This is a genomic window from Enterococcus malodoratus (assembly GCF_027659535.1).
Classification (GTDB): domain Bacteria; phylum Bacillota; class Bacilli; order Lactobacillales; family Enterococcaceae; genus Enterococcus_A; species Enterococcus_A malodoratus.
On the sequence record NZ_JAQDPG010000006.1, the window covers coordinates 1 to 115,343 of the forward strand.

Below are 115,343 nucleotides of genomic sequence, written 5' to 3' on the forward strand. Positions count from 1 at the left end.
AGTTTTCAAAGGTCTACATTGTTTGTCGCTTTGTTTCAGCAACTTTTAAATCATAACAGTTTGCCGTTTTAATGTCAACAACTTTTTTGAAGTTTTTTTCGAAGAAGTTGTCGTCATCGCTTTATGCGACTTTGATAGAATAACTGAAAGTCAGCCATCTGTCAATAACAATTTTGAAGTTTTTTTAAGCGACATTCACTCGCTTTGGAACATTACATAATATACCAACATAATCTTGCTTGGTCAATCAAAAATCGCGAGTTTTTTTAGTTTTTTTTTCATAACTGACCAATGTTCTTTAATGGTCGTGTAAATGTTCGCAAATAACATGAAAGCTGATTGAAAATTACCTTTTCACAATAATTTCAATCGTTTTTTTGATTTGATGGCTAACACCATTTTCTAATAATTCATTTGACTGCAATAAAAAAAGACGTCCAGTACGACTGAACGTCTTGAAAAAATCTACTTTAACGCATCGTTGGGAATAATAGGACGTCTCGAATTGACTGAACATCTGTTAACAACATAACTAGACGATCAATTCCGATTCCTAATCCGCCGGTTGGTGGCATCCCATATTCTAGCGCTTCTAAGAAATCTTCATCCACACCATGTGCTTCATCGTTTCCTTGTTCACGCTCTTTTTCTTGTGCTTCAAAACGTTCTCTTTGATCAATAGGATCATTTAACTCGGTAAAGGCATTCGCAAATTCACGTCCTACTATAAACAATTCAAATCGATCAGTGAAACGGCCATCTTCAGCATTTTTCTTCGCAAGCGGAGATACCTCCACAGGATGACCATAGACAAACGTTGGTTGTTCAAGAGTTTCCTCAACGAACGTTTCAAAGAATTCATTGATAATATGTCCGATTTCCATAGTATCTTTTATTTCTACGTTGTGCTCTTTTGCTAATGAACGAGCTTCTTCGATCGTCATCTTAGGCCAGAAATCTACACCTGTTTGTTCTTTGATTGCATCTACCATATGGATCCGTTTGAATTCAGAACCTAAATCAATGGTTTGTCCCTCATAAGATAGGGTGGTTTCCCCAAGTACATTTTGTGCAGCATCGCGAATGATTCCTTCTGTCAAATTCATTACATCTAGAAAATCTTGATAGGCTGTATAAACTTCCATCATCGTAAACTCAGGATTGTGAGTTGTATCAATTCCTTCATTTCGGAATACACGACCGATTTCATAGACTTTTTCCATGCCACCGACAATCAAACGTTTTAAGTGCAATTCTAATGCGATACGTAAATACAAGTCTATATCTAACGCATTGTGATGTGTAATAAATGGGCGTGCAGTTGCTCCACCAGCTTCATTATGCAACACAGGTGTCTCTACTTCAATATAGCCTAATCCATCCAAGTAGCGACGGATTTGGCTGATAATTTGGCTGCGTTTAGTAAAACGTTCAAAGCTTTCACGGTTACTAATCAAATCCAAGTAACGTTGACGGTAGCGTTGCTCAACATTCGTCAACCCATGATATTTTTCAGGTAGTGGACGTAACGCCTTAGATAGCAAAGTGATTTCTTTCGCTTTGATCGACACCTCGCCAGTATCTGTCTTCATGATTTCTCCCGTAACACCAAAGAAATCTCCTAAATCGCCTTTTTTGAAAATAGCATAGGGCTCTTCGCCAACTTCATCTTTACGAACGTAGATTTGAATCTGTCCTTCACGATCTTGTAAATGAGCGAAACCAACTTTACCTTTTCCGCGTTTAGTCATCATTCGGCCAGCTACACTTGCAGTCAATTGTTTCTCGTGTAGTTCTTCTTTAGTATTTGCGTCATATGTTTCGTGTAATTCTTTTGAATTTGCTGTACGTTCAAACCGTGCACCAAATGGATCAATGCCTTCTTCACGAAGGTTTTCCATTTTTTCGCGGCGGACACGCATTTGGTCGTTCATTTCTGTCAAATTTGTTTGTTCCTCAGTCACGAATGTTCCTCCTCAGTATGTAATTACTCTTACTTATAATGCCAATGAATAAGCAAAAAATCAAGCCGAATTCCTCATTCGGCTTGAAGATCAGCTAATTTTTTCTCTTGCTTCGGTCTTTTCTACAAGTCCGTCCAATAAATCTAGGATCACTTGTTTTTCTTCAGTCTGGTTAATAGTAAGCTTAACCTTCGCCGAGCGAGGAATTCCCTTCAAGTAATAACTCGCATGCTGACGGAATTCGCGACAAGCAATTTTTTCTCCCTTTAGATTGATCAGCCGCTCTAAATGAAGTTTTGCTGTTTCGATTTTTTCTCTAGCGCTTGGTTCAGCGATCAATTCACCCGTCTCTAAATAATGCTGAGTTTGATGAATCATCCAAGGATTGCCTAAAGCAGCACGTCCTATCATTACTGCGTCCACACCAACTTCTTCAATCATCCGTTTTGCATCTTGCGGCGTGCGGACATCGCCATTCCCCATAAAAGGAATCGTCAATTGATCCGCAACTTGTTTTAAAACATCCCAATTTGCTTGTCCTTCATACATTTGTACCCTTGTTCGACCATGCATCGCGATTGCTGAGGCTCCTGCACTTTGGGCAGCCAGAGCATTTTCTACCGCAAAAATATGTTGCTCATCCCAACCGATCCTCATTTTAACTGTCACGGGAATATCTACAGCGGACGAAACAGCCTCTACCATTTCGTAGACCTTGTTAGGATCTAACAGCCATTTTGCCCCAGCCTCAGCTTTGATAACTTTATTTACTGGACAGCCCATATTAATGTCAATAATATCTGCTTCCGTATTTTCTTGAACAAATTGTGCGGCTTCGACTAATGAGTCTTTGTTTCCGCCAAAGATCTGGACACTTAAAGGATGTTCGCGTTCATCGATATACAGCATTTCTAAAGTTTTTTTATTTCTAAAATGAATTCCTTGATCACTGATCATTTCACATACAACTAATCCAGCCCCGAACTCTTTTACCGTTACACGAAAAGCGGCGTTCGTGATACCCGCCATCGGTGCCACTACGATCCGATTCGGCACTTCTACATTTCCAATTTTCCATGCGCCATTTAGTGGTTTCACGATTATTCCCCCAAAATTTCTTGCTTCAATTCATTCAGATCTGCTTCACTGTATTCATATTTATTATTGCAAAACGCACAAACTGCTTCCGCGCCGTGATCTTGATCAATCAATTCTTGAATTTGTTCTACCCCCAGTGTAATGATTGCTGAAGCAAATTTTTCTTTAGAACAATCGCATTTAAATTGAACAGGCATCTTTTCTAAAAATACAACATCATCCGTCGCTAGTAGATTTTGAAGGATTTCTTCTGGTGTTTGCCCTTCATCTAATAAAGTCGAAATACGGGCCGTTTCCTTCAAGCGTGCTTCGATCTGATCAATGATTTCGTCACTTGCTCCCGGCATAATTTGGATCATAAAACCGCCAGCAGTTTTAATTGAATCATCTGTATCAACTAGCACGGACACTCCAACTGCTGATGGAATCTGTTCCGAAACAGCTAAGTAATAGGTAAAGTCCTCACCTATTTCGCCAGAAACAATTGGTGTTTGCCCCGAGAATGGTTCTTTTAGACCTAGGTCCTTAATAACAGTGAACATTCCTTCCGTTCCAACTGCGCCTCGCACATCAATTTTCCCAATCTCATTTAACGGCAGACTAATATGCGGATTTTTGATATATCCTTTTACCTCGCCCTTTCCGTTGCTATCGACTACGATGGCTCCAGCAGGTCCATTTCCTTCTATTTTCACAGTCATTTTATCTTCACCTTTTAAGGTTGCGCCTAACATCAAGGCACCGATCATCGTCCGACCTAAAGCCGCGGAAGATGTATTCCATGTATCATGACGTCGTTGCGCCTCTGCGACCGTTTCTGTCGCATTGACTGCATATGCTCGAACAAAGCCTTCATAGGCTAATGCTTTTACTAAATAATCACTCATCTATCTGCTCCTTATTCCTATTTTACTCGTGATTGCATCATACTAGGTGTTCCAACATTTTTCAACTTCTCTGTATGTGCTTGATAAAAAAGTTTAATAATCCTTTTCATGCAGAGCGAAAAAAAGAGCAGATAATCATTCATCTGCTCGTTAAAACCATAGTGGTAATAAAAGTGCGGCCATTGCCGTAGCATCATATCTTGTTGCTTCAGCCTTGAGTTGATTGTGTAATTCCCCCAATGCACTAGGGAAATCATGCTGATGCGACAAAGCATATAGTGCGATGGCCTTACAAATTTTAGTTGCAACTAGTCCGTACTCTTCTGTTTTTTCTAATAACTTTGCATTTTCCAACAAAAACTGTTGGACCTCAGGGCGTGTTTTTACTTCTTCATTTCCATATGCCCGACTAATTTGATCCATCATTTGTTCGGCCTTTTCACTCTGCTTCATAATGCCACCTCTTTGCTGTCATTCTACCCTTGCTTAATTATTTTGCCAACTCAAAGGAGCTCCTTCATCATAATTAGGTCGGTTTGTCTATCGGCTCCTAAAACAAAATCGTGTGTACCAACCTTCTTAAATCCAAATTCTTGATAGAAATGTAACGCATTTTTGTTTTCTTCCCAGACACCTAGCCAAATACTCGTACGCTTTTCTTTGTAAGCCAGGTCAAAGGCATAATTCAACAGCTGCTTTCCTAAGCCTTGTCGTTTGAACTCATCACGAATATAAATCCGCTCGACTTCCAGTCCATCTTTATCCAACATCTCCGTTTGCGCATCTCCTGTATTCAGTTTCAAGTAACCTGCCACTTCGTCAGCTAAATAAATAAAGTAAAAACGCGTATCAGAAGTTGCCATCTCCTTCTTCAATTTGTCATAGCCATACGCTTCTGATAGATACTGTTGCAAATCGGCCGGTTCATTCTCACTTGCAAAGGTATCAGAAAAAGTTTCGATACTAATTCTTTTCAGTTCTGATAAATCTTCAAAAGTACAGACAATAATTTTCCCTTTCATTTTCAATTCTCCTTATAGCTTCCTAAAATATATGCCTTTTATATCACTATGAATTGTGCTAATAAAAATAAACGACATGCCCGAAGACATGCCGTTTATTTTTATTCTTGATTATCGTTTGTGTCATCTGGTTCAATCTTATCGTCTGATTCTTTATGTTCAGGCGCTTTATCTTCCGCTTGTTTCTCAGCATCTTTTTCTTCCAAAGCTCGTTTCGCTTCTTCAAATGTTTGTGCTTGAGTTTTTTCACTTGGATAAAGGCTACCCTTACCTTCAGGCATTTCACCTGTTTCAAACAATGACTTGATTGCTTTAGCATCCAATGTTTCGAATTCCAATAATTTTTCAGCAATCAATTTGTGCTGAGCTCGGTGAGTCTCAATGATTTCACGCGCTTTTTCGTGTGCTTGCATCAAGATACTGCGAACTTCTTCATCAATTTCAAACGCCACTTGTTCTGAATATGCTTTAGTCTGACCGTAATCACGACCAACAAAAACTTGATGGTTTCCTTCGTATTGAACTGGACCTAATTTGTCACTCATTCCATATTCAGTCACCATGCTGCGCGCCAATGATGTTGCTTGCTCAAAGTCGTTTGATGCACCAGTTGTTTGTGCATTAAAGACGATTTCTTCAGCGGTACGACCACCTAGAAGCCCTACGATTTGTTCAAACATATCATCCTTGGACATCAACATTTGATCCTCTTTTGGCAATGCGATCATGTACCCGCCAGCACGTCCACGAGGAATAATCGTTACTTTGTGAACGACACGCGCACGATTCAAGACCATCCCAATGATAGTATGACCGGCTTCGTGATACGCCACCATTTCACGTTCGCGTTTGCTGATGACGCGGTCTTTCTTAGCAGGTCCCGCAATAACCCGGTCTTCTGCTTCGTCCACATCAGAGGCATCGATTTTTTTCTTGTTACGACGAGCTGCTACTAGAGCTGCTTCATTCAAAACATTTTCTAAATCAGCACCAGCAAAGCCTGGTGTTTGTTGAGCAACGACTTTCAAATCAACATCGTCTGCCAACGGTTTATTTCTAGAATGTACACGTAAGATCGCTTCACGACCTTTAACGTCTGGACGACCAACCAAAATTTGACGGTCAAAACGACCTGGACGCAATAACGCTGGATCTAACACATCAGAACGGTTTGTTGCAGCAATGACGATTACGCCTTCGTTGCCATCAAACCCATCCATTTCAACAAGCAATTGGTTCAAGGTTTGTTCACGTTCATCGTGACCTCCGCCCATACCAGCGCCACGTTGACGACCAACTGCATCGATTTCATCGATGAAGATAATCGCTGGTGCATTTTTCTTGGCTGTTTCGAATAAGTCACGGACACGAGATGCTCCGACCCCAACGAACATTTCCACGAAATCTGAACCTGAAATTGAGTAGAATGGTACACCGGCTTCGCCGGCCACCGCTTTAGCTAGTAAAGTTTTACCAGTTCCGGGAGGTCCCTCTAATAGAACACCTGCTGGAATACGGGCGCCTAATTCCACGAAACGACGCGGATCTTTTAGGAATTCCACAACTTCAACCAATTCTTGTTTCTCTTCTTCTGCCCCAGCTACATCAGAGAAACGTACACGATTAGCCTTTTTATCGGCTTCTTTGGCTTTAGATTTCCCAAAGTTCATGACACGGCCATTACCGCCGCCACCGCCGCCTTGTTGGCCGATCATCATGTAGAAGAAGAAAATCATAATCAAGATTGGCAGGAAGCTGACTAGTAATGTCACCCACATGCCGCTGCTGGATTCTTCTTCAATTTCTGTCTTGATTTTGTTTTCTTTAGCTAAGTCATTTACTTGACTTAACGTTGAATCATTTGGCAAAACAATTGTTGAAAAATGAGTTGTTTTTGAATCTGTTGAACCGATGATACTCAAGCCGCCAGAATTAGCAACCTCTTGTTTCTCCTTATACTCACCAGTAATTTTGTAAACACCACCGGCAGGTTGGATCTTGAGGTTCTTAATTTTGCCTTCTTGCATCTGTTCAGTAAAGGTCGAATACTCGATATCTGGCGAAGCTGATTTGTTATCCCCAAAAAGGAAATAAACAACCATAACCATAGCCAAGATGACGAGAATATAATAGAGAGCATTTTTTACTCCCTTATTGTTTTTGTTCATCTGCGTCCTCCTCGCACTTGTTAGCTTATTAGCTTGTTAAAAAAGTTTTATCAATTTTGACCTTTTAAGTATATCACACTGTGATTTTTTCAGTCACTAATTTGATTGATAAATTTTTGGCTTCAATACACCTACATATGGCAGGTTTCGATACGCTTCTGCATAGTCAAGTCCATAACCGACCACGAACTCATTAGGTACGTCAAAGCCGACATAATCCGCATGAATATCTACCACACGGCCTTCAGGTTTGTCCAACAATGTGACGATTTTCACTGATTTGGCTTTACGGTATTTAAATAAATCAACTAAATAGCCCAGAGTCCGACCACTATCAATGATATCTTCTACAATCAATAGATCTCGCCCTTCAACATTCGTGTCCAAGTCCTTGATAATTTTTACCTCACCAGAAGAAACAGTTTGATTTCCGTAACTTGAAACATCCATAAAATCTAATTCCAAATGTGTATCGATCTCACGAACAATATCAGCCATAAATGGTACGGCCCCTTTTAAAATACCAACTACTAAAGGATTTTTATCCGTATAATCTGCAGTTAATTGTGCACCTAATTCGACGCAACGTTTTTGAATATCTTCTCTAGTAATCAATACTTTTTCAATATCTTTTGCTAGCATGTAGAAACTCCTTTCATTTCGATACTTGAAGCCTGTAGTCAAGTATGTAGTGTATTCTATCAGTTTCAGTTGTAATACTCAAATAGGAATTAACAAAAGGTAAGAGCGCTAAGATTTCTCCTGTGGAATCTTCTACAATCCACGCTTGCTCACGTTTCTCAGCAGAAACTTTTTTGTCAATAAAATAACGGCTAACCCGTTTAGTTAACGTCTCAGTCAAACGTATCCGATCGCCTGACTGCCGACGTCGAATCGTTAAAGGCAACTTTACCTCTAAGGGCAACGGAACTTGGTACACCTCATTTTCCAAAGTTAGATCGCTTTTTTTCAAAGCAATCGTCGTACCATCAGATAATGAACATCGCTCATTTTCCGACAAACGAAAGACACCTTTATCGACTTTTGCCTTCTTCTCTAAAACAAATTGTTGGTAACGTCGTGCAAATTGCCAGTTATCTCCGAGATCCATAATCCATTGACTACCAGAATGTTGAATTTGGTCTAGTAGTGCAAAAAGTTGCCGCTGAGAGATTATAAACGTTGTCTGCTCCGCTGTTTGTTGAAAGAACGCAGAAAGAAAATAATAACGAGCACCAGTTTCTGCAGGTAAAATTTCATGAGAAAAAGACCAGCGTCGACCGTCAAATTCGATATTTCTTAAATTTTCTTTTAGTGACTGATCTATCAATTGATTCGCCCAAATCAATTGTTGATGAAATTGTTGGGCATGCTCCAAAACCTGTGAATTCTCTTTTTTTAGCTCCGGAACGACATTTTGCCGAATGCGATTGCGAAAATACTCCTGCGAACTATTCGTAGCATCTTCGAAATAGGTCAAGCGCTTCTTTTCTGCATAGCTATAAATTTTTTCTTTCGAAAAAGGAAGCAATGGGCGTAATAGAATCCCTGTACTAAATTTTTGCAGACGGGCAATTCCGCTATGCCCCGCAAAAGAACCACCACGAGTCAGACGCATCAAGAGCGTCTCTAATTGATCATCGCCATGATGGGCCGTCAACAGTAAATCGTACTTTTCTTCTGACATGATCGTATCAAAAAAATTGTAACGAACTTTTCTAGCTTCCGCTTCAATATTTTTTTTCACGGGTTGTTCCCATACCTTCAGATAAAAAGGCAATTTACGTTCTTCACAATAGTCTCGTAAAAAAGCCGCTTCAGCTTTTGACTCCGCACGTAACTGATGGTTCACATGAGCTACACCGATAGTCGCTCCCAATTGCTCTAACAAATGTAAAAGAACCATCGAGTCGACTCCAGTCGAAACTGCCAATAATATTTTCTTGCTCGTCACTAATTCAGGGTTTTCACGAAAAAAAGCCTGTTCCATGTTACTCTCCTTCACCTATAAAAAAAGCTGAAATCCTAAAAGAATTTCAGCCTCTCTATTTTAACTACGGCGACCGCCACGGCCTCCGCGTTTTCCTTCGGTATTGCGTTTGATCGATGACAAGCGATCATCACTATCCTTTAAAAAGGAACTCATCAATGAATCGAAGTCTTCTTTGCCGCCACTTTGGGGCTTGCCTTTACCAGTTGGTTTCGGACGATTATTGTCACGGAACTCACGTTTGAAAGGTTTCTTTTCTGGTTGTGGTTGATCTTGTGCCTTACGGATCGAAAGGCCAACTTTACCGTCGTCTCCAACAGAAGTCACTTTCACCGTTACTTCATCGCCGACAGTCAATACATCATGAATGTCTTTGACAAAACCATTAGATATTTCACTGATATGGACTAAGCCTGTTTTACCTTCTCCCAAGTCGATGAAAGCACCAAAATTGGTGATCCCTGATACTTTTCCTTGCAGCTTAGCTCCTACTTCGATTGACATAAAAAAAATGTTCCTCCTATTTTTTTTCCAATTTATTTTAAAACTGCGTTTAAACTATTTGGCAGTTTCGGACTTTACAACTTCGTCAGCAGACTGTTTGTCTTTACTAGGCGTATTTGCTGAATCTGGTAAAACAAAAACCAATTCTCCATCTTTTGAATAATAGAAACGACTACGGGCCAACTTCGCCACATAATTATCATCTTTCAACAATTTCACGTCTTGCCTCAAGCCATCCACCTGATCATCTACTTTCGCAGACTCAGCAACCGTTTTGACTTTGATTTCTTTTAATTCACTTAAATGACGTTGTTCATTGAAGATTTGAACTCCCATGACAATAGCAGCAAATGCTGCGATTGCAAGAAGCGCTGCTAAACGACGACGTTTAAAGATTAATTGTCGATGTTGCTTTTGAAATTTACGATATTGCTCTTTGGCATATGGTGTATCTAATGAAGCAACTTTTTGCGTCTCGTTCTCATTCATTCCAGCTCGCTCCTTACCATGAAATTCTTTACTATTATATCAATTCAGGATATAATTGTCTATTTGAATTATCTTTAATTCCCGTTATTTTCCACTCGAGTCTCACTAATAATCCGATACATTTTCGCTGCGTCATCTTTTTTAGTCGACTCATGCAGCTCCTCCACCGCGACCTCTAGGACTTTGTTTCCAAATTGGATTCTCAACTCATCTCCGACTTTTACATCAGATGAAGATTTTGCTAATTTTCCATTGACTTGAATCCGACCTTTATCCGCAACTTCTTTTGCTACCGGCCGACGTTTTATGATCCGTGAAATTTTTAAAAATTTATCTAATCGCATGAATTATCTCCTTTTCCAATTTACTCTCAATAATTTACTACCAAATGGCAACATCAGCCATTCGCGAATTGTTAATAACCGTAATTGAATGGCTAAGATTATAAAAACACTTCCACCAATCAACACACCAAAAATGGCTGCTAGCAATGCAATACTTCTTTTTTGAACCATTCCAAAAATAATACTGATACCGCCATAATAACATAAGAGGGCTACTACCATACCAATTAAGCAAATAAAAAGTTTTCCCATAAAATTACGTTGACTGCCATAACTTCGCGTTTCTTGATCACAGGCGAAATGCAAGATAAATAAAGCCGCCGCTAATCCTAACAGTGTTGAGAGACTAGCACCAATTGTTCCAAATTGTTTTGTCATTCCGCCAGTAATCACTACTTTTAAAAATAAACCGACACCAGCAGCTTGCAAGGAACTGCGATATTTATTTTGACTTTGGGCAATACTTTGATACGCCTGCACCATCGCCATCAAAAAAATCGCAAAAACGAACAAGACAAGTGTCCCGCTTCCTTTATAATCCTTGAACAACGCATAATTTACATAAGGCAGTAACAGAGCCAAGCCAAGCGAAGCTGCCGCAGCGATTCCACAAGTTAATCGTAAAAATATTTGACTTGTTTTAACAAACATCCCACGATCACGATTGATTAAATGGCGTGTCAATACCGGTAAAAAACTAGAACTCAATGCCAATGCCACTACTAGGCCCAACTGAACCAGCGGCTGTCCCCGATCATAAATTCCCTTAGCCAACTTTGCTCCATGTTCATTCAAGCCAAAATCAACTAACGCTTTTTTAACGGTAAAAGAATCAATCAATTGAAATAAAATCAACAATCCGCTATAAATCGTCATCAATCCGCCTTCAAGCGCCAAACGTTTTCCCAAAGCTAGCGGATTTTCTCCGAGTGTGGGCACTTTTAATGTAAGGCTAGTTCCTAAAACTTTTCGGCGATAGTACCACAAGACAAGGACTGCCGCAATTCCGCCAACCAAGGCACCTGACATCGCTACTGTCCCTGTGTGATAAACATCCCAGCCAAATTGTCTGAATGACCAGGCGGCAATAACAATCACTCCGACGCGAATTATTTGCTCAACAACTTGCGATACAGCAGTTGGAACCATCAACAGCTTTCCTTGAAACTCCCCTCGTGTAATTGATAGAAACGGCATTATTACAAACGTAAACGAAACAATCCGAATTAAGGGAGCGAGGTTGCCGTCACCCATCCAGTTTGCCATCGGTTGTGCAGAGAAGAAACACAATGCCCATAAAATCAGTCCAAAACCACTGATCAGTGGAAATAATTCATCCAGTGCCTGGCGTTGATCACGAGGTTCTTGCTGCTCTGCTACATATTTTGAAATAAATTGGGGTAGGCCTGACAAAGCCAACGTCATAGCGATACCGTAAATCGGATAAACTTGTTGATACACATAGAAGCCTTCATCACCGGCAAAATTTTGATAAGGGACACGATAAACCGCGCTCAATAATTTTGCGACAAATGATGCCGCAGTCAAGACGAAGGCACCTTGCATCATGACTCGCATTTCTTTATTCGCCAGCGCCTCCACCACCTATTCTTTGTATTTTTGTTTTCGCAATGCACGTACAAACAAGCTAATTTCTCGTAACCAGACTGCCTCGTCCATTGTTTTCCCAATAGTTAGTTTGATGACCATTTTATCCTTTTCGACACCTAAGGTTGCTTTCATCTTCGTTGCACTCAAGGCTTCAAAAAGCTGTTCAACTTTATAGGCTTTAGTACCGACCTTACTTAACGTCAACACAATTTGCTGCTGACGTTTCACGATACTTTCAACTAAGGCACGATCGCCATCCATTTTGATTTGTCCGACATTCAGCAAGTTGGCCACTTCGTCAGGATAGTCTCCAAAACGATCGACTAAATCGGCCTCTACTTCATCCAGCATCTCCGTACTTTCTAACTCACGAATCCGCTTATAGATTTCAATTTTTTGTCGTTCGTCCTCAATGTAGGTTCCCGGAATATACGCGTCAATTCCTAAATTGATCTCTACTGAAGTTCGCTCGACTTGCGTATTTTTTCCTTGCTTACGGTCAACTGCTTCAGATAGCATTTGAGAATACATATCAAATCCGACCGCATCAATAAATCCATGCTGTTGGGCACCTAAAAGATTTCCCGCACCGCGGATTGACAAATCTCGCATCGCGATCTTGAAACCAGATCCTAATTCTGTGAAGTCCTTAATAGCTTGTAGTCGTTTTTCACTGACCTCATTTAGAATTTTTTGCGGCTCGTACATGAAGTAAGCATAGGCGATTCGATTGCTTCGACCTACACGTCCACGCAATTGGTATAACGTCGATAATCCCATATAGTCCGCATTTTCAACAAACAATGTATTGACATTAGGAATATCCACTCCCGTTTCAATAATTGTAGTAGTAACTAAAATATCGTATTGACCATCAATAAAATCCATTAAGGTATTTTCTAACTGAACTTCTGTCATTTGGCCATGAGCAAATCCAATTTTGGCATCAGGTACTAGCATCTGCAATTCTTCAACTTTTCGTTCAATCGTCTCTACTCGATTATAAAGATAGAAGGCTTGACCGCCACGTGCCATTTCTCGTTCGATAGCTTCCCGGATTGCGCCTGGATTCGTCTCCATCACATAGGTTTGAATCGGATAACGATTTTCCGGCGGAGTTTCGATCACAGATAAATCACGCACACCCAACATTGACATATGCAGCGTCCGAGGAATCGGTGTTGCTGTTAAGGTCAATACATCTACTTGCGAGCGTAATTGCTTCAAGCGCTCTTTGTGTTTTACACCAAATCGTTGTTCTTCATCAATAACTAATAAGCCTAAATCAGCAAACTGCAAATCTTGCGACAAGAGTCGATGAGTTCCAACTACAATATCGACCTGTCCAGTACGAATTTTTTCAATCGTTTCGTTCTGCTGTTTCTTCGTACGGAAACGGCTCAACATCGCGACATTGACCGGAAAGTTTTCAAAACGTTCCGTCATCGTATCAAAATGCTGTTGAGCCAAAATCGTCGTTGGCACAAGAAAAGCAACTTGTTTATTTTCTTTGATTGCTTTGAATGCTGCCCGTAAAGCTACTTCGGTTTTACCGAAACCGACATCTCCTACCAACAAGCGGTCCATCGGGCGAGTCTTTTCCATATCATGCTTGATCTCAGCCGTACTCCGCAGCTGATCATCCGTTTCGGTATATGGAAAAGCATCTTCAAATTCTTTTTGATATTCGTCGTCGGGACCAAAAGCATACCCGCGTTCAGCTTCACGCTTGGCATACAGCTCGATTAAATCGTCGGCAATGTCTTCAATTCTTTTTGAAACTTTGCTCTTGGTTTTGGTCCATTCGCTTCCGCCAAGTTTATTGATTTTCGGTGGTTTGGCTTCGGAAGAAACATATTTTTGGATCAAATTTAACTGTGTTACTGGAATGAATAATTTATCGTCTTTTTGATACAAGATGGACATATAATCTTGATGGACACCATCAATCTCAATCGTCTCCATGCCAATATATTTCCCGATCCCGTGATTCGCGTGAACAACATAATCGCCTGTTTTTAACTCATTATAGCTCTTTAAGCGTTCCGCATTAGAGATGGTTTGACGTCGAGCACGCTTTTTTGTAACCTTTTGGAAAATCTCTCGTTCGGTTACTATGACCAATTTATCTTGAGGCAGCTCAAAACCATTCGTCAAATTCCCCAAAACAATCTGTGTCTGCCCAACTAATAAATCATCCGGTGTTGTTTGAACTGCTGCAATCTCAGCATCCTGAAATTCCTGTGTCAGTTTTTCTTGTCTTTCCTGATCGGATACAAGGAATAAAACAGTTTGTTCTTGTTTTTGCCAACGATCAACTTCCGTTTTAAGCAAAGGCATTTGTCCGAAAAACTGCTGCATCGAACGGTATTGAAAATTATGAATCGCCTCGAAGCGCAGATTTCCCATCCCTTTTTGGAATAACGAAAAAAAGCTGGTAGCTAGTTTGGACTTTTTAATTAGGTCTTGAGCATTCATACCAAAAGTCTGTTCAGAAAAGACACGCATTTCTTCAATTTTTTGTGTATGCCATTCTGCTTCTTCCCGCTCCATCTCACGATGTGTCTCCATCATGCGCGGATAATCATCGACAAACAACAGGCTATCATTAGTAAAGTAGTCCAATAATGAAACTTTTTTTTCATATAATAAGTCAGTATAATATTTTGCTTGCTCTGTTGGAATTCCATCTTCCCAAGAAGCAATTAATTGGCCAAAATAGTCATTTAAGAAATTATAGTCCTCTTTCTCTTTTGTGACCGCCAAACGATTTTGTAAAAGCTGATTTACTTTTACTGCCCCTTGTTTCAAATCTTCTTCAGAAAAAACTAAATCTGTGGTTGGTGTAATCCAAACGTCATTCAGATTTTCTACCGAGCGTTGCGTTTCCGGTTCGAAATAACGTAGTGAATCTACTTCCACATCAAAAAGTTCAACCCGGACCGGGTATTCTGTCGTCAACGGGTAAATATCGACAATGCTTCCTCTCATACTGAATTCACCCGGTTTGCCAACCATCGTTTGTCGTTCATACCCCATCAAAACTAAACGTTGCGCTAAGTTCTCTAAATCAACTTCACTGCCGATTTCCCAATGTAATTGATTGGCTGTCCAAGTCTCCGTCGTCGGCAAGTATTTTCGTAACGCTGCAGTCGGCACAACGTAAATTCCAGATCTTCCTTGAGACAATGCTTGCAGCGTTGATACGCGCTCTGCCCGCGCTTCTGGTGAAGCAAATGCCATTTCTGCTGAAAGTACTTCATCCACTGGAAACAAATGGACATCTTCTACGATCTGTCGCAGTTCATCGGCTAACTGGTTGCTGTAATAAAGATTAGGTACGACGATTACGGTCTGTTTTTGACTTGCCTGATGCGTCGCCGCCATCACTAATGCTTTTGCTGAACCAGAAAGTCCGATCAACAATTGACGTTTCGCTTTTTCATCTAATTTAGCCTGCCACTCCTTTACTAGCGGCAATTGATTTACAAATTCAATCAAATTCATCTTTTTACTCCTTAATCCATACTCACAAAACTGGTTTGTTCTAAGATGTTCGTTACATTTTCCGTTCATTGTAGAACAAATTTTAAAAAAAAGTCATTCGGCACTTTAGTTAAATCGATTCATTGTTTGCAAAAAATCATTTCCTTCAATAAAATCGTCCACTGCATCCGCAGCCCGCGCAACACTGTTTGCAATAGTCGCGGCTTCATCTTTACCAAAGGTACTCAAAACATGGTTTACGACCGTTTTTCCATTTGGTCGTCCGATGCCGATTTTTATCCGATCAAATTCCTGCGTTCCAATATGAGAGATAATACTTTTTAATCCATTATGACCACCGGCACTGCCTTTTTGTCTTAGACGCAGTTTTCCCAGCTCCATATCCAGGTCATCAGCGACTATGACTAATTCTTCCAAATCAATACCAAAGTACGTCATCAACGGACCTACAGCTCGCCCTGATTCATTCATAAAAGTCATCGGCTTCACTAATAGTATTTTCTCACCTTTGACAAAATAATCCGCTACTTCTGCTTCAAGAGTATTTTTCTTAAAAATCGCTCCATGTTCCTTCGCTAAAAGATCCACAACCATAAAACCCGCATTGTGCTTTGTGTTTTCATATTTTTTTCCTGGATTCCCAAGACCTACGATCATTTTCATTGTATTACCGCCTCGTTTTTCTATATAAAAGTTCTTCTTGTATTGAAGTTTATTCCACGTTCATCTGCATGACAAAATGCTGGATAGTCAAATGACTACCCAGTCCAAAATTTTCTTTATACAGTATAACACAAACTAACCTGTAGTGACCGTTTTCAGTGCTTTAAGTCTCTCTTAAGTTTCTGTTATTTTTGAAAAAAGTTTATAGTACCAGCCTCTTGAGCTGTTCACACATGAAGCGTTTTCTTCTGAAACAGCAAAAATAACTGTATTATTAATGAGTAAACTACGTGACAAGTTTCATTAATTAATGGTATCATTCCACTGGAAAAACAAATAGAAGAAGGGATTGGTACACATGACTGCAAAAGCAGCTAGTAAAACCCATCAAAAAGTAATGTTAATCGGAGACGGCGCAGTAGGTTCAAGTTATGCCTTCGCTCTAGTCAATCAAAATATCGCTCAAGAAATCGGTATTATCGATATCGATACCAACCGTACACAAGGAGATGCAATCGACTTATCACACGCATTAGCTTTTACATCACCTAAGAAAATCTATTCTGCCTCTTATGAAGATTGTCATGATGCTGACCTTGTTGTCATCACAGCCGGCGCTCCACAAAAACCAGGTGAGACTCGTTTAGACCTTGTTGGTAAAAACTTACGCATCAACAAGAGTATTGTAGAACAAGTAGTAGCTTCTGGTTTTGACGGAATCTTTTTAGTAGCCGCTAACCCTGTAGATATCTTGACTTACTCTACTTGGAAATTCTCTGGATTCCCTAAAGAACGTGTAATCGGTTCTGGTACTTCATTGGATACAGCTCGTTTCCGTCAAGCAATCGCTGAATTAGTAGACGTTGACGCTCGTAACGTCCATGCTTATATCTTAGGCGAACATGGTGACTCAGAATTCCCAGTTTGGTCACACGCTAACGTTGCCGGCTTACAAATTTATGAATGGGTAAAAGATAACCCAGAAGTTGATGAAGAAGCTCTAGTTAACTTATTCTTCGGTGTACGTGATGCTGCATACGAGATTATCGAGAAAAAAGGTGCGACATTCTACGGTATCGCTGTTGCCTTAGCTCGTATCACACGCGCAATCCTTAATGACGAAAGTGCTGTATTCCCATTGTCTGTTTATTTAGAAGGACAATATGGACAAAGCGATATTTATATCGGTGCACCAGCTGTCATCAATGCAAAAGGAATTCAAAATATTATCGAAATTCCATTGAGCGATGCTGAAAAAGATCGTATGGATGCTTCCGCTAAAGAACTTAAAGAAGTTATGGATAAAGCTTTTGCTGATCTTGAAGCTGAAGGAAAATAGACTTTTTCTTAACCGCAAAGAATATTTTTATTCTTTGCGGTTTTTTTAATATTTACTAACATTTCAAAACATATCACTCGTATTTCAGCCATTCTATGGTATATTTATATTCGGTATATCATTTTGAATAATCGACTACTTTTTAATAGATACACTTCGATAATTAATGAAACCAAATACAGAAAAGCAATGAGGAGTTATTTCGATGACAAGAAATGAAAGAAGAAATTCTCGTGGCCGAACGCGAATCGGTGTGATCGTTGTCTTAGGTTTATTGGTAGTTTTAATTGGCGGATACGCCTTCCGCAGTACATATTACGCTCAAAGGTTCCTACCAAACACGGTGGTTAATGGCGTGAAGATCGATAATTTGACAGTGAGCGAAGCAAATCGAAAAATTACCCGTGAACTGACAGATTCACCTTTCCTAATTAAGATCGATGATAAAAATTGGAAAGAGATCAATCGCAAAGATTTAGGCTGGCAAAATGATTATCAAGCTGGTTTAAAAGCAATGCAGAAAAAACAGAACCCATTTAGCTGGGGCATGCAATTGGTTTCTGCAGCGGACACAAAAGACGTTGATGGAAACACCTTGGATGAAAGCAAACTAAATGCCGTTGGCGAAGCAGTACGAGCAGAGATTACTCAAGCAAACACAACTAGAACAGCTACAGAAAACGCTAAAGTTTCTCGTACAAATGATGGTTTTGAGATCACTCCTGAAAAACAGGGGAACACGATCGATGTTGATGCTGCTGTGAAGGCTTTTCAAGAAGCTGCAAAAACAGGCAAACAGTCAATTAACTTTGATAATTATCTTGCTAAACCAACTATCACCAAAAATGATGCTGATTTGAAAAAGACGATGGAAAAGATGAATGCTGTAGTAAAAATCAAAGCGAATTACAGTATTGATGGAGAAAACTTTCAGATCCCTTCATCTGACATCAATGATTGGTTAGTCGATGACAATGGTACGATGTCTCTTGATCAGGAAAAAGTAAGTGCTTATGTTTCTGGTCTGGGCGAGAAATACAATACCAGCTCAAAACCTACTGATTTTAACAGTACTCGCCGCGGAAAAGTTTCTGTTCCAGCCGGTACTTATAGTTGGACGATCAACACATCAGCAGAGGTCGAAGCACTAACCAAACAAATTTTGGAAGGCAAAGACTTCACTCGTTCACCAATTGTTACTGGTGCGACAACTGCTGACAAACCTTTAATTGATAAAACTTATATTGAAGTGGATTTACAAAACCAACATATGTGGTATTACAAAGATGGTAAAGTTGCTTTAGAAACAGACATCGTCAGCGGAAAACCAAGTTCACCAACTCCAGCCGGTGTTGATTATGTTTGGTCTAAAGAAACCAACAAAACCTTAAAAGGAAAAAATGATGACGGCAGTGACTATGCGAGCCCAGTTAAATACTGGATGCCGATTGATTGGACTGGCGTTGGACTTCACGATTCTGATTGGCAGCCTGCTTATGGCGGCGAACTTTGGAAGACTCGTGGTTCTCACGGATGTGTGAATACACCTCCAGACGTCATGTCAAGACTCTTTGAAATGGTTGAAGTCGGTACACCAGTATTAGTTTTTTAACAAATTAAAAACCAGCGAAATTTTCGCTGGTTTTTTTATTTATTCTGCTGAAGTAAATACTTCTGAGACGTCATCGTCATCCTCTAATTTATCAACCAAATGATCAAGTTTCTCTTGCTGATCTTTATCGAGACTAACAGTCGTTTGAGGTATCATCGTTAACCCCGCTTGTGCTAATTTAAATCCATCTGCTTCCAACTGATCTCTCACACTGACAAAGTCGTCTGCAGCGGTATAAATCTCAAAAACCTCTGGTAGAATTTCCATATCCTCCGCACCAGCTTCTAGCACCTTCTCAAACATCGTATCCTCATCTACAGATAATCCTTCTCGTTCGATCGCGATATAGCCTTTACGGTCAAACATGTAATTGACTGATCCTGTCTCTCCAAGATTTCCACCATTACGCGAAAAAGCCACCCGAACATTTGTCGCTGTTCGATTACGATTATCAGTTAGCGTATGAACTAAGATGGCCACACCGCCAGGCCCATAACCTTCATAAGTAATTTCATCATAGTGTTCACTTTCACCCGCCGAGGTCGCCTTTTTGATTGCTCGATCCACATTGTCATTCGGCATGTTAGCTGATTTAGCCTTATCGATCATTAGTCGCAGTGCAGGATTCGTACTAGGGTCAGGACCCCCGGCCTTGGCCGCCATGTAAATTTCTCGTGACATCTTTTGAAAGATTTTTCCTCTTTTCGCATCTTGAGCATTTTTTCGTCCTTGAATATTGTTCCATTTACTATGTCCTGACATGGTACATACCTCCAATTATTTTATCTCTATCATTGTCCGTCTGAATACAAGTTTCGTCAAGACAAAGCCTATCGGTGCTTCTTGAACTGGTGAAACAACATAATTATTAAACAAGCCGTCAATGCTCCAAAAGAATCTAGCATGACATCTTGAAATAATGGTGTACGTCCACCCGTCAGCATTTGATGAAATTCATCCGTAGCCGCATAGCCAGTTGCAGCCAGCCAAGCGAATAACAGACCTAAGACCGATGACTTTTGCTTCAATTTCGGTGATAATCCTAAGTATAGACTACCGCCTAAAATAAAATAAGTCAGAAAATGTGCCGCCTTGCGAATAAAAAATTCAACAAACTTAACATATCCCTTTGCAGAAACACTGACTTCGCTGCCAGCATAGTTGAAGGAAATACGACTGAGGGATTCTTTAAAAGGTTCATTTGCTAAATATTTTTGGATCAGGGAAACTTGACTTTGCTGTTGATAGGTCATTGAAGAACTGATAAATAGAATCACCATTACTATAACAGCGACTCCTAAATAAAAATTGCCATTTTTCAATTGTTTCTGCATTGCTTTTCCTCCATTAAAAAAACCGGTACGAAATTCGTACCGGTCACGATTAATTAAATTTGATTACATACGAACTGCAAAGCTTGGAGCATAATAGCTTACAGAACTTACAGTAACTGTTTCGCCTGGTTGCGGTGCGTGGATGTATTGTCCTCCACCCATTGCAATCGCTACGTGGTATGAACCACCAGGGCTACCCCAGAAGTATAAGTCGCCAGCTTGTGCTTGATCTACAGAAATACGTGTTCCAGCAGATTCCTGAGGAACTGTCCATCCGCCGATTTCACGACCAGTAGCTTGACGGTAAACATATGAAGTAAAACCAGAGCAGTCAAATCCTCCTGGTGTTTTTCCACCCCATACATATGGTGTACCGATATATTTCATTGCTTCAGCAACAACTCCACCAGTATTTCCTGATGGTGCTGGAGCTGGAGTTGGTGTAGGCGTTGGTGCCGGTGTAGACGGCGTTTGGTTATTTGTTGATGAAGAAGTCGAACCTTGATCACTCGAACTTGAATTTCCTGTATCAGAAGGCGTTGTTGGTGTAGCTCCGCCGCCTTGGAAATTATCTTCACTAGTCGATGCTGTTGAAGATGATTCAGTCGCACTCGATTGTGTTTGTTGCTCAGTTGATGAAGATTCTACTGTAGCTGCAGACTCAGCTGTTGAGCTTTCAGTTGTTGTAGTGCTTGTAGCAGCTTCTTCTTGAGCCTTGCGATCTGCTTCTGCTTTAGCATCTGAATCAGCTTTCGCTTTGCGATCTGCTTCCGCTTTTTGAGCAGCCTCTTGAGCTTCTGCTGCTTTACGAGCTTCTTCTTGTACACGTTGTTGTTCTTTAACAGCAGCATCTTGTTTTTCTTTCAAGCTTGCTTTTTCACTTTCAGCAGTTGCTTGTTGAGTTGCTAAAGTCGTTGTTTGGACATTTAGGTCTGCTTGTTTTGTGATTAAATCACCTTTTTGGCTTTCCAAAGTTGCTTGGTTAGCAGTGATTTGTTCTTGTTGTTTTTGGTTTTCAGCTTGTTTTTGTTCAACTTCTGCTTTATCAGCCTTTTGTTGTTCAACTAAATCGTTATTTGCTTTAACGATTGTTGTCATTGCTTGAACACGACTAACCGCATCAGTAAATGACTCAGCATTCAATACTACGTCAATAACGTTAGAACCTGAAGATTGCTTAACTTGTGTATCACGTGCTTGTTCCTTAATTGTTTCAGAACGTTTTTCGATACGTTTATCCAACGTTTCGATTTGTTTCTGCAACTCTTGTGATTTTTCTCTTAATGATGCTTGTTCGTTTAATAACCCTTGGGCTTTATCGTTAATTGAAGCAACTTCACCTTCTAATGCGTTAATTTGTGATTGCGCATCAGTTTGTTGGTTTTCTAAACTTGAAATTTTTGCATCTTGATCTGCAATCTTACTATCGAATTCATCGGCAGAAGCTGCGGCTGGAGCTGCTAATGCGCTTAATGTCACTGAACATACCATTAATGCTGATAACAAACTTTTTTTCACTCTAATGTCCTCCGACTACTTAGTTTTTATTTTTGAATTTAATTAGACTTTTTTCTAACACATTCATGAGTTTACCACAGCTGTATGTCATCCGTATAATAGCTTTGTTACAAAAACATTTCATTTTACTATTTTTGAGTTACAAATCGCTGCAACAAAAAAACAGAAGATTTTCTCTTCTGTTTTTTTGTATTTATTTAAAATGAGGATTTTCCCTTATATACCAAGCTCTTCCTCTGGCGGTCCAATCAATAATTTTTCTAATGGAAAGATTAAAATGACAAAGGTTAGAATATTAAAAAGCAGTGTTGGCCCTAAATATCGAGGCACAAAAAAGTCGCTGCTGACCCCTGTCAAGCCAAAAATAGTTTGCAACAATAAACTGATCAGTTCAAAGAGCGTTACACTAATGACAACAGTAAAAAAGAGCGTTAAGATGTTTTGTTGAATAGTCTTCTTAAAAAGGTAAAACAGCATAACTAGTAACGGAAAAATTACCGCATAGATACCGATGACACCTATGTAATACAAGTCATACAGAACTCCTAAAACCAACGAAGTTCCCAATAAAAACCGTTCATCAACAACTCGCGAGACAATCAATAAAACTAGCAGTGCCAGATGTGCATTCGCAACATAAACATTGTCAGTCAATGATGCAATGATACGAGTCACATGAGCATCTAGTAAAAATAAGAAAAGTAACAAGAATGGCGTGATATATTTCAAGGTTGTTCGTCTAATCATTCGGTCGCTCCCGCCATTCTTTGGATGATCGTTACAACTGAAATATCATACATTTGCGCGTATGGTTTAATGTAAACCTCGCGATTTAATCCATAACTATCCGGCTTGACCTTAACGACAGTTCCGATAGCAAGATCAGCTGGTGAGTTCCCCCCTAAACCGGAAGTTTGAACGACATCGCCTTCTTTAATGTCTTGGTCACCAGTAATTTCTGACGCAATCAGCTGCTGGGATTTAACATCGTATTTATTCAGCACACCAAAAGAATTTTCTTTATTTGAACTTATTTTTACCGGAAAATGATTACTACTTTTATTATCTGAAGTTAATAATTGAATCTTAGATGAGTGGGCATTCACTTCCATCACACGTCCAATTAATCCCTTTTGAGACATAACAGCCATATTTCCTTCAACACCATCTTTACTTCCCTTGTCCACAATCAGCATATCCTGCCACGTATCAGGTGAACGAGTGATAACATTAGCTGTAACCTTTTCATAACTAGTCAATGTTTGATTCAATTCAAGCTCTTCTTTCAAACGTTCGATCTCTTGAGCTTGATTCTTCGTTTTTTGTTTTACTTCGTCGTATTGATCAACTTCACCTTTTAATTTTTGATTTTCCTCATAGGTGTTAATCAGATTTGAAACAGATTTAACACCGCTGCTAAGCCAACGTCCCGGTGCAGTAATTGTTTTATCAACAACACTGACAGTGTCATTGATGGCTGATTGAACAATATTTGTCTCGCTATCCTTTGCTCTGTTTGCTGCGGTAATCGAGACAGTTGCCACTACAATAATAACAACAACTAATATAATAATGATATTCTTATTTGGATTGAACTTTCTCACTTAGGCACCTCTGAACGCTATAATATAGAATAAATTTTACCACTAAATGAAGGGATTAAAAAGCAACGACTGTTGATTTTAAAGAATTTTAGTATCTCTCATAAAATAAAAAAAGGAGTGGGGATGAATCGTTTCAAAAACGACTCTTCCCCACTCTTTTTAAACATCTCGACTCTGAATCACTGCAATCATTCCTGATGAAAAACTAACCTCAGCTTTCCCTTCCAAAAATTCATTACTAGCTAGGCTAGTAGGCTGCGAAAAATCGACCTCGGCCAATTCATATTTCAGATTCTTCAACGACAGCTTTGTTACAGGTGTCAGACAACAAAAGGCTACATACTTCATACGATCATTCTTTTTAATCTGATATTTCCCAGGAGATAGATAACTTACCACATTACCTTGATCCGCTATTTTGATTTGCGATAGAAACGGAAAGAACCGCGGTTCCACACCTAACCACAGATTCGCTAGCAAATGATCTAAACGTCCTCCCGTCGCACCTATCAAAGTAACTTCTGCATAAGGAAATCGCTCGAAAGCTTTAACTAATGCGAGTTGAGTATCCGTGTCGTCCTTTTCCGCAGGCGAGGTCAACACTTCATCAACTGCATCGAACACCTCTTTTTTTTCATCTTCATTCAACGAATCGAAATCTCCAATTGCTAAGTCAGGCACAATTCCTTGACGCAAAAGAAATAAATTGCCGCGATCGATTCCGATAATTTTTTCAAATTCAGTTGAAAAAGCAGGCCAGTGATTGGGATCACCGCCTGCAACGAGTAAGATCTTCATTAGTCGATTGCTGCTCGCAATGCGTTAATTTTTTCTTGTGGGTTTTCTGCGTCATAAATATACGAGCCTGCAACAAAGACATCAGCACCAGCCGCAGCACATTTTTTTGCTGATTCTGGTTGAATACCACCATCAACTTCAATTTCATAATGATAACCATGTTCTTTACGTAAGCGATCTAATTCGGCGATTTTTTCCACTGTACCTTCGATGAATGACTGACCACCAAAACCTGGATTTACTGTCATCACCAAAATCTGATCTACATCCGCTAAGACGTATTTGATTGATTCAACCGGTGTTCCAGGATTTAGTACAACACCTGGTTTCACACCTGCAGCTTTGATCATTTGAACCACTCGATGAATATGTGGAGTTGCTTCAACATGAGCCATGATGATATCTGCGCCCGCTTTGGCAAAATCATTGATGTAATTTTCTGGGTTGGCAATCATCAAATGGACATCTAGCGGTAATTTGGTGACAGGACGTAAGGCACTCACAACTACCTGACCGAAAGAAATATTCGGCACGAAGTTTCCGTCCATCACATCGATGTGGATATAGTCAACACCTGCATCCTCCACCATTTTCACTTCTTCACCTAGACGTGCAAAATCGGCACTTAAAATCGATGGGGCAATTTTCATAGTATTTACTCCTTTTTCATTTTAATGTATTTATTTTCCTTTACAGGAAAAATAATTCTGTTTTTCAAGCCGGATACCATCCAACTAAATCTCTGTATCTTAAATTAACTTCTCTTGAGTTTTTCTTCACTCTCAAAAAAATGCGAAAAGTTGGACTGACATCCTTTTCCATTTTCTGGAAAATAATTTTGGTTTTCAAATCTAATCACTTATTTTTTTTATAAATAGGACGACGTTTTTCGATCTCTTGTAAAAATTGTAAATAATTATCGTAACGTGTTTGTGCGATCATGCCTTCTTCTAGTCGACGTTTTACTTCACAGCCTGGTTCTTTCACATGTCGGCATTCACGGAACCGACATTCCGGCGCAGCGGCACGAAATTCAGGGAATTCTTTTGGCAGCTCTTCAACAGTAATCTCCAAAAAATCAATTGAACTGAATCCAGGCGTATCAGCTACTAAGCCACCAAATAAATCCAGCAATTCCACATGGCGCGTGGTATGCCGTCCTCGACCCAACGCATCTGAAATCTCGCCTGTTTCCAAATTCAACTCTGGTGAGACATCATTTAATAATGTTGACTTCCCTGCACCTGATTGTCCCATAAAGACGGTTAGTTTACCCACAAATAAATCTGTTAATTTTTGTTTATCTTGTTCACCATCAATTACTGGGTAACCCAATGGTTCATAAACAGAACGAATTTGCTCCACCAATGTTTGGTCGGAGACCAGGTCAGTTTTTGATAAGTAGATAATCGGATGGATATAATTATTTTCCAAGGTTACTAAAAAACGATCCAGCAGATTATATGAAAAATTTGGTTCAACCAAACTAGTTACGATTACCCCCTGATCCACATTGGCAACTGGCGGGCGAACTAACTCATTTTTCCGAGGCAGCATTTCAAGAATGTACCCCTCGCTATTTTCTTCACTGCTAAATACTACTTCATCACCGACTAAAGGAGTTAATTTCCTCTTGCGGAAATTACCTCGTGCACGTGTCTGATGAATCTTTCCCTCACTAGCAACGTAATAAAAACCACTTAAGGCTTTACGAATCTGTCCTTCGATTCGTCTCATCTCCTTTTTTATACAAAACTAATCCAACTTTCAGACCATACTGCTGTTCATTAACCCCTTGCAACTAGGCTAACTCTTAAATAAAAATCATTTTTCTAAAATCAACTTCGATTATCATTGTATTCACTATACAATAACTTTTAGTTTAGCATGTCTATAACATCCTGCTAAACTGACACGTCTTAAATTCATTTTTATTGTAGCATACTTCAAATGCTATTTCAGTACAAATAACCTAAAAACCTTTCCTAAAAAATATAGGAAAGGTTTTTTCTACGGTACTGTAATTGTCTCTTCTTTTTGTACATCTTTTGTCACTACTGCCGTTCCATTACGTCGGACTTCAATGGTGGCAGATCCGCCTTCTGTAGTGGTTACAGATACTGACTGGGATGTGGAAGAGGTGTTCTTATCTAACGGAAAACTCAGAACCTCTGTCAAACTTGATTTTTTAGCATCTTTCAACAAGACAGTGATCTTGTCCTGCTGATCATTTGAGCCAGTAAACTTAGCCGAGATCGTCACATCAAAGGTAGTTTCTTTATTTTCAGAACCTTTAGATATATATACGGTTACGGTGTCACCGGCTTTCAATGAAGAGGAACCCGCACCTGGGTCTGTTCGAATGACCTTCCCTTGTTCCACGTCATCTGAAAATTCTTGCTGCTCAGAATATTTCAACCCTAAATTAGTGATTGTCGCCTCTGCTGTTGCCTTGTCCTGTCCAGTGAGATCATTCAACGTCACATAACTTGAACCTGAACTGACTTTCAAAGTAATGGTATCTTTTGAAGTTAATGCTGTGCCGCTAACTGGGTCTTGACTGATGACTTCCTCCGCTGAAATAGTTTCACTCGATTCGTTCACCCGCTTGATCTGATTGCTTGAAATGCCCAGCTGAAGTAAGCTTGCTTCGGCTTCTGCATAAGTCATCTGGGAGTAATCACCAATTTTTATCGTTTTAGGTCCATTTGAAATACTGAGTGTAATTTCGTCTGTTTTCGGATCGACCTTCGTGCCTTCTTTTGGCGTTTGGCTCAACACTTGATCCACAGGAACAGACTCATCATTCACTTTTTTTATACGAATATTTTTTTCTAAAAATCCGATTCTCTCCAAATCGTCCCTTGCGTCGTCAATTGCATCGCCTTTATAGCTCTTCAAAGTGACTTTCTTAGTCCCTGAACTTATATATAATCGTACAGAACGATTCTTTTTTATCATAGTGCCAGATTCAGGGTTTGTTTTTACTACACGTCCTTTTTTGACCGTGTCGCTTGGGACTTCATCCGCTTTATTATCGACCGTTAGTTTTGCCGCCTTTAATGCCGTACGTGCTTCCGCTTCAGTCATGTCCTTGACTTGAGGAACTGATATCTCCGCGGAACTGCTCATAAGATATCCTACTCCTCCGCCAACTGCTAACATCAACAATAGAAAAATGATAATAAACCATTTTTTGCCTTTTTTCTTTTTCGGCTTTTCTTCAGGAACCGCGGGCTCCTCTTTAGGCTTTTCAGTCTGAATATCTTCTGGTTGAATCGGAGTCAGTACTTTAGTTTCATCTAGCATCGCCGTTGGCTGCCACGGCAACTCGTTTGCTCGCGCAGGGTTCAATGCTGTTGAAAGGTCTGCTGCCATCTCTTCTGCTGTTTTATAACGATCAGCTGGCTCTTTTGCAGTCGCATGCATCACAATATTTTCCAACGCCTGCGGTACTTCAGGATCAAAACCTTTTACTGAAGGCATTTCATCTTGAAAATGTTTTAGTGCAATCGTAACTGCTGACTCTCCGTCAAAAGGGACATTGCCAGTAATCATTTCATACAAAATGATTCCTAACGCATAAATATCTGATTGTTTTGTTGCCATGCTGCCGCGGGCCTGTTCGGGTGATAGATAATGTACAGATCCCAGCATGGAATTTGTTTGGGTCAGAGAGGTTTCAGATAAGGCGATCGCAATCCCGAAATCAGCGATTTTAACCACGCCTGCCTGATCCATCAAAATATTCTGCGGCTTCAAGTCTCGATGAATGATTCCATGAGCATGAGCCAAACTTACTGCAGATAGAATTTGTTCCATAATATCTACAATCTTGCCGTAAGGAATAGGTGAACGCGTTTGAATATATCGCTTCAAGTCCATTCCTTTTACATATTCCATAACCAAATACTGCATACCGCTTTCTTCATCCACGTCATAAACACCAACGATATTCGGATGAACCATTTCGGTTGCCGCTAAGGCCTCTCGCTGAAAGCGTCGAATTGCAGTTTGATCATTTTGAAAGTCGAAGCGTAATATTTTGATGGCAACATCACGATCTAAAATCAAATCGTGGGCCAAAAAGACGTTCGCCATACCACCGCTGCCGATACTAGCGATGACTTTATAACGTCCATTGACCAATTTGCCTATTTCAATCATGGACGAGCCTCCCCTTCAAAATGAATCAGCAAGACAGTAATATTATCCGCACCACCAGCGTCATTAGCAGCATTGATCAATTGTTTAGTTTTGGCTTCCAGTGTTTTGTCACTTTCTACGATTGCCAGAATATTTTCTTCACTGACCATATTGGTCAATCCATCTGAACACAACAACAGATAATCGTTTTGAAGACACTGATGTTCTGAGACATCTGTCTTAATCACACCGGCAATTCCAACCGAACGCGTCAACACATTTTTTTGGGGATGAATTGCTGCCATTTCTTCTGTGATTTCTCCAGATTTCAGCAGCTCATTGACCAATGAATGGTCATCCGTCAATTGTTTTAGTTGATTATTTTGGATTAAATACGCTCTACTGTCACCTACGTGAGCCAAGACAAATTTTTCATCCAATAAAGCGGTACTCACAATTGTTGTCCCCATCCCTTGCATTTCTGGATGAGCAATACCTTCTTGATAAATTGCTTCATTGACTTTTTGAATTTCTGCTAAAAACCACTGAGCTGCTTCATCTGGCTGCGCAATAGTCGAGGTCGACCAAGCAGCGCCTAAACCGTCAACAGCCATTTTACTAGCAACATCCCCAGCCAAATGACCGCCCATGCCATCGGCCAATATTGCTAAATACATACCTGCTTGATTAGTAAAAACATTTGCATAGTCTTGATTCATGTTGCGCCGCTTACCGATGTCTGATTGAAATTGGATCTCCATCCTTTTGTCCACCTCATTTATCTATTTTTTTCGCATTGCACAAATAAAGAAACCGTCTGTCATAAACATTTCTGGATATAAAACCAGCATCTGCTCATGAATCTCCGGTTGTAATTTTTCTTCTAAATCCAAGTCGATTTTTTCAAAATCAGGATGAGCGGCTAAAAATTCAGCGGCCACCTGTTGATTTTCCTCTGAAGTAATCGTACAAGTACTGTATACCATAATCCCACCTGATTTCAATGTGGGTGCGCAATTCTTTAAAATTTCCAGCTGAATTTTGGGTAATTGAACAAAATCCTGTGCTTTTTTCTGATATTTGATGTCTGGTTTTCGACGCATCAATCCTAAACCTGAACATGGCGCGTCTACCAGGATACGGTCAAAACTTTCTGGTGCAAATTCTTTCGATGCTTCTCGAGCATCCATTTTCTTTGTTACCACTGTGTCCGCAACACGTAAACGTTCCGCATTTTCTTGAACCAGTTTTAACTTATGTTCATGAATATCTAACGCCGTTACTGATCCTTCATCCTGAAGCAGTGCCGCAATATGGGTTGTTTTTCCTCCCGGAGCAGCACAAGCATCCAAGACTTTTTGCCCTGGTTCGATTTCCATAGCTTGAGCAACCAACATTGAACTTTCATCTTGAATTGTCAGCCAACCATTTTGAAACAGTTCGCTGCCAGCCAGAAATCCTCTATCTGCCACAATCCCATAAGGCGTAAGCTCACTGGGACGTGCCTCTATCCCGTCCTCTGCCAAAGCTTCAATCGCTTCCGCCCTTGTTAAAAAGCGTAAATCAATTCGCGCACTTACACGACTAGGCTCTAATAAAGACAAACCAAGCCTACGCGTTTCTTCTTGACCGAGTTCAGCTACAAATTTCTCTGTCATAAATTTTGGTAAACTGATCTCTATTGCTAAACGTTCAATCGGATCATTAATCAACTCTAATGACGGTACACCCTCACGTTGAATTGAACGCAAGACACCATTGACGAACTTACCAGTTCCCGGATTTCCTTTGGCTTTAGCAATTTCAACGGCCTCATTAATGATCGCATGATCTGGTACACGATCTAGATAAAGCATTTGATAAACAGATAATTGCAAAAGACTTTTGACCCATGGATCGACTTTTTTAGCCTTTTTAATAAACGGTTCGATGTCATATGCTAGTGAAAGTTGACGACTGATCGTCCCATAAACAAGTTCAGTTAATAAAGCCGTATCCTTGCCATCAACTTGATTTTTTTGAATCAATTCATTTAACAATAAATTTGAATAAGCCCCTCCACGATTGATTCGCTCAATCGCTTCTAATGCGGTAAAACGTACAGAACGTAATAATTTTTTTGGTATTTTTGCCATCTACCCCACCTGCTGCCCTTCAGCAACGGTTTGGCCGCTGCCATTTAGAAAGGCTTGGATCGCTTGTTTTGCTTTACCAGCGGGTTGCAGTTCATCTACTGCTAAGACCGTGCCGTTTCCGCAGGCGATATGCAAGGCTTTTTTCGAACGCGAAACGATCGTTCCAGGCGCTGCTGTTGTTGTTTCTTCTAACGGTGTTGTGCGAAAAATTTTCCAACGCGCACCTTCATAAGTAGTGAAGGCCACCGGCCATGGATGCATTCCTCGAACCTGATTATCAACTTCTTCGGCCGTTTTCTGCCAGTCGATCGCTTCTTGTTCACGACTGATATTAGGCGAAAAAGTCGCTTCTGCTTCATTTTGCGGCGTTGGTTTTAATTCGCCAGAAATAATTTTGGGCAATGTTGCTAGCAATAATTCTTTACCCACTTGGCTTAATTTTTCAAACATCGTCCCTACATCATCTTGTTTAGTGATAGCCGCCTTTTGCTGGCTGAAGATACCGCCAGCATCCATTTTTTTGATCATTTCCATGATAGTCACGCCGGTTTCCGTTTCACCTTCCATGATTGCATAATGAACGGGGGCACCGCCTCGATATTTGGGCAGCAGCGAAGCATGAACATTAATCGCACCCAATTTAGGGACCTGCAATAATTTTTCTGGTAAGAATTGACCGAAGGCTGCGGTAACTAATAGATCCGGCGCTAGTTCTTTGATTTTTTCCATCTCAGGTGAGCCGCTGATTTTTTCTGGTTGCAAGACTAATAAGTCATGTTTCAACGCAGCTTCTTTGACAGGTGTTGGCGTAATGATTTTTTTTCGTCCAACTGGGCGATCTGGTTGAGTCACTACCGCAGCGACATCATAACCTGCTTCAATCAAACTCTCCAAAATCGGCACTGAAAAAGCTGGGGTTCCCATAAATATAATTTTAGTCATCGGCATGTTCCTCCATATAACGTTCTAAATCTTCTGGTTTGATTATTTCGATTACTTGATCGATAAACAATTTGCCATTTAAATGATCAATTTCGTGTTGAAAAGCACGAGCTAAATAGCCATACGCTGTGACTTCCATTTCAGATCCTTCTCGATCATAATAGCGCACAGTCACTTCATCAGCACGCTCGACTGTTCCATATGTTTCAGGAATTGAAAGACACCCTTCGACATCAATCGTTGTTCCTTTTCGATCGATGATTTCCGGATTGATAAAATCAAAACGGTCGCCTTCTTCAACTTCAACCACTGCGATACGCAGGTTTTTTCCAATTTGAGGTGCAGCTAGGCCAATGCCATCATGTGCCACCATCGTTTCATACATATTATCTAACAATTCAACGATCTCATCGGTAATATATTCGATTGGCTCTGCCTTTTTTAGCAAACGCTCATCCGGGTGAATAATAATGGGATAACGCATAGAGTCCCTTCTTTCATATTTTCTAGGATTTTTATCTTCTGTATTCTTCTATAAGCGGGAGAACGATTAATTTTTTGTATTGTCCTTTAAATAAAATACATTGGTTCGTTGTCTATGGCGATCAATAAGCCTTGTCGCTGGTCCTTTTGACTCACTTGCAATATATCTTCTAAAGTCGCTTGTAGTTTTGGTTCATTTTTATATTTGATAATCAATTGATAGTAATAACGGTTTTTGATGCGCAAGATTGCACCGGGTGTCGGTCCTAACAGAATACTTTGCGGACTTAGCTGTTTCCGCAATTGTTCGGCTAATTGAAACGCTTTTTGCGCTGCTCGCATCTCTTCTTGATGAGAGACCGTTACCTTAACCGTATAGTAGTAAGGCGGATAATCCGTTTGATGGCGGATTCGCATCTCTTGCTGGAAGAAACTCTCATAGTCATGATGCTGTGCCAACTGAATAGTATAGTGTTCAGGATTAAATGTTTGAATGATCACTTCACCAGCTTTATCACCACGACCGGCACGACCGCTTACCTGCGTCAACAATTGGAAGGTTCGCTCACTGGAGCGGAAATCCGGCAGATTCAAAGCAGTATCCGCGTTTAAAACACCCACCAAGGTTACGTTTGGAAAGTCTAAACCCTTTGCGATCATCTGCGTCCCTAATAAAATATCTGCTTCACGATCGCCAAATGCTGTTAGAATTTTTTCGTGCGCACCTTTGCGGCGAGTTGTATCGACATCCATCCGCAGAACTCTTGCCTCTGGAATCAATTGCTCCAGCTCTTCCTGAACCTTTTCCGTTCCCGTTCCAAAGTAACGAATCTTATCTTTGCCGCAATTCGGACAACGGTGAGGGATTCCTTCTTCATGTCCACAATAATGACAACGCATCGTTTTTGTATCCATATGTAAAGTTAAAGAAATATCGCAATTCGGGCAAGGCAAAACAAACCCGCAATCACGACACATTACGAAAGAAGAGTACCCTCGACGGTTTAGCAATAACACACTTTGTTCGCCTTTCGCCAAGCGGTCTCGCAATTTCTCTTCCAATATCTCGGAAAATGAAGAATTTAGACGGCGCTGCATTTCCTCCCGCATATCAACAATCTCAACTGTTGGCAATTTAGCCTGTGCGCTGGCACGTTCAGTTAGATTCAACAAATGATACACACCTTTTTGTCCACGTGCACGTGATTCTAAAGAAGGTGTTGCACTGCCCAAAACAACCGGGCAATGATGGTAGTTCCCACGCCAAATCGCTAAATCTCTAGCATGATAACGTGGTGACTCCTCTTGTTTGTAGCTAGTCTCGTGTTCTTCATCGATGATGATCACGCCCAAATTTTCTAACGGAGCAAAAATTGCTGATCGAGCTCCCACAACCACATGTGCTTCTCCACGTTCTAACTTGCGCCATTCATCGTATTTTTCGCCTTGTGACAGACCACTATGCAAGACGGCCACTTCACTGCCAAAGCGCTCTTTGAAGCGTGTTGCCATTTGCGGCGTTAAAGAAATCTCAGGTACCAGCATCATGGCAGTTTGACCATTCGCCAGCACATCCTGGATAACTTGAAGATAAACTTCTGTCTTCCCGCTTCCTGTCACGCCCTCTAATAAGAAGACTTGGTGTTCATGAGCGGCACTCTTCTTGCTGATAGCTTCATAGGCCAATTTTTGTTCAGGATTTAGATCTAGTGCGGAAGTTTGTTTGATTTCTCTTTCAGCATAAGGATCACGATATTTTTCAATCGCTACAAACGCTAACCAGCCCTTTTTCTCTGCTTGATTCAAGTTGGCTAGAGAAAAATCTTCCGCCTTCATTTCTTTGACGGCGATCAGTTCTTCGTCAGAAAGTGCGGCTAAATAATCCAATAGCTGTTCTTGTTTATACGAATTTTTTCGTAAACCAGCTTTTAACTCACTTGCCTTTTCAGGAGAAAACATTCGTTTGATGTAGCGTTCTGTTTTTATTTTATTTTTGGTATGGACTTCATAGCGTAATTCAACGATGTTCTTGTCGCGAAGCACAGCCAATTCTTTCAACCAGCCTTGTGCTTCTGCTTCTTCCCAAGTAATCGACTCTGAATCTTTGAAATATTTAGCTTGAACCGCCGGATCCTCGGCAACGAGATACAATCGTTTTTGATAATCAGCCTTCATAACACTTGGCAGCATCGTTTGCAGACAAGTGACTTTAAAGGCAAACGTCGTCTCTTTCATATAGTCCGCTAAAGCTAATAACTCTTGATTTAAGACAGGAGCTAAATCCAACACACGAATAATCGGTTTCAAATTATCCGGCAAAGGTTCTGGAGCTGTTTCAAAACCAACCACAAATCCTTGGACATGTCGCGGACCAAAACCAACCTCCACACGCATCCCGACTTCTACCGCTAATTGAGGCGGGATTAAGTAACTAAATGGCTGATCCGTCTGCATCGCCGGCACATCTACAATCACCTGTGCTAATTTCATTTTTCCGCCTCCATTCCTAATTATTGTACTCGATTTTATCTGAGATCGCTTAAATTAAAGATACTATGTAAGAAAAGCTTCGTAAAATTACGCCTAGGCATAATTATTTATGTTAAAAATGCGAGTCTCTTAGACCACAAAAAGAAGGGACTGCGCCAAAAGTATTGGTACAATCCCATTTTACATCAGCAAAAAAATCCCTGTGCTTAGTTTTGTTCGTTGCGAATGCGTGCTTCTAAATCACGTTGATCACGTTCACGTTGTAAGTGACGTTCTTCTTCTTCCATTTTCAAACGTTCACGTTTGATTTCTGGATGTGGATCATTAATCACAGCACCTGCGTCGATTTCTTCTAACGCTTGGCCAACACTTTTTACAGAATCAAATGAATCTAGCGTTGGTTGTGCACCTGCATCTAATTCGTGGGCACGTTTACTGGCTAAGATTACTAAAGAATATTTTGAATTCACATGGTCTAACAACGTATCAATTGAAGGTTTTAACATCATAAGCTTATATCTCCTTTAACATTTTTATATATTTACCAATTACTCGGTCAACTCGGTAGTGTTCACTGACGATAATATCTTTTATACGATCAACAGCTTTAGGTACTTGATCATTGACGACAGCGTAATCATAGAGCGCCATCATTTCGATCTCTTGGCGTGCAACGAGCATGCGTTTTTCGATCACTTCAAGGCTATCGGTCCCTCGTCCAACGATCCGCGCTTTTAATTCCGCAAGATCTGGCGGTGTAAGAAAAATGAATACACCATCCGGCACTTTTTCTTTCACTTGTTGGGCACCTTGGACTTCGATCTCTAAAAAGACATCTTTCCCCTCGTCTAACGTTTTGTTTACATAAGTTAGCGGTGTTCCATAATAGTTTCCAACATACTCGGCATATTCCAACATATCGCCTGCTTCGATCATTGCTTCGAACTCTTCTTTCGTACGGAAATAATAATCGACGCCGTCAACTTCACCTTCTCGCATCGGACGAGTGGTCATTGAGACAGAGTATTGGAACTCATTATCGTCTCTTTCAAAAATGGCTTTTCTGACCGTTCCTTTTCCAACTCCGGAAGGTCCCGACAATACAATCAACAGTCCTCGTTCAGACATACTAACGCCCTTTCATGCTCTTTTTAGCTAACGCCTATTGTGCACTTTTTTTGTGAATATTTCAAGAGGCATCCGTAAGCTATCTGCTATTTATTATGGAAATTCACCTACCTATTCAACATTTTGGATCTGTTCACGAATTTTTTCTAAAATTGTTTTTAGTTGGACAACGATGTCTTTGATCTGAATTGGACTTGATTTTGATCCAATCGTATTGACTTCACGATTCATTTCCTGCAGTAAAAAATCCAACTCGCGGCCAACAGGTTCCGTCGTTTGCAAAAGTTTTCCTAATTTTTCTAAATGGATACTCAAGCGGTCAAGCTCCTCATGGATATCACCGCGCTCCAATAGAATCGCCAATTCAGTCAGTAAGCGATCTTGGTCAACAGTATTTCCTAGATACTCTTCCAGCTTTGCTTGATACCGTTGTTGAAAATCAGCCTCATATTCTGTCACAAATCCCTGCAATTCATTTACTAGGTCTTGGACTTTTTCACTGTATTCAAGCATCACTTTTTGAATGCCTATACCCTCATGTTCACGACTGGCTGCTAACTGTGTAAAGGCCGCATCCGCAACCACTTGAACTAACTCCTCCAAGGTGTCTTCATCGGAGGGCTGATCAACCAGCGTTACAAAATCAGATTGCTCCATTGCTTTTACCAGCACTTGTTCTGCTGGAAAATCCACAATACCGAAATGTTCCTTTCCGCCATTTTGCAGTTCAGAAACTAATTGCTGCAGCAGCTCCCAATCAACGGAAACTTTTTTATTGCCGCTTTTTAACGGTGTTAGATTAATAAAGACATCCACTCGTCCTCGTTGAATTTTTTCTTTCGCAATCTTACGGATCAGAGCTTCAAAAGGATTCAATTCTTTAGGCATGCGAATCTGCAAGTCTAAGAAACGATTGTTGACGCTTTTTAATTCAATGTTCAACTCGTAAGCTTCATTGGTTTGCGCCGCTTGCCCATAACCGGTCATACTTTTCATTTGATTTGTTCCCTTCTTTTATTAAATCGTGGACTACATATTGCTTAAAGCCTCTTTTAAAGCAGCAAATTCTTCATTACTCAACGTAACGCCTTTACCCATCTTCTCGTGCTCTGGCGCCCAGTCCCGCAAATCAAATTTTGGTGGTCGCTCATTCCAGCTTACTAAGTTCAATTCTTTCCGCCAGCCTTTCGGATTTTCCGATAAAACAGCGATTTCTTCTACGATTTCATAATTAAATTCTGCCACGATACTTCCTCCTAGTTGCTCTTACTTTTGGTTAACTTCCAATAGTAAGATTGATATTTCGAATGTATTTAAAAAAGAGTGCCAGCAGCGTTGGAATCGGCCAACGTCGATAAAAGGTTTCTAGAGACCCTTCCTGCTGATAAATTTGCAAGACCTGATAATAATCAGAAAAAACATTATGGCTTTCAATAAAATCGCCAATTTGCTCTTGCACTGAAAATGTTGCGCTTAATTTGATCGGCATTTCAAACTGCCGCAAAATCGTTTCAATAAATTCCTGCGGTGTATACACTTGTACTGGTGAGACATTTACCCAGTAGGCAAAAAATTCCAAAAAGGCTAGGCTGAGCATTTCTGTCGGTACGTGTGTTCCAAAAAACTTTTGCAATTCGGGATACAACGCTTCTTTTTTGAGAATGATCTCTGTTTTTGCATAGCGTAAGAAATCTTTTGTGATCATTTCAAAATTGGAGTGGCAACTGAAAAAGTAGCGATAGCCTTGAAGTTCATCAAATGCCCGTTTTGTCTCTAAGTAGCCTAGATCGATATTTTCTGATGAGCGAGCACTTTGAAACAGCAGCAAATCACCCAATCCCCAAGGACTCGCCAACGCTAATTCAGCAACATTATCTGGTAAGCGATATTTTTTATCCAAACCAGGACCATGAACATCTACCACGATCAGTTCGGTGATCGGTTTTTGCAAGGCGATATCGACCGGCAAATTGTTGCGGTAGCCGCCATCTACATAATAATCATCCTTAATTTTTGCCATCGCCATCATTGGGAAAAAAGCAGCAGAGGCTAACAGCCAATCGATAATTTCTTCTGCCGGACATTCATTGAGTGAGACAATCACTTCTTGGAAAGCTGGCACTTTCGTCGTGACAACGTAAAACGGACAGCCTGTTTGAATTTTTGGTTCATCTAAACGTTCTTCTAATAACCCTCTAAGCGGCTCTGAAGAGACACCCCGTTGCTGCAAAGAGACTTTAATAAACGTACGCAGTTGATCCACTTGAGCTGAAAAATCCAGCTCTTCCACTTCTTTGAAGGTGATATCCAAGACTTTATCGGTCTCGATTTCTTCCCACAATGCCAAGGCTTGATTGTAATCACCTTGTGCGATCAACGCACCATTTAACCCGCCAACCGAGGTTCCTGTGATCACCTCGAATTGAATGTTTTTCTCCAATAAAGCCTTCCAAACACCAATTTGATAAGCACCTCGGGCACCGCCGCCGCCTAAGACCAAACCTGTGTGGTAAACCAATTCTTTTTGCCAAAGTCCATCTAAGAGTTGATAACCTTGGTCAATTAACCATTGCTGCAAAATCAAATTAGCCTCAAGTTTCAAATATAATGCTCGTTTGAATTTTTGACGAGCAGCATTTTCTAACAATAAAAAGGCTGTCTGCCAGCCAAGATTCAGTGAGATCAGCAAATTATTAATTTGCCATGTATTATCCTTATCTATTTTATCTACTAACAGCCATTGGGATTTACGTTGCAGCCAAAATCCTTCTCCACGCTTAACCGCCGCTAAAAACTCTGAGCGAGCCTGTCCATGAGATGGATAGAAAGGAAACAGCAACTGTGTCTGTTGAAATTTTTTCCAAGACGCCAGCAAATCCGAGACAAAAATTCTTTTTAACTCCATCGCTTCCTCCCTTGATTTGTCCTCTATCAAATAAATTCAGCATGTTTGTTCCAGTATAGCAGAAATTTTCCCGCAACAAAAAACTCCAAGGCAGGCCTTGAAGTTTTTTGAGTAAAAGCAGGGCAGAAATGACTCGCCTCTGTCACCGCTAAAATTAATATGTTCGCTGTTCCATTTCAAAAGCCTTGCGCATCGTGTCTGTCGCGTTGTTGACAGAGGTCATAGCAACTAAATCCCCTTGCACGATGATCCGCGTCACACCTTCGATCTCGCCGCAAGTGATCAGAGTGACTTGCTGTTTGTCCGGATGGACATCTAAATACTTCACTTCTGTCGGTTGAACCCGAACCTTTAGCGTTGTTTTGTACGTATAGATATTATGCAGATCGGTCAGATAGATCAAATCACCTTCTTTTACCCCTTCAAGCGGAGTAAACAAAAGTCCTGGACGATCGGCACGATGACTTGCCAGAGCATAATTGCCTTCACCCATTTTTTGATCTGGCGCCAAAGTGCCCGCACCATATAGAAGAACCTCATTAGATAGTCCTTTAAAAATCGGTAAATTTACTTCTACAGACGGAATCGCGATCCCGCCAATCACAGGTAAGCGTTTATTGTCTAACTGTGCTTGTAAAACTGCTTCCGTACTAGCCGGCTGTACCGCATCAAAATCAAAAGATGCGTCTTTTTGCAGATTTTTATCGATCTCCGTGCGATCCATTTTCGCGACGGCATAACGATCACCATTATACTGCATCAAAAAATATTTGATTTGATTGTTAAAAATCAAAGCTAACCCTACTAATAGTAATAAGAAAAGAAAAATATTTATCAGCCAATTTCTTTTTTTCTTCATCCCAAACCTCCTGCGCTCTCGCATCAATCATATCATACTCTTTTCTATTAAGTGACACTACATTCACTTAATAGAAAAAAATTAAAAAAAGAAATAAATGCATTAAGAAGTCGTTATTTATTAAAATGATTTTAAATGTTAAAAAGGGCCTTCAATGTTGCAGTTTTTAAGGCATTTGTAATCTAATTTTAAAATAAAAGATACGAGCTTTTTTTTTATTATTGAGTTAAAATGATTGTGACGACTATTAGAAAGGGTGAAAATTTGTGCCAGATACGTTATTTGCATATATCGATTCCACAAGTAATGCGGTACTCTCAAAAGGTTTTTCACCCAACGATTTTGTTGACGGAATTGTCCATCACCCTAAACATTTGTTATTGCTAGACCCTGTCGCAGAAGCTGGAGAATATGAACCGCATACCGGCTTAAAGGTCGTAAATAGTCCTGAACAAGTCCAACAATTTTTTAACAACAAAGTCTTCACTCAGTCAAAAGGAACGAAGTGGATCGACTTTAATGATCTCGCGATGTTGAAAGAGTTAACACCATTAGAAATATCAGAATTGCTTTATTTTGGGCATATGCGGACGCATCTGCATTCTCCCTTTTTCTATAAATTACAAAACAACTTTGTATATTTCAATTTAGGCAATGAAACTATGCGTGTTTATTATCGCTACTTGGATGAATTTTACCGCATCCTTGCCAGCAAGTTGACTCGCATCGTTCTGGAAAAAGTCAATGATCGCCGCTCGTTTTTCCGTAAAGGTTCTTCCGTTGCACCGCTTGACGGCGAACTGTTGAAGGAATTATATCCGATCTTGCAAGAGGGTGCAATCTTTTGCCTCGACCAGTCTGAACTAAAAAATAAAATCTACCACATCCCCATCTTTTTATCGGATGAAAAGGGATGGCGGCGCAGTCCGAAAAACTATAAGAAGGAACAACAGATCGCAGAGATCACTTACGACACATCCAAACAGCTTTGGTCTTTGGATGTGGAGAATGATGACCCTGTCTTCTCATTCCGTTAAAAAAAGCATTTGTCCCGTTTGGGACAAATGCTTTTTCTTTATTGGTGACTTCGTTTTTGAATTAGATTACCGTCCTTCGGCAAATACAATTGTGGTACCTTTTCAGCTACCAATACGGCGACAATCGCTGTCACAATTGCTGTTGCCAAACCGCTGGCACCGTTCATCACAAATGAAAAGATCCAAGGATTCATGCCCCACAATGCATAACTGCCCCAAAAAACGACACCGGCGATAAAATGCCAAAAGAATTTGGCGCCCGTTCCAACGAAGGTCCCATAGACGATATTTTTTCGTGCGGCCTGCATGTCGTCGGCAAGTATTGCTTGCTGAACTTTTTTGGCATATACTCCGGCAAATCCAGCAAAGGTAAATGCGATCGGGTATTCAATTAATACTTGAATGACACTCAAAAAATAAACATCCCCCGCTGGAAAATGCAAGATTCCCCAGATAAAGGCCGATAGCAACGCTGGTTTTACTCCACGCCGCAATGCGAATAGGACCATCGGGATCATTCCTAATGATACCGTAAAGCTGCTGCCGATCGTTGTTGGGATCAATGAAAGCATGAAAGCCAATGCTGCCACGATTGTCCCTTCGATCATGATTCTTGTTTTGTTGGTTTTACTCATAAAAAAACTCCTCCTTTTGAACATACAGTCCACAAAGGAGAAGTAACTATCATTACTTCATCACAATTCCTACGCTCGAATAACCGAAACAGGTACTAGGGTTTAGAGTAATCTCAATCTCAGCCCGAGGGCTCCCCTTTGCGAAAGTATTATTCTATTTTTAGTACATTCAGAGTATACCAGATGTCTGATCACTCGTAAATGTATAAAGTACTTTTATCGTGAGATACTTTCCTGATCACCGCTTGGCGATAAGGTCGTCACCTTTTTGATCCGATCAATTGTCAACATGACCAGTTGATTCTCTTGGGTCCGAATAACGATAGAATCATTGGTCACTACTTTAGGCAGCCACCCTGAGATCGTTTGAAATTTTTCTTCATCTTTTTCGTCTTGCACTTGAATGACTACTAAACTATTTTGCAGAGCCGCCATCTTCAGTTTGAGAAAAATGTTCTCGTTAGCTTGCTCTTGGGCACGTTTTTCAGCAGAATCATTCAAAAAATCCGAGATGAAACGATACGATGAATTCGAAAACAGCTTAATTAAATTCTTTTTAGGCTTCTCGTTTTTAGTCATTCAGCTTCCTCCTATCAAGAGCATGGTTGCGTAGTTTGATTTTACTTAAATTTCTGGGAAAAAACAAGGAATCTAGTCCTTTTCCAGAAAAGTTAACCATTCGTTTAAACCTTTTTGAATTAAATCGTAGGTTTCTTCAAAATTACCGGTATACCATGGATCAGGGATGCTTTCTCCCGTATGACCGGGAACAAGGTCTAAGTACAAATAGATTTTGTTCTCAGTGCCATCTGGGGCTATCGCTTGAAGATCGCTGACATTTTCTTGATCCATCCCGATGATAAAATCGGCATTATAAAAATCTTCGGTGGTCACTTGCCGGGCACGCATTCCTTTGGTCGAAATGTGATGCTGCGATAGCAGTTTCTGTGTTCCGCGATGGGGTGGATTTCCAACCTCCCAACGACTCGTGGCCGCTGAATCAACTTGGAAATTATCATCCTGCCGCTTTTGGAAGGCATCCCGAAAAACCGCTTCGGCCATCGGTGAACGGCAAATATTTCCCATACAAACAAATAGAATCTTTTTCATGTCATTCCTCCTGTGCTATAGTCAATTTATCGAAATGAAACGAGGGATCGTAAATGAGTAGAATTTATCTTTCCGCCAAACTGCCTGAGCTTGGCACAAAATTATTAAAAGAAGCAGCGCTTGAATATAAGGTCTATGAAGGCGACGGGTTGATTTCGAAAGAAGAATTGATCGAAAACGTCGCTGATTGTGAAGTTTTAATTTGTCCGCTTTCAACCCAAGTCGATCGTGATGTCATCGATGCCGCACCAAAATTGAAACTGATCGCGAACTTCGGAGCAGGCTTCAACAATATCGATAGCGCTTATGCAAAAGAGCGGAAAATCTATGTAACAAATACACCCATAGTCTCTACCAATGCGACAGCGGAATTGACCGCTGGTTTGATCATCGCCTTATCTCGCCGCATCGTTGAAGGGGATCATTTGATGCACGGCAAAGGCTTTGACGGATGGGCTCCATTATTTTTCTTAGGTCATGAACTGAAAGATAAAACTTTGGGAATTATCGGCATGGGAAAGATCGGTCAAGCCTTGGCGCAAATGATGAACGCCTTTGGCATGAAGATCATTTACAACCAGCGTCACCCATTAACTTCTGAACTAGAAGAAAAATTACAGGCAACCTATTATTCACAGGCTGAAGTGATCCAACAAGCAGATATCTTAACGTTGCACGCGCCGTTAACCGAGGACACCCATCATTTATTGACCAGCGATGCGTTTAAACAAATGAAAGACAGTGCCCTTTTGATCAATGCCGCACGCGGACCTCTAATCAATGAGAGTGATCTGCTTCAAGCCTTAAAAAACCAGCAGCTTACCGGTGCCGCTTTGGACGTCTATGAGTTCGAACCCAAGGTTACTGAAGGGTTGAAAGAGCTGCCGAACGTCATCTTGACTCCGCATATCGGTAATGCCAGTGTAGAAGCACGCGACCAAATGGCCGCAATCGTTGTGAAAAATGCGATTGCCTTAATCAATCAACAACCAATCAAATATATCGTAAATGGACTGGACTGAGCTTAACGCTCGTTCCAGTCTTTTTCATATAAGCGATAAGCAAAAAACTCGATGTCCTTAGCAAAACGAAATAATTGTGCCGCAATTGTAATTGGCGGTTGATCCGCTCCGGCTAGTAACCAGTCGATCAAAATTCCGCCGCAGCCATGGGCCAAGAAGCGGGCATAAAATTCCTTGTCAGTTTGCGAGAGCTCACCTTCTTGATCAACCTCATCAAATAGGCGTACAAATAGGCGTTTCGCCAGTTCATTAAACTCTTTCGTTAATACTTTGGGGATCGCCGTCACCGTATTCAAATAGAATTGATGACAGATCTGCATTTCCTTTAACATCTTCAGAACAGATTCTTCCCAATTCGTCAACGCCAGCTCGTCTGAAACCAAATATTGCAGGCCCCGGCGATAATAGGCGTAGTGGAGCAGATCATTTTTGTCCTTAAAGTGATAATAAAATGTCTGGCGGTTCAAGCAGGCCTTTTGACTGATATCTTGAACAGTGATTTTGTCATAATTTTTTTCTTGGCACAACGCGACTAACGCTTTGACAATTGTTTCTTTGGTCGCTTTTCCTTCCGCCATTTTTTCACCTTCTATGCTTGATAAGGGTAGTTGAAGTGTTCATAAGCCAACGGTGTCGCCATGCGCCCCCGTGGTGTCCGTTTAATAAAACCTTTTTGGATCAAGTAGGGTTCGTACATATCTTCTACGGTTTCACGTTCCTCACCGATGTTGACTGCTAATGTACTTAAGCCGATCGGTCCGCCGTGATACAGTTCGATCATTGTCTTCAATAATTTTTGGTCAATATAATCCAATCCCGCTGCGTCTACTTGCAGCAGTCCTAAAGCCTGATCTGCGACTTTCCGATCAATCACGCCATCTGACTGAACTTGAGCGAAATCACGAATTCGTTTCAACAAGCGATTGGCGATCCGCGGTGTGCCTCGCGAGCGGCGTGCGATCTCGACAGCGCCCTCCTCCACGATCTCCGTTTGGAAAATATCTGCTGAGCGTAAAACGATCTCTCGTAAATCCGTCTCTTCATAATATTCCATATGCGAAATAATCCCGAAGCGATCCCGTAATGGTGCCGACAGCATCCCAGCTCGCGTCGTGGCTCCAATCAACGTGAACGGCGGCAGCGGAAAATGAACCGGATGTGCCGTTGGTCCTTGTCCCACCATGATATCCACGTAATAATCTTCCATCGCTGAATACAGGGTCTCTTCCGCCACGCGCGGCAAACGATGAATCTCATCAATAAATAGAACATCGCCTGGCTCTAACTCATTCAAAATCGCGACTAGATCGCCAGGACGTTCGATGGCCGGTCCGCTGGTAGAACGAATTTGAACATCCATTTCATTCGCGATCACCATCGCCATCGTTGTTTTCCCTAAACCGGGCGGTCCATAAAGCAGGACATGGTCCAAAGCTTCCTGCCGATTTTTCGCTGCTTCGATATAGATCGTCAATTCCTGTTTGACTTTGTCTTGTCCGATATATTGTGCAAGATAGCGAGGACGTAATGTTTTTTCTAAACTTTTATCACTCTCATCTACATCGGGTGAAAGTAAACGTTCTTCATCCATTTAATCCGTCCTCCTACTTCTTCATCATTAGTTTCAAGGCAGCACGTAAGTAATCGTCGGTATTTTGCAGAGTTTCTTTCTCCAGCACTTTTTCGACTTTTTTGATTTCTTTCGGACTGTAGCCCAATGCCTGCAAGGCTTCCATCGCTTCGGCCAGAGCTGTATCATCATTGCCTTCATAGAACAAGGACATTGGATCTTCCACTAATTCGGTCAGCTTGCCTTTTAGGTCTAAGACCATTTGCTGCGCGGTTTTTTTGCCGACGCCCGGGAATTTCGTCAAATAAGTTACATCGCCGGCTTCGATCGCTTGGATCAAGCCTTGATGGTCCTCATTTGCCATAATTGCCAATCCGCTTTTTGGTCCGATACCAGAGACAGAAAGCAGACGTAAAAATAGTTCTTTTTCCGCCAGAGTCTCAAAACCGTATAATAAATGAGCATCTTCGCGAATGATCTGCTGTACATAGATCGTCACGGACTGCTCCATTTTGCTGCTGTAACGATAGGGATTCCCTAACGCGATTTGATAGCCGATACCATTCACATCCAGCACCACATAGCTAGGGCTGATAAAGGTCAAACGACCTGTAATATATTCGTACATGATTGATCCTTTCTTGATATGTAATATGTCCGCATTTTTAGTTTGCTTTCCAAGCAACGGCACAATAAAAAACGCGAAAAGCCGTGCTAGCAAACTGCACATATGTTCTCATTATTCTAGCACAAAAAGCGGCGGTTAAAAACTCTTACCGCCGAATCCTTGCAATAACTGTAATAAGGCAAAATAATCGGACATCTGCAACTCCTGCGTGATCGCTAGCGTTGGCACATCTTCATCATCATCAAGCAGACTAGTCGTCAGACAGAGATCGCTATTTTCTAAAATTTCTGTAAAGACAACTTGAAAATCATTTGCTAAAAATTGCCGCAAGTCTTCTTTTAAAATCGTTTCTTCAAACTCCGGCAGATCCGTTTGTAAAAAAATTCGCAGCACAGGCTGCACCGTCAGTTCCGGCAAGCGGCGCAGTACAGACAGGTAGCGGCCAAATAAAATTGATTCGCTTCCTCCCTGATCTGCTAAGATCTCAGTAACAAAAGCAACGAGTTTGGGCTGCTGCTGTGTAATCGTCGTCCAAAAAGCTTTGCCGTTGATGTTAAAGCGGATCATTGGAAATAAACGATGATACAGATGCCCGCTGATCAAATAATTTTCAGCCTGCAGGGCTTGAAATTTTTTCCAAGTTGCACGATTATTGATTTTCTTTTCTAAAAGCTGATTCATCGCCTCAACTTCAGCCATCACCGAGAGCGGTTCCTTCGCTAATAAACAATGGATTTTCTCTGTAATAGCGGGAACGTGATAGTATTCTTCCCGCGTTAATAAATTCAAAAATAGATTTCCTAAAGAGACGCGTTTATGAAAATAAGCTGGCATGGCTGGTTTCAATTGGCGATAGAAATCATTAAAGAGCGGATCGTTAGCCAGCATTTTCTGACTTTCTAATTCTTCATCTAAAGAATAGTGTTGGACCTCACGTAATAAATGAGCCGCCACCAGATATTCTAAGCGCTGCTCTTTGATCGGATTTAAATCCACTTGAAAGAAGCGCTGAATGATTCGACTGATCGTGCCGACTAGCTCGTGTTGCAATGGAGCAAACGGCCAGTCCTTTCCTCGGAATAACCGCCAATAATAGACGGACAAATACATTCGTACGACAGGCTCGGGGGCTTGAAAAAGGACCTCCCCGCGTTCAATCGTTAGCTGCAGCGGCCGCAATTCTTTATGCAGTTCCTTCAATTTTCGGCGGATCGTGGACTCGCTGCGAAACAACAAATCGCTCAATTCCTTAATCGTCCGTGCTTTGCCGGCAATCAATAGACTTAGTAACCGATAGGCCAAGGAATGGCGAATCAAATCAACCAAAAACTGATTCTGTTCCATTGTTTGGTTAGCGATCAGCAAGCGGTAGCTATTGCCTGTTTTTTCAAATAATGGCAAATCCGCTTCAGTAAAGCGACGATAATTCTTACTCAATTCCTCCAGCAAGCGCTGAACACTGCGCGTATCTAACGCCACTGCTTCAGCTAGATCGCCTTTTTTGTGCGCCTGTCCATCGTCCATCAGTTCCAGTAAACGCACACCAAAATAAATATCTTTTTCGTAATTTTGCAATTCCACCGCTTTGATATACATAAAAAAACCCCTTCACGCTTTATTTTAGCAAAAGAGCGCAAGGAGTAGTTACTAAAGACCTTCGAACAAACGAAACAAAATCGGCAACAAGGCCACGGTTGCTATCCCGTTGATACAAATACACAAGCCCGCCAAAATTCCTTCCAGCTCACCAAGTTCAATCGCGCGGCCAGTACCGATCGCATGAGAAGTACTGCCTAAAGCGATACCCTTCGCAACGGGACTCTTAATGTTAAAAATTTGGAAGACCTTCGTTCCTACCAAAGCACCGAAAATCCCAGTAGAAACCACGATTGCCAATGTCACGGGTGAAATCCCGCCCATCTGACTAGACAGATCAACAGAAATCGCAGTCGTCACAGATTTTGGCAAAAGAGAAACTACGATTCCGCGGTTCAATGAAAACAGCCGGCCGATCCCAACGCTCAATAAACAATTGAGCACCACTCCGACCAATGTTCCTAAAACTACAGGCAAAAAATATTTTTTGAGCTTATCAAAATTTTGATACAGCGGCAAAGCCAGCGCCACCGTTGCAGGCGTGATCATCATCGTAAATAGATTACCGCCGATATTGTAATCCTTATAGCTGATTCCGCTGAATTTTAACAAGACGATGATAATGACCACACTTGCGATCAATGGATTGATAAAAGGAATATTGACCTTACTCAAAAGTTTTTCCATTAGGATATAGATCAGCAATGTAAGTGCTAATCCAAAAAGCGGGTTATTCGCCAGCGCTGATATCATCCGCGTCACCTCGTATCTTCTCAACTTTTTCAACTAAACGTGCTTTTTCTTCGCGACTCTTCATGCCGATTTTTTCAACTAACTCCGCTGTTTTTCCGACAGCAACAAGTGAAACTAGAGAACACACAACAACAGTGCCCAATAAAATTGGCCAAGTATATTTAATGGCGCCATAGTATTGCATCAAACCGACACCAGCCGGTACAAATAAAATCGTCAAATGATTCAATAAAAAGTTTGCTGTGTCTTCGATCGCCGACGGTTTTAAAATTTTGGTTTGGAAAGAAATAAATAAGAGCAAAATACCGATAATACTTCCCGGAACCGGCAAATGGAAAAACATCCGCAACCCTTCCCCAATGATGGAATATAGTAATAACAAACTTAATTCTTTAAACATTTTCATAGATATCGCCTTTTCTAAAAATAGGATGTTTCTAGTATAGCGAAAAAAAGAACCGTCTCGCTCCAAGTTTTGTCAGAATTTCATACATTTTCTGAAAGCTGACTTATTTTAATGAAATGCAGAGAGTAAAGATAGAGCCGTTTCGTGTGAGGGGCATTGTGTATGTGATTCTGCTGAACTGCTTGGTTCTTATATGGATAAAGACTAGAATTTGCGCTCAAGCTTGGTAAACACTAATAAAAAACTCGCAGCTATTTCGGTTTAAGGAATGAACTTTTTCAAAGAACGAAAAAGTTTCTTATCCTCATCACGCATACGATTCTGCTAAACTGCTTGGTTCTTATATGGATAAAAACCATGATTTGCGCTCAAGCTTGGTAACCTGCGAAAAGCAGAACTCGCAAAAAAGATGCGCCGGCGAAGCGGCACATCTTACTTTACGAGCTCTTTATATTCGCCGTAACCGGCTTCTTCCATTTCTTCGTATGGAACAAAGCGTAATGCTGCGGAGTTGATGCAATAGCGTAAGCCGCCTTGGTCTTGCGGGCCGTCGTTAAATACGTGTCCGAGATGGGAATTGGCTTCTTTACTCCGAACCTCTACTCGGTGCATCCCGTGAGAGAAATCAGCTTTTTCAGCGACCCCGCGTTTTTCAATCGGACGACTAAAAGCAGGCCAGCCGCAGCCGGCATCATATTTAGCGCTAGAAGAAAATAACGGTTCGCCGCTGACGACATCCACATAGATGCCTTTTTGATAAAAATCATCATATTTGCCAGAAAACGGACGCTCGGTCGCATTTTCTTGAGTCACCGCGTATTCCATTGATGAAAGTTTCTGTTTCAATTCTTCTTGATCCATCATTTTTCCCCACTTTCAAGATTTCTTTGAACAGCTTAAGCATACGCCCGATGGGGAAAAGAAACGAAGATTTTGCTCACAGGATGCTTAGCTCTTTTTCACGGCTTGCACTCAAATATGGGATTGTACGTACTCAAAAATTTCGTTAATTCTGATATTGGATGACCTGTTATGCCCAAGTTATGAAAACCTTTAAGTCTTTGGCTTGTTCAAACTCTAAGCGCAATCTTATGCGCCCTGCCTCAAATGCGTTCATATCTATTTTATTGTTAAATTCCTTTGAAATTTCAATCTTTTTTTCTATATCACCTTGTATTAGTATCAGAAAAATCTCTCCTCCGATGTTGGAACTGTTTACACGAAAATTAGCAAGATCAGTTGAAGTAAATTTCTTATCAACTCTACAGTATCCATTGATTTTACTCGCGTGTGTTGACCACATATCATTCTTCACATAGGACATTCCATTCGAAATTGCACCACTTTTAATTACTGCCCCTTCTCGAGTAAAAGTGATTGCCAACACTATAATTGCAATTACAAGTATGATGAGTAACCCGACGATAATAAATTTCATTTTAAATCCTCCCGCTTTAGAAATCGAAATAGCACAAACTACAGTGCTAACTATTAAATAGTAAACGACTGCGCTCCCCCTGTGCGCGTTCTTGCGCGAAAGTTCAATTTTCGTTTGAAAGTACGGTTTTATACCCGCGTAACATGATCGTTGACTTGAACCAGTGATCTCCATACGAATATTTGAGAACACCATCATACTTTTCAACAACGTTTGCAATACTGTGCATACCGATAGAATGACTATTTTTATCCTTCTTGTGTGTTACAAAGTAACCCTTTTCTAAAATGGGAGCTATCGCATAGCCATTTTCTATTACTAATATCAAAAGATTCCCTTTACGTCTTATAACCAGTTTAACTTGTCGCAAAGTCGCCGTTTCTGCTTGCATGGCAGCTTCAAGAGCGTTATCCAATAAGTTTCCCAACAATGAACATAAATCCAGTTTGCTTATAAGCAGATCATCATGAAACACTCCGTCAGTTTGAAAATTCACCTTCGTTTGGTTGGCCTCCCATTTTTTCTGATTAATAATAGCATTTGCGTTTTCATTTTCGACATTGATCAGCAGAGAAGAAGACAACTGTTCCTCATATTCCGAAATATCCTGAAGTGCGTCTCCTTTTCCTTTCTCTTCGGCAAGTAAGCGCCACTGGATAAGACTATGCTTTAAGTCATGACTTAATACTTTAATCCGTTCATCCGCTGCTTGTTTTCTCGACATATACCGTTCAATCATCTCGTTTTGAATAAGCAATGTGTTTGTCTCGATAATCTTAGAGTAATATCGACAAATAAAATAGAAAATAAAGTAGGTCAGCAGCCAAATAACTAAAAGTCCGATCGAGAATATCGTTAGATAAACACGAATCATTCTGGAATTCTCCATTCTATTGAAATATTGAATGACTGATAATCCCAAAAAAATGCCAGAAAAACCGACAATCAAGCCTGTCCAATGTTGACGAGATATGTAGCGTCTACCTTCTGTTTTCAAGTGAGCAATAGCTAATGCCAACACGCCGTATATAATAAACATCAACGCACAAGGCAATAGCGTTCTCCATGATATTTCCGATGCACTCTGCACCAATCCTTCTGGAAACAATATATTATTAGTTAACAGTATTGAAATCATAATTATTGCTAAATTTACAATTCCAAAGAAGAGACGTTCCTTAAAGCTACCACTCATAAAAAATACTGGGTACAAAATGACTACACCCAAAAACAAAAGACTTAGCCAAAGCGCGATATTCATTGCCACCAACTGCAATGCAGTCTCGAAAATGGCAATGAATAAAACAGCAAGAGCTAGCCGCACTCCTCTCCATTTCTGACTTAATCCGAGTACTCTAGAGTAAAAAAGCGTTTGCAAACAAGTGATTAGGAATAAAAATAGAAATTCGATAGCTCCACTAAATAATATATTCATAGATCAAATACGCTCCTCTAGAAACTTTAAATACTTTTCCATTGACGCATTCCTCGCCTCGCGCTTGATACCCAAGGGAACCGTCAAACCTCCGGTAAGTATGAATGAACCAGCTTCAATGGCCTCTACGTGGTTAAAATTCAAAAGATAGCTACGCATAATGGGAACGAACACTGATGGATCAAGTAGTTCGGCATATTCTGATAAAGGCTTGACTAACAATTCGTATTCCGAATATGTCGTTTTCAAGGTGACCCGTCTCGTTTTTTCTGTCTGAAGGAAAACAATATCTGTTTTCTTCATTGTTACATTTTCAAGAACCCCTGAAGTTCTGCATTTTAAAGTGATCTCTTCTTGATTATCAGTCCAATTATCTAATTTACTTATGATACTTGCTACCGCCTCGCTGATTTCATCCTCAAGATTATTCTTAAAAACATAACGAAACGCCCCATAAAGATAGCCCTCCCGCGATTGATTCTCAATATATGTCGTGAATACTAAGATAAATGGCGGGCTCACTTCACGCAGTCTTTGAGCGACTATAAAACCGTGCACTCCCGGCATTTCAACATCTAAAAATATGATATCGAAGATTTGATTTTCCTTTTCCACTTTTTTAATTAGGCTTTTTCCCTCAGAGAATTTTGAAATCATCGGCCGCTGTCCCACGTCTGCAAATGATCTAGTTAGCAGACGTTCAAAACTATCTAAGAAGCTTAAATCGTCATCGCATATGGCAATTCTAATCAATAGTCCCTCTCCTGTCGTTTAATTCGTATCGATTTAGTTCCTTTGTTTCACCATGATTATGATAATTTCTATATTATACTTTGAGATTTCGCATAATACAATTTGACATTTTCATACTCGTTTCCGCTTCAATAATAATCGGAACAGGAACATTAACATCATTTCAACGCTATAAGGTTCTAAACTTTACAATAGAATAAAAGAAAAGTGATCAAAAGATGGATTTCCAACTTTTGATCACTTAAAATGTAGACTCTTTTTATGACTATGAAATGACTAGCTAATGTTCGGCATTTAATAGTCAAAATCTTTCAGCATCTGATTCACTGCACCTACCGGAAATCCGACGATGCTGTAGTAGTCGCCTTCGATTTTTTCAACGAAGACACCTGCACCGTTTTGAATACCGTAAGCCCCGGCTTTGTCTTTGTAATCATCGCTGTCGAGGTAGCGATTAATTTCGGCGTCGGTCAGCGGATAAAACGTGACTTTGGCAGAGGTTAACTTTTCAGCAACCTGCTCTTCTTGGCAGATCACGACAGACGTATAAACCAAATGACTGCCGCCGCTCATGCTCTTCAGCATGCCGAATGCTTCTTCACGGCTTTTGGGTTTGCCTAGGATTTGTTCTTCTAGTACCACTACGGTGTCGCTAGCGATCACCAAGTCTTCAGGATATTCATCTGCAATGGCGGCCGCTTTTTGCCGCGCCATTTCCATCACATAATCTGTCGGCATGTATTGATCTTTGACTTCTTCGTCAATGTCAGCCGGCTGAACAACAAAATCAGTAATCAGCCAGCGCAGTAATTCTTGGCGTCGAGGGGATTGTGAAGCTAAAATAACTGTCATAACTCTGCTCCTATCTCACTAATGTGGATCTTGGATTCGTTTGAACATGTGCTCCATGTCGCTGTTGCTGAAATGAATCAGCACAGGTCGGCCGTGGGGACAATTAAATGGATTTTCGCACTTGGCGAGATCCGCTAATAGGACCCTTGCCTGCGCTTCATTCAAATGATGGTTGGCTTTGATCGACCGTTTGCAGCTCATCATGATTGCTGTCGCTTCACGGAACTTTTTGACACTGACAGAACCGGTGATCAGCAGCATATCGATCATCTCCCGAATGATACTTTCCTCTTGTCCAGCCGGATACCACGTTGGGTGTGCCCGCACAATGAAACTATTCGGTCCGAATTCTTCTAAATAGATCCCAACTTCATGCAATAATTCCATCTGTTCTTTCAACTTGATGGCATCGTTGCTGGGGTAGTCCAACACGAAAGGCACCAATAATTCTTGCAAATCGTCAGAAACGTCCCCGATTTTTTCCCGGAAGTATTCATACTTGATCCGTTCTTGCGCCGCGTGCTGGTCGACGATGTATAACCCGTCTTTACTTTGAGCAAACAAATATGTCCCATGCATTTGACCAAAATACTCCAACATTGGAAACCGTTCTTTCGGCTGCTCCTGCTCCAGTTTCGTGATAGCTTTCTCGATCACCTTTTCACCGGATGCCGTACTTAGATCGAACTCAGGATGATCGGAACTAGCAGGTTCTTCAAAGACCTCGTCTTCAACCGTTTCAACTGCGGGAGGTTCTTCTGGCAGCTGTTCGGGTGTTTCTTCTACGACCGAAACCTGCTCCTGCTCGGTTTCCAGCGGGACAGACATTGTTTTGACGGTTTCTTCCTTCAAAGGCACCTGCGTTTCGATGGTCTCCGATTCTTTCAGCTCAACGTAAAAAATGCCGGTCTTCGGATCATAATTCAAATCGCTTTTTTTCTTTGGCTGTTCTTCTAGCGGCAAATCCAATTGCTCGGTTTGAATTTTTTCGACCTTTCGTTTAAAGCTTGGATTTTCACCCACATCCGGAATCAAGTTGATTTGACGCAGGCTTTCCGCGATTCCTCGACTGATCAGCTCCATCAATTCCTTTTCTTTCGATAAACGAACTTCCTGCTTGGTTGGATGCACGTTCACATCCACCAATAAGGGGTCCATCGTGATCTCAAGCACCGCGATCGGATAACGGCCAACCATTAGTTTTGATTGGTAGCCCTGAACGATTGCCTTGTTTAAGGCGTAATTTTTGATATAGCGGCCGTTGATGATCACGGACACATAATTACGACTCGCCCGCGTTACCTCTGGCAGCGAGACATAGCCATTTAGCGTAAAGTCCAAATCTTTGGCTTCGACCTTCAGCATTTTTTTCGCTGTCGCAACTCCATAGATGCCGGCAAGCGTCTGTTTCATATCACCGCTGCCGCTGGTGCTCAGCATCTTATGTCCGTCATGAACGAGACGAAAGGCGATCTGCGGATGACTCAAGGCCATTCGGTTCACGATATCCCCGATATTCGACAATTCGGTTTGAAGTGTTTTGACGTATTTCAGACGGGCAGGCGTATTGAAGAACAAGTTCTCCACCGTGATTTTCGTCCCTGTCCGCAAAGAAGTAGGACGCTGTTCTTCGATCTTGCCGCCTTTTAAAAAGAGGTAAGATCCTTGCGACTCATCAGCGGTGGCCGTTTCCAAAGTCATTTCAGAAACAGAGGCGATCGACGGCAATGCTTCGCCGCGGAAACCTAGCGTCCGAATTCGGAACAAGTCATCTCGGTTATGGATCTTACTAGTCGCATGACGTTTAAACGCGTTTTCCACGTCGTCTTGACCGATCCCCTCGCCATTATCTACGATCTGAATTTTTTTCAATCCAGCCTCTTCAATTAAAATATCGATTTGAGTAGCTTTTGCATCGATCGCATTCTCGACTAATTCTTTGACTACCGATGCTGGGCGCTCAACAACTTCGCCGGCCGCGATCTGATTGGCTAAGCGTTCGGATAATTCTTGGATTTTCCCCATCGTATCCGTCCTTTCTTAAAGTTAAATCCGTTTTTGTAATTCGTATAGGAAGTTTAATGCTTCCATAGGATTCATTTCAAGTAAATCAGCTTTCTTGATGCTGTCCACGACACCGAGTTCGGCCGTTGAAACTTCACTGAATAAAGAAAGCTGTTCATTTTCTTCAACAACCTCAACATTTTTTTGAGCAGGCGTATCCGCTTCTAAGGCAGATAAAATAGTTGCCGCCCGTGATAATAGATCGGTTGGCATCCCTGCGATTTTGGCCACGTGGATTCCGTAGCTTTTATCGGCGGGACCATCCATCAATTTGTGCAGGAAGACGACTTCGCCGTTTTGTTCCACTGCACCAACGTGAACATTTTTTAATTGCGGCAGACTTTCTTCTAATACCGTCAACTCATGGTAGTGGGTCGAGAACAGTGTTTTAGCTTTAACATTTTTATGGATATATTCAATGATCGCTTGCGCTAAAGCCATCCCATCATAAGTGGCCGTTCCGCGACCCAGCTCGTCAAATAGAATCAAGCTGTTAGGTGTCGCGTGACGCAGCGCTTGATTGGCTTCCATCATTTCCACCATGAATGTGGATTGACCAGCAATCAAGTCGTCGCTGGCACCGATTCGCGTAAAGATTTGATCGAAAATCGGCAGCTCCGCACTTTCCGCAGGGACAAAACAGCCCATTTGCGCCATGATCAACGTCAAAGCAAGTTGACGCATATACGTACTTTTACCGGACATATTCGGTCCTGTAATCAACAGCAGCATTTCATTAGGACTCATATGCACGCTGTTAGGAATATATTCTTGATGACCAAGAACTTTTTCGACCACCGGGTGACGTCCTTCAGTAATCTGCAAATTGTGGGTGCCGACTTCCATCAATGGCTGCACATATTGATAGCGTTCGCTGACTGTCGCGAAGCTTTGCAGCACATCCGTAGCACTCAAACTTTTCGCTAGTTTTTGCAGGCGGGTAATCGCCTTTTTGACTTCATTTCGAACTTCTAAGAAAAGTGTATATTCTAACGCGACTGATTTTTCCTCTGCCTCTAAAATCAATGTTTCCAATTTTTTCAATTCTGGCGTAATGAAGCGTTCTGCGTTGGCTAAAGTTTGCTTGCGTTCATATTTGCCTTCTTCCAAATTAGCCAAGTTGGACTTCGTAATCTCGATGTAGTAGCCGAATACGCGATTGTAACCCACTTTTAAGGTTCTGATCCCGGTGGCTTCCCGTTCTCGTGCTTCCAATTCCGCCAACCAGGTCTTGCCGTTTCTCATTGCTTCGCGGTATTGATCTAATTGCTCATTGTAGCCGTCTTTGATGACATTTCCTTCGGTGATTTGCAGCGGCGCTTCATCATTGATCGCTTTTTCGATCAAAGTGACTAAATCATCCATCGGCTCCATGTCCACCAACAGATCGTTCCACTCCCCTTGATTGATGCCGGTCAATAATTGCCTAATTTGCGGTACTTGCATCAAAGAAGTTTTCAGTTGGATCAGATCCCGGCCATTGACATTGCCGAAAGCGACCCGTCCCGCCAAGCGTTCCAAGTCATAGACCTTAGTCAAGGTTTCGTTCAGATCCATCCGCTCAAAATAAGCGTTCAGCAATGAAGACACCATCGCTTGGCGGGCACTGATCTGACGTTTTTGGATCAGCGGACGATCGATCCATTGTTTTAATAGACGTCCGCCCATTGCTGTTTTTGTTTCGTCTAAAAGCCATAAAAGTGTTCCTTGTTTTTTCCCAGTTCGGATCGAACGAGTCAATTCCAAGTTGGTTTTAGAGAAATAATCTAATTTCAAGAAATGCTCCGGCTGATACTCTTCCGCTTTTTGAATATGGCCTAAGCTGCGCTTTTGCGTAACGGATAGATACGTCAATAGCTTGCCGGTCGCTTCTTTTTCCAGTTCATCCGTGATATCCGCCGTTAAGAAACTGAACTCCGCATTGTCTTCGATTGTTTCTTGTTGAGAAAAGACCAATCCAAGACGTTCCGCCAGATTTTTCTGCAAACCAGCTGGAATCTCACTGCCTAAGACGATTTCTTTTGTTTGCAGGGCCGTAGCTTCATTCATGACAGCTTCTTCATCGTGCAGCAGAGCCGTTTTCAACTCACCTGTCGATAGATCGACATAGGCAAAGCCGAATTGATCCTTCACTTGAGTGACTGCGGTCAGAAAGTTGTTGGCTTTGGCTTCAATCCCTTTGCCTTCCATCACCGTTCCTGGGGTGATCAATTGAACGACTTCACGCTTGACCATTCCTTTGGCTTGTTTCGGATCTTCCATTTGTTCGCAGATCGCGACTTTATAGCCTTGCTCAACTAAAGTATCGATATAGCCTTGCGCTGAATGATGCGGTACGCCGCACATCGGGATTGGGTCATCGGCATTGCGGTTGCGGCTCGTCAATGTCAGTTCTAATAGCTGTGATACCTTGATCGCATCTTCGTTGAAGAGTTCATAAAAGTCTCCCAAACGATAAAATAGAAAGGCATCTTTATATTGTTCTTTGATCGCCAAGTATTGTTCCATCATTGGCGTATTTTTCGTTTTTTGAGGCATTACTGCGGCTCCTCCTCTTTCGTTAAATCATCATATTCTAAAGCGGTATTGACCTCTTTTTGAATCATAGCCGTCAAATGCTGCAGCAGATCATTGGCTTCATAGAGCTGTTCGCGGTAGTCGATCACTAACGGGTGCTGATTGAATTCCTTGGTTAGACGATCGGCTTCTTTTAGCGCCGTGCGCTCCGCTTCAGGTTTGCCGTAGTGGGCAAACTGAACTGCATCCTTTTGGGCAGCCTTGATCCCTTCTTCTAGTTGCTGCAGTGTGTCATTTTCCGCCACGCGTTTTTGCAGCTTTTGATAACGCGTGATCACTTCATTTTCACCTAATAATGCTGTTAAATGAGATAAAGCCGCGTCAACGGCGGCTTCTTTTTCCAGATTCATTTTATACCTCTGCTTCTATTCTCTAAATGGACGATCATCATTAATCATAATCGTTTCGATTTTTTGTCCGTGACCATTTTTATCGATGTCGATCACACAAGCCGATAACATCATGCGCCCTTCTTCGATCACTTCAAAGCGATGCGGCAAGGCCGTCATAAATTTCTCAATGATCGGTTCTTTCTTCATTCCTAAAATACCGTCATAAGGTCCCGTCATTCCAACATCTGTCAGATAAGCAGTTCCTTTTGGCAAAATGCGTGCGTCATTGGTTTGAACATGGGTATGCGTCCCGACAACTGCTGAGACACGACCATCCGCAAACCAGCCCATCGCTTGTTTTTCGCTGGTGGTTTCGCCATGAAAATCGACAAAAATATACGGTGTGCGTTTCTGTGCTTCCGCGATCAGTTGATCACCAATTCGGAAAGGATCGTCTAAGTCTGCCATGAATGACCGTCCTTGCAGATTAATGATCGCCAGTTCCAAGTCATTCACTTTCACATACAAATGCCCTCTGCCGGGAGCACCCTCTGGAAAATTCGCTGGTCGAATCATTTTCTTGGCCTCAGGAATAAACTCAAAAATCGCTTTGTTGTCCCACGTATGATTCCCCATAGTAACAACATCAACACCATCTTGTAAAAATTTCTTATAGATTTTTTCCGTAATTCCACGACCTGCTGCCGCGTTTTCCCCGTTGACGATCGTCAACTGTGGATGGTATTTCTTCTTTAGCCGCGGTAAATAATCACTCAACATTTGCCGACCTAACGAACCCACAACATCCCCAATGAATAGTAAGCGCACTTTTTTTCCCCTTCTCTAATTAAGCATCTTGCCTTATTATAGTTGTTTTTGCTTGAAAATAAAAGATTCCATTAAGCTTACTGACCGCAATTTAAGAATAAAAAAACTGCCGGCAGCAATGCACCCGCAGTTTCTTTATTTTAGACGACATCTTCGGCGCCGTTTTTATCCCAATGTGCCTTTTTGACACTTTCGCCGCGATAGCTTTGAACGTGTTCCCATTTTTCCGGGTCTTGCTGATAAGTGCTGAAATCAAGCTCATCGACGAGCCATTTTTTCTGCTCCTCATCATAAAGAAAAGAGGCGATGGCATTTTGTTTATCAGAAGTCAGTGCATCATCGATCCCCGCTTCTTCCACTAGTTTGATTGAACGCTTGAGATCAACATATAAATCTAATTGGACTTTGGTCTGTCCATTATTTACCGAAATCGAATCACAATTGATCGTGATTCGTTGGAATTCCTGATCAAAGCTTTCCATGTAAGGCTTCAGTTTGTCAAAACTGGCTTGCAGAGTCGTCTTGTATTCCTTTGAGGATACTAAACGTGAAACATTTAACCCGTCGCGAATCCCTTCATTCATTGAATCAAAGTAATTGACCGCAGAGGCCAGCAGGTGTTTTTGAAATTTCAGATTGCCTTCGTACAAACTGCTTTCCTTCACCGTCAATCGTTGATCGGTTGCATTGAGATCAACCTTTTCCTTGACATTCTTTGAACCAAACTTAGGATGCGCCGTTTCATAAGCCACCTGATATTCGCCCGGCAGGAACGGTCCAAAGGTATATTTGTTCCATTCTTCTACATATTGACCAGACAGATTTTGGGCTTCGATCGTTGCCTGAAGCTCTGTCTCCTTGGGCAATTCAATCACTAGGTAGCGCGCGCTAGGATAGATTTGAGCCGGCTTAAAAAAGGACGAGCCCTTTTCCAGCGAAAAATTGTCTTCTGTTTGCAGCAGCTTGACTACTTGATCCTTTTTCAGCCGCTTCATTTGTTTCTGAAAGGTTTTTCTGGCGGAATTCGAAATCTTTTTCTTGTTCGAATAGCTCGGCATATAGCGCTTGACCGCCGCCTGATCGCCTTCCAGCAAAGCCGTGGCGAGACGTTCCACCGTTGCTTCCTCGCTATTTTTATAACTGGAATAACTGATGAAGCCAAAAACAACCGCTGCTAACAACACTACGGTTGCCAGCATTCCAGTCTTTTTAGTCATTGAGCCCGCCTCTAAAGGTCTCTTTCATCGATTTGAAATAGTAGTTGCGGCTTTCATTCGCCGAATTGATCTCCCATTTGCCGTCCTTTTTCTCCAGCTTCACTTGGTAGCCTTCGCCATTCATATTCTCATCTGTGTTGACGGGCGTCTCATTGATTTTCGCCGGCAGTTCTTGCAGCAAGTATTTTTCCGCATCGCGGCGGACGCTCGTATAATCCGTATATTTTCCTTTGTTTTCTTCAACAAATTTTTCCGTGATGGCCTTTGTATCCACATCATCCAGCAGCACCATCTCTGGACGCACATAAATCACCGCTGATTCTGGGAAGAACTCCTTGAAGGTATAGGTGACTTTGCCTTTTTCAGCATTCGTATTTTGAATCTGGGTAATGACCTTTTCTAGCTCCGCTGTTGACGGTTCGTAATTTGAGAAGGAATCCTTTAACGCATTGATGGCCTCTTCCTTGAAGGTCTTGCTTTCCTGATCAACGTCATTAGCCAATTCCAGCTTGCCTGCGGCTTTCTTATCCTCATCCTTCACTTCGTCAGAACCATAAAAAACCTTCGTCACATATTGACTCATCAAGGCTTGGACTGCCTTCGTTTCATCAGTGTATTTCTTCGTGTTCAGTTTTAACTCAACACCTTCGTCCTTCTCATCATCTGAATAGTACGTCGGCTTGTAATGCAGCTCATATTCGGCACCCTTCTTAACCTCAAAAACTAAAGGCTCCGTAAAACTCTTATCTTCGGATAAACTTTCACTGCTCATTACTTTAAAATTATCATTGGAATCATACACATGCTCGGAAGAGACCTTTTTTCCATCTTCATCGTACAAGGCAAAATCATTTGAAGAGACATCCAATTTGTCTTTTGATTTATTTTTGACTTTGATCTCTAACGCCAAGAAGCCTGTCTCGTCATCCACCTTTCCCCCATCAGGAATGATGAAGCTGCCTCCTTCAACACTCAAATCAACCTTGGATGTTTGTGCCGTATTCTCTTTTTTTTCTGCCTTCTTCGTTTCATTTCCGCCTGAACATCCAGTCACTGTGAATAACAAACTACTCAGTAAAACCAACCCACTAAGCACCCTAAACTTATTCATGGTTTTTCCTCCTCTATATCCTATTTTTCTATTAATAAAAAAACACTTATTATCTACATGATATACGCAAAAGAATCTCTTCGTCAACACGGTGACAGAAATTAACATCAAAATGGCGGTATTTAAAAAAACAAATATAATTAATAAATGAAAATGTTAAAAAAAGATTTTATAATATTTATATCTATTTAATTTGTCACTTTCTCCATCCATATCCGATAAATAAATAAGCGGATCATCTGCTTTTGCTTAATTGTTCTCCTATCGATGGAGGTTCTCTCGACCTTTCTTCAAAATTCATTTTTTCCTTGTGGAAAATGAATTCAATTTCGCTGAAATATCCGGCCGAAGACAAAAAAAAGAACCGGGAACACTTCCCGATTCTTCCGAACAGCTTTATTAATAAACCAATTCTAATTTTCGTAATGCTTTGTAGATGCCGTCGCGATCATTTGTATCGGTCACGAGATTGGCCGCTTCTTTAACATGCGAAGCCGCATTCCCCATCGCAACACCTGTTCCGGCTAAGTTAAGCATTTCTATGTCGTTATTGCCGTCACCGAAAGTAACGATATTTTCTGGCTTGATCCCAACCTTTTTCGCCAACGCCAAAATCGTTTGCGCTTTTGACCCAGGATTAGGAATAATATCGACACTGTTTTCATGCCAACGAACTAAACGAAATTCTGGAAAGGCTGCTTGAAATTCTTCATCCATCGACTGATCATAAAAAGCACAGCCTTGGTAAACTTCGTGTTGAGAGAAATAATCCGCTTCATACTCAGGCGCTTTTTGACCGAAAGAAGTCATCGCGTCATTTACTTTTGGCGAGTCAAAGTCGGTTACACGGGCAATGGAATCTAAACCGAAAAGCATGATATCGATGTTCCGTTCACTGGCAAAGTCGATCATTCGACTCAACGCTTCACGATCAAGCGTATGCTTGTAAACTTGCTCATGATCTAAAAATCCTGCTGATCCATTACAAATGATGTAATTCGTACAACCTAGTTGGTGAATCACATCGCCGGCCAAAAGGCGGGAGCGTCCCGTCGCAATAGTCACTAAATGCCCGACTTCACGTAAAGCCTTCAATGCCTTAACAGTACTGTCCAAAGGTTCTCTTTGACTGCTCAACAAGGTACCGTCAATGTCTAGTGCGATTAATTTTCTTTCCAAAATTTATCTCTCCATTTATATGTATTTGCTGCCCTCACGTAGGGCTAACTTACTTAATGAATGCTGCTGCATAAATTCCTTTACCCACTCAGGATTCACCTTGCTATAATCTCGCAATGCCCAGCCGATCGCCTTCTGGATAAAAAATTCATCCGTCGTCAAATCCGCCAAGATCGCTTGCGCTAATAATTCTGGATCAGTTTGTTCCTTAAACATCAACTGCAAGTTGATCGCGACACGCCGATACCAAAAGTTCTCGTGCTGATAGAAAAAATGGTAGACCTGTTTGATCTCCGCCGGGTGCGCCAAGACCCACGTAGAAAAAACTTTGCGCCATGCATCGATACTGTCCCACCAGCTTTTTTCCGCCAACAAGGGCAATAACGCGGCTAGATCCTCCAACGAAAAACGCTGAATGTTCCTTTGCGCCAAATCGATCGCATAATACTGGTATTCCCGTTCCGCTTTATTGTAGTTGCGAAAAATCTCCTGCAATAACGCCGGCATGGACAAATCCAGACTTTCCTTTAAAAAAGGCCGCTCCAACAGAGCACGTTGAGGCTTTTTGACTCCGCAAAAGGGAAAATGGTCTTTCATGTAGTGAGCCATTGGTTCTGCAAGCTCCGTTTGGTACGGAAAAATCAAAGATTCCACCGATTCACCCCTTTTACACTTATTATTGTAGAGAAGTTTCAGAGAATTTGCAAAAAGTTCTTACGTAATTCCCATTCAATATTTTCGCTGTCTTTGAAAAAAAGTAATCGTTTTTTGTCAGCACCCAACAATTAACACATTTTTTTCAAAAATGCAACACCTGAACTTGACTCGGCTTGTGCTTTTCAGTTATACTGACATTTGTGTAAAATAATGCAGCAGAAGAATAATAGCCCGTCCCCAGTTCGTTGCCTATATTGGTTCAATTGTGTAACCGCGGCTGCGAAGGTGAAGATTGAAGAACGAACTACACGGATATGAATTTTTCAACGGATTATTTTACTCCAAATATAATTTATTGGAGGAATTTTTAAATGTCTCGTTATACAGGACCATCATGGAAACAATCTCGTCGTCTTGGTATCTCATTATCAGGAACAGGTAAAGAATTAGCACGCCGTCCATACGCTCCAGGTCAACATGGACCAAACAGCCGTGGAAAGAAATCTGAATATGGCTTGCAAATGTCAGAAAAACAAAAATTACGTTTCATCTACGGATTAAACGAACGTCAATTCCGTAACATGTTCGTACGCGCTAGCAAAATTAAAGAAGGTAAACACGGTGTTAACTTCATGATCTTACTAGAACGTCGTTTAGATAACGTAGTTTACCGTCTAGGTTTAGCTTCAACTCGTCGTCAAGCTCGTCAATTAGTAAACCATGGTCACGTAACTGTCGATGGCAAACGTGTTGATATCGCTTCTTACGAAGTAGAAGTTGGCCAAGTAATTGGTATCCGCGAAAAATCTAAAAACATGGTTACTGTTAAAGAAGCAGTTGAATCAGCTGTAGGCCGTCCTGCTTTCGTAAGCTTCGACGCTGAAAAATTAGAAGGTTCATTATCTCGTTTACCAGAACGTGATGAAATCAACCCAGAAATTGACGAATCACTAGTCGTTGAATTCTACAACAAATTAATGTAAGACTTCTTACAGACACTCAAGTCCTTGGCAGCAGGGATTTGGGTGTTTTTTTGTTGAATGAAATGTACTTATAGAAACTCTTATCTTCCTTCAAATCCCTTATTACACTCTTTTGCAAAAATGCTTAACTCTATTGGCCAGCTTACATCAAGAACAACTTAATGAAGAAAATCAGCAATATAATTAAAAAGCAAAATAGAAAAAAAGGAGTGGATTTCTCCACCCCATAAAAGTCTTCCACCGATGTCAGATAAACTATGATTCAATCTAGCCAAGACATCCTCTGCCTATGAAATAGTTTATATTTCACTGTTTTTATTCCTAGAGTATCCCTGCCATTCTTAAGACAAAATAAATTGTGATGAGAACTAAATAAACTGTGATGATTTTACTTTCACCATTGAGAAGTTTTTTTCTGAATATCAGAATTAGAAGGCTGGCTAAAAAGAGGAGGATGCTGAGATACCTATCCAAAAAAATTGTCATATTTATTTTCTCCTATTGTTGTAAGTCATTGATTCCAGTTAATCCTAAAGTTACTAATACGGATTTCTAGTAGTGCAGACATCTTTTCTGTAATTTTAGCAATCCCCGCCGCTTTTTTACTTCCAATTCAGGAATCCTATTCCCCGATAACGCAACCGATTCGCAAAAAGGCACAACGCAAAGATCCCTAAATCCACACCAAAGGATTCGAGATGCAGCATATTTTCCCCTAACTGACCAATCGCTAAACCTGGAGTTACTACTAAATTAATGTCTTGTCCGGTTTTTTCAAAATAAACGGCACGAATAATCATTTGAGCAAAATGCAAAATCAGGATCAAGCCAAAACTCATAGCCATTGAATCAAAAACGATCCTTCTCACCAGTTCATCGTTCTTTTTAAAAATCTCTTTAATTAGAAAGTATAATGAGGAACACAAGGCATACATAGATAGAAATGCGAAAAGCAATAAAGCAGCAAATACGTAACTATTCACTCCCGTGATACGGAAAAAACTCATTTACTAATCCTTCCCTTCATCCAAATAAAATATTTCATCAAACGGCTGATCGAAGTAGGCCGCTATTTTCAATGACAGCTCTAAACTAGGATTGTACTTTCCCTTTTCGATCGCGGTCATCGTTTGGCGTGAGACATCTAGCGCCTGCGCCATTTCTTTTTGCGGGATCTTTTTTTCTTCTCTTATTTTTCGAATATGATTTACAACACTCACTTTTTTCGCTCCTAGTAAAGATATCTTTACTAAATGATAAGCTATTGACCACGGCTAGTAAAGTGATATTCGTCTGACCGGCCGCTAGACAGAATCTTTTATCGATCGATTGTTGACGAACGTTAGCTTATCAATGATAATTATTAGATGAAATTGAATGAAAAAGGAAAAGGGTGGAAAAATGAATTATTGTCCCAATTGCGGTGCGGAATTACGGCCGGAGGCGAAGTTTTGTCCGTCGTGCGGCTATGACTTAGAAAAAGGAACACTATCAGAAGAAGATGCTGGTGAGCAACGCGGCACCGAGCCCTTCGTTCAAGTAAATACCAATGATCACTTTGAATTGGAATTAGAAAAAGCCGAGGGGCTGAATGTGACGCGGGCGGAAATCAAAAAGCTTGCGCAAGAAAAATTATCTGGCAGATACGGCGAATGGTGTAAAACGATTATTTTATTGATTGGTGCGAATATTGTCGCGAGTTTTATTTTTCAATTCGCGTATGTCCGCTTCTTTACCAACAGTTTCTTGAATTTATTTAATCCTTATGGCTATTACACTTATGATTATGGGTATGGCTACAATCGGCCGTTTTCCGGTATTTCGATGTTTATGTGGTTCTTAGTGATGATGGCTGCCCTTGTCTTGATCTTTTTGATTGCTGCTTTGACTACTGCTGTGCTGCAATGGTGTGCGATCCACACTCTAAGAGGCAACCGCGCAGACGGATTACAGATTTTTGCTTATTTCATCAAAGCACAAAAAAATCGCGTATTAAAAGCCAATGTCTTGATCGCGATCTATACGTTCTTTTGGTCGCTGCTGTTCGTCATTCCGGGAATTATAAAAAGTGCTTCCTATGCGATGACCAATTACTTATTGGAAAAAGACGACAGCTTGAGCGCTTCTGACGCGATCTTGTTGAGCCGCCAAATGATGGACGGCTACAAACTAGAATTCTTGATTTTACGGTATTCTTTCTTCTTCTGGAATTTGCTTGCGGTCTTCCAACTGACGAATTTCTATATCATGCCTTATCAAAATGTGACCGAGATCAAATTTTTAGATATGCTGTATGAGCATTACGTTGAAGAAAACAGTCCCATCGAAGCATAAAAAAAGCGTCAGCTAAAAAATTTTAGCTGGCGCCTTTTTTATTTATTCGTCTTTGTTTGTCTGCCTTGATAAATTTGTTTGAAAACATAGACCGCGATAAAGAGCGCAAACATGCTCATCAAACCAAACACGATCGTTTTTGTATTCCCGGTCAGATTACTGCCGACATAAGAATACACGATCGTCGCTGGTAACTGCCCGATCCCCGTCGCAATCAGAAACGGAATCGGTTTGATCGCTGTTAATCCCGCCGCATAGCTGATGAAATCAAAAGAGATAAACGGCAGCAGACGACAAATCAAAATCGTATGTTTCCCATAGCGGTCAAAGTACTCATCCAACGTTTCTAATGAAAAATTCTTGTTCATTCTTTCCACGATATCGCGTCCCGCGATCCGTGCAATGTAGAAACAGACCAACGCTCCGGCCATCGCACTCGTCCACGAAAGCAATGCTCCTTGCCACCAGCCGAAAACCGCCGCATTCGCGAAGGTGATCAAGAAGGCCGGCAATGGCGCGATGATCGATTGAAACATCATCAACAGGAAGGAAATGACGACTGCCCAGACCCCGAAGGAGCGTAAATAGCCAACAATACTTTCTACACTCATGGAACGGAACAGCACCAGCACCTGTGTGATCTTCGAACGAATCCCCGGAACGAAGTAAAAACCAACGACTGCCAGCAATATGACCAGAACCAGCAGGATTCGAGCGAATTTGTGTTTATTTTTTTTCGACATTATTTTTCTACATCCTCGACTTTTGCCCAACGATAGTATGAGCCATCATAATTTTTTACTTGCTTAAAGCCGCACATCTCCATTACTAACTCCATGTAGGCCGAACGAATCCCTGCCGTACAATAAGTAACGATCTTGTCATTCTTGGCCAAGCCCGCATCTTCAAAAAGCTTCGTTAACTCAGCTTTGCTCTTCAACATCCCTTTGCTGTTGAACAAATCGGTAAAGCGAACCTGGATCGCCTCTGGCAAATGACCGCCTTTTGCTTCCCCGTATAGGACCTCGCCTTTATATTCTTTGTCATCTCGAACATCGACGATTTTATAGTCGTCATAATCCTTTTTCAATTCATCGGTGCGGATAATATGCTTCTGATCAATCGAATTGATTTTGACAGTGACTGGCTCTAACTTGGTACTTTCTACCTCCGTTTTAAGTCCAGCCTTCTTCAACGCCGCAAAACCGCCATCCACCATTTTGACATCTTTGTAGCCGGCAGCTAATAGTTCCCAAGCGATCCGTCCATCATCGCCCCAGCCCTTTTGCGCCCCAGCGAACAGCACCACTTCTTTATCCTTCGTGATACCTTTTTCACCTAAACGCTTCGCTAATTCGGCTGGTTCCAGAACCAAGCCCCATTTTTCATCACCTGAGGCTCCTTCTTCAACCGCCGCTAAATTTTGCCAGCCGATTGCTGTCGCACCTTTGACGGTTCCTTTATTCGCTTCTTCTTCGCCTCGCGCGTCTACCAAAATAATCTCATCCAAGTTTCTCTTCACGTAGTCCACGTTCACGATGTACTCGCCTGTAAAAGCTGTCGTTTCTTTTTTGGCTGTTTTTGCTGAATCGGCCGAATCGGTTTTATCACCGCCGCCACCGCAACCCGCTAACCCTAACGTAACCAACGCCAACAGTCCAATAATTGTTTTTTTCATCTTCTTCTCCATTCGTTTTTTTGACTCCCGTGTTCTAACAAAATCCAGGAATCTCCATCTTTTTTACGCAGCTGGTCTCACTGAGCGCACAAAAAAGAAACATACCCCCGTATGTTCTCAAACGACTTCTTAGGTAAAGCTTCACCCTAACGGTAAAAGAAGGATCGTTGGAGAGGAGAATTTTAATTTCACATTCTTAGAGACTCTAAGGCAGAGTATGACTCTTAATCATTGTTGGAAATTCAAAATGCTCCCTCCCCTCGTTCTCGATCTTGCCCCTTAGTTAAAGTATATAAAACGCTTTATCTTTTTACAACACGGCATTCATCAATCTCACGCAAAACGACTTGCGGCTGTGCCTCCAAATTGTCTTCATCCAAATCCTCCGACGCTGTAAAACGAAAATTTTTTAATCGTGTTCCAGCCGAATGTTGTGCAAAAAGCCGGTCGACCTTTTCTGTTAAAGTCCGCGTCTCTGCATCTGCCGGCAGTAAGAGCCGTTCGATCGCTTGGATCGACTCATCAAAAACCTCCTCTTCTTCTGCCTTGTCCGTTTCGCTTTCCGTTCCAAAAATCACTGTCTCGACGGTTTGGACAAACTTCCCGTCAATAACCGTTTTAAAGATCTCGATCCCGTCCGCATCAAAAAGATTGGCCGTCGTCAAACGCTCCAACGTTCTGCAGATTTCCTTGGCTGATTGCTTTGGCTCCACCTCGCTGAAGGACCAGCTGTGGGTTTTATTCTCGCCATTCTTAAAGGTTGCTACTAAACTCATCGTCATTTTTTATTCCTCTTTCCCATTATCTTGGCTAATCGCCGTCTAAACCGCCTATCGTTGCGCTCCGACTCTATTTGTTCTTCACTTTTTCCAAACTCGTTTTTAGTATTCTTTCCGCTTCCAACCGTTGATTGCTTCGGCTTTTGGCTGCTGACCTGTTGGCTTTTTTGCGACGAGTCAGAATCGTTAAACGTATCCTCCGTTTTCGGATCAGGTTCAGGTAAAAACCCCTCTTCTAATAACCGTTCGTTAATCAACTCTCTAACTGGTCGGTCTTTGTTCGCTTCATAGTCTGGAATTTTCGCGGTGTTTTTTTGTTTTACCTCTTCTTTGCGTGATGCTTTTTGGGCAGGCTTCGGCTGAATTTTTTGCGGCGAAGGAGCGGTTCTTTTACGTGCTGTCTTCCCGGTATTTTTTTCGATAGGCTCCTCGACGGATTCAATTTGTTCTTCCGGTTCCACCGCGTAATACAGATCCTCCGTAGTTGCAGTACGAGAAAACGCAACGAATTCAGTAAATTTCCGAACCCCATTCGTTTCAAAAATAGTCAGCATTGTCAGGATTTTTAGTGCCCCGACGATTTCTTCTTGATTCTTGGTCGGATGAGCCTTTCTCAATGTCCATGTATGTTTCCGGCCATTCGCCCCTTTGAAAATCGATTTAAGATCGAATTGATGATCCGCCAATCCATCGATTCTAGTCGGATCTTTTTCCTGTAAATACACTTTATATGAACGAGCTTCCTCAGTAGCAGCAAGATAATCTTTTTTATGTTTATACAAACGAGCAACAACACTTTTCCATTCATCAACGGCAAAATAATCTTCGAAAAACGCGCTGAAGCGACGCAACACAGCGCTCGGTTCAGCAGTGAGAAATAATTCTCGGATTAACTCCTGGCAGATAAAAGAAAAATCAGTGACGGTCAAGCTGTGTCTGACAAGAATCGCAACCGCATACTCGATAACAGCCGAAACATCCCGCGTCTCACTGTACAGTTTGATGATCCTTTTTTCGAGATTCCCCCTCAGCATGTTGAACAGCTGTCTTTGACCTAATCGTTGCGTTTGCATAGTCTCTCCACTCCCTTGTTTATCGTTTGATTTTTAATGTGCCTTCCGAATAATGCGCTTTCATTTATGAGTTGCTAAATCCTTATAAATTAAAAATAACTCTTAATTGATAAAAAGACTATACAGATTTTGAAGGTTTCTGACTCTTTTTACGTTGCTTTTTTGTAAAAAAATGAATATTTCACGTTGAAATATGGGGAATTCGAAGAGGTTTTTTCCTTACGTGGTGCGGCTTTAGCCCCGTTTTATCTGATATAATCAACATATCTAAAAATTGAGGGAGAGGATGACAGTGAAAGGACATGAGGTAAGAATCGGCACCTGCCTGTTGGTTGGCGACATTGACAAGATGGTTCATTTTTATAGAGATACTTTAGGTTTTTATACTCCATGGAACGGCGGTGATTTTGCGGAATTCGAAACGGCGAGCGGCGAGCTGTCTCTATTTATGTACAGCAGAGAAGCCTTCGTGCAGGCGATTAACGAGGGCTACATTCCGCCAAAGGGAATCAATCAAACCTTTGAGATCGCGCTTTGGCTGCCCACCTTTGCAGATGTCGACGCCGAATACGAGCGATTATCCAAGCTGGACCTGCGCTTTCCAACCGGAGAACCTACCACCTTCTCCTTTGGCATCCGCAACTTTTATGTAGCCGATCCCGAGGGAAATCTGCTTGAAATCGGCAGTACACACGAGTCATAAAACTGAATCGTTAACAAAACAGCCGCCAGATAACCCTTTATCTGACGGCTGACTTTATATTCTACTGCCACATGTTCTCTCCGCGTTTCTTGACCGGAATCTGCATCCGAATAAACATCGTTCGATTCATCGCGTCCGTCTTGTTCTTCTCATAGACAACTTCGCAAACATAATCGCCAACGATTTGATAGTCCTGCTGCTGAAGCGCCGCTTTGAACTGACTCAAGGCCGGCAGCTCCTCCTTAAAGGAATGACAATAAAATGTCGCATACAAACCGCTCCTTAAACTTTTTGTATGTTTAAACTGCTTCGGCGTAAAAATGAACAGCTCCTGCGAAACAAACTCCTCCGTCAAAAATTGCCGCTTTGACATGATCGTTCCTACTCGATTAAAGCGTCCAATCGGAATCTTCTGCTGACTGACATGACTTTTAAACGCCCGCAGATAAAATTCATACTCTTCATTCGTCATCTCATAAATATTCTTATCGATCGAATAGGTCAGGATCGGCCGTGTCGGAAAATGCGCCACTTCGATTGTCGTCTGGCTTTGCTTTTCTTGGAAAATCAGTGCCCCGGCTTGAAAGGAATCAATGTCCTCCAATTGCTGATCCAGTAGTTTTCGCTGTTCCAATAGTTCTGCTTTCTTTTTCTCGACCGTCTGGCTCAACTCCGCCAAGCCTTCCGTATCATTCATAATGTGCTTGATCTCTTCCAGCGAAAAATTGAACTGCTTCAAGAATTGGATATTATCGACTGCCGCCGATTGATTGATATGATAATAGCGGTAATTGCTGCCTACATGAATAGATACAGGATGCAGCAAATCAATCTGCTCATAGTAACGTAGCGTTTGGACAGAAATGTTGTTGTATTTCGCAAAGTGACCAATTTTCATTTTGGAAAACATTTTCAAACTCTCCCTTGACTCTATAGTTACTATAGACATTATACTATTATTGTGAAATACAACACAATCAAAAAAGGAGGCATTTCAATGGGTTTACAAAAGATCAAAGTTGTTCAGTACGGGTGCGGAAAGATGTCCAAGGTTATCATTAATTATCTGTATAAGCATGGGGCTGAGATCGTTGGCGCGATCGATACAAATCCCGATGTAGTAGGAAAAGATATTGGTGAGTTTGCGGAGTTGGGGTATGCGACAGGTGTTAAGATTTCGGATGATGCACAAGCGGTTTTTGACAATTGCGATGCGGATGTAGCCTTAGTAACGATCTTTAGTTATATGCCTGAAATGTATGAATTCTATGAATTGTGTCTGAAAAACCAAGTCAATGTGATCACCACTTGTGAAGAAGCGATCTATCCTTGGAATACTTCTCCGGCAGAGACTAATAAATTAGATAAACTAGCGAAAGACAACGATGTAACGATCATGGGTGCCGGAATGCAGGATATTTATTGGATCAATATGCCTAGCCTGATGATGGCAGGCATGAATGACATCAAAAAAGTCAAAGGTGCTGTTAGCTACAACGTCGAAGATTATGGTTTGGCATTAGCTGAAGCCCATGGCGCAGGCTATGACCTGGCCCGTTTTGATAAAGAAATCGCTCAAGCGGAAAGTCTGCCGTCTTATATGTGGAATGCTGGCGAAGCGATCTGTTCAAAAATGAATTGGACGATCCAAAGTATTTCCCAAAAGAGCGTGCCCTTTACTCTTGATGAAGATGTTTATTCAGAAACCTTAAGTGCAACGATCAAAGCTGGCGATGCCATCGGTATGTCTGCCGTCACCACGATCAAGACTCACCAAGGAATCGAGCTGGAAGTCGAATGTATCGGCAAAGTCTATCGCGAAACGGATGGCGATATGTGTGATTGGGAGATCACCGGCGAACCGAATATGATCTTCTCGCTAGATAAACCAGATACCGTCGCCCATACTTGTGCAACGCTCGTTAACCGCATTCCATCTGTTATCAAAGCCCCTGCTGGTTTTGTTACGGCGGAAAAAGTCGACGGTTTGAATTACATGACTTACCCGATGCATATGTATTTGTAGACAAAATAATAAGCCGGTTGCAGCGTGAATGATACGCTGCAACCGGCTTTTCTATTTAAAGTAAATTAACGCAACAAGGTAACAATATCTTTCTTCGCTGCACTTTTGGCCGGCAGCCAACTGAAGACAATCCCGATCACGACGGATAACCCAAAGGCTAGCGTCACCGTGAACAGATCTGGCCGCACCGACAACGGCGTGAACATACTGATAGCAAAGCCCAGCAGCATCGCGATCAGATACCCGATCGTCCCACCAACTAAGGTCAACGAAATTCCTTCTAGTAAGAATTGCATCATGATATTGCCTTTTGTTCCGCCCATTGCTCGGCGGACACCGATTTCCTTCGTCCGTTCAGAGACAGAGATGTAGATCATGTTCATGACCCCGATTCCTGAGATGAACAGCGAGATCCCGCCGATCACTGAGATCAGCAATGTGATACTCGTCAACAACATCCGCAGCTGATCCACTTGACCCGCTAAATCTTCGGTCTTATAACTGCCCAGCTCTCTCCAAGTCCCGTATTTTTTCAGCGTGTTTTCAGCTTCCTTCGAAACACTTTTTACGTTCGCTGTTTGGTTCATTTTGACTTGGATCATGTTGCGGTCTTCCGAATTAAAGTAGCTTTCGAAAACATTCTCCGGTAATTCCGCAACGACATAATCCTCCTGCGTTGAAACAATTGTTCCTCCGCTGCGATCCTTCATGATTCCGACTACTTCAAACAAATGACCGCCAATTTTGATACTTTGGCCGATCAACGATGCCGGCTCTTCTTTTTTAATCGCCTTGGCAGCGGTTTGATCAATCACTACAACAGGATTTTCATTGTAGTAATCACTCGGTTGAATAGACCGTCCGTGAACGACTGTGCTGCCGCCATCCTTCAACAATTTGAAGCAATTCCAGCGGCCATCATTTCCGATCTCATCAATGGTCTGATCCGCGTACTTGATCCCATTTCGGGAATTATCATAATAGCTTACCTTTTGGACGCCGGGAATACTCTCGATCGTATTGATATCTTCTTCCGTAAAACCATTCAGACCGTTCTCACTGAAGGCATCGTCTTTAGCTGAAAAGGTATATCCGACACTGCCGTCAAACTGATCCAGTCCAATAAATTCTGACGCATAATCCTCAAAGGCACGCCCAATTGAGAAAACCGTGATTACTGCCGAAACCCCGATGATCAAACCGATCATGGTCAAGAAACTGCGGCGTTTGTTTTTGCCGATCGCCTTGAAAGAGGTTTTCCATACTTCACTAAACCGCATGTGCAACACCTTCTTCCAATATCTCGCCGTCTTTTACCGTGATGACCCGCCGACAATAAGCCGCGGCATCAGGATCGTGGGTCACCATTAAAATCGTGACCTTTTCTTCTTCGTTTAATCGTTTAAATAATTGCATGATCTCTTCCGAGGTGTGGCTGTCCAACGCCCCCGTCGGTTCATCCGCCACAATAAATTTGGGATTTCCGACAATCGCCCGGGCAATCGCCACCCGTTGCTGCTGTCCGCCGGAAAATTGCTTCGGCAGCTTGTTGTATTTATCGGCGATCCCGACTTTTCGCAAAGCCTCCATGACTAACGGCTTGGTTTGTTTTTGCTTCATCCCGCTATACAGCAGCGGCATCGCTACATTTTCCAACACCGTATTGTTATCAATTAACTGGAAGGCTTGGAAAACAAAGCCGACCGATTTATTCCGCAGCGCCGACAGCTTCTCGTCATTGAAGCGATACGCATCTTGTCCCTCAAAACGGTACGTTCCTTCAAAATCACCATCCAAGAAGCTGATCGTATTAATCAAGGTCGACTTTCCTGAACCAGAAGGCCCCATCACCGCCACAAATTCATGCTCATCGATCGTTAGACTGATATCCTTTAAAACGTGGATGCGCTCCTGATCGGCGGTGTAAAATTTGTTGATATTTTCCATCACAATCATTCAACCGTCACATCCATCCCATCCTTCACCGATTTGGCATCTTTGATGATTTTATCGTTTTCGTTCAGACCTTCCCGCAACACATAATAGCCATTGCCTTTTTCAACTGTCACTGAACGTTTTTCAGCCTTGCCTTTAGAGACTGTATAGGCAACATGTTCCCCATCTTTTTCTACAACACTCTTCAATGGCAGATGAATCTCATTACGCGGAATCAGTAATTCTACAGAATAGCCTACAGGGATCGCTTCATCAGGAACCGCTGTAAAGTTATAGGTCACTAAACTGGTTTTTTCTTCTTTTGCCGGGTCATTGTTCATTTCTGCCAACGAAGTGATCTTGCCGTTGACTGTTTTCTCGTTATTCGCGTATTTGATCTCGATTGGTTCATTCAAGGCAACCTTCGAGCGATCATATTCTGTCACCGTTCCCTTGATGGATGATTCTTCACTCTTCAAGACCATCAAGGCCTGTTGCGGATCATTTTTCGCATCTTCATTCAAAGCCGTTACGACGGAATCATTCGCCGCCCGGATGACTTCTCCCCAGCGATAGGTCACTAAAATCGTATCCTTGGTAACATGATCTCCTTCATTTACATGAATCGTCTGAACCGTTCCTTTTTCCGGATCGACTAAAACCGTTTGTTTTCTGGTTGATTGCACTTGCCCCTTTAAATGCAACGGTGTTTGTTTGCTGACTTGGTACATTTCCACCGAGGTATCATCTTTTGCATTTGCTTGGGTGTTCTGATAGAGAAAAAAGCCTGCCCCCGCAACCACTAACACTCCGATACCAATGATAATCTTTTTCATTTTTGACTCCATTCCTTCCGTTACAAAATTGTATTCATCGCTTCTACTCCTTAAATTTTAGAGGAAAGCCGCGGTCTCTTCTTCCAACGAAAGTACAAAGTCTAGATAAGACTTTAGACCGAAGAACATTTGTCATTTTAATGGATGCGCCGTTATTTACCTGCAAAAAAACGAAAGCATCATCAGAAATTCTCCCGACAATGCTTTCGTTTATTTTTATTTATTGATTTCCTTTGCGACGCGTTCATTCATTTTGCGTTTCAATTCATTGATCCGTGTTTTAGCTTGGATCTCATGGAGCATGTTTTCCGCGAATTCACCGACATCTTCACCAACTAAGTCTAATATCGGCACCTGATTATTGGCACCCTCTTGAAAGAACGCCAGTAATTCGTACATGGGCTCCAGCATATCCATTCCTGAACCTGCTGTAAACTCCCACAAAAAATTTTGGATCTCTTTATAGACTACTTGATAGTCATGGGGCAATTTTTTCAGCTCGGCCATTTGTTCTTTATATTCGGCCTTGTCCGCGTACATCTGCTTAAAATAATTAAAGACATTTTTATCTTTCATCGTTTTTACTCTCCTTCAGCTTGTCGATTTGACCGGAAATAAAGGCCCAGCGCTGCCAAAATAACTCCAGCTCTTGTTTTCCAGCCTCATTCAATGAATAGAACTTGCGCATTGGTCCCACCGAAGATTTTTTCTTCGTCACGACCACTAAATTTTTCTTTTCCAATCGCAACAACACGGTATAAACGGTGCCCTCGACAATATCCTCAAATCCATATTTTTGTAAATTATTGGTAATCTCGTACCCATAGGTTTCATGCTGATTGATGATCTCAAGAATCATCCCTTCAAGCACGCCCTTCAGCATCTCAGTAATCCCATTCACCGTTATCATCCTTCCCACACATTACGTTACCGTAATTTTTTCCGATAGACATATATAGATAATACTTGGAAAATCACGATTGTGCCAATACTCCAGGCAAGTGCGACCCAAATTTCTGACGGCATCTGCCCCTCTGTTAAGAGTGAACGCAAACTATTGATGATCGGTGTCATTGGCTGATGATCCGCAAAGCCTCTTAAAACCTTTGGCAATGTTTCCGTAGGGACAAAACCAGAACTGATGAACAACAGCCCGATAAGCAGATAAGAAAAGGCAATCGCCGTTTCATTGTTCTTAGCGATTAATCCGAATAGAACGGCGATCCAGGAAAGAGCATATGTCGCTACCAGCAGCAGGATGATCGCCATAAGCCATTCCAAGCCATCCGCTTTTGGTCGAAATCCGATCAAAATACTGCTGAACAAAACAATCATCGCCGAAATAAAATTGAACGTAACACTGGTCATTACATGGCTGTTCAAAATGGCCGATTTGGCAATCGGCATCGAATGGAATCGCTCAAAAATTCCGTTTTGAACATCGGTATTCAATCGAAAAGCCGTATAGCCAACTCCGCTGGCAACCGTAAACAATAAGATCGCCGGAACGATAAAGCCCTTGTATGTCTCTGGCGGAATCGTCATTGCCCCGCCAAAAATATAAATAAAGGCCAGCATTAACATGATCGGCATCAGTACTACCGTCATAATGGTATCGACACTGCGGGTCATGTGTTTCATCATTCGTCCCGTCAATGTCAGCGTATCTGTAAATACAGTCATTTTACTTCCTCCGTTCGATTCTCTACGATCATGAAGAAAACATCATCCAGTGACGCCTGTTTTTGCGTGAAGGTCAATATCTCGATCTGAGCAGCCTGCAACTGATTTAAGATCCAAGTGATTTTCTGTACCTCATTATTAGTGATCACATTCAGCGTCAGCAATTCCTGATTGATCTTTCCACCGACCAGTTGCTCGGCTGCCCTCAAGGTTTCCTCATCAGCGAACGTCAATTCCAGCGTTTCCTTCGGCAAGTGCCGTTTAACCTCGGCCACACTTCCCTGCAAAGCAATTTTTCCATGGTTCAGAATCGCTACATTATCAGCGAGCTGTTCCGCCTCTTCTAAATATTGCGTTGTCAGAAAAATCGTGACCCCTACTTTTTTCAACGTTCGAATCATTTGCCATAGAGCAGCTCGCGCCTGCGGATCTAATCCCGTCGTCGGTTCGTCTAAGAAAAGAATTTTCGGCGGATCAATCAAGCTCATGGCCAAATCTAATTTGCGCCGCATCCCGCCAGAATACGTTTGCGTCGGTCGATCGGCCGCTTCCTGCAAATCAAATTCCGTCAGCAGCTCATCGACCTTTTGCGAGTAGTTTTTCAAATGACGAAGTTTAGCGATCAATACTAAGTTCTCGCGACCAGTCAAAACTTCATCGACAGCAGCGAATTGACCCGTTAAGCTAAACTCTTTTTGAACTTCAACGGATTGCTCCAAAACATTTAATCCAGCTATTTTAACGCAGCCCTTATCAGGCTTCAGTAACGTGGTCATCATCTTGACCGTGGTTGTTTTTCCCGAACCATTGGTTCCCAATAAAGCAAAAATACTGCCGGTGGACACTTGAAAACTGATCCCGTCTAACACTTTATGATCCGAAAAAGCTTTTTCCAATTCAACAACTTCGATTGCGTTTTGCATCCTGCTCACTCCTTATTATTTATGCGTTTATCCTTCAAATGGCGAATAATCAGACAGACATTTTTTTACGTTTCGAGTACTCTGTTATATTAAGTACATCTACAATGTAAAACTAAGTAGTGATTTTGTCAACTACTTTGTTCTACTAAGTACCGAAAAATCGAATTTTTTTCTTTACATCTCGTTAACCATCCATTATACTTTCGTTAACCAAAATAAAATAATACGTTAACGAAAGAGTGAGTCTATTGAAATTAAGCAGTCGAGAAATTGTTTTAGCCGGATTATTTGCGGCAGTTATTAGTATTTTGTCTCAGTTCACTATTCCCTTTGGACCGATCCCCCTAACCTTGCAGACCTTTGCTGTCGGCTTCGTCGTAACCATCTTAGGGAAAAAGACCGGAACAATGGCCGTCGCGATCTACCTATTAATGGGCATGATCGGATTGCCCGTATTAGCTGGCGGGGCTGCTGGGATCGCAAACTACTTTGGACCAACCGGCGGCTTCTTGGTGGGATTTATTTTCCAAGCCTACTTCACCGGATTGATTATTGAAAAAACCAGCTTCAACTATTTCTGGTCAATCTTTGCGAATATCATCGGTGCCTTTATCACTTTATTCTTCGGTTCTCTTTGGTTAAAATTTGGCGGCAGCTTGCCTTGGAACGCTGCTTTCTCTGCCGGTATGATTCCATTTATTCTGCCTGGTGTGATCAAAGCACTCGCCGCCGGTTATCTCGGTGTCCTGCTGGGCAAAAGATTATCCTTTACAAATTACGTGTACCGTTAAGTTTCCAAATTTGGAAACTTTTTTTCTTGACTTTTTAATCAGGGTACCATATCATTACAACTCATAAGGTACCCTTAATAAAAGTTATGAAAGAAGCGAACAATAATGACGAAAGTTTTATTTTTAAATGTGACCACCCACGGACATGTCAATCCTTCCCTAGGTTTAGTTAACGAACTAACGAATCGCGGGGTTGAAGTTGTTTATTTTTCAAGTGAAGAATTCCGCGAAAAGATCGAAGCTGCCGGCGCAGTATATCGGCCGTATCACTATGATTTGAATATTTTTAAAAATGGGTTTGATGTGTTGCTAGATCATGGATTAGATATTATGCAGGATATCCTGACGCAAATCGAAGACGACTCCTTTGATGCGGTCATCCACTCGATCGCGATGCCCTTCAGTAAGCAGCTGGCGGAATATTTGATGATTCCAGCCGTTTCCATGTTGGCCGTCTTTATGGGAATGCAGGACTTTATGAAGCCTGACAAAACACAGCTGGCAGGGAAATTCAAAGCGTTGAATGACGCGTATCTGTTAGAAGCCAAAAAAATCGAGCAAGCACTTACTGTTCACATGCCTACCCGCTTTTTCGATTTGATTTTTAATGTTGAACCATTGAACATCGTCTTTACCTCAGACTACTTCATGCCGGAAAACGACCGAGCCTTCTTTGATGAAAAATATGTTTTAGTCGGTGCGGATATTTATCAACGACTGGAAGATACAGCGAACTTTCCGATTGAACGCCTGAAGGAAGCAAAAGATGTTTTGTACATCTCCTTCGGTACGATTTTTGGCGATTTCGCCAAAGATATCTATCAAAAGGTCTTTGATGCCTTCGGTGATTCTGAGTATTTAGTCGTCATGGCGGCCCATCATGTTGGTTTGGAAGAGTTGACGGTTCCTGATAATTTTATCATTCAAGAATACATTCCGCAAAATGAAGTATTGAAATATGCTGACGTGGCGATCACCCACAATGGATTGAACAGCATGAATGATTTGATTTTGAATGAAGTGCCCTTTGTCTCATTACCGATGGGATCTGATCAGCCCGCGCTTGCGGAGCGCTTAGTCGAATTAAACGCAGGTATTCGTCTAGACTACCAACAAGTCGATAGCGATGAATTGAAAGCCGCGGTTGAGAAAGTTCAAGTCGAACCTGACTATTTAAACAACTTAAAACAGATCAAACAATCATTTCTTGACGCTGGCGGCTATAAAAAAGCGGTCGATGCGATTGAAGCTTATATCTAAAAAAAGCACCTATTTCTCGCGGGAAATAGGTGTTCTTTGTATATACCTTACCAGTTCTGTATTCTCAATATTGAAGCCTAAAAACTCTGACATAGTCTTTCCATTAAAATAGTTATCGACTACCCGACTCACAGCATTGTGGCAGACTAATAAAGGTAGCTCTTTTTCTTGGCCGGTCAGTTCTGCCAACAATGGGTAGATTCTGCCTGCCACGTCTAAAATGGATTCACCTTGCTCAAAAGGCAATGAAAACTCATTTCTCCGGTTTTGAAATTCCTCTGTTTGAATAGGCAGACCATCGTATAGTCCAAAGTCCATTTCGATCAATCGTTCATCTACTATAATTGGCAAGCCAAGCTGATTTGCGACAACTTGAGCCGTTTCTTTCGCTCTGATTAAAGGTGAACAAATTATTTGAGTAATCGGATCGGTTAGCGTTTTGGCTTGTTCAGCTAACAATTCTGCTTGTTTATAGCCTTCTTCTGTTAATGGAATATCCGCACGGCCGCAAATTCTTTTTTCAACATTCCACGGTGTTTGACCGTGACGCGCCAGGTAAATCATATCTTACCTTCCTTCATCTATTTCTTCCCCGATAACTAAACGATCCTGCAGATTCATCTCTTCAAAATAGGCAATCAATTCTTCCTTTGAGGTATCAAAGGTCAATGACAGGCGGCTATTTTTGCTTTTATAGAAGGAAACAAACTGCGCCTGATTCGAGAGTGCCTCGATCTGGATTTTTTTAAACTCATGAAAATCACCGGCTAAAACACCTAGCTTGATCAAATGATCCTCACTGAAGCCTTCCTTCATGAAGCCAAACATAAAGATCAGAGCGGCAAAGGCAATCAATTTGATTTGATCCGCTAGATTGTCTGACCAAAAAATAGTGATCAAAGTAATGGATAAAGCCACCGATAGAATCTTTTTGACCCAGCTGCTTTTAGCGGCTAATTTTATCTTTTTTTGCTCTCTAACTTGTAAAACGATCAATAGCAATAAGAAAATCGTTATTATTACTGCCTCTGCCATCACCCTCATCTCTCCTTTACCATTCAGCTATAGTGCCGTCATAATTCTTCCATTGAGGATTTGTCCAAACCAGACCCTCTTGTGCGATTTCTTCAATCTTCGCTTCATCCATTTCAAGTCCTAAGCCCGGTTTATCCGGCAAGTCGACATAGCCGTCTTTATATTGGAAGACTTCTTTATTTTTCACAAAATCCAATAAATCAAAGCCTTTATTATAATGAATCCCCAAGCTCTGTTCTTGAATAAACACATTTGGTGTACATGAATCAACTTGCAGCGTTGCGGCTAGCGCGATTGGCCCATAAGGCGCATGAGGAGCGACCGCCACATCATAAGCTTCTGCCATCGCGGCAATTTTCTTCGTTTCCAGAATACCTCCGCACAAGGCAACATCCGGTTGAATCACATCGATTGCCCCTTGATTGAAGATATTTTTGAATTGCCAGCGTGTATACAAGCGTTCACCAGTAGCCAAAGGAACTGCGACTGCGTTAGCAACTTCTTTGAAATGCTCTTCGTTTTCAGGCAGCACCACTTCTTCTAAGAACATCGGATGATACGGTTCAAGCGCTTTAGCTAAAACTTTGGCCATCGGTTTGTGTACCCGTCCATGGAAATCGACCCCAATCGACATTTTGCTGCCGAAATGATTATGGATGGATGCTACACGTTCGACTACTTCCTCGACTTTTTCATAAGAATCGATATAGTGAAGTTCCGATGTCGCATTCATCTTGATAGCCGTAAATCCGCGATCGAAACGATCCTGCGCTTGCTCCAGTACTTCATTGGGACGATCACCGCCAATCCAAGAATAAACTTTAATCTTATCCCGAGCTGCACCGCCTAGTAGTTCATAGACCGGAACACCAAAGGCTTTTCCTTTGATATCCCATAAAGCCATCTCGATACCAGAAACGATCGTTCCATTGATGGGACCGCCTCGGAAAAAGGATCGATGCATTTCTTGAAAGAGACGCTCAATTTCAAAAGGGTTTCTCCCAATTAAACGATTGCCGATTTCATAAGCCCCGGCAACCACCGTTTCCGTTTTTGTTCCAGAGATCATTTCGCCCCAGCCGTCGATCCCATCATCCGTACTGACTTTAATGAATATCCAACGCGGCTTCACTTTATAAACTGTTATCTTTGATATTTTCACGATCGTACTCCTTTTTTCATTTTAGGTTTAGCTCGACACTCTATTTAGTTTGTTTGAGCTTCTTTCATATTTTCTACATTGATTTTTTTAATGCCTTCAAAGTAATACCAAGCACCGGCGAAAACGAGCAGTAATATTGGAATACCAATGATTGGTTTAAATGTAAATGCTAAGAAAACCAAATAACTTTGGATCATTGCGGTTGCCGCGAATGACGAGATCAACAGCGAGTTGGCACCTAGCTTGATTCCAACTGATTTAGCGATTGCTGTCAGAACTGGGGCTGTAGCTGTCCCACACCATAATAGTGACGCTGTCACAACCAATCCGATCACGATATTTTTAAGTAAATTCCCTCTAGTTAACGCAACCACCATCGCGACCCGGAAAGGCACAACGGCTAAATCGGCGAATGGCAGCACACGGTTTCCTGGCAATACTAATGCCATAGCGATCGTTAACGGTATAATGATCAACGCAGTAGTAATAACATCGGGATTTCCTACAACGACTGCTGCATCTAAACCGATGAATAGACGACGCCCCTTGAATTTGGCTTGCGACCATTTTTGAGCCGCGTCAGATATCGGCATCAACCCCTCCATGAACAAAGAGGTCATTTTAGGAATCAAGACAAGGACAGCAGACATGCTTACTCCTAGTTGGAATATTTGTGTCACATCAAAGCCTGCTAACACACCGATTACCAAGCCAATAACCAGACCCATGATCATCGAATCTCCAAAGAAGCCCAAATATTTTTGCGCATCTTTAATTGTAAAGGTTGATTTACGAAATAATGGAATACGATCCAATAGCCAGTTTAGCGGCCAAGCAATAACCAACGAGGATAAGGCCGAAACAGTTGGCAAAGAAACACCTGGAATTCCGAAGAAGCCCTCTACCATCGGTTGTGACCAATCGGAAATCTTGAAGGTAATAATCGCCATAACAACGGAAGCGCCGACACCCAGCAAGACGCTCTTAGTTACGAAATAAACCATTACGCCCACGATCGCCATGTGATGATAATTCCAAATATCCACATCCAGCGTATTAGTCCGTTTAAGAATTAGTAAGATAATATTGACAATTAAAATAGCAAAGACTAATAAAGCAATGATTGGCGAAGCCCACGTAACGGCGGCAATTGATCCCCAACCAACATCTAATGCGTCCAATTGAACGCCCGTCCGTTCAACCATGGCTTTTGCGGCCGGTCCAACATTGGTCGTCATGAAATCAAGTATCAGCTTGATCCCAGCAAAACCAATCCCCAGCGTCAAACCGGATTTAAACGCTCTGGTGATTTTCAATCCAAAGATCAAACCGATAACTGTAATAATTACCGGCAGCATAACCGTTGGTCCAGCAGCCATCAGAAAGTTAAAGACACTCATAATTACTTTCATTTTTGTCCCTCCTCAATAGGTAGATTATTTAACATAGTTCAAAATTTCTTCCATCGTTTGTTCCGCGCCCATGCCAATTAGGATCGGCATACCTTTAACTACTGGAACATCCCCCGTCTGCCCTTCAAACTCACCTGTGGTGATTAACAAATCATAGTCTTGCACTTTGCTTGGGACTTCCATCAATTTTGTTTGAGTTGTATCAACTTGAACGCCTTGACTGGTTAAGTATTCTTTTACCTTTGTTGCAACGACCGTTGAAGTCGCGATCCCATTTCCACATGCAATCAAAATTCTTTTCATTGTATATTCCTCCTAATTTTAAGCTACTGCTTGTTCTAAAAGTTTCAGTAATTCTTTATTCGATTTTGTTTTGATCATAGCTTTTCTCAAAGGCTCATCTTGAATGATCGAAACAATCTTTTGCAGCATTTCCACCTGACCGTGGGGCTCGCCAATCGCCATCATGATCACAATTTGAATCGGCAGCTCGGCCTGTTTCTTTTCCATATTATGAAACTCAACAGGCTGTTTCAGCGTGGCGATCGCCAACGTCGTTTTGTTGACCATTTCAAAATTCGCATGCGGAATCGCAATGCCGGGCTCTGAAGACGGCAAGCCAGTAGGATACTCTTCTTCCCTGTCTTGTATCGCTTGAATGTACTCGTGCTTTACATAGCCTTTCTCAAATAGCTTCTCCGCCAAGAAAGCCAAAACATCCTCTTTTGTTTTCGCAAAAACGTCTCTAAATACTAATTCTTCATGCAAAAATAGTTCCATCAAACACCTACTCCTTCCACCTTGGAAAGTAATTTCTGCATAGATTCCGCTAACTTATCACTATCTAAACTTTCTAAATCGCTTTTGTTAAACATGCCTGATCCAAGCCCTAAATAGCTCGCACCATTTTCAAAAAAAGCTTGTGCGTTCTCTACCGAAATTCCTCCCACACCCATCAAGGGTAATTTTCCTAACGGCGCCTGTACGTCCTTGAAGAAGCGCGGCGACACCACTGAAGCTGGGAAAATTTTAACAATGTCCGCACCTAGATCAAACATTTCATTGATTTCCGAAGGCGTCATTGCCGCTGGTACTGCAAGCACCCCATGCTGCTTAGCATAATCCAGCATTTCCTTAGTAAAAATATGCGGACCTAGTAAAAATTCAGCCCCTGCTTGAATGGCTTCTTTAACATCCTTCATTGTCCGAACAGTGCCAGCTCCAATATGAATGGTCTTTCCATATTTTTCGGTTAACTGTTTGATTTGACTCAAGGCATCTGGTGTATTCAATGTCATCTCCACGGCAAAATCATTTTCTAAACTTTTCATCGCTTTTAAAATTGCATCAGCTTGTTGAAAAGTGTACCCTCGCATGATAATCGTGAAACGCGGATAATCTTTTAGTTTCATGTCAAACCTCTCTTCTCATGTAAAATGTCGAATGAATTGATAAATTGATTTTGTTTCATTTTTAGAAAATAATTCTTTTAAAAATTCCTGATTGGTACTAATATCCGCGATTTGGTTAATCGCTTTCAAATGTTTCGTTAAATCAAGAAACGATAAGGGAAAAATAATCTGAATCCCTTTTCGATTAGGAAACGCTATCGGCTTTTTACTAATTAATAAACTGATCCCTTCTCTTTGAATCCCATGTTCAACAGTTGTGTGAGGGATGCATGTCTTCTCGCCAAAATAGCCGGCATAGTTGGGCTGCCTTATTTGCTGAAGGCAATCGGATAAAAAATCTTCCGTGATAATTTGATTATCCATCAGCGGCTTACACGCTAAGGCCACCGCATCTTCCCAAAGGATTTCTTCCTCAATCACCGTGATGTAATTTGGTTTCAAGTAATAGGTCAACGCAGGCAAGACCTTGGTATTTTCTAAGGGGGAATCTTGTTTTTCTTGCAGTAAAAAGTATTGCAGTTCCTCTTTTAATTCTTTAGAGCTGGAGACATCAGAATATTTCTGAATGATCCCGAGCAATCGATCAACGGATTGATCGACTTCATTGATTCCAAGTTCATTCAAAACCCGATAGCGTAAACTGATTTGCTCCTTATAGGTCATGATTGGATCAATAATAAATTGGGGCAAATCCGTTTCCAATGGAATAGTCGTAAAAACCAGATCGTAATCCACTTCAAATTGATAAAAATCACGGACAGAGAACGATGACAGAAATTGCAGCTCAGTAAAAAGTTTTTCTAAACTTTCCCGAATCACTTTTGAAACCATCACGCCGTTTGTACAAACAACAACTGCCCTTGGCTTTTGTTTTTTGATAAGATGCTGATTACTCAACTGAAAACCAAAGTAGTAAGAAAGAAGATCTAACTCATCATTAGGAAAAGCTCTTCTCAACCAATTTTCTGTTGGAACAATGAGCTCCTTCATTAAATCGCTCAAGATCGCATGGTTGCTGTCTTGGATCAAGCTGTCTAAAGAATAAACCCCTAAACTCAAGTTATACTTGATCCGGAAACAAGCGGGGCGCAGATGATTTAAAATTCGACGCTCAAAGTTTTCTCTATCATCGATCGTTATGAATGTCTGCTGTTCAAAGTTGGTCACCATCTCATGGATCAATTCTTTCAAGCGGCGATCCGAATCAAACTCTTGAGTCGTTTTCTTTTCAAAGATATTAGATATCAAGAACAGCAACGTCATCCATTCAAGATAGCTGCTAGAAAGCTGCCACTCAGTCTCTTTGATTAAAACATTCAAAAACCGGTATTCCGGCGTGTCTCTTACCTCACCCTCAAAAAAATCGGCTGCTCCTAGCTTACTTTCGGCAATACCTCGAGCTAAAAGTAGCGGCAACGTAGTTTTTAAGTACTCCAGGGATTCATCTGAATAGCTCAGGTGCAGCATTTGCTCCATGTTGTGAATCAGATGAATAACTTCTTCTTTTGATACCTGAATACTTAGCTGCCCAAGCATTTCCTCCCGCTTAAAGACTGGGTAACGTTTTACCAAATCTGCTAGAAGCTGTAGAACCTTGTGTTCTGATCCTTCAATTTGGTAACCTTTTACTCGATCATACTTCAGCGATAAATAGTACTTAAGAATCAGCTGGTCGGCTCTTTTTAAGTCCTCAGCTACCGTGGTCTTCCCCACTCCGAGAAACTCGCTAAGATGATCGACACTGACGTACTCAATATTCGTAATTAGAAACATTGAGAGCAGCGCCGCTCTTTCCTCGTCTGAAGGAATCATCGTTTGCTTTTGTTGTGTTGCCAGCATTTGTAATACTTCTAAAGGGACATTAAAATCGCCGGCATGGGTACGTTCGATACTTGGGATTTTCTGAGTGATCAATTCAGAATTAAATTGGTTGATGGCGTAATTGATTTGCCTTCTAGTTAACCCAAGCTCTGCTGTCAGTTCGGCCATTTTTATTTCAGGCCTTTTTGTTAATATGGTCAGAATATTTCGGATCCGTTCATTCATTTTCTTTCCCTCCTGACATGTTCATTATAACGAGAATCATAAACGAGCTGGTTTGGTTTTCAAACCTAATTTTGTCACAGCCGCAAATAGCCTTTGTCACAGTACAAAAAAAGCAACCGCAGTCCTTCATTAAGAAAGACTGCGGTTGCTTTAATATTCTCGTTCTCTTTGTGCTAACAGCAGTGCACCGATCAAGCCGCTTTCATTCGGCAACCCCCAGCGAACAATATAGTCCTCGGCTTTCGGCGTCTCCATATAGCCGGCCATCAATTCGCTGAATTGCTGCTGAATCTTTTTAAGCAGGTGGTCTTGATTCATTACACCACCACCTAAAATGATTATTTCTGGCGCCAAAATCAAGGTGTAAGACATCAAAGCCTGCGCCAGATAATTCGCCTGCAAGTCCCAGATTGGATGATCTAACGGCAGCTTCTCACCTTTGATCCCCGTTCGTGCTTCTAGTGAAGGCCCCGCGGCTAATCCTTCCAAACAATCTTTATGGTAAGGACAGGTTCCTTGGTAGGTATCTTCCGCTGCCCGTTTGATATATAGATGACCCATCTCAGGATGACTGATTCCTTCAAAAACCTCATTGTTGATCACGACACCGCCGCCGATCCCCGTACCAATCGTCAGATAGATACAACTATGTCTTCCTTTCGCCGCTCCACGTTTGATCTCGCCAAACGCCGCCGCATTTACATCCGTTGTCCAAGCTGTTGGGACCTTATATCGTTGTTTCATTTGTCCTAAGAAATCCACATCTGCCCAGCCTTCTTTAGGAGTCGCTAAAATATGTCCGTAATTTTCTTGATCTGGTTGAATCCCGATTGGTCCAAAAGACCCGATCCCCAGCGCCTCGATTGGGTATCGATCAAAGAAAGCAAAGACCTGCTTGAAGGTCGTTTGCGGATCGGTTGTCGCGATACTGATTTTTTCTTTTATTTGTAGCTTTTCGTCGGCTACGGCACAAACAAATTTTGTTCCGCCAGCTTCAATCCCGCCATATAGCATGATTTCCTCCTAAAAACAGCCAAGGGAATCTCCCTTGGCTGTTCCGATTAATTTTGTTCTTGTCTCCAAGGTTGGACGTTTTCTTTGCGATAAACGGCTGCTTGACCGATCGAGTTGAACAATTCCATTTTTTGTTTTACGACAGCTTTCGCTGCATCGATACATTCTGGATAGATCGCATTTGGGTCCCATAATTCCGTTGTCGCAAGAATTTCACGGCATTTTTTATAGAAGGCATATTTGTAATCAGAAGAAATATTGACCTTTTGAATCCCGATTTGAACGGCTTTCGCGATTTCTTCATCTGGATTGGCTGATCCGCCGTGTAATACCAACGGAATCTCGACCTTGCTCTTAATTTCTTCCAGTACATCCATCTTCAGTTCCGGCTTCACATCTTTTGGATAAATTCCGTGTGCCGTACCGATTGCTACTGCTAAAGTATCAATCCCAGTTTTTTCAATGAATTCGTCCGCATCCTCTGGTCTCGTATAGATAACCTCTGACACACCGCCTTCAACAGACGTTCCCGTATTACCGATCGTTCCCAATTCACCCTCGACTGAAACGCCGATTTTATGACAAACATCCACGACTTCTTTCGTAATCGCGATATTTTCTTCAAACGGAAGGAGCGAACCATCGATCATGACCGAGCTGAAGCCGCAGTGGACAGCGCGCATGATACTTGCCAAGCTATCCCCATGGTCCATGTGAATAACAAATGGTACAGAACTATTTTTTGCGCGAGAGACTGCATATTGGAAGAATTCATCTTTTGTAAAGTCTAACTCGGTTGGATGAACCGCGATGATTGCCGGCGCATCATTTTCTTCAGCTGCTTCTATCACTACTCGTAAGAAATTACTGTCTGCGACATTGAACGCTCCTACGGCGAATTTGTTTTCCTTGGCGATTTCCAACATTTGCTTCATATTAATTAACATTTGACTTTGTCTCCATTCTCATCATTATGATTTATTTTTAGAACCCGAAAGTTCGATGTACCGTTTGACTACTTCTTTTCCTGCCGCCATCGTTTGATGGATCAGCGTCGGATAATCCACTTCTGGATTTTCGCTTAATTGCTTTTCAATTTCGGTCTTTTGCGCCTTCATAAAATCAGAACCGACATTGATTTTGTTGATTCCTAATTCAATCGAGCGGAGAATATTTTTCTCCCCTGCCCCTGATCCGCCATGCAACACTAACGGCAAATTCGTCGCGGCTTTGATTTTCTCCACGATATCGAAACGGAAATCCGGCACATACCCCTCTGGATAATCCCCATGGCTGGAGCCATAAGACAATGCCAAACAGTCCACGCCAGTTTCTTGGATAAATCGAATCGCGTCATCTGGGTCCGTGTACATCTCATCATTCGTAAAATGATCGCCTGCCACAGCACCCATGTCGCCAACCTCGGCCTCCACACTGGCATTATAAATTTGCGCCAGCTCCACCATCGCTTTGGTGATGCGGATATTTTCCTCCAGCGGGTACATCGAAGCATCCATCATTGCACTGGAAAACCCTTCATGCAGACACTGCTTAACAAACGCGGCGTCTTGTCCATGATCCAAGTTGATCGCCACTTCGACTTTGGCATTGTTGGCCATTCGAATGATTGGCTGAGTCAAATAGCGAATATCCAAGTGCTCCTTCAAATGATCCTGCAGCAAATCAATAATGATCGGCGATCGCATTTCTTCCGCGGCTTCAATGACTGCCTTGGCCGTTTCCAAATTGAAACAATTGATCGCCATCACAGCATAGTTCTCACGATTGGCTTTTTGCAGCATTTCTTTCATCGAAACATACATTCAACAAGTCTCCTTTTTAAGAAATCTTGATAGAAGAAAAATCAACTTCTTCCTCTTCTTCATCATCCTTGATCTCATTTTCAACCGGTGCCTTCTTCAAGGCGAACAATAGAATCCCGGTAATCGCTGAACCAATCAGCAAGGCTAACGTGAATTTCAACGGATCTGTCATTGCCGGAATGATGAACACGCCGCCAGATGGAACAGGCGAACCAACGCCCCATGACATACTCAACCCGCCGCCGATTGCCGCGCCTACTGTACAAGAAAGAATTACGCGTAATGGGTCAACTGCCGCAATCGGAATAACACCTTCTGTGATCATACAAAGTCCCATTGGAAAAGCGAGCTTGATATTGTCTTGTTCCTCTTTTGAATATTTGGGTTTGCGGAAAATTTTTGATAATACCCAAGAAATCGTTACACCAAATGGCGGTACCATTGAAGCCAATACTTTCACTGCTTCTGGTCCCTGCACGCCTTCCAGCAATAAACCATCCGCAAAGAGCGACGCGACTTTATTGACCGGACCGCCAAAGTCGAAGGCAGCCATCCCGCCGACGATCGAGCCGAACAAGAAGTTCCCAGAACCTTGCAGACCTTCTAAGAATTCCGTTAACGCTTCTGTCGCCCAAACGATTGGTAAACCAATGACAAAGAACATCAATAATCCAATGATCAGAGTAGATAAGAGCGGTACGATCATCATTGGCATCAACCCTTGAGCCCATTTTGGAACCTTTAAGTTTTTCACTAAGAACAATACGAAGAAACCAACCAAATAACCGCCTAACATCCCGCCTAAGAACCCGGCGCCGATAGCATTCGCGATCAGACCCATAAACAAACCAGGTCCAATACCGGGACGGTCTGCGATTGAGTAGGCGATCGCCCCTGCTATAACCGGTGCCAACAAGCCCATTCCCAAGACACCCAATGAGACCAACGCGTCTGGCACTGAATACGCGGCCTTATAATTCTCAATGACCCCGCCACCAGTCAGATTCCCGATCGCGATCAACAACCCTGCCGTAACCACAACCGGTAACATGTACGAGATTGCCGTCAGGGCATGTTTTTTCAATTGAAGCTGCTTAAACATTTCATTCATCTCCTTATATTAGTAATTTTATTTACGCCTTCACAATTTCTTCTTCGATCTTATTGATCAGGCCTTTTGGTGCTTTGATTACCATACTGGTTGGGATTTCTACTACTTTTTTCCCGTCAAAACGATCTTTGCCGCTGATCTTGATATCTGCCGCAATGATCACGACATCTGCTGCTTTGATTTCTTCCGGTGTTAATTCATCTTCCGTTCCGATCGTGCCTTGTGTTTCGATTCGAGCCGTGTGGCCTAATGCTTTGGCGGCCTTTTCCAGCTTCTGTTTGGCGATATACGTGTGGGCGATCCCTGATGTACATGCCGCGATTCCAACAATTTTCATCTTCTATTCCTCCATTTTCTTTTTAGTCTTCTTCCATTGGATCTCTTGATAACAATTCCATCATTTCCGCTTTGGTTTGTGCATTGACCATATTCTCAATAAAATCTTCGTCCGCCAAAAGCATCGCGACTTTCTGTAATAATTTGATATGCATCGTATTGGCGTCGGTATTTTTAACCGCGAACAAAATAATCACTTTTACCGGCTCTTCGTCTAACGATTCCCATTCGATCGGCGTAGTGACTTTTCCAACAACTAGCGAGGTTTTGATCACGCTGTCAGATTTGCCATGGGGGATCGCGATCCCATTGCCGATACCGGTCATCCCTTCTGCCTCTCGTTCGAAAACATCCGCCGCGAAAACTTCTTCATCTTCGATATCGCCATTGGCCATCAGCAAGCGCGTCAATTCATAGATCGCTTCTTCCTTTGTGCCCGCTTTCATTTCTAATTGGATCAATTCTTCCGTAATCACATCCGCGATACTGAAATCATCCATCATTTGCTCTGCTGTCATCTCACATCTCTCCTAACATCTCTTTCACTCTTTTTTCGTCTTGTTTGGTAAATACGGAATTGACTAAAATCGTCGGGATCATCATTTCAATCGTCAAATTGACGGTAGTCAAAATCAGATCAATATTTTGATATTTCTCCGGTGCCTTCGAAAATTTTCGTGCCGATAGAACATCCACGATCTCCAATTCCGGAAAAGCTTTGCGGACCTTTACTTTCAACAGCTCGGATGTTCCTACTCCGCTGCTGCACATGATCAACACACGCTTTTTCGAGTGGATCATTTCCTTGTATTTCACAAAATACAGTGTTAAAAACCCAATTTCATCTTCTGTTATTTCGTTTAACTGGTATTTTTTTTCGGCCATTTGACTAACCTGTTGGACCTGCTGAAAAATTTCCGGATATTCCAGCTTAATGTCCCCCAGCAAATCATTTTTGACGATAATCTCATTTTTCAAACGATACAATAAAGGATCGATATGTTCGTATAAATCCTGGCGATTGGGCTGATGATCAACCTTCATCCCCATTAAGCGGCTCATTTCTGCCGCAAAAAAGTCGGTAATATCCAACGCTTCCTGTGACTTGCGATTCAGTTTGATCGGCTCCTTTTCCATTCGAGAAGAAATCAAATACTGAAATAAGTAGAAAGTCTCACTTTCAGGTAAGGCAATATTCAGATAGTGATCCAGCTTGATGATCACCATTCGTGAAAGCTGATAGAGCTGATCATACTGCCTGATCAATTCCTCTTCATCGGGGTCCAACAACTCCGCACAAGTATCCGCGTGGATTTCCCCTTCCCGCACCCGCTTGATCAAGATGTAAATATGGGAAAAGATATTGCTGTTATAGGGATATGCGATCCCGTTTTGCAGCTTTCTTTCGATATACTCTAATAACGACGTGATAAAATTAATATCATAGGAACTGATTTTTTCTTGTTGTGTGGAAAAATCCTCTTCCCAGACCCGGTTCGCACTGATCAAATGATTGACCGCTTTTCGAATATGCTTTTCCGTGCCTTCGATCGAGATTCTCTGTCCCTTGCGAATCAAGGCCAATTGGTAATCCAGTAAAAATTCCGTCATCCGTACCAAATCATTGTTGATCACTGTACTGCTGACAAAATAGTCAGCGAATAATTCTTGAACCAGTACCTTTTTCGGTGATTTGAATAACAACGTCAACAGGATCGTATTTCTTCTTTCTAACGGACCTTGGACCGTATCTCCTCCTCGTTTGCGCACACTTTCTTTTAAATAGTTGTCATAATCTAAACGAAAACCTTTCCCGACCTCCGCAGAAATCAGTTCTCCGACATCCGAAGCTTCATTGATTTTTTTGATCGTTCGGTAAATTGTTTTCGTGGAAACATTGGCAAATTCAGCTAACTCTTGAGCGGTAAGTGTCATCCCATGTTTGATAAACAATTCGATCAAATGTGTTTCACGTTTGCTTAGCTGCATTTTGTCAACCTCCTTGTCCCTAATATAGCCTTTTTTGATCGACGTACATTTTTTCTTGTGTCCATTGAAATGGACATTTATATAAAACGCTTTCAATAACTGCTTTAAACTACCATTCAAAATAACCCCCTTTCAAAGTTTCTCAAAATTATTAATCGTCTAAAAAAATGCTTCAGACTGACCAATTCCCTCAACTATTTCAATTCTGCATCAATGGATAAAAAAAACAGCGAAAAAATCGCTGTCCAACATGCCTGATCAACTTGCTAACTTAAAAACCAATTCGTATTCTTCCTAAAAAGATGACTGATTTTACTGATACGAAAAGCTGAAACTTCTATTTTTAGTTTTCCACCTGTGCAAAACTTACTTCGTTCGCCAATTGATAGATTGGTACCAATTTTTGATACGTTTCTACCATAAATGCTTGTGCTGCCTCCGGTGTTTTCCACAATGGGTCCTCTTTTTTAATGATTCGCCCAATTTGGAACTCACCCTTTTTCACATCGCGGAACCTTTTCAACAGTCTTTCTGTGTTTTCTGGTGATAACTCTTCAACCTTTGGTTTGGTGTGATCACCGGACAAGACAAAATCTGGGGATAATGTTTCAAACACTTTTGGGTTATCCAATAGTGTTTGTGCGATCGCCTGCTCATTTTTTGGCTGATCGATGCAGGATAACCACATAAAGACGTACTCTGGCCAAATTCCCAGCTGAAAATGCGGCTCCATTTTATATCCGCGCTTTTGCCGACTTAACGCGGACCAAGTATTTTCTGGCGGATACGTGGTGCGGCGACGATGTTGTGCGATGTGGATAAATAATTCCTCGTCCAACAACGGTTCCAGCACTTGTTGAAAAACTTTATCTAACTGTTGAAAAGTTGGCTGGATCTCTTGGCGGATTGCCGCCATTCGTTCATCCAATCCAGCAACTTCAAAAACCTCAAAACTCTTTTCAGTGAACATAGTATTCCTCCTAATGCCTATCTATTGATTTATGCTTTTTTGCCCAAAAATAGCACCCTTTTTACACTGGTTACTGTTAGCGAATGCCTTTTCCTCGATAAAGTAATTTTACCCATCTTACCGCCAGCTCACAAGCTTCATTCAAATTTTCCGCTATACCATAGATTTTTCGTGCATAGATTAGCGTTTTGACAAACAACTATCCGCAAATTTCATAAAAATGACTCGTTCTTTAGGTATTTTGAAGAAATTATTTCCCTCTCTTTGTTAAATCAAGTATATTATAAGTAGCCATTTTATATTGTAGATTCAGAAATTTATTTCTGAGGAGGTAAGACGAATGATTTCAGACGCGATTGGGTTCGAGAAAAAATTCCGTTTAAAAGAAGACAAAAAATTTGAACAATACAAAATCATGCTCCCAAAATTACGGGAAAATGATGTCATGATAAAAATTTCTGCGATCTCAATCAGTACCTTAGACACACAGATTCGCCAAACGATCAAAGGTGCTAAAAAACCTTACATTTTAGGCTTTGGCGGCGTGGGAATCATCACTCGTTTAGGGAGCAGCAATTCACGGCTGAATGTCGGTGATCGCGTACTCTATGTGAATAAAGTCGGAAAATACGGCAGCTACAGCAATTTTCAAATCGCCGATGTCCGCTCCGTCGTAAAATTACCTGATGCTTTTCCTACCGATGAAGCCGCCGCTTTTTCCTACAGCTTTTTCTTGGCCTTTGAAGTACTGTTCAAGCAGATGCAATTGATTCCGCAACCGAAGAAGAATCAAGGGAATTTATTGATCCTGAATACTTCTGACGGACTGGGAGCCACCATTATCCAACTAGCTAAATGGGCCGGATTAAAGGTCGCAGCGACGATCAATAAGAACAATTCAGAGATCTGGATCAAAAATATGGGCGCTGACGTCGTATTTTCACAATCCAACCATCTCTCGCGAGAATTAACGAATGCGGAAATGACACCGGTTGATTATGTGATCAACTTGGATACCGAAAAAGAAAAAAGCTTTGACCATTTGGCAGAATTCAAAGATACTGCCAAGGTTCTACTATTGCATTTTATCAAAAAGAAAAGCAAAAATTTTGATCCCGACTATCTGCATTTTTATTGTGAAGAGTTTTTAGAAGAATCCTTCGCAACAGAAGAAGGCATCAATTATTCACGAAGAGTCATGGAGCTTTTAGTCTATTTGTGGGAAAAAAATCAATTAAAATCGATTTTGACCGCCCAGCTTAATGGTTTCTCTGACAAAAATTTTTATGGCGCCCATAAGTTGATTGAAAACAATCCGAACTTCCGGCACCTAGTTCTAATAAACTGACAAAATCTCGTTCAAATGGACGAGATTTTTTTTATTGAAAGCTGATTTTTAGCTGAAAATCCTTGTTTCTTCCAATTCAATAACCAATGTTGTCATTTCTCATAGAAATTTACCGTTTTTCTGAGGTTAACATTTGCTAATTACAAAGAATGCTATTAATATATAAAATGAAATTTTCATTTACATTTTCATTTCAATTATTTTATAGGAGGTTTTTATGGATTATTCACTGACTACTCGGTTAGCGGCTGAGTTCTTGGGGACTGCTTTGTTAGTAATGTTAGGAAACGGTGCAGTTGCCAATGTTGATTTAAGAGGTACAAAAGGTTACGGAAGTGACTGGATGTTGATTGCAGTGGGTTACGGCTGCGGGGTTATGATTCCTGCAATGATTTTCGGCGGTATCAGCGGTAATCACATCAACCCGGCGTTCACAATCGGTTTAGCAGTTAGCGGCATGTTCCCTTGGGCAGAAGTTCTTCCTTACATCGTTGTTCAATTTCTGGGCGCGATGGTCGGCCAATTAGTCGTTGTAGCCAGCTACAAACCTTATTACGACCAAACAGAAGACAAATTGCATGTCTTAGGAACATTTTCAACGATCAATAGTGTTGGTTCTAAGTTCAACGGATTCGTGAATGAATTCTTTGGTTCATTCATTTTATTCTTTGGAGCACTGGGGATCACCAAAGCACCTTTCTTCCAAGACAATTTAGGAACTGCTCATTTAGCATTAGGTTTCTTAGTCTGGACATTAGTTGCTTCGTTTGGCGGACCAACTGGACCAGGTTTAAACCCTGCTCGTGATTTAGGTCCTCGTATCATGCACGCCTTGTTGCCATTGAAAAATAAAGGCGATTCACAATGGAGTTACTCTTGGGTCCCAGTACTTGCTCCCATCTTAGCTTCAATCGTTGCGATCGCTTTATATAAAGCCTTATTCATCTAAACAAAAAAACTGCCGCAGCTTATGCGACAGTTTTTTTCTTGTCTATTCCACCAATTGCTGTACAAACGCTACTGGAAACATTGTCTTTTCCGCAGTTTCCTCGACTGAGAAGCCTTGTTTCAAGTAACGTTTAGCGACGCTGTCCATGCTTTCCGAGACCTCCACGATACATTTGTCCCGATCATAAAAACGCATGACCCGCTGTCCCCATGGATACTCTTTGCTGTGGTGCAGAAATTCAATTCCTTCTACTTTCGAAAGCTTCTTTTCCCACTTGTCTAAATCCTCGACCTCAAAATAAAGTTGAAAATTATTTGATTGCTGCTTGATCTCCAAAGGAACATCCAATAATCCTGCATAATCCGCCTGCAGCGAAAAGCCGCTTTCAAAAGCCACGTGGATATTGTCTAAATCCATCATCACCTTTTGCTCCATTACCTCTTCATAGAACTGTCTCGCTTTGGTCATATCCTTTACTGCGATTAATACTCCGCCAAAATTCATCGCCATCACCTATCAGAGCCCTTCCGTGACTCGTCTTTCTCTTTTTCCAACTATACCTTTAGAATTTGGCGATTTCACTGTAAAAATCGGACATCTTTCGGCGATATTCTTGGGGCGTATTTCCGGTAATTTGTTTGAAATCACGATTGAAATGGGAAAAATCATAATACCCGGTCGCTTCATAAGCTTCCGTAATACCACTATCAGGAGCATTCAACAAACGAATCGTTTGATTGACTCGCACTAATCGAGAAAAGGTTTTAGGGCTCATCCCCAGATAGCTGTTAAACAAACGAGTCAAGTGCCGCTCGCTATAAAAGACATCCTGCGAGAGCTGTTTCAACGAACGATTCCCCGCCTGATCAACGATCGCTTTGGTAACGGCAGCTAATTCTGATGGGCATGAGTTTGACTTTGCTTGTAAAAATAGTCGATCGATCCCTGAAATTAACGCTTGAACACTCTCGGCTGCCTCCAATAAATCAAGCATCCCTTGATTCAGCTTGGCATGCAGCAAATCGAAAGAGAATTGCTGATCCGTCAATTCATTTTGACTAAAGCTCAAAAAAGCATACAAACCGGCGGGCTGAAATTCCACAATAACTATTTGCTCAAAGCTGCCGGCCTGATCACCAACCTTCGCCGCTTTTGTTGCCGGCCCCATCAATTGACCAGTAATTGTTTGATCCTTAAACCCAAAAACCAACGTCGAACACCCATGAGGAATCACCGTATACGCCTCAGAGATCATTTGTCTCGTGGGAAATGTCAACGTGTAGTTCGAAATATACGGCCGCAGTGCTGGATGCGGTTTAGCATATAAACAGGCCTCATCTTGATAAATAGCTCGCTCCCGGTTTTGATAAAAAGCAAGAGCCTGCTGCTGAATCATCGCCTCACCTCTTCTGACAGTTCGCTTTTCTGTCTAATTTATTAGCTTCATCATAGCAAGCTTATTTTTCATTTGTCTATCTTTTTTATCGTTAAATGGATATCAATAGTTATAACATGTTATACTTTTTTAAAAGTTTCATACATTTATTTGAACTTAATTTTTAGCGATCTCGTACGTTACTAATGAACCAGTCGATATAAATAGACAGCTCTTATATAGGAGGTAATGAACATGAAACATATCAAAGTTCGAAAAATAGGAAATTCAATCGGGGGAATTTTCCCAAAAGAATGGGGCTTGCACGAAGGCGACGTGTTGAACGTGCGGCGAGAAGGAAATCTTTTTATTTTGGACGCGCAAGATTCTGCAAAAGAGCAGGATCGCCAGCTGATCGAAGAAAGCTTCGCTGATTTTGAAACAAAAAGAACCGTCTCTGAAACAGAAATGGAAGAGCTTTTTGGCAAATACGGTTGGAAAAAGTAGATGGAAAAATATGCCCTCATTTACTCCGAGTCTTTTAAAAACGGTCTTCAAGAGAACATTTCAGAATGGAAAAACGAGCTATTTCTTTCCGATGAAAAAATTCATCAATTCGTCTATGCTATCTATGCTTCATTGAACCAGTTAAAACAATTTCCCGAAATGTACGAAGATGTTGCTCGTTTATATGGTTTTGATACGCCAACTTATCGTATCCTGATTGGGAAAAGCTTTACGATCTTTTATCGCATCGATCAAAAAGAACGGACTGTCCTAATCGGAAATATCTTCAAGCAAAAACTGATGAAGCTCCTCTTCTAAATAAAAAAATGCCGCAGAAAAATCTGCGGCATTTTCTATTTAAAATGATTTAGCAACAAAGCGGGCTTACTTCACACCGTAGAAGGCAATGCCTTCTTTGTGCCAACCGACTTTACCAAGGTGGTTCCATTCAGAGGCTGTTGGTGTAAAGAAGTGAGAACCAGCACCTTTGGCATTTGGATTGAATGCCCGATAGATTGGTGTGCCTTTATCCGCATTTGAATAGAAGGCGAACCCTTCTTTATGCCAACCAGCGGCTGCTACTTTATTGTATTCCTTTGTATCCATTGTATAGAAATGTTCACCTGAGTTTGGATTATACAAACGATAAACAGGTGTTCCAGAAGTTGCAGCTTTCCATGCTTGTCCTTCATCATGCCAACCGGCTTTCACCGCTTTAGCAAATTCTGTTTTACTTGCTGTATACAGATGTTCACCTGAGTTTGGATTGTAGGCACGGTATAAAACGACGCCTTTATCCGCAACAGGTTTTGCAGCTTCATGTTTCAAGTTAATCGTGACGTTCTTTTGTCCCACGACTTGTGCAGCGTCAGCTTGACCATCTTTTGCCACGTAGACTTTCACTGTCGCTTTGTATGCATCTGCTTTGCCTGCTTGTAATTCCTTCAATAGAGCAGCATCACTTTTACCTGAAGCACTTCCAGCTAGATCCACTTCATAGAAGTATTGACCGTTTTGTAAGCCTTCAATTGGTAATAAAGCGGCATTTTTCTTGCTGCCATTGTCTGACCATGGTGCACCATCAGATGATTTCAATAGTAAACGAGTTAACATACCGTCGCCGCCAAAGGCTTCAAACGGAATCTTTTGGTTTACACCTGCTGTGAATGGGCCAGGTGATACGGCATTTTTCAAGTAACTAGCTGGAACGGTAATACTGTCTTTGATATTATCCGTTACATTTTTTTGAACGGTTGAAGCCAAATTGATTGAAACGGCTTTTTGTCCAACAACTTGTGATTTATCTGCTTGACCATCTTTAGCAGCATAGACTTTGACTGTCGCATTGTACTTCGTTGCGGTTGAAGCTTTCAAACCATCTAATAATGCGGCATCTTGTTTCCCTGCTGCGTTGCCGTCAAGATCCACTTCATAGAAGTATTGACCATTTTGCAACCCTTCAACTGGTAATAGTGCAGCGTTCTTCTTGCTGCCGTTATCTGACCATGGCGCACCATCAGACGATTTCAATAGTAAACGAGTCAACATACCGTCACCGCCAAAGGCTTCAAACGGAATTACTTGGTTCACGCCGGCTGTGAATGGGCCAGGTGATACTGCGTTGATCAAATAGTTTTGCGGAACGGTGATGCTGTCTTTGATATTATCCGTCACATTCTTTTGAACATTAGCTGCTAAGTTGATTTTAACGTTCTTTTCAGCAACTGTTTTAGAAGTGTCGGCTTTGCCATCTTTAGCGGCATACACTTTAACTGTCGCAGTGTAATCTGCGGCTTTTCCACTTTGCAGATCACTCAATAATGCGGCATCTTGTTTCCCTGCTGCGGTTCCGCTTAGGTCCACTTCATAGAAATATTGACCATTTTTTAAGCCTTCAACTGGTAATAATGCAGCGTTCTTCTTGCTGCCGTTATCTGACCATGGTGCACCATCAGAAGAATTCAACAGCAAACGTGTCAACATGCCGTCGCCACCGAAAGCTTCAAACGGAATGACTTGGTTCACGCCGGCTGTAAATGGGCCAGGTGATACAGCATTTTTCAAGTAATTTGCGGGTACTGTAATGCTGTCTTTGATATTGGCCGAAACAGCTTTTTGAATATCAGAAGCAAAGTTGATCGTCACATTCTTTTGTGCAACTGCTTGTGATGTATCGGCTTTGCCATCTTTAGCGGCATAGACTTTGACTGTCGCGGTGTATGATGTTGCTTGTCCGCTTTGCAAGTCGCTCAATAAGGCCGCATCTTGTTTCCCTGCTGCAGCTCCGCTAAGATCAACTTCATAGAAATATTGACCATTTTGCAAGCCATCTACAGGCAACAAGGCAGCATTCTTGTTGGCGCCATTATCTGACCAAGGAGCGCCATCCGAAGAATTCAATAGTAAACGGGTCAACATGCCGTCGCCGCCAAACGCTTCAAACGGAATGACTTGGTTCACACCTGCGGTAAATGGACCGGGTGATTTAGCGTTGTCCAAGTAGTTTTGCGGAACTGTGATCGTATCTTTGATATTGCTGGTTAAATTTTGTTGTGCACTAACTGGAGTAGCTGCATTAGCATTCGCAGCTGCTGGTTGTTGATTCATCGTGCTTGTAACTGCCGCAGCATTTGTTGTTGGAGTTTGAGCACTGACGTTAACTGCTTGCGCACCTAAAGCGAACAGACTGCTTACTCCTAATGCTACTATCGGCGCAGAGACCTTTCTCTTTTGCTTCTTATAATTTTTGATTGCTTGTTGTTTCTTTTTACTCATGCTGATCACTCCATTTTAATAGACTTTTTTATCCAACCGAATTTTTACTGACAGCGACACATTCGAATAGGTGGACTTTTATCGATAGACAAAATACCCGCAACTAAAATACGCTTCATCTTTGTATTCTTCATAACGATTCGCTCCTTTTTCTTACTTCCCTTTGCTGGCTAAAAGATACGACTTTTAGTTTTCATAAGCAATCCGTTTGCTTGCCCTTCAAATTCTTAAATCTTTCATTTATTAGAAAGCAAAAACGCCAATTAACAACCCTCGTTTTACTTAAGAAAATAAAATAATCAGCCTTTTAATCAAAAAAAAAGAAAAAAATGCCTAAAGGAGAACTGAGTCGTCTTTTTTGTATAAAACGTTTTCAGCAAAGTTAAGCACTATTTAGTATCCACTTAAGAGTTAGTTAAGAAATAAAAATGAAGAATAAGAGGGATATTCTTGGTGCGAGGAATTATTTTGATGTGTTGGGGGATCTGCTAAACGGATCATCAAGTGTTTTTTTACTATTATTGAGCTAATTCATACTATTTTCGTACGCATATCATTCTGCTAAACAGCCTGCACAATGAATTTCCCTAAAACATTTTATCTATCTCAAACAAAGCGAACTGCGAAAAGCAGGAAGAAAAACTGACAACTAGTTCCTATTTATGTATTCATTTTTCTAAAAACCAGAAAAATGAGTTTGATTTTCACTACGCATACGATTCCACTAATCGCGCTAAAGCGCGAAGTGGAACTCGCAGTCGATTCAAAGTAAAAAGGAAATAAATTTTTGAAAAAATTTATGCTTATCTTCATCGACATATCATTCTGCTAAACAGCCTGACAAATAAATACCTCTAAAACATTTTATCTATCTCAAATAAAGCGAACTGCGAAAAGCAGAACTGACAAAAAAACTGCAGCCTTGAATGAAGGCTGCAGTGTCAATTTCTTTTATTTATTTAGGTGTTCCAAGGCATTGTCGATCAAATGTTGCACCGTTGCTTTTGGCATTACTGATAGGATATCAGTGATTTGCGGTGCTGATTTGCTGTCTGTGAAGACGACGTTCAATGGCATATACAGCTTGCGTCCTTTTTGTCCTGTTTCTTTTTGAACGGCTGATAAAATCGCTGGGTAATCCACTGGTTCTGCCGCGTCTTTCAATTCAGCCGACATTGCAGTCAAAATTTGTTTGATGTCCGCGCTGTCGAATTCTGCCAAGTCTGCATAAGTGAATGCTACTTGATTCGCATTTTTTATAAACAAAACTTTTTCCATAAATGTCATCAATGTTTTAGCTTCAGTATGGTAGATAGTAACTACTTTTTTGATGAAGTCCAATTCATTTTCGATACCGATTGCTTTTAGTTGTTCTGCAACATCGGTTTCTGCAGCGTCAACTAACAACATGATCCGTTTTGTTAATTCATCCACTGAAGTCTTTTTGATATATTCAGCGTTGGTCCAGTCTAGTTTCTTTTGATCAAAATAAGCTGGTGAAGCTGACATCCGATTGATATCATACGCTTCAATCAATTCTTCACGAGTGAACAATTCTTTTTCTCCAACTGGTGACCAGCCTAAGAAGGCGATAAAGTTCATCAATGCTTCATTCAAATATCCATATTTACGGTATTGGCTGATGAATTGCAACGTATTTTTGTCCCGTTTACTCAACTTTTTGTGGGTATCCAAGCTGTAAATCAGCGTGATATGTCCAAATAGCGGTTGTGGGATACCTAGTGCTTCGTATACGGCGATTTGTTTAGGTGTATTCGCAATATGATCATCCCCGCGTAAAACGTGTGTCATCTTCATTAAATAGTCATCGATAACTACCGCAAAGTTATAAGTTGCCATCCCATTGCTTTTTTCAATAATGAAGTCTCCGCCGATATTGTCTGAATTGAATTCAACGCGGCCTTTGATCATATCATCCCAACCATAAATGTGATCTTCTGGTAAATGAAGACGAACAGTCGGTTTGCGTCCTTCAGCTTCGGCTTGTTTAATTTGTTCTTCGGTTGCACCATACCAGCGTCCATCATAATGAGGCGCTATTTTGGCTTCGATTTGTTGGTCATGTAATTCTTTTAATTCTTCTTCGGTTGCATAATCTAAATAAGCAAAGCCGTCGTCTAACAATTGTTGTACATATTTGTGATATAGATTCACACGATCCTTCTGGTGGTAAGGGGCAAATTCAACTTTCGGTTTATCCGGACCTTCATCCCAGTCGATACCTAACCAATGAAGATTCTCCATCTGACTTTCTTCGCCATGTGGAACATTTCGCTTCAAGTCAGTGTCTTCAATTCGCAAGACCCAAGTGCCGTTATAGTGTTTGGCAAACAAATAGTTGAATAACGCAGATTGCGCATTCCCTAAATGTAAAAAACCTGTTGGACTTGGGGCGTATCGAACTCGTACGTCGCCGGTAACTTCTACTTTATCTTTTTTCAATTTGATTCCCTCCAGTTTAAAAGCCCTAATAAATAAATTACTTTATCAGGGCTTTAATAACAGATGCTATTATAAATTAAGATGCGTGATGAATCAAATGATTACGATTTAAATCGTCAATTGCACGATGTAAATCATCAATAAAGTCATCACAGATAGCCATAGTCATAGCTGGACGAACAACGATCCGACTGATAATTACATCGTCAAGATCTTTAGGAAGTGGATAAGCAGGCACTTGCCAGCCGTATTCTTTCAACTTGTCTTCTAAATCATAAAGATTCCAAGTCAATTCAACGTTATCCGCAATTTTCCAACAGTTGATTGGCAATTTTGAACCATCATTTAAGATATCAAAAATACCTAGCGCTTTAATTTCAGTATTGATGCGTGTTGAAACTTCTCTTACATTGTTCATGATAGCTGTGAATCCTTCACGGCCAAAACGAATCAAGTTGTAATATTGAGCAACAATATGTGCACCACTATGTGAGAAGTTAATAGCGATAGAATCTACGCTGCTGCCAAGGTAAGGAACTGAGAAACGCATTTCTGCTGGTAAATAATCTTCCGTATTTTCGCGCCAAACAATCCAGCCAATCCCAGGATAAACCATCCCGTATTTATGTCCTGATACATTGATTGATGCTACATTTTTCAAACGGAAATCCCATGGTTTGAAACCGTCAACGAATGGTGCAAAGAAACCGCCAAAGGCTGCGTCAACATGGATTTTAATTGGTAATTTAGCTGTTTTGTTGTATTCAGAAACTAATTCGTCTAATTTTTGAATATCATCTACTTGGCCAGTGTAAGTAATCCCTTGGATACCCACAACCCCAATTGTATTTTCATCCACGTAGTCCATAACTATGTCAGTGTTTAATGACATATGGTTTTCATCCATTGGAATTTCCCGCATCTCGACATTCCAGTACGTACAGAATTTTTCCCATACAACTTGGAATGCTGACATGATAACTAAGTTAGGTTTATGTTCATGCAAGTTGTCGATATCGAATCCAGCTTTTTTAGCACGATGTTTCCAGCTGTGTAATAAAGCCAATCCGCCTAGCATACAACCTTCTGAAGAACCAACTGTTGAAGTTCCGATGAAGTCTTTATATAATTCTTTGCCTTCACCAATATTCCACATATGTGCAATCATACTAATTGAATAGTTTTCCATTGCTGCGGTTTTTGGATATTCTGATTTGTCAATCGCATTCGTTTCAAGTGATCCCATCATCAAGCGGTCTGCTTGTGGTTCCATTTGAGTGGTACAGAATGTTGCTAAGTTTTGATCTGCCTTAGCTTCATTCAAGCGAATATGATTGACGAGCGTCTCGGCTGTATCTGGGTTCATACCTTGTTCAGGTAATACTTGTTTAGGCATGCTGCGAGCAGCTTCTTTACTTCCTAAAAATGAACTTTCTAAATAATCTGTACTCATTATAAAAATCTCCTCATTTATATTATATAAAAATCATTTTTCATTGAAAAACGATTGTGGTTCTCGTTCTGTCAATTCTAGTGAACTGGATGATGCAAATCGCTGCCTGATTCATCATGAGGATGAACAGTCCATCTTTTATGGAACTGATACATGATCAATGGAATGAAGAAAACGATAATAAACGCGGTCAATAACAATGTCATATATGTGTGTTTTTGATGCATATCGTAAGCAGCTGGTGGGAAGAATGTTACGATAAACCCGAAAGCTGATAATACTAAACCTAGAACACCCATGATGACGCGCATTACTTTAGATTTTGCTGCACGGAACGTACGGTTCAAATCGTCGCGTTTGAAAACTAAAACTAAATAAGTAACGAACATCAGCATATACATTAAGGTATATAATGCAACGGTCAAGCTCATTGCTGTTTGGAATGAAAGGTTTGATTTATCTCCGCCAGCACCGAAAGTTAATAGTGCAGCCATGATTGAAACAATCACACCTTGTAAAACCATGACGTTTGTTTCAACACCATAAGCATTTGTTTTGGCAAAACGTTCTGGTAAGTAGCCTTCTTTAGCTGCTTCATACATCCCAGCATTTGGTCCAACGACCCAGCTGCTGATTTCACCAATAATACCGATAGCAAGTAACAAACCAATCAAACGTTCAATAAAGACAACGTTGATCCATGGGAATTGTTGAACTAAAGCGCCATAAGCATAAACAATACCAGTACTCAATTGAATTTTTGCATTTGGAATTGTTGCGCCGATTGAAATTGTTCCGATAATATCAGAAGCAATCGCACAAATTGCTAAAGCTAACATAACTTTAGGATAAACAGATGGTTTCTTTAAGTCTTTTACGTGAGTAGCTGATCCTTCAGCACCCGCAAAGGCTAAGATAAATGGTACGAATCCTACTAATACACTACCACTCCAATTTTTTGGTAAAATCGTATGTGGGGTGATGTGAATCAACATTGGATTGCCTTTAACCAAGTAGACAACTGTTAAGAACAATAGTAGAAAAACTGGAATAATAACACCGATCGTGAAACTCCATTGAGCGATTTTACCTGTGATTTTTGTTCCGCGTTGTTGTGCGAAAATCAAGCCCCACAAGATAACCATCATAATGATGAATTTGAACAATGGGTTCGTATTGATAACAGGAACATTAAACGTAATCGATAAACAACCGATGATGAAATACATCATGGTACACATACCAACTGTGATATGGATCCATTGATAAAATAGAGCGGACCAACCAAGACGTTCGCCTAACATATGGCGACCCCAAGTAAAGATACCGCCTTTGCTCCAACCATCGACTGAAGCCATTTCACCAGCGGAACGTGTTACCGGAATGAACCATAAGATACCTGCTAAAAATAGGAAGAACAAAGCTGTTGGACCTTGTTTAGCGAAGGCTGCAAATCCGTATACAGTCATAACCATTGAAGTGGTCATTGAGAATAGTTGAACACCAGTAAGCTGGTTACGTTCGTCCAAAGAAGCATTATTCTCTTCTTTATTCATTTGTGACACATCCTTTAATTTCTTTGCAATCGAAGTGCGCACTTCCGAACTACAGCCATCATATTAGACCTAAAAAAAACAAAGTCAAACGGTGGTTGAGCCTTATTTTGACCTTCTATTAGAAAGTTTGTTAAACGGATTTCTGCCATCATTATGGAAGAAACCCTTTAATAATCACCACTTGCTCTTTATTTTCGTCAAAAGATAAAAACGCTTTTTTAAGAAAAATGGGCGCAAGTCTAAATTGTGTGAAAAAAGCTCGCAAAATTTTGGAATATTTGCCTTAAATTTTGCTTCAAATGATAGTGCTTCACAAAAAGGTGCTAACAAAAGAGAATTCTCGCAGACATCTTTAAATCAACTTTCACATAGTGTTGAGTCCTTCTTTAATAATTGCGGGCTATACTGTTGAACTTGAGGGAGTGTTAAGTTATGAACATCGATCTACTACTAGATTTTGAAAGTCAGGCACTTTTTGCTATTTATACTTATTTAAAAGAAAATCCTGGTTTTCACGATATCAATGAAATATCAGAACAAATCGGCTTTGAAAAACGAACCACACTAAAATACTTGGATCGCCTAGCCGCGCTAGCTGATGAAGTTAAGGGAAAAATCGGAACTTCACCTCTCAACACATCAGACCGAAAATACCAAATTCTTCAAACGAATTACTCAGAAAATAAAGAGCTATCCCTAGTCATCTATCACATTTCGATCAAGATCGACTTGCTTGAAGGGTTATTGCTTAATAAAGAAAATACCATGGACTCATTGATGGATAAGTACAGCTTGAGCTATTCCACGTTAAAGAAAGATGTTTACGAAGTCCGGGATTATCTCAAAGAAGCCAACATTGATCTTCATCTAAAAAATGGCGAACTTGTCCTATCCGGACTAGAACCAACGATTCGAATGTTCTTTTTAAGTTTCTTTTGGCAGCTTTACGGCGGTTATGGACATCCTTTCAATATCGAAAATTCGACAGAGAAAAATTTCATTTTTGAGAAGCTCAGTTTTTTACTTTCGGATCAAATCGATCCCATCACAAAGATGCAATATGATTATTTAGTTGATATCACCTTGATTCGTTACTTGGCGGATCATAAGATCAAAAACAATGAGCTGCCTGTCGAGTCGATCCTTATTGGCAATAAATTCGTCCAGCATTTTCATTTTATTTCTGAAGAAAATGTTTCAGCGTATACAAATTTCAAAGATGAACTGTTCTTTATGCTGCTTTTCCTGCAATCAAAAATGGTCTTCTATCGTAATAACAGCTTCTTTCAGGAGCTGAAAAAATACCATAAAGAGATTGATTCAAATATTTACCAAGCCAATCAATTCTTTTTCCAAAATATCGGACGGCTCTTTAATCACTTTTTGCTTGATTCCGTTGAATTGGAAAAAGAACTCTATGTCATTCACACCCGACTGTTGTTCAAAAGCTTCTATAACTATGTTCCAATCGGCGAGCATTACAATCTCTACCCCGAAGACATGGCGATCGTTCAGGAAAATCTCCGGGAAAGCTTTGAACACATCAGTCCTAGAAACAGTTTGATATATTCGCAGCTGGACTATACGATCTTCCTTTACGCTGCGTTAAGTATTGCCAATGAATTTATGACAGAGTATGAATTATCTGTCTTTATCGATGATTCCAAGGGTGAGTTCAATTCTATCTGGCTCAAAAAATTCTTCACTAGAAGTACCGGCGGTTTAGTTAAATTGAACTTTGTTGATCCTCATCGCTTTTTGTTAGCCGATGGCTCAGTGGACTTGATCATCAGTACGAATAAATTCTTCCCGATCGAAAATAGTCAAAACATACCGATCCTCTTTTTAGAATGCAAGGACAAGTATGAAGACCTGAAAAATGTCCAAACGATGGTTCGTAAAATCATGAAAAACAAAAAGAATGCTTCACAAATGAACTAAAGTTGCGCTGACTTTTTTAACATAAAGCTGACTTTTCACCCATTTTGAGAAAAAATTTCGCGAAAAAAAAGACAGCCAACAAGTTGACACAAAGCAAAAATAAATAAATATGCTATACTAACTTCGGTTAGTTTCTCTTTCCAAAATCAAACTAACTGCCAAAGACGATCGACCGACATATTCGATCGTCTTTTTTTGCGAGTTCTGCTTCTTGCTTAAGCAAGATTAGCAGAATCGTATGCGAATCGACGATGAATATATTTTTTATGATTTTTGAAAAATGTTTCCTTGCTTTGGAGATAGCTGTGAGTTGCCAGTTCTGCTTTTCGCAGGATTAAATGTTTGAACTTCATTTATCGAGTATAAAAATATATGACTCGTGCTGTTTAGCAGAATGGTATGTCAACGACAATAAAAAAATTTGTTTCAAATTTTTCCATTGCATGAAGTTGACTCTGCTTCACGCTTCAGTGTGATTAGAAAAATGATAGGCATAATTCTTCGTTCGATCGTATACGAACCAAAAATAAAAAAATGCTCCTAGAAATTTTTCTAAGAGGAACTAAAATTCAAGTTTAATTTTTTCGAAAAAAATCTAATACTACTCTTCAAACTACCTCTATTTCCTGATAGGCGATCAGCCTTGCTCCTTTTCACCCATTCCGTTTCTCAATTTTTTCAATAATTCATCTGAAAAACCTAAAAATAGTTCGACCGGAATCAAAGCCAGACCAAATGATTCAGGTGATTCATCCCCTAACAATACAAAACTATCTCCTTTATTGATTTTGAAAATAGTACGCGCGTCTTTGGGGATCACGACTTGTCCCCGTTCCTGTATTTTTATGATCCCAAACATGTGCTTCCCATTTGGCGGAATCTTCGAGCCAGCCTTTTTCTCGTCGAAACGAATGAGGTCATTAACGGTTACATCGTAAAAATCAGCTAATGATACAATCGTGACTACATCTGGAAGGGCTTCTCCCGTCTCCCATTGCGCTGCCGTTTGACGGGTAACACTCAATTTATCAGCCACTTCTTCTAAGGTATAGTGATACTGTTTCCGTAAAAAAGATAAATTTTCGCTAATCATCAGTTCCTTCGGCTTTTTCATATTATTCCTACCTCCTTAGCAATAAGTCTAGCGGGAATACTCGCTTGAACAACCAAGTAAAACGGACAGCAACGGTTCTTTTCAGTTCCCTCAGATACGCAAAAACCCCTCTTAGAATAAATTCTAAGAGGGGTTTTCCCAGTACCAAAAATTTGATAGAAAGATTCTTCGTCCACTAAGCTTCTTTCCGACACCCTGAAATCCGACAGGTGACTTGCGTCGTTGTGCCTCTGGTATCGAAGGATCAATGTTTCAGATCCGCTCGACTCGTCGCATGAGACAAACTATAGCACATCCCATTAGTCTTTGACAATCATTTTTGATAGTTCTTATAGATTGATTCCGTAATTGCGACTGTTTTTAGGGTCAGCTCTTTCGTTACGATCGGACTTTCTGTACGTCTTTGCTTCAAGCAGTCATTCACGTGGTCTACTTCAAAAACAAATTCACTATTTTGAACCGCACGCAACGTTTCCGTTTGACCATCTTTATACTGAATCTCAGCCGTGTCCGTCTTCCAAAAATCTGGAACGATAATTTTTCCTTTGTCCCCGTAAATGATCATTCGTTTCGTCAAATCCAAATCAACGGTCAAGAAAATTGTGCCGATCACACCGTTTGGAAAATTCAAAGTAATCTGCGCCTGCGCATCTGATTGACCTTCAGGGAAAGTCAGTGTTCCTTTCGCTTCGTCAGGTGAAGCGTTCAATAAATGCTGCATATATTCTAGAGGATACGTTCCCGCACCGCGAAAAACACCGCCGCCCGCACTCAAATCACGGAACCAAGAAATGTGATCGATGTTTGGGTATGCCGTCACAGAGTCTAACCAGCGAACATCCCCGATCTTGCCCTCTTGGATGACTTGCTGGATTTGATTGGTGATAGGTAGAAAAAGTGCTTTTTGCGCTTCCATCAAAAACAATTGGCGCTCTTTGGCTATCGCAAATAGTTCTTCCGCCTGTTTAAGAGTCATGGTGAATGGCTTCTCCAGTAAGACATGTTTATTATTCAGCAACGCCAATTTTGCGGCATCATAATGTCCTTCGTTATAGACCGCTACATAAACAATATCGACCTCTTCGCTCTGACACAATTCTTCATAGCTTCCAAAAGCCGTTGGGATAGCTAATTCTTGCGCCATTTTTCGCGCCTTTTCAATTCCGCGTGAAGCAATCGCCGTAACGATCCCATCCTGACTTTCTTTCACTCCCGCAACAAACCGCGGAACTACTTGCGCTGTACTTAACACACCATAACGAATCATACTTTCTCCCCTTTTCGTAGTAAGGAACTGCCTTTTCAGAAAAAGCAGCTCCCCTTTTTTTATTCCTATGTATTTCCTAAAGCGGAAATGAATCAGAGTCTTAGAGCCCCGCAAATGTTTTGTTCAAAACGAACAAACAAAAATAGCCGTATGATCCCACAGACCAAATTTTAAAAATCAAAATGATTTTCATATATTCACAAAAAGAAAGATCCGTCATCCCCGCAACCAGACAAGTTAAATCATCTGGCAAGAATGGAAAAATGAAACAAACAATCAATAATTTTTTGATGTCCTGCGTATGATCTTGCAAGGCCGTTTCAAATTTTTGAAAATTTTTCTCGGATAGGACTAGTCGGGCAAACTTAGGACCAAAGCGTCGCACTAATAAGAATAATCCCGCTTCCCCAATCACCAATCCGATGTAACTATATAAAATGCCCGGAATGTTACCAAACATCAGCATCCCGACAATCGTCGCAAAACCACCCGGCAAGAAAGGAATGATTGGCTGGATCGCTTGCACAACGATGAATGCTGCAATAGCAAAATTACCAAAGTTCTTGATAAAATGCTGCAAATCAGCGACTGAACTGAACATCCCCGATCGCCGAATATAGATTAATATAAGAATAAACGCGGCTAAACCAACGACAGGTAAAACTTGAATGACTTTTTGCTGCCATGTCGCGCGGTGATTCGTTTTTGGTTCCATCCTTCCCCTCCTATCAAGTGGATGCTATTTTACTATTATAACGGATTGAGGCGAATAACTGCCGAAAAACAATTCCGGCAGTTATTTCATCGCTTACTTTAGTGCAAAGCTGACTATTGGTAAAACTCTCCGATTTGATCGACATATGGCAGGGATTCTTTCAATGGATAAACCACAAAATCATGCATCATGCCATCCACTACTTCTAATTGCATCGTAGTCCCTTGACTGCGTGTGATTCGATCTCGCAGCCGCAATACATCCGGATATAAGATTTCATCCGTACCCGCCACTACAAATAATTCGCCTAGTTGATCAAAATTGCCGTAGATCGGCGAGACCATTGGATCAGTCAGAGGCAATTCGCCCGCATAATTCTCCCCAGCTTCCGCCAATAGGTCTTTTTCTAATAATACATCTTTTTCCTGCAATTCTTGTGAACGCGGATCGCTCAAAGAAGCATCTAACCAAGGCGACGCCAAAGCAATCTTTTTAGGCCGCTTCGGCAAATCGATATTGCGCAAATGTTGAGCCAAGCTCATCGCCAATCCTCCGCCGGCTGAATCACCAAATAAGAAAAAGCAGTCATCCGGATACAAATGTGTCAATTGTCGAAACGCCTTTTCTGTCAGCGGAACGGTTTTTTCCGCCGTATTTTCGGGCGCTAAAGGATAATCAAAATAACTCACTTTTAAGTTATATCGCTTAACAAAACGCTCTTGAATCTCCTTATGAAACGGCGACGCTTCTAAAGCATAGCCGCCTCCATGTAAATAAAACACATGGCGTCTCGTTGGATGCCCCGGAAATAAAGTGATCAATTGATGACCATCAACCTCTGAGATCCGTTGCGGAATATCCGTTTGCGAAAGCTGTCGGCTGATCAACCGACGACGCTTCGGCGGATCGACCATCGTCGCCCCTACAAGTTTTTTCATATTGATCACTTTAAAAACATTTTTTACAAATTTTGCTGAATAGCGCATCGCGGTCTCCTTATTCTTACTATTTATATTCACTACAAATGAGTTCGATTCTCATGCCGTGTGTCATCCTGCTAAGCAGCTCTGGAAGGAAATCTATCCTTCTTTTCATTACAAGTTTTGACCGCTTAAGATAGCGGAAAGCAGATCGGAACCCCGTCAAAGAATTCCCATAAAATCGCGTAGAACTCGTCTTTTCGTGCTACAATAGACAAGGTAAACTATTGCCGTCTGCTTCTTAAGCATAACGGAATCTGAAGGAGGTGTCCACAATCACAAAACCAAATCGCGAATACCTTTACGATAACATTCGCGGCATCTTGATTTTACTCGTGGTCTTGGGACACGCATTAGAATATTTTCGTTTAGATAATAAGGTCGGTGAATTTTTATATGTCTTCATCTACCTATTCCATATGCCAGTCTTTATTTTTATCTCTGGTTATTTCTCGAAAAATTTAGCAAAAGGCCGATCCACAGCTGTGGAAACTTTCCTTGTGCCCTATCTGCTATTAAATATGATTTTATCGCTGATCATGTTGGCGATCGGTAAAATCAATGAATTCATGATCTTAAGTCCAGGCTGGACTCTATGGTATTTATATTGTATGTTCATCTGGCGCTTATTGCTACCAGACCTCGTAAAAGTTCGGCGAATCTTAATTTTAAGTTTTATTGTTGGTATTTTCTCCGGTTTTCTAACCGAATTTGGTACCTACATGGCAATGGCAAGGACCTTAGGCTTTCTGCCCTATTTCCTAGCAGGCTATTTCATGGATCGTTCCATGTTAGAAAAAATCCATCGTTTGCGCTGGCGCAAATTCATCAGCTTCGGAATTATTTTAGCTGGATTAGGAGTCGCCTATTTTTGGGTACAAACTGCTCTTCCGCCCGAAATTCTATGGCGTGATCGCTCGTTCCTGCTATTCAAATTACCGCTTTACCAAAATGTCTTAAACAACGTCCTTCTGTATCTAGTAGGATTTGCCTTTGTTTTCGTCTTTTTGAGCTTAGCAGCACCAAAGCCGCATTTCTTTACATCATGGGGACAAAAAACGTTGGCGATCTACCTACTGCATGTCTACTTGGTCTCGCCCTTGGTGGAGTTTACTCAATATGTAAAAGATCCGCTGCTCCATTTAATTTTATTAGTAGCCGGAACATTATTGATCCTGTATTTATTGTCTCGACCAAAAGTGACGACGACGCTGCAAAAGACGATTGCGCGCATACTGCATTTTATTATGCCAAATAAAAACGGCGACTCCTCGTGAGCCGCCGTTTTCTTTTATTCAAAACTGCTTTCTGTCAAACAAGCTGTATAAATTTCTTTAACAGCCGCTTCATCCAACGGAACAAACGCATCCGTTTTTATCGTGCTGTGATCCACGGCTTGTTTCGCCATTTGTTCAAATTTTTCTTCATTGATGCCAACTTCAGGCAAGGTCATTGGAATTCCGCAGGCCTTGAAGTAGTCATACAATTTTTGAATTCCGATCCGCGCTGCCAGCATCGGAACTTTTTCCTCTACGTTCCAAACATTCCAAGCGAAGTTAGCAAACTTATCAACGGTATCATCGTTCAAGGAATATTCCATCCAACGCGGTGTCAAAATCGCTAAACCGACACCATGCGTAATATCATAAAAGGCACTTAACTCATGTTCCATCGGATGACAAGACCATGCGCCCGGTTTACCGTTACCAGTCAATCCGTTTAACGCTAAAGTACTTGCCCACATCAAGTTGGCACGAGCATCGTAATCATCTGGGTATTTCAACGCAATCGGGCAATTTTTGATGACAGAACGCATCAAACCTTCCGAAACAGAATCTTGTACGTCCGTTCCTTCTGTCCGTTTGAAGTAATTTTCAATCAAATGACTCATGATGTCCGCAGAACCTGCCGCTGTTTGATATTTGTTCACACTAAACGTATTTTGCGGATCTAAGAAAGAAACTTTCGGTAACATCACTTTGCTGCCGGTTCCCAATTTTTGATGCGTAGAAAGATTAGAGATCACGGCCCCGCTGTTCATTTCACTGCCGGTTGCTGCCAAGGTCAAGATCGTCACTAGTGGTAACGCGCCGCCTTGATATTTCCGACGTTGTAAAACTAGATCCCAAGCATCGCCATCAAATTTCGTCGCAGCTGCTACGACCTTCGCACAGTCAATCGTTGAACCGCCACCGACAGCTAGAATCACATCGATATTTTCTTTGCGGCAAATTTCCGCACCGCGACGAACCGTTTCAATTCGCGGATTTGGTTCTACGCCGGCCAACTCAAAAACGTCGTTGCCATTTGCTTTCAGCTGTTCCATCACTTTATCGTATAAACCGATTTTCTTGATACTTCCGCCGCCGTAAACGATCAATACCTTTTTGCCAAATTGGTTCAACACCTCTGGCAATTCGGCTAAACGATCTTTACCAAAACGAATATCCGTTGTTACGTGAAAATCAAAATTTTCCATCAATTATTTCCTCCCTGTTTGCCTGTATCCATTTATTCTAAGCCAAAGCCTTCCAGAATGAAACTAACTTTCCTCAAAACATCCGTTTTCCTCTCTATTTTAATAGACTAGAAAATGAATTAGCCGCCTAAGTTATCCGCAAAGAAGTCTGTAATTTGATCCATCGTAGCAATTTGAACAAAGTGCCGTTCAGCCGCACTCACAAAAGTGATATTGTTTTGCGGATTCGCCTCAATAAACTCAGCCGTATGCTGATAAGGGACTTTTTCATCCTCCGTTCCATGCCAAAAGAATAACGGACGGCCCGCCACTTTTTCCGGTGCTAATGATAAATCATACGCTTCTAACCAAGAAGTTAGCTGGTGAT

The 115,343-nt window shown here is 41.3% G+C and carries 114 protein-coding genes and 1 riboswitch (1 of these 115 running past the window's edge); of the genes, 16 read left to right on the forward strand and 98 right to left on the reverse strand.

Annotation, left to right across the window (positions count from 1 at the left end):
- Positions 1-470: 470 nt before the first annotated feature.
- The 14 genes from lysS to pth form a co-directional block, all read right to left on the reverse strand.
- Positions 471-1,934, reverse strand: coding sequence for a lysine--tRNA ligase (gene lysS, locus PGP85_RS10710; protein WP_090405314.1), 1,464 nt, complete (start codon positions 1,932-1,934; stop codon positions 471-473).
- 120 nt (positions 1,935-2,054) lie between these two features.
- Positions 2,055-3,062 carry a tRNA dihydrouridine synthase DusB gene (dusB, locus tag PGP85_RS10715; protein WP_270327430.1) on the reverse strand — a complete coding sequence of 336 codons (1,008 nt, stop codon included), beginning with the start codon at positions 3,060-3,062 and terminating at the stop codon, positions 2,055-2,057.
- Between the two features lie 2 nt (positions 3,063-3,064).
- Complete coding sequence (gene hslO / locus PGP85_RS10720; protein ID WP_010741088.1) at positions 3,065-3,949, reverse strand: Hsp33 family molecular chaperone HslO; 885 nt, start codon at positions 3,947-3,949, stop codon at positions 3,065-3,067.
- A 150-nt stretch (positions 3,950-4,099) separates the two neighbouring features.
- Positions 4,100-4,402 (reverse strand): bacteriocin immunity protein, encoded by a 303-nt coding sequence (locus PGP85_RS10725; RefSeq protein WP_177184031.1) that lies wholly within the window; start codon positions 4,400-4,402, stop codon positions 4,100-4,102.
- Between the two features lie 50 nt (positions 4,403-4,452).
- Complete coding sequence (locus PGP85_RS10730) at positions 4,453-4,971, reverse strand: GNAT family N-acetyltransferase (protein WP_270327433.1); 519 nt, start codon at positions 4,969-4,971, stop codon at positions 4,453-4,455.
- Positions 4,972-5,072: 101 nt separating this feature from the next.
- The gene (gene ftsH / locus PGP85_RS10735; RefSeq protein ID WP_251867657.1) at positions 5,073-7,139 is read right to left on the reverse strand and encodes an ATP-dependent zinc metalloprotease FtsH; all 2,067 of its coding nucleotides are present in this window, start codon (positions 7,137-7,139) and stop codon (positions 5,073-5,075) included.
- A gap of 96 nt (positions 7,140-7,235) precedes the next feature.
- A complete protein-coding gene (hpt, locus tag PGP85_RS10740; protein WP_010741092.1) occupies positions 7,236-7,781 on the reverse strand; it encodes a hypoxanthine phosphoribosyltransferase in 546 nt (181 codons plus the stop codon).
- 13 nt (positions 7,782-7,794) lie between these two features.
- Positions 7,795-9,129 (reverse strand): tRNA lysidine(34) synthetase TilS, encoded by a 1,335-nt coding sequence (tilS, locus tag PGP85_RS10745; protein ID WP_010741093.1) that lies wholly within the window; start codon positions 9,127-9,129, stop codon positions 7,795-7,797.
- A gap of 60 nt (positions 9,130-9,189) precedes the next feature.
- Positions 9,190-9,633 (reverse strand): S1 domain-containing RNA-binding protein, encoded by a 444-nt coding sequence (locus PGP85_RS10750; protein ID WP_010741094.1) that lies wholly within the window; start codon positions 9,631-9,633, stop codon positions 9,190-9,192.
- A gap of 54 nt (positions 9,634-9,687) precedes the next feature.
- On the reverse strand, positions 9,688-10,122 hold the full coding sequence (locus PGP85_RS10755) for an FtsB family cell division protein (RefSeq protein WP_010741095.1): 435 nt from the start codon (positions 10,120-10,122) through the stop codon (positions 9,688-9,690).
- Between the two features lie 74 nt (positions 10,123-10,196).
- Entirely contained in the window at positions 10,197-10,466 is a 270-nt protein-coding gene (locus tag PGP85_RS10760; RefSeq protein ID WP_010741096.1) for an RNA-binding S4 domain-containing protein, read from the reverse strand.
- A 3-nt stretch (positions 10,467-10,469) separates the two neighbouring features.
- Positions 10,470-12,032, reverse strand: coding sequence for a putative polysaccharide biosynthesis protein (locus PGP85_RS10765; protein ID WP_178983166.1), 1,563 nt, complete (start codon positions 12,030-12,032; stop codon positions 10,470-10,472).
- A 39-nt stretch (positions 12,033-12,071) separates the two neighbouring features.
- A complete protein-coding gene (gene mfd, locus PGP85_RS10770; protein WP_270327435.1) occupies positions 12,072-15,584 on the reverse strand; it encodes a transcription-repair coupling factor in 3,513 nt (1,170 codons plus the stop codon).
- Between the two features lie 105 nt (positions 15,585-15,689).
- On the reverse strand, positions 15,690-16,247 hold the full coding sequence (gene pth / locus PGP85_RS10775) for an aminoacyl-tRNA hydrolase (protein WP_270327437.1): 558 nt from the start codon (positions 16,245-16,247) through the stop codon (positions 15,690-15,692).
- 358 nt (positions 16,248-16,605) lie between these two features.
- Here pth and PGP85_RS10780 point away from each other — a divergent pair, with 358 nt between their 5' ends.
- Both PGP85_RS10780 and PGP85_RS10785 read left to right on the forward strand, forming a co-directional pair.
- Complete coding sequence (locus PGP85_RS10780; protein WP_010741100.1) at positions 16,606-17,586, forward strand: L-lactate dehydrogenase; 981 nt, start codon at positions 16,606-16,608, stop codon at positions 17,584-17,586.
- A gap of 205 nt (positions 17,587-17,791) precedes the next feature.
- Positions 17,792-19,198, forward strand: coding sequence for a L,D-transpeptidase family protein (locus tag PGP85_RS10785; RefSeq protein ID WP_010741101.1), 1,407 nt, complete (start codon positions 17,792-17,794; stop codon positions 19,196-19,198).
- 39 nt (positions 19,199-19,237) lie between these two features.
- Here the strand turns inward: PGP85_RS10785 and PGP85_RS10790 are convergent, their stop codons facing one another.
- The 20 genes from PGP85_RS10790 to PGP85_RS10885 form a co-directional block, all read right to left on the reverse strand.
- Positions 19,238-19,960, reverse strand: coding sequence for a YebC/PmpR family DNA-binding transcriptional regulator (locus PGP85_RS10790; RefSeq protein WP_270327440.1), 723 nt, complete (start codon positions 19,958-19,960; stop codon positions 19,238-19,240).
- A 68-nt stretch (positions 19,961-20,028) separates the two neighbouring features.
- The gene (locus tag PGP85_RS10795; protein ID WP_010741103.1) at positions 20,029-20,532 is read right to left on the reverse strand and encodes a VanZ family protein; all 504 of its coding nucleotides are present in this window, start codon (positions 20,530-20,532) and stop codon (positions 20,029-20,031) included.
- A gap of 63 nt (positions 20,533-20,595) precedes the next feature.
- Positions 20,596-22,050: a C40 family peptidase gene (locus tag PGP85_RS10800; protein ID WP_010741104.1), complete on the reverse strand. Its 1,455-nt coding sequence runs from the start codon at positions 22,048-22,050 to the stop codon at positions 20,596-20,598.
- A gap of 216 nt (positions 22,051-22,266) precedes the next feature.
- On the reverse strand, positions 22,267-22,797 hold the full coding sequence (gene mreD, locus PGP85_RS10805; protein WP_010741105.1) for a rod shape-determining protein MreD: 531 nt from the start codon (positions 22,795-22,797) through the stop codon (positions 22,267-22,269).
- A complete protein-coding gene (gene mreC, locus PGP85_RS10810) occupies positions 22,794-23,654 on the reverse strand; it encodes a rod shape-determining protein MreC (protein ID WP_010741106.1) in 861 nt (286 codons plus the stop codon). The genes mreD and mreC overlap by 4 nt, the downstream gene beginning before the upstream one ends.
- 159 nt (positions 23,655-23,813) lie before the next feature.
- Entirely contained in the window at positions 23,814-24,452 is a 639-nt protein-coding gene (locus PGP85_RS10815) for a thiamine diphosphokinase (RefSeq protein ID WP_010741107.1), read from the reverse strand.
- Positions 24,452-25,102 carry a ribulose-phosphate 3-epimerase gene (gene rpe / locus PGP85_RS10820; protein WP_010741108.1) on the reverse strand — a complete coding sequence of 217 codons (651 nt, stop codon included), beginning with the start codon at positions 25,100-25,102 and terminating at the stop codon, positions 24,452-24,454. The genes PGP85_RS10815 and rpe overlap by 1 nt, the downstream gene beginning before the upstream one ends.
- A 205-nt stretch (positions 25,103-25,307) precedes the next feature.
- Entirely contained in the window at positions 25,308-26,189 is an 882-nt protein-coding gene (gene rsgA / locus PGP85_RS10825; protein WP_010741109.1) for a ribosome small subunit-dependent GTPase A, read from the reverse strand.
- A gap of 273 nt (positions 26,190-26,462) precedes the next feature.
- Positions 26,463-28,619, reverse strand: a complete 2,157-nt coding sequence (gene pknB / locus PGP85_RS10830) for a Stk1 family PASTA domain-containing Ser/Thr kinase (protein ID WP_010741110.1) — start codon at positions 28,617-28,619, stop codon at positions 26,463-26,465.
- Entirely contained in the window at positions 28,616-29,359 is a 744-nt protein-coding gene (locus PGP85_RS10835; protein WP_010741111.1) for a Stp1/IreP family PP2C-type Ser/Thr phosphatase, read from the reverse strand. The genes pknB and PGP85_RS10835 overlap by 4 nt, the downstream gene beginning before the upstream one ends.
- A 21-nt stretch (positions 29,360-29,380) precedes the next feature.
- Positions 29,381-30,733, reverse strand: a complete 1,353-nt coding sequence (rsmB, locus tag PGP85_RS10840) for a 16S rRNA (cytosine(967)-C(5))-methyltransferase RsmB (RefSeq protein ID WP_270327445.1) — start codon at positions 30,731-30,733, stop codon at positions 29,381-29,383.
- Positions 30,734-31,675, reverse strand: a complete 942-nt coding sequence (fmt, locus tag PGP85_RS10845; protein WP_010741113.1) for a methionyl-tRNA formyltransferase — start codon at positions 31,673-31,675, stop codon at positions 30,734-30,736.
- Positions 31,668-32,159, reverse strand: a complete 492-nt coding sequence (gene def, locus PGP85_RS10850; RefSeq protein ID WP_010741114.1) for a peptide deformylase — start codon at positions 32,157-32,159, stop codon at positions 31,668-31,670. The genes fmt and def overlap by 8 nt, the downstream gene beginning before the upstream one ends.
- Positions 32,160-32,245: 86 nt before the next feature.
- Positions 32,246-34,648, reverse strand: a complete 2,403-nt coding sequence (gene priA, locus PGP85_RS10855; protein WP_010741115.1) for a primosomal protein N' — start codon at positions 34,646-34,648, stop codon at positions 32,246-32,248.
- Positions 34,649-34,854: 206 nt separating this feature from the next.
- Positions 34,855-35,157, reverse strand: a complete 303-nt coding sequence (rpoZ, locus tag PGP85_RS10860) for a DNA-directed RNA polymerase subunit omega (protein WP_010741116.1) — start codon at positions 35,155-35,157, stop codon at positions 34,855-34,857.
- A gap of 4 nt (positions 35,158-35,161) precedes the next feature.
- Positions 35,162-35,776: a guanylate kinase gene (gene gmk / locus PGP85_RS10865; RefSeq protein ID WP_010741117.1), complete on the reverse strand. Its 615-nt coding sequence runs from the start codon at positions 35,774-35,776 to the stop codon at positions 35,162-35,164.
- Positions 35,777-35,887: 111 nt separating this feature from the next.
- A complete protein-coding gene (locus tag PGP85_RS10870; RefSeq protein WP_010741118.1) occupies positions 35,888-36,772 on the reverse strand; it encodes a YicC/YloC family endoribonuclease in 885 nt (294 codons plus the stop codon).
- Between the two features lie 33 nt (positions 36,773-36,805).
- Positions 36,806-37,021 carry a YdbC family protein gene (locus PGP85_RS10875; protein ID WP_010741119.1) on the reverse strand — a complete coding sequence of 72 codons (216 nt, stop codon included), beginning with the start codon at positions 37,019-37,021 and terminating at the stop codon, positions 36,806-36,808.
- A 31-nt stretch (positions 37,022-37,052) separates the two neighbouring features.
- Positions 37,053-38,681: a patatin-like phospholipase family protein gene (locus PGP85_RS10880; RefSeq protein ID WP_270327448.1), complete on the reverse strand. Its 1,629-nt coding sequence runs from the start codon at positions 38,679-38,681 to the stop codon at positions 37,053-37,055.
- A 154-nt stretch (positions 38,682-38,835) separates the two neighbouring features.
- On the reverse strand, positions 38,836-39,540 hold the full coding sequence (locus PGP85_RS10885) for a class A sortase (protein ID WP_010741121.1): 705 nt from the start codon (positions 39,538-39,540) through the stop codon (positions 38,836-38,838).
- Between the two features lie 266 nt (positions 39,541-39,806).
- Between PGP85_RS10885 and PGP85_RS10890 the strand changes: the two genes are divergently transcribed.
- Positions 39,807-40,577 (forward strand): hypothetical protein, encoded by a 771-nt coding sequence (locus tag PGP85_RS10890; protein WP_010741122.1) that lies wholly within the window; start codon positions 39,807-39,809, stop codon positions 40,575-40,577.
- A 38-nt stretch (positions 40,578-40,615) separates the two neighbouring features.
- Here the strand turns inward: PGP85_RS10890 and thiT are convergent, their stop codons facing one another.
- The 3 genes from thiT to PGP85_RS10905 all read right to left on the reverse strand — a co-directional run bounded on the left by thiT (position 40,616) and on the right by PGP85_RS10905 (position 42,322).
- Positions 40,616-41,212, reverse strand: a complete 597-nt coding sequence (gene thiT, locus PGP85_RS10895; RefSeq protein ID WP_010741123.1) for an energy-coupled thiamine transporter ThiT — start codon at positions 41,210-41,212, stop codon at positions 40,616-40,618.
- Positions 41,213-41,261: 49 nt separating this feature from the next.
- Positions 41,262-41,360: riboswitch (TPP riboswitch) on the reverse strand.
- Between the two features lie 68 nt (positions 41,361-41,428).
- Positions 41,429-41,791 (reverse strand): hypothetical protein, encoded by a 363-nt coding sequence (locus PGP85_RS10900; RefSeq protein ID WP_010741124.1) that lies wholly within the window; start codon positions 41,789-41,791, stop codon positions 41,429-41,431.
- 72 nt (positions 41,792-41,863) lie between these two features.
- Positions 41,864-42,322, reverse strand: coding sequence for a low molecular weight protein-tyrosine-phosphatase (locus PGP85_RS10905; RefSeq protein ID WP_090405131.1), 459 nt, complete (start codon positions 42,320-42,322; stop codon positions 41,864-41,866).
- 53 nt (positions 42,323-42,375) lie between these two features.
- On the opposite strand from PGP85_RS10905, the gene PGP85_RS10910 reads away from it, so the two are divergent.
- Positions 42,376-43,344, forward strand: coding sequence for a 2-hydroxyacid dehydrogenase family protein (locus PGP85_RS10910; protein WP_270327452.1), 969 nt, complete (start codon positions 42,376-42,378; stop codon positions 43,342-43,344).
- Between the two features lie 2 nt (positions 43,345-43,346).
- On the opposite strand, the gene PGP85_RS10915 is transcribed toward PGP85_RS10910, so the two are convergent.
- The 19 genes from PGP85_RS10915 to PGP85_RS11005 all read right to left on the reverse strand — a co-directional run bounded on the left by PGP85_RS10915 (position 43,347) and on the right by PGP85_RS11005 (position 62,737).
- Positions 43,347-43,922 carry a TetR/AcrR family transcriptional regulator C-terminal domain-containing protein gene (locus PGP85_RS10915; RefSeq protein WP_010741127.1) on the reverse strand — a complete coding sequence of 192 codons (576 nt, stop codon included), beginning with the start codon at positions 43,920-43,922 and terminating at the stop codon, positions 43,347-43,349.
- Positions 43,923-43,933: 11 nt separating this feature from the next.
- Positions 43,934-44,935, reverse strand: a complete 1,002-nt coding sequence (gene ruvB / locus PGP85_RS10920) for a Holliday junction branch migration DNA helicase RuvB (RefSeq protein WP_010741128.1) — start codon at positions 44,933-44,935, stop codon at positions 43,934-43,936.
- A gap of 13 nt (positions 44,936-44,948) precedes the next feature.
- Positions 44,949-45,542 (reverse strand): Holliday junction branch migration protein RuvA, encoded by a 594-nt coding sequence (ruvA, locus tag PGP85_RS10925; protein ID WP_010741129.1) that lies wholly within the window; start codon positions 45,540-45,542, stop codon positions 44,949-44,951.
- Between the two features lie 135 nt (positions 45,543-45,677).
- Positions 45,678-47,138 carry a helix-turn-helix domain-containing protein gene (locus PGP85_RS10930; RefSeq protein WP_010741130.1) on the reverse strand — a complete coding sequence of 487 codons (1,461 nt, stop codon included), beginning with the start codon at positions 47,136-47,138 and terminating at the stop codon, positions 45,678-45,680.
- A gap of 51 nt (positions 47,139-47,189) precedes the next feature.
- Positions 47,190-47,888, reverse strand: a complete 699-nt coding sequence (locus PGP85_RS10935; protein ID WP_371198720.1) for an LrgB family protein — start codon at positions 47,886-47,888, stop codon at positions 47,190-47,192.
- A complete protein-coding gene (locus PGP85_RS10940) occupies positions 47,869-48,297 on the reverse strand; it encodes a CidA/LrgA family protein (protein WP_010741132.1) in 429 nt (142 codons plus the stop codon). Before PGP85_RS10940 ends, PGP85_RS10935 begins: the two co-directional genes overlap by 20 nt.
- Positions 48,298-48,729: 432 nt before the next feature.
- Entirely contained in the window at positions 48,730-49,158 is a 429-nt protein-coding gene (msrB, locus tag PGP85_RS10945; RefSeq protein WP_270327717.1) for a peptide-methionine (R)-S-oxide reductase MsrB, read from the reverse strand.
- Positions 49,159-49,327: 169 nt separating this feature from the next.
- Positions 49,328-49,735: a hypothetical protein gene (locus PGP85_RS10950; protein ID WP_010741134.1), complete on the reverse strand. Its 408-nt coding sequence runs from the start codon at positions 49,733-49,735 to the stop codon at positions 49,328-49,330.
- A gap of 103 nt (positions 49,736-49,838) precedes the next feature.
- The gene (locus PGP85_RS10955; protein WP_270327455.1) at positions 49,839-51,170 is read right to left on the reverse strand and encodes a sensor histidine kinase; all 1,332 of its coding nucleotides are present in this window, start codon (positions 51,168-51,170) and stop codon (positions 49,839-49,841) included.
- Positions 51,171-51,173: 3 nt separating this feature from the next.
- Positions 51,174-51,923 (reverse strand): LytR/AlgR family response regulator transcription factor, encoded by a 750-nt coding sequence (locus PGP85_RS10960; RefSeq protein ID WP_270327458.1) that lies wholly within the window; start codon positions 51,921-51,923, stop codon positions 51,174-51,176.
- Positions 51,924-52,217: 294 nt separating this feature from the next.
- Positions 52,218-52,775: a Maf family protein gene (locus tag PGP85_RS10965; RefSeq protein ID WP_010741137.1), complete on the reverse strand. Its 558-nt coding sequence runs from the start codon at positions 52,773-52,775 to the stop codon at positions 52,218-52,220.
- A gap of 18 nt (positions 52,776-52,793) precedes the next feature.
- Positions 52,794-54,800 carry a DNA mismatch repair endonuclease MutL gene (gene mutL / locus PGP85_RS10970; RefSeq protein WP_270327460.1) on the reverse strand — a complete coding sequence of 669 codons (2,007 nt, stop codon included), beginning with the start codon at positions 54,798-54,800 and terminating at the stop codon, positions 52,794-52,796.
- Positions 54,801-54,821: 21 nt separating this feature from the next.
- A complete protein-coding gene (gene mutS, locus PGP85_RS10975; RefSeq protein ID WP_270327461.1) occupies positions 54,822-57,377 on the reverse strand; it encodes a DNA mismatch repair protein MutS in 2,556 nt (851 codons plus the stop codon).
- The gene (locus PGP85_RS10980; RefSeq protein WP_270327462.1) at positions 57,377-57,766 is read right to left on the reverse strand and encodes a YlbF family regulator; all 390 of its coding nucleotides are present in this window, start codon (positions 57,764-57,766) and stop codon (positions 57,377-57,379) included. The genes mutS and PGP85_RS10980 overlap by 1 nt, the downstream gene beginning before the upstream one ends.
- Before the next feature lie 15 nt (positions 57,767-57,781).
- Complete coding sequence (locus tag PGP85_RS10985) at positions 57,782-58,576, reverse strand: TIGR00282 family metallophosphoesterase (RefSeq protein WP_010741141.1); 795 nt, start codon at positions 58,574-58,576, stop codon at positions 57,782-57,784.
- A 140-nt stretch (positions 58,577-58,716) separates the two neighbouring features.
- The gene (locus PGP85_RS10990) at positions 58,717-59,793 is read right to left on the reverse strand and encodes a zinc ribbon domain-containing protein (protein WP_270327463.1); all 1,077 of its coding nucleotides are present in this window, start codon (positions 59,791-59,793) and stop codon (positions 58,717-58,719) included.
- Complete coding sequence (locus PGP85_RS10995) at positions 59,786-60,904, reverse strand: DUF4352 domain-containing protein (protein WP_270327465.1); 1,119 nt, start codon at positions 60,902-60,904, stop codon at positions 59,786-59,788. The genes PGP85_RS10990 and PGP85_RS10995 overlap by 8 nt, the downstream gene beginning before the upstream one ends.
- Positions 60,905-61,303: 399 nt before the next feature.
- Positions 61,304-62,083, reverse strand: coding sequence for an HAD family hydrolase (locus PGP85_RS11000; protein ID WP_270327467.1), 780 nt, complete (start codon positions 62,081-62,083; stop codon positions 61,304-61,306).
- Positions 62,084-62,098: 15 nt separating this feature from the next.
- Positions 62,099-62,737 (reverse strand): DNA alkylation repair protein, encoded by a 639-nt coding sequence (locus PGP85_RS11005; RefSeq protein ID WP_270327468.1) that lies wholly within the window; start codon positions 62,735-62,737, stop codon positions 62,099-62,101.
- A gap of 374 nt (positions 62,738-63,111) precedes the next feature.
- Between PGP85_RS11005 and rpsD the strand changes: the two genes are divergently transcribed.
- Positions 63,112-63,723: a 30S ribosomal protein S4 gene (gene rpsD / locus PGP85_RS11010; protein WP_010741146.1), complete on the forward strand. Its 612-nt coding sequence runs from the start codon at positions 63,112-63,114 to the stop codon at positions 63,721-63,723.
- A gap of 602 nt (positions 63,724-64,325) precedes the next feature.
- On the opposite strand, the gene PGP85_RS11015 is transcribed toward rpsD, so the two are convergent.
- Both PGP85_RS11015 and PGP85_RS11020 read right to left on the reverse strand, forming a co-directional pair.
- Positions 64,326-64,730: a hypothetical protein gene (locus PGP85_RS11015; RefSeq protein WP_270327471.1), complete on the reverse strand. Its 405-nt coding sequence runs from the start codon at positions 64,728-64,730 to the stop codon at positions 64,326-64,328.
- 3 nt (positions 64,731-64,733) lie between these two features.
- Positions 64,734-64,943: a helix-turn-helix transcriptional regulator gene (locus tag PGP85_RS11020; RefSeq protein ID WP_010741149.1), complete on the reverse strand. Its 210-nt coding sequence runs from the start codon at positions 64,941-64,943 to the stop codon at positions 64,734-64,736.
- A 181-nt stretch (positions 64,944-65,124) separates the two neighbouring features.
- Here PGP85_RS11020 and PGP85_RS11025 point away from each other — a divergent pair, with 181 nt between their 5' ends.
- On the forward strand, positions 65,125-66,057 hold the full coding sequence (locus PGP85_RS11025) for a DUF975 family protein (protein WP_178983164.1): 933 nt from the start codon (positions 65,125-65,127) through the stop codon (positions 66,055-66,057).
- Positions 66,058-66,095: 38 nt separating this feature from the next.
- On the opposite strand, the gene PGP85_RS11030 is transcribed toward PGP85_RS11025, so the two are convergent.
- The 4 genes from PGP85_RS11030 to PGP85_RS11045 all read right to left on the reverse strand — a co-directional run bounded on the left by PGP85_RS11030 (position 66,096) and on the right by PGP85_RS11045 (position 69,587).
- The gene (locus PGP85_RS11030; RefSeq protein ID WP_010741151.1) at positions 66,096-66,800 is read right to left on the reverse strand and encodes a TVP38/TMEM64 family protein; all 705 of its coding nucleotides are present in this window, start codon (positions 66,798-66,800) and stop codon (positions 66,096-66,098) included.
- Positions 66,800-67,735: a sulfurtransferase gene (locus tag PGP85_RS11035; protein WP_270327473.1), complete on the reverse strand. Its 936-nt coding sequence runs from the start codon at positions 67,733-67,735 to the stop codon at positions 66,800-66,802. The genes PGP85_RS11030 and PGP85_RS11035 overlap by 1 nt, the downstream gene beginning before the upstream one ends.
- Positions 67,736-68,037: 302 nt before the next feature.
- Positions 68,038-68,517 carry a DUF2922 family protein gene (locus PGP85_RS11040; protein ID WP_270327474.1) on the reverse strand — a complete coding sequence of 160 codons (480 nt, stop codon included), beginning with the start codon at positions 68,515-68,517 and terminating at the stop codon, positions 68,038-68,040.
- Entirely contained in the window at positions 68,514-69,587 is a 1,074-nt protein-coding gene (locus PGP85_RS11045; RefSeq protein ID WP_270327475.1) for a hypothetical protein, read from the reverse strand. Before PGP85_RS11045 ends, PGP85_RS11040 begins: the two co-directional genes overlap by 4 nt.
- A 286-nt stretch (positions 69,588-69,873) precedes the next feature.
- On the opposite strand from PGP85_RS11045, the gene PGP85_RS11050 reads away from it, so the two are divergent.
- Positions 69,874-70,290, forward strand: a complete 417-nt coding sequence (locus PGP85_RS11050; RefSeq protein WP_270327476.1) for a VOC family protein — start codon at positions 69,874-69,876, stop codon at positions 70,288-70,290.
- Positions 70,291-70,351: 61 nt separating this feature from the next.
- On the opposite strand, the gene PGP85_RS11055 is transcribed toward PGP85_RS11050, so the two are convergent.
- Positions 70,352-71,200 (reverse strand): MerR family transcriptional regulator, encoded by an 849-nt coding sequence (locus PGP85_RS11055; protein ID WP_270327477.1) that lies wholly within the window; start codon positions 71,198-71,200, stop codon positions 70,352-70,354.
- Between the two features lie 87 nt (positions 71,201-71,287).
- Here PGP85_RS11055 and PGP85_RS11060 point away from each other — a divergent pair, with 87 nt between their 5' ends.
- On the forward strand, positions 71,288-72,316 hold the full coding sequence (locus tag PGP85_RS11060; RefSeq protein WP_270327478.1) for an NAD(P)H-dependent amine dehydrogenase family protein: 1,029 nt from the start codon (positions 71,288-71,290) through the stop codon (positions 72,314-72,316).
- 65 nt (positions 72,317-72,381) lie between these two features.
- Here the strand turns inward: PGP85_RS11060 and PGP85_RS11065 are convergent, their stop codons facing one another.
- The 7 genes from PGP85_RS11065 to PGP85_RS11095 all read right to left on the reverse strand — a co-directional run bounded on the left by PGP85_RS11065 (position 72,382) and on the right by PGP85_RS11095 (position 77,693).
- Positions 72,382-73,596 (reverse strand): ABC transporter permease, encoded by a 1,215-nt coding sequence (locus PGP85_RS11065; RefSeq protein WP_270327479.1) that lies wholly within the window; start codon positions 73,594-73,596, stop codon positions 72,382-72,384.
- A complete protein-coding gene (locus PGP85_RS11070; protein WP_270327481.1) occupies positions 73,586-74,272 on the reverse strand; it encodes an ABC transporter ATP-binding protein in 687 nt (228 codons plus the stop codon). Before PGP85_RS11070 ends, PGP85_RS11065 begins: the two co-directional genes overlap by 11 nt.
- Complete coding sequence (locus PGP85_RS11075) at positions 74,269-75,087, reverse strand: efflux RND transporter periplasmic adaptor subunit (RefSeq protein ID WP_010741160.1); 819 nt, start codon at positions 75,085-75,087, stop codon at positions 74,269-74,271. The genes PGP85_RS11070 and PGP85_RS11075 overlap by 4 nt, the downstream gene beginning before the upstream one ends.
- Positions 75,088-75,303: 216 nt before the next feature.
- Positions 75,304-75,663, reverse strand: a complete 360-nt coding sequence (locus PGP85_RS11080) for a DUF1048 domain-containing protein (protein WP_270327484.1) — start codon at positions 75,661-75,663, stop codon at positions 75,304-75,306.
- Complete coding sequence (locus PGP85_RS11085; RefSeq protein WP_010741162.1) at positions 75,653-75,988, reverse strand: PadR family transcriptional regulator; 336 nt, start codon at positions 75,986-75,988, stop codon at positions 75,653-75,655. The genes PGP85_RS11080 and PGP85_RS11085 overlap by 11 nt, the downstream gene beginning before the upstream one ends.
- Positions 75,989-76,014: 26 nt before the next feature.
- A complete protein-coding gene (locus tag PGP85_RS11090; protein WP_010741163.1) occupies positions 76,015-76,770 on the reverse strand; it encodes an ABC transporter permease in 756 nt (251 codons plus the stop codon).
- Positions 76,767-77,693: an ATP-binding cassette domain-containing protein gene (locus PGP85_RS11095; protein WP_270327487.1), complete on the reverse strand. Its 927-nt coding sequence runs from the start codon at positions 77,691-77,693 to the stop codon at positions 76,767-76,769. Before PGP85_RS11095 ends, PGP85_RS11090 begins: the two co-directional genes overlap by 4 nt.
- 248 nt (positions 77,694-77,941) lie before the next feature.
- Between PGP85_RS11095 and PGP85_RS11100 the strand changes: the two genes are divergently transcribed.
- Both PGP85_RS11100 and PGP85_RS11105 read left to right on the forward strand, forming a co-directional pair.
- Positions 77,942-78,484 carry a biotin transporter BioY gene (locus tag PGP85_RS11100; RefSeq protein WP_270327489.1) on the forward strand — a complete coding sequence of 181 codons (543 nt, stop codon included), beginning with the start codon at positions 77,942-77,944 and terminating at the stop codon, positions 78,482-78,484.
- Between the two features lie 105 nt (positions 78,485-78,589).
- The gene (locus tag PGP85_RS11105; protein WP_270327491.1) at positions 78,590-79,744 is read left to right on the forward strand and encodes a macrolide family glycosyltransferase; all 1,155 of its coding nucleotides are present in this window, start codon (positions 78,590-78,592) and stop codon (positions 79,742-79,744) included.
- A gap of 9 nt (positions 79,745-79,753) precedes the next feature.
- Here PGP85_RS11105 and PGP85_RS11110 read toward each other — a convergent pair whose 3' ends face one another.
- The 16 genes from PGP85_RS11110 to PGP85_RS11185 all read right to left on the reverse strand — a co-directional run bounded on the left by PGP85_RS11110 (position 79,754) and on the right by PGP85_RS11185 (position 94,054).
- Entirely contained in the window at positions 79,754-80,308 is a 555-nt protein-coding gene (locus PGP85_RS11110) for a histidine phosphatase family protein (protein WP_270327492.1), read from the reverse strand.
- 3 nt (positions 80,309-80,311) lie between these two features.
- Positions 80,312-80,779 (reverse strand): hypothetical protein, encoded by a 468-nt coding sequence (locus tag PGP85_RS11115; RefSeq protein WP_090405217.1) that lies wholly within the window; start codon positions 80,777-80,779, stop codon positions 80,312-80,314.
- A gap of 16 nt (positions 80,780-80,795) precedes the next feature.
- Entirely contained in the window at positions 80,796-81,941 is a 1,146-nt protein-coding gene (gene dgoD, locus PGP85_RS11120) for a galactonate dehydratase (RefSeq protein WP_010741169.1), read from the reverse strand.
- Between the two features lie 44 nt (positions 81,942-81,985).
- The gene (locus PGP85_RS11125) at positions 81,986-83,353 is read right to left on the reverse strand and encodes a PTS galactitol transporter subunit IIC (protein WP_010741170.1); all 1,368 of its coding nucleotides are present in this window, start codon (positions 83,351-83,353) and stop codon (positions 81,986-81,988) included.
- Between the two features lie 24 nt (positions 83,354-83,377).
- Complete coding sequence (locus tag PGP85_RS11130; RefSeq protein ID WP_010741171.1) at positions 83,378-83,656, reverse strand: PTS sugar transporter subunit IIB; 279 nt, start codon at positions 83,654-83,656, stop codon at positions 83,378-83,380.
- A gap of 18 nt (positions 83,657-83,674) precedes the next feature.
- Positions 83,675-84,133, reverse strand: a complete 459-nt coding sequence (locus tag PGP85_RS11135) for a PTS sugar transporter subunit IIA (RefSeq protein WP_010741172.1) — start codon at positions 84,131-84,133, stop codon at positions 83,675-83,677.
- Positions 84,133-84,765 carry a bifunctional 4-hydroxy-2-oxoglutarate aldolase/2-dehydro-3-deoxy-phosphogluconate aldolase gene (locus PGP85_RS11140; RefSeq protein ID WP_090405222.1) on the reverse strand — a complete coding sequence of 211 codons (633 nt, stop codon included), beginning with the start codon at positions 84,763-84,765 and terminating at the stop codon, positions 84,133-84,135. Before PGP85_RS11140 ends, PGP85_RS11135 begins: the two co-directional genes overlap by 1 nt.
- A 15-nt stretch (positions 84,766-84,780) precedes the next feature.
- On the reverse strand, positions 84,781-86,811 hold the full coding sequence (locus PGP85_RS11145; protein WP_270327496.1) for a BglG family transcription antiterminator: 2,031 nt from the start codon (positions 86,809-86,811) through the stop codon (positions 84,781-84,783).
- 150 nt (positions 86,812-86,961) lie between these two features.
- Positions 86,962-87,825: an ROK family protein gene (locus tag PGP85_RS11150; protein ID WP_270327498.1), complete on the reverse strand. Its 864-nt coding sequence runs from the start codon at positions 87,823-87,825 to the stop codon at positions 86,962-86,964.
- A gap of 47 nt (positions 87,826-87,872) precedes the next feature.
- Positions 87,873-88,772: a ketose-bisphosphate aldolase gene (locus tag PGP85_RS11155; protein WP_010741176.1), complete on the reverse strand. Its 900-nt coding sequence runs from the start codon at positions 88,770-88,772 to the stop codon at positions 87,873-87,875.
- Positions 88,773-88,796: 24 nt separating this feature from the next.
- Positions 88,797-89,648, reverse strand: coding sequence for a class II fructose-bisphosphate aldolase (locus PGP85_RS11160; protein WP_270327499.1), 852 nt, complete (start codon positions 89,646-89,648; stop codon positions 88,797-88,799).
- 16 nt (positions 89,649-89,664) lie between these two features.
- Entirely contained in the window at positions 89,665-90,750 is a 1,086-nt protein-coding gene (locus PGP85_RS11165; RefSeq protein WP_090405233.1) for a PTS fructose transporter subunit IIC, read from the reverse strand.
- A 31-nt stretch (positions 90,751-90,781) separates the two neighbouring features.
- The gene (locus PGP85_RS11170) at positions 90,782-91,096 is read right to left on the reverse strand and encodes a PTS fructose transporter subunit IIB (RefSeq protein ID WP_010741179.1); all 315 of its coding nucleotides are present in this window, start codon (positions 91,094-91,096) and stop codon (positions 90,782-90,784) included.
- Positions 91,097-91,118: 22 nt separating this feature from the next.
- Complete coding sequence (locus tag PGP85_RS11175) at positions 91,119-91,613, reverse strand: PTS sugar transporter subunit IIA (RefSeq protein ID WP_178981265.1); 495 nt, start codon at positions 91,611-91,613, stop codon at positions 91,119-91,121.
- Position 91,614: 1 nt separating this feature from the next.
- Positions 91,615-93,084, reverse strand: coding sequence for a BglG family transcription antiterminator (locus PGP85_RS11180; RefSeq protein ID WP_270327501.1), 1,470 nt, complete (start codon positions 93,082-93,084; stop codon positions 91,615-91,617).
- A gap of 343 nt (positions 93,085-93,427) precedes the next feature.
- On the reverse strand, positions 93,428-94,054 hold the full coding sequence (locus PGP85_RS11185; RefSeq protein WP_270327503.1) for a DUF1054 domain-containing protein: 627 nt from the start codon (positions 94,052-94,054) through the stop codon (positions 93,428-93,430).
- 340 nt (positions 94,055-94,394) lie between these two features.
- Here PGP85_RS11185 and PGP85_RS11190 point away from each other — a divergent pair, with 340 nt between their 5' ends.
- Both PGP85_RS11190 and PGP85_RS11195 read left to right on the forward strand, forming a co-directional pair.
- Positions 94,395-95,402, forward strand: a complete 1,008-nt coding sequence (locus tag PGP85_RS11190; RefSeq protein ID WP_270327505.1) for an alcohol dehydrogenase catalytic domain-containing protein — start codon at positions 94,395-94,397, stop codon at positions 95,400-95,402.
- Between the two features lie 217 nt (positions 95,403-95,619).
- The gene (locus PGP85_RS11195) at positions 95,620-96,351 is read left to right on the forward strand and encodes an MIP/aquaporin family protein (RefSeq protein WP_010741184.1); all 732 of its coding nucleotides are present in this window, start codon (positions 95,620-95,622) and stop codon (positions 96,349-96,351) included.
- Positions 96,352-96,393: 42 nt separating this feature from the next.
- Here the strand turns inward: PGP85_RS11195 and PGP85_RS11200 are convergent, their stop codons facing one another.
- Together PGP85_RS11200 and PGP85_RS11205 are read right to left on the reverse strand one after the other, a co-directional pair.
- The gene (locus PGP85_RS11200) at positions 96,394-96,855 is read right to left on the reverse strand and encodes a VOC family protein (protein WP_270327509.1); all 462 of its coding nucleotides are present in this window, start codon (positions 96,853-96,855) and stop codon (positions 96,394-96,396) included.
- A gap of 58 nt (positions 96,856-96,913) precedes the next feature.
- Positions 96,914-97,747 (reverse strand): helix-turn-helix domain-containing protein, encoded by an 834-nt coding sequence (locus tag PGP85_RS11205; protein ID WP_270327511.1) that lies wholly within the window; start codon positions 97,745-97,747, stop codon positions 96,914-96,916.
- A gap of 234 nt (positions 97,748-97,981) precedes the next feature.
- Here PGP85_RS11205 and PGP85_RS11210 point away from each other — a divergent pair, with 234 nt between their 5' ends.
- On the forward strand, positions 97,982-98,233 hold the full coding sequence (locus tag PGP85_RS11210; RefSeq protein ID WP_010741187.1) for an AbrB/MazE/SpoVT family DNA-binding domain-containing protein: 252 nt from the start codon (positions 97,982-97,984) through the stop codon (positions 98,231-98,233).
- On the forward strand, positions 98,234-98,551 hold the full coding sequence (locus PGP85_RS11215) for a type II toxin-antitoxin system RelE/ParE family toxin (protein WP_270327512.1): 318 nt from the start codon (positions 98,234-98,236) through the stop codon (positions 98,549-98,551).
- 66 nt (positions 98,552-98,617) lie between these two features.
- Here the strand turns inward: PGP85_RS11215 and PGP85_RS11220 are convergent, their stop codons facing one another.
- The 4 genes from PGP85_RS11220 to PGP85_RS11235 all read right to left on the reverse strand — a co-directional run bounded on the left by PGP85_RS11220 (position 98,618) and on the right by PGP85_RS11235 (position 106,480).
- On the reverse strand, positions 98,618-101,008 hold the full coding sequence (locus PGP85_RS11220; protein ID WP_270327513.1) for an SSURE domain-containing protein: 2,391 nt from the start codon (positions 101,006-101,008) through the stop codon (positions 98,618-98,620).
- A 951-nt stretch (positions 101,009-101,959) separates the two neighbouring features.
- The gene (gltX, locus tag PGP85_RS11225; RefSeq protein ID WP_010741190.1) at positions 101,960-103,471 is read right to left on the reverse strand and encodes a glutamate--tRNA ligase; all 1,512 of its coding nucleotides are present in this window, start codon (positions 103,469-103,471) and stop codon (positions 101,960-101,962) included.
- A gap of 76 nt (positions 103,472-103,547) precedes the next feature.
- On the reverse strand, positions 103,548-104,924 hold the full coding sequence (locus PGP85_RS11230; RefSeq protein WP_010741191.1) for a glutamate decarboxylase: 1,377 nt from the start codon (positions 104,922-104,924) through the stop codon (positions 103,548-103,550).
- 77 nt (positions 104,925-105,001) lie between these two features.
- Positions 105,002-106,480 (reverse strand): amino acid permease, encoded by a 1,479-nt coding sequence (locus PGP85_RS11235; protein WP_010741192.1) that lies wholly within the window; start codon positions 106,478-106,480, stop codon positions 105,002-105,004.
- Positions 106,481-106,912: 432 nt separating this feature from the next.
- Between PGP85_RS11235 and PGP85_RS11240 the strand changes: the two genes are divergently transcribed.
- Positions 106,913-108,421, forward strand: coding sequence for a helix-turn-helix domain-containing protein (locus PGP85_RS11240; RefSeq protein WP_270327517.1), 1,509 nt, complete (start codon positions 106,913-106,915; stop codon positions 108,419-108,421).
- Between the two features lie 637 nt (positions 108,422-109,058).
- Here PGP85_RS11240 and PGP85_RS11245 read toward each other — a convergent pair.
- The 4 genes from PGP85_RS11245 to PGP85_RS11260 form a co-directional block, all read right to left on the reverse strand.
- The gene (locus PGP85_RS11245) at positions 109,059-109,535 is read right to left on the reverse strand and encodes a helix-turn-helix domain-containing protein (RefSeq protein WP_270327518.1); all 477 of its coding nucleotides are present in this window, start codon (positions 109,533-109,535) and stop codon (positions 109,059-109,061) included.
- Positions 109,536-109,848: 313 nt separating this feature from the next.
- Positions 109,849-110,802: a Gfo/Idh/MocA family protein gene (locus PGP85_RS11250; RefSeq protein WP_270327520.1), complete on the reverse strand. Its 954-nt coding sequence runs from the start codon at positions 110,800-110,802 to the stop codon at positions 109,849-109,851.
- 100 nt (positions 110,803-110,902) lie between these two features.
- Positions 110,903-111,517, reverse strand: coding sequence for a TVP38/TMEM64 family protein (locus tag PGP85_RS11255; protein ID WP_270327522.1), 615 nt, complete (start codon positions 111,515-111,517; stop codon positions 110,903-110,905).
- Positions 111,518-111,630: 113 nt separating this feature from the next.
- Positions 111,631-112,503, reverse strand: a complete 873-nt coding sequence (locus PGP85_RS11260; protein WP_010741197.1) for an alpha/beta hydrolase fold domain-containing protein — start codon at positions 112,501-112,503, stop codon at positions 111,631-111,633.
- Positions 112,504-112,763: 260 nt separating this feature from the next.
- Between PGP85_RS11260 and PGP85_RS11265 the strand changes: the two genes are divergently transcribed.
- Positions 112,764-113,774, forward strand: a complete 1,011-nt coding sequence (locus PGP85_RS11265) for an acyltransferase family protein (protein WP_010741198.1) — start codon at positions 112,764-112,766, stop codon at positions 113,772-113,774.
- A 14-nt stretch (positions 113,775-113,788) separates the two neighbouring features.
- Here PGP85_RS11265 and PGP85_RS11270 read toward each other — a convergent pair whose 3' ends face one another.
- Together PGP85_RS11270 and PGP85_RS11275 are read right to left on the reverse strand one after the other, a co-directional pair.
- On the reverse strand, positions 113,789-114,976 hold the full coding sequence (locus PGP85_RS11270; RefSeq protein WP_270327524.1) for an iron-containing alcohol dehydrogenase: 1,188 nt from the start codon (positions 114,974-114,976) through the stop codon (positions 113,789-113,791).
- A 119-nt stretch (positions 114,977-115,095) separates the two neighbouring features.
- Positions 115,096-115,343: the 3' end of an alpha/beta fold hydrolase gene (locus tag PGP85_RS11275; RefSeq protein ID WP_270327525.1), read on the reverse strand. The gene runs 493 nt beyond the window's last position; 248 of the gene's 741 nt are visible here — the last part of the coding sequence; its start codon lies off the right edge, out of view; the stop codon is at positions 115,096-115,098.

Bases quoted from the DNA above. Each gene is read 5' to 3' on its own strand.
- PGP85_RS11045 (WP_270327475.1), bottom strand. From the start codon at position 69,587: ATGCAAACGCAACGATTAGGTCAAAGACAGCTGTTCAACATGCTGAGG.
- PGP85_RS11065 (WP_270327479.1), bottom strand. From the start codon at position 73,596: ATGCGGTTTAGTGAAGTATGGAAAACCTCTTTCAAGGCGATCGGCAAA.
- gmk (WP_010741117.1), bottom strand. From the start codon at position 35,776: ATGTCTGAACGAGGACTGTTGATTGTATTGTCGGGACCTTCCGGAGTT.
- PGP85_RS11190 (WP_270327505.1), top strand. From the start codon at position 94,395: ATGATTTCAGACGCGATTGGGTTCGAGAAAAAATTCCGTTTAAAAGAA.
- rsmB (WP_270327445.1), bottom strand. From the start codon at position 30,733: ATGGCAAAAATACCAAAAAAATTATTACGTTCTGTACGTTTTACCGCA.
- PGP85_RS11015 (WP_270327471.1), bottom strand. From the start codon at position 64,730: ATGAGTTTTTTCCGTATCACGGGAGTGAATAGTTACGTATTTGCTGCT.
- PGP85_RS11240 (WP_270327517.1), top strand. From the start codon at position 106,913: ATGAACATCGATCTACTACTAGATTTTGAAAGTCAGGCACTTTTTGCT.
- PGP85_RS10785 (WP_010741101.1), top strand. From the start codon at position 17,792: ATGACAAGAAATGAAAGAAGAAATTCTCGTGGCCGAACGCGAATCGGT.
- mutS (WP_270327461.1), bottom strand. From the start codon at position 57,377: ATGCCTCAAAAAACGAAAAATACGCCAATGATGGAACAATACTTGGCG.
- pknB (WP_010741110.1), bottom strand. From the start codon at position 28,619: ATGATTGAAATAGGCAAATTGGTCAATGGACGTTATAAAGTCATCGCT.
- PGP85_RS11235 (WP_010741192.1), bottom strand. From the start codon at position 106,480: ATGAATAAAGAAGAGAATAATGCTTCTTTGGACGAACGTAACCAGCTT.
- PGP85_RS10980 (WP_270327462.1), bottom strand. From the start codon at position 57,766: ATGAATCTGGAAAAAGAAGCCGCCGTTGACGCGGCTTTATCTCATTTA.
- mfd (WP_270327435.1), bottom strand. From the start codon at position 15,584: ATGAATTTGATTGAATTTGTAAATCAATTGCCGCTAGTAAAGGAGTGG.
- PGP85_RS10915 (WP_010741127.1), bottom strand. From the start codon at position 43,922: ATGGCGGAAGGAAAAGCGACCAAAGAAACAATTGTCAAAGCGTTAGTC.
- PGP85_RS11035 (WP_270327473.1), bottom strand. From the start codon at position 67,735: ATGAAAAAAACAATTATTGGACTGTTGGCGTTGGTTACGTTAGGGTTA.
- hslO (WP_010741088.1), bottom strand. From the start codon at position 3,949: ATGAGTGATTATTTAGTAAAAGCATTAGCCTATGAAGGCTTTGTTCGA.
- PGP85_RS10905 (WP_090405131.1), bottom strand. From the start codon at position 42,322: ATGAAAAAGATTCTATTTGTTTGTATGGGAAATATTTGCCGTTCACCG.
- lysS (WP_090405314.1), bottom strand. From the start codon at position 1,934: ATGAACGACCAAATGCGTGTCCGCCGCGAAAAAATGGAAAACCTTCGT.
- mreD (WP_010741105.1), bottom strand. From the start codon at position 22,797: ATGATTAGACGAACAACCTTGAAATATATCACGCCATTCTTGTTACTT.
- ftsH (WP_251867657.1), bottom strand. From the start codon at position 7,139: ATGAACAAAAACAATAAGGGAGTAAAAAATGCTCTCTATTATATTCTC.
- PGP85_RS11245 (WP_270327518.1), bottom strand. From the start codon at position 109,535: ATGAAAAAGCCGAAGGAACTGATGATTAGCGAAAATTTATCTTTTTTA.
- PGP85_RS11175 (WP_178981265.1), bottom strand. From the start codon at position 91,613: ATGACAGCAGAGCAAATGATGGATGATTTCAGTATCGCGGATGTGATT.
- PGP85_RS10880 (WP_270327448.1), bottom strand. From the start codon at position 38,681: ATGGAGTTAAAAAGAATTTTTGTCTCGGATTTGCTGGCGTCTTGGAAA.
- PGP85_RS10790 (WP_270327440.1), bottom strand. From the start codon at position 19,960: ATGTCAGGACATAGTAAATGGAACAATATTCAAGGACGAAAAAATGCT.
- PGP85_RS11130 (WP_010741171.1), bottom strand. From the start codon at position 83,656: ATGAAAAGAATTTTGATTGCATGTGGAAATGGGATCGCGACTTCAACG.
- PGP85_RS11055 (WP_270327477.1), bottom strand. From the start codon at position 71,200: ATGTTTTCCAAAATGAAAATTGGTCACTTTGCGAAATACAACAACATT.
- rpoZ (WP_010741116.1), bottom strand. From the start codon at position 35,157: ATGATGTTAAAACCTTCAATTGATACGTTGTTAGACCATGTGAATTCA.
- PGP85_RS10990 (WP_270327463.1), bottom strand. From the start codon at position 59,793: ATGACTAAAAAGACTGGAATGCTGGCAACCGTAGTGTTGTTAGCAGCG.
- PGP85_RS10955 (WP_270327455.1), bottom strand. From the start codon at position 51,170: ATGAATATATTATTTAGTGGAGCTATCGAATTTCTATTTTTATTCCTA.
- PGP85_RS10950 (WP_010741134.1), bottom strand. From the start codon at position 49,735: ATGAAATTTATTATCGTCGGGTTACTCATCATACTTGTAATTGCAATT.
- PGP85_RS11215 (WP_270327512.1), top strand. From the start codon at position 98,234: ATGGAAAAATATGCCCTCATTTACTCCGAGTCTTTTAAAAACGGTCTT.
- PGP85_RS11165 (WP_090405233.1), bottom strand. From the start codon at position 90,750: ATGTTTAAGCAGCTTCAATTGAAAAAACATGCCCTGACGGCAATCTCG.
- PGP85_RS10995 (WP_270327465.1), bottom strand. From the start codon at position 60,904: ATGAATAAGTTTAGGGTGCTTAGTGGGTTGGTTTTACTGAGTAGTTTG.
- msrB (WP_270327717.1), bottom strand. From the start codon at position 49,158: ATGGATCAAGAAGAATTGAAACAGAAACTTTCATCAATGGAATACGCG.
- PGP85_RS10965 (WP_010741137.1), bottom strand. From the start codon at position 52,775: ATGACAGTTATTTTAGCTTCACAATCCCCTCGACGCCAAGAATTACTG.
- PGP85_RS11255 (WP_270327522.1), bottom strand. From the start codon at position 111,517: ATGGAACCAAAAACGAATCACCGCGCGACATGGCAGCAAAAAGTCATT.
- mutL (WP_270327460.1), bottom strand. From the start codon at position 54,800: ATGGGGAAAATCCAAGAATTATCCGAACGCTTAGCCAATCAGATCGCG.
- PGP85_RS11270 (WP_270327524.1), bottom strand. From the start codon at position 114,976: ATGGAAAATTTTGATTTTCACGTAACAACGGATATTCGTTTTGGTAAA.
- PGP85_RS11040 (WP_270327474.1), bottom strand. From the start codon at position 68,517: ATGACGATGAGTTTAGTAGCAACCTTTAAGAATGGCGAGAATAAAACC.
- rpe (WP_010741108.1), bottom strand. From the start codon at position 25,102: ATGAAAATTGCCCCATCGATTTTAAGTGCCGATTTTGCACGTCTAGGT.
- PGP85_RS10730 (WP_270327433.1), bottom strand. From the start codon at position 4,971: ATGAAAGGGAAAATTATTGTCTGTACTTTTGAAGATTTATCAGAACTG.
- PGP85_RS11210 (WP_010741187.1), top strand. From the start codon at position 97,982: ATGAAACATATCAAAGTTCGAAAAATAGGAAATTCAATCGGGGGAATT.
- PGP85_RS11030 (WP_010741151.1), bottom strand. From the start codon at position 66,800: ATGTCGAAAAAAAATAAACACAAATTCGCTCGAATCCTGCTGGTTCTG.
- PGP85_RS10835 (WP_010741111.1), bottom strand. From the start codon at position 29,359: ATGGAGATCCAATTTCAATCAGACATCGGTAAGCGGCGCAACATGAAT.
- PGP85_RS10750 (WP_010741094.1), bottom strand. From the start codon at position 9,633: ATGTCAATCGAAGTAGGAGCTAAGCTGCAAGGAAAAGTATCAGGGATC.
- ruvB (WP_010741128.1), bottom strand. From the start codon at position 44,935: ATGGATGAAGAACGTTTACTTTCACCCGATGTAGATGAGAGTGATAAA.
- PGP85_RS11080 (WP_270327484.1), bottom strand. From the start codon at position 75,663: ATGAAAGATAAAAATGTCTTTAATTATTTTAAGCAGATGTACGCGGAC.
- def (WP_010741114.1), bottom strand. From the start codon at position 32,159: ATGCGTTATCCCATTATTATTCACCCGGATGAGCGTTTGCTAAAAAAG.
- PGP85_RS11160 (WP_270327499.1), bottom strand. From the start codon at position 89,648: ATGTATGTTTCGATGAAAGAAATGCTGCAAAAAGCCAATCGTGAGAAC.
- PGP85_RS10795 (WP_010741103.1), bottom strand. From the start codon at position 20,532: ATGCAGAAACAATTGAAAAATGGCAATTTTTATTTAGGAGTCGCTGTT.
- PGP85_RS10780 (WP_010741100.1), top strand. From the start codon at position 16,606: ATGACTGCAAAAGCAGCTAGTAAAACCCATCAAAAAGTAATGTTAATC.
- PGP85_RS11070 (WP_270327481.1), bottom strand. From the start codon at position 74,272: ATGATTGTGATGGAAAATATCAACAAATTTTACACCGCCGATCAGGAG.
- PGP85_RS11230 (WP_010741191.1), bottom strand. From the start codon at position 104,924: ATGAGTACAGATTATTTAGAAAGTTCATTTTTAGGAAGTAAAGAAGCT.
- PGP85_RS11150 (WP_270327498.1), bottom strand. From the start codon at position 87,825: ATGCTATATGGCGGGATTGAAGCTGGCGGAACAAAATTTGTTTGTGCC.
- PGP85_RS11025 (WP_178983164.1), top strand. From the start codon at position 65,125: ATGAATTATTGTCCCAATTGCGGTGCGGAATTACGGCCGGAGGCGAAG.
- PGP85_RS11095 (WP_270327487.1), bottom strand. From the start codon at position 77,693: ATGCAAAACGCAATCGAAGTTGTTGAATTGGAAAAAGCTTTTTCGGAT.
- PGP85_RS11155 (WP_010741176.1), bottom strand. From the start codon at position 88,772: ATGTTAATTAATATGAAGCAAATGTTGGAAATCGCCAAGGAAAACAAA.
- PGP85_RS11195 (WP_010741184.1), top strand. From the start codon at position 95,620: ATGGATTATTCACTGACTACTCGGTTAGCGGCTGAGTTCTTGGGGACT.
- PGP85_RS11260 (WP_010741197.1), bottom strand. From the start codon at position 112,503: ATGCGCTATTCAGCAAAATTTGTAAAAAATGTTTTTAAAGTGATCAAT.
- PGP85_RS10870 (WP_010741118.1), bottom strand. From the start codon at position 36,772: ATGAAAAGTATGACCGGTTATGGGCAAGCGGCGCAAACCAATGAAGCT.
- priA (WP_010741115.1), bottom strand. From the start codon at position 34,648: ATGAAATTAGCACAGGTGATTGTAGATGTGCCGGCGATGCAGACGGAT.
- PGP85_RS11105 (WP_270327491.1), top strand. From the start codon at position 78,590: ATGACGAAAGTTTTATTTTTAAATGTGACCACCCACGGACATGTCAAT.
- PGP85_RS11250 (WP_270327520.1), bottom strand. From the start codon at position 110,802: ATGATTCGTTATGGTGTGTTAAGTACAGCGCAAGTAGTTCCGCGGTTT.
- ruvA (WP_010741129.1), bottom strand. From the start codon at position 45,542: ATGTACGAATATATTACAGGTCGTTTGACCTTTATCAGCCCTAGCTAT.
- PGP85_RS11090 (WP_010741163.1), bottom strand. From the start codon at position 76,770: ATGACTGTATTTACAGATACGCTGACATTGACGGGACGAATGATGAAA.
- PGP85_RS11050 (WP_270327476.1), top strand. From the start codon at position 69,874: ATGACAGTGAAAGGACATGAGGTAAGAATCGGCACCTGCCTGTTGGTT.
- PGP85_RS11135 (WP_010741172.1), bottom strand. From the start codon at position 84,133: ATGGAACTATTTTTGCATGAAGAATTAGTATTTAGAGACGTTTTTGCG.
- fmt (WP_010741113.1), bottom strand. From the start codon at position 31,675: ATGACTAAAATTATATTTATGGGAACCCCAGCTTTTTCAGTGCCGATT.
- pth (WP_270327437.1), bottom strand. From the start codon at position 16,247: ATGAAAATGATCGTAGGTCTTGGGAATCCAGGAAAAAAATATGAAAAC.
- PGP85_RS11220 (WP_270327513.1), bottom strand. From the start codon at position 101,008: ATGAGTAAAAAGAAACAACAAGCAATCAAAAATTATAAGAAGCAAAAG.
- PGP85_RS11200 (WP_270327509.1), bottom strand. From the start codon at position 96,855: ATGAATTTTGGCGGAGTATTAATCGCAGTAAAGGATATGACCAAAGCG.
- hpt (WP_010741092.1), bottom strand. From the start codon at position 7,781: ATGCTAGCAAAAGATATTGAAAAAGTATTGATTACTAGAGAAGATATT.
- PGP85_RS11140 (WP_090405222.1), bottom strand. From the start codon at position 84,765: ATGAAACTAAAAGATTATCCGCGTTTCACGATTATCATGCGAGGGTAC.
- PGP85_RS10760 (WP_010741096.1), bottom strand. From the start codon at position 10,466: ATGCGATTAGATAAATTTTTAAAAATTTCACGGATCATAAAACGTCGG.
- PGP85_RS11205 (WP_270327511.1), bottom strand. From the start codon at position 97,747: ATGATTCAGCAGCAGGCTCTTGCTTTTTATCAAAACCGGGAGCGAGCT.
- PGP85_RS11060 (WP_270327478.1), top strand. From the start codon at position 71,288: ATGGGTTTACAAAAGATCAAAGTTGTTCAGTACGGGTGCGGAAAGATG.
- PGP85_RS11180 (WP_270327501.1), bottom strand. From the start codon at position 93,084: ATGCAGCTAAGCAAACGTGAAACACATTTGATCGAATTGTTTATCAAA.
- tilS (WP_010741093.1), bottom strand. From the start codon at position 9,129: ATGGAACAGGCTTTTTTTCGTGAAAACCCTGAATTAGTGACGAGCAAG.
- PGP85_RS10910 (WP_270327452.1), top strand. From the start codon at position 42,376: ATGAGTAGAATTTATCTTTCCGCCAAACTGCCTGAGCTTGGCACAAAA.
- PGP85_RS10755 (WP_010741095.1), bottom strand. From the start codon at position 10,122: ATGAATGAGAACGAGACGCAAAAAGTTGCTTCATTAGATACACCATAT.
- PGP85_RS11075 (WP_010741160.1), bottom strand. From the start codon at position 75,087: ATGAAAAAGATTATCATTGGTATCGGAGTGTTAGTGGTTGCGGGGGCA.
- PGP85_RS10765 (WP_178983166.1), bottom strand. From the start codon at position 12,032: ATGCAAGGTGCCTTCGTCTTGACTGCGGCATCATTTGTCGCAAAATTA.
- rsgA (WP_010741109.1), bottom strand. From the start codon at position 26,189: ATGAGACGAATCGAAGGACAGATTCGTAAAGCCTTAAGTGGTTTTTAT.
- PGP85_RS11145 (WP_270327496.1), bottom strand. From the start codon at position 86,811: ATGAATGAACGGATCCGAAATATTCTGACCATATTAACAAAAAGGCCT.
- PGP85_RS11170 (WP_010741179.1), bottom strand. From the start codon at position 91,096: ATGAAAATTGTTGGAATCGCGGCATGTACATCAGGGATCGCCCACACG.
- PGP85_RS10815 (WP_010741107.1), bottom strand. From the start codon at position 24,452: ATGAAGATCTTACTCGTTGCAGGCGGTGATCCCAATCACTGGCCTGCT.
- thiT (WP_010741123.1), bottom strand. From the start codon at position 41,212: ATGAGTAAAACCAACAAAACAAGAATCATGATCGAAGGGACAATCGTG.
- PGP85_RS11125 (WP_010741170.1), bottom strand. From the start codon at position 83,353: ATGAAAGTAATTATGAGTGTCTTTAACTTTCTGATGGCTGCTGGACCA.
- PGP85_RS10900 (WP_010741124.1), bottom strand. From the start codon at position 41,791: ATGACTAAAAACGAGAAGCCTAAAAAGAATTTAATTAAGCTGTTTTCG.
- rpsD (WP_010741146.1), top strand. From the start codon at position 63,112: ATGTCTCGTTATACAGGACCATCATGGAAACAATCTCGTCGTCTTGGT.
- PGP85_RS10940 (WP_010741132.1), bottom strand. From the start codon at position 48,297: ATGAAAATGTTTAAAGAATTAAGTTTGTTATTACTATATTCCATCATT.
- PGP85_RS11115 (WP_090405217.1), bottom strand. From the start codon at position 80,779: ATGGCAGAGGCAGTAATAATAACGATTTTCTTATTGCTATTGATCGTT.
- PGP85_RS11110 (WP_270327492.1), bottom strand. From the start codon at position 80,308: ATGATTTACCTGGCGCGTCACGGTCAAACACCGTGGAATGTTGAAAAA.
- PGP85_RS10725 (WP_177184031.1), bottom strand. From the start codon at position 4,402: ATGAAGCAGAGTGAAAAGGCCGAACAAATGATGGATCAAATTAGTCGG.
- PGP85_RS11185 (WP_270327503.1), bottom strand. From the start codon at position 94,054: ATGTTCACTGAAAAGAGTTTTGAGGTTTTTGAAGTTGCTGGATTGGAT.
- PGP85_RS10885 (WP_010741121.1), bottom strand. From the start codon at position 39,540: ATGAAGAAAAAAAGAAATTGGCTGATAAATATTTTTCTTTTCTTATTA.
- PGP85_RS10930 (WP_010741130.1), bottom strand. From the start codon at position 47,138: ATGTATATCAAAGCGGTGGAATTGCAAAATTACGAAAAAGATATTTAT.